Origin of the sequence: Methylorubrum podarium (assembly GCF_040270385.1) — a bacterium.
GTDB classification, from domain to species: domain Bacteria; phylum Pseudomonadota; class Alphaproteobacteria; order Rhizobiales; family Beijerinckiaceae; genus Methylobacterium; species Methylobacterium podarium.
This window is the reverse complement of record NZ_JBELQE010000048.1, coordinates 1-113,613: the sequence shown is the minus strand read 5'-3', so window position 1 is coordinate 113,613 and position 113,613 is coordinate 1. Positions and strand designations below refer to the sequence as shown.

Annotated in this window: 103 protein-coding genes and 3 pseudogenes (1 of these 106 only partly in view); 49 read left to right on the top strand and 57 right to left on the bottom strand. The window is 70.2% G+C overall.

Translation table 11 applies throughout. The annotated features are described in order from the left end of the window. From ABS772_RS07780 to ABS772_RS07730, 11 genes are all read left to right on the top strand, one after another. A protein-coding gene (locus ABS772_RS07780; RefSeq protein WP_350393500.1) for a universal stress protein crosses the window boundary here: on the top strand, window positions 1-851 show its 3' portion. Its footprint begins 10 nt before the window's first position; the window shows 851 of its 861 coding nt (coding positions 11-861); the start codon falls outside the window, past its left edge; the stop codon is at window positions 849-851. Between the two features lie 175 nt (window positions 852-1,026). Further along, entirely contained in the window at window positions 1,027-2,088 is a 1,062-nt protein-coding gene (locus tag ABS772_RS07775; RefSeq protein ID WP_350393499.1) for an HD-GYP domain-containing protein, read from the top strand. Window positions 2,089-2,485: 397 nt separating this feature from the next. Further along, window positions 2,486-3,070, top strand: a complete 585-nt coding sequence (locus tag ABS772_RS07770; RefSeq protein ID WP_238255273.1) for a TadE/TadG family type IV pilus assembly protein — start codon at window positions 2,486-2,488, stop codon at window positions 3,068-3,070. After that, window positions 3,067-3,696, top strand: a complete 630-nt coding sequence (locus ABS772_RS07765; protein ID WP_350393496.1) for a TadE/TadG family type IV pilus assembly protein — start codon at window positions 3,067-3,069, stop codon at window positions 3,694-3,696. The genes ABS772_RS07770 and ABS772_RS07765 overlap by 4 nt, the downstream gene beginning before the upstream one ends. Window positions 3,697-3,889: 193 nt before the next feature. Further along, the gene (locus ABS772_RS07760; protein ID WP_350393494.1) at window positions 3,890-5,311 is read left to right on the top strand and encodes a TadE/TadG family type IV pilus assembly protein; all 1,422 of its coding nucleotides are present in this window, start codon (window positions 3,890-3,892) and stop codon (window positions 5,309-5,311) included. Window positions 5,312-5,390: 79 nt separating this feature from the next. After that, window positions 5,391-8,123 (top strand): ATP-binding protein, encoded by a 2,733-nt coding sequence (locus tag ABS772_RS07755; protein ID WP_350393493.1) that lies wholly within the window; start codon window positions 5,391-5,393, stop codon window positions 8,121-8,123. 460 nt (window positions 8,124-8,583) lie between these two features. Beyond that, window positions 8,584-9,702 carry an MBL fold metallo-hydrolase gene (locus ABS772_RS07750; protein ID WP_350393491.1) on the top strand — a complete coding sequence of 373 codons (1,119 nt, stop codon included), beginning with the start codon at window positions 8,584-8,586 and terminating at the stop codon, window positions 9,700-9,702. Next, window positions 9,695-10,312, top strand: a complete 618-nt coding sequence (locus tag ABS772_RS07745) for an SCO family protein (RefSeq protein WP_407942973.1) — start codon at window positions 9,695-9,697, stop codon at window positions 10,310-10,312. Before ABS772_RS07750 ends, ABS772_RS07745 begins: the two co-directional genes overlap by 8 nt. Window positions 10,313-10,469: 157 nt before the next feature. Next, window positions 10,470-11,852 carry an efflux RND transporter periplasmic adaptor subunit gene (locus ABS772_RS07740; protein ID WP_350393489.1) on the top strand — a complete coding sequence of 461 codons (1,383 nt, stop codon included), beginning with the start codon at window positions 10,470-10,472 and terminating at the stop codon, window positions 11,850-11,852. Between the two features lie 12 nt (window positions 11,853-11,864). Then, window positions 11,865-15,011 carry an efflux RND transporter permease subunit gene (locus ABS772_RS07735; protein ID WP_350393488.1) on the top strand — a complete coding sequence of 1,049 codons (3,147 nt, stop codon included), beginning with the start codon at window positions 11,865-11,867 and terminating at the stop codon, window positions 15,009-15,011. Beyond that, on the top strand, window positions 15,011-16,558 hold the full coding sequence (locus ABS772_RS07730) for an efflux transporter outer membrane subunit (RefSeq protein ID WP_350393486.1): 1,548 nt from the start codon (window positions 15,011-15,013) through the stop codon (window positions 16,556-16,558). The genes ABS772_RS07735 and ABS772_RS07730 overlap by 1 nt, the downstream gene beginning before the upstream one ends. A 93-nt stretch (window positions 16,559-16,651) precedes the next feature. Here the strand turns inward: ABS772_RS07730 and asd are convergent, their stop codons facing one another. Further along, window positions 16,652-17,539: an archaetidylserine decarboxylase gene (asd, locus tag ABS772_RS07725; RefSeq protein ID WP_350393528.1), complete on the bottom strand. Its 888-nt coding sequence runs from the start codon at window positions 17,537-17,539 to the stop codon at window positions 16,652-16,654. Window positions 17,540-17,574: 35 nt separating this feature from the next. Between asd and ABS772_RS07720 the strand changes: the two genes are divergently transcribed. Continuing rightward, window positions 17,575-19,287: an aminotransferase class III-fold pyridoxal phosphate-dependent enzyme gene (locus ABS772_RS07720; protein WP_350393485.1), complete on the top strand. Its 1,713-nt coding sequence runs from the start codon at window positions 17,575-17,577 to the stop codon at window positions 19,285-19,287. A gap of 128 nt (window positions 19,288-19,415) precedes the next feature. Here the strand turns inward: ABS772_RS07720 and ABS772_RS07715 are convergent, their stop codons facing one another. From ABS772_RS07715 to ABS772_RS07705, 3 genes are all read right to left on the bottom strand, one after another. Continuing rightward, entirely contained in the window at window positions 19,416-20,051 is a 636-nt protein-coding gene (locus tag ABS772_RS07715) for a hypothetical protein (RefSeq protein WP_373875174.1), read from the bottom strand. Between the two features lie 79 nt (window positions 20,052-20,130). Further along, window positions 20,131-20,802, bottom strand: coding sequence for a class I SAM-dependent methyltransferase (locus ABS772_RS07710; protein ID WP_350393484.1), 672 nt, complete (start codon window positions 20,800-20,802; stop codon window positions 20,131-20,133). 26 nt (window positions 20,803-20,828) lie between these two features. Continuing rightward, window positions 20,829-21,866, bottom strand: a complete 1,038-nt coding sequence (locus ABS772_RS07705; RefSeq protein ID WP_350393482.1) for a glycosyltransferase family 4 protein — start codon at window positions 21,864-21,866, stop codon at window positions 20,829-20,831. Between the two features lie 1,757 nt (window positions 21,867-23,623). On the opposite strand from ABS772_RS07705, the gene ABS772_RS07700 reads away from it, so the two are divergent. Next, complete coding sequence (locus tag ABS772_RS07700) at window positions 23,624-24,370, top strand: hypothetical protein (RefSeq protein ID WP_350393480.1); 747 nt, start codon at window positions 23,624-23,626, stop codon at window positions 24,368-24,370. Between the two features lie 33 nt (window positions 24,371-24,403). Here the strand turns inward: ABS772_RS07700 and ABS772_RS07695 are convergent, their stop codons facing one another. Beyond that, window positions 24,404-25,300 carry a response regulator gene (locus tag ABS772_RS07695; RefSeq protein WP_238258754.1) on the bottom strand — a complete coding sequence of 299 codons (897 nt, stop codon included), beginning with the start codon at window positions 25,298-25,300 and terminating at the stop codon, window positions 24,404-24,406. A gap of 317 nt (window positions 25,301-25,617) precedes the next feature. After that, window positions 25,618-26,727, bottom strand: a complete 1,110-nt coding sequence (locus tag ABS772_RS07690) for a DUF1521 domain-containing protein (protein WP_350393477.1) — start codon at window positions 26,725-26,727, stop codon at window positions 25,618-25,620. Between the two features lie 532 nt (window positions 26,728-27,259). Here ABS772_RS07690 and ABS772_RS07685 point away from each other — a divergent pair. Genes ABS772_RS07685 through ABS772_RS07660 form a run of 6 tightly spaced genes read left to right on the top strand, consistent with a single transcriptional unit; the run spans window position 27,260 to window position 33,205 of the window. Next, window positions 27,260-29,188, top strand: a complete 1,929-nt coding sequence (locus ABS772_RS07685; protein WP_350393475.1) for a LysM peptidoglycan-binding domain-containing protein — start codon at window positions 27,260-27,262, stop codon at window positions 29,186-29,188. Then, the gene (locus ABS772_RS07680; RefSeq protein WP_350393473.1) at window positions 29,182-29,691 is read left to right on the top strand and encodes a hypothetical protein; all 510 of its coding nucleotides are present in this window, start codon (window positions 29,182-29,184) and stop codon (window positions 29,689-29,691) included. The genes ABS772_RS07685 and ABS772_RS07680 overlap by 7 nt, the downstream gene beginning before the upstream one ends. A gap of 28 nt (window positions 29,692-29,719) precedes the next feature. Continuing rightward, window positions 29,720-31,372 (top strand): radical SAM/SPASM domain-containing protein, encoded by a 1,653-nt coding sequence (locus ABS772_RS07675; RefSeq protein ID WP_350393470.1) that lies wholly within the window; start codon window positions 29,720-29,722, stop codon window positions 31,370-31,372. Beyond that, window positions 31,369-32,241 (top strand): hypothetical protein, encoded by an 873-nt coding sequence (locus ABS772_RS07670; protein WP_350393468.1) that lies wholly within the window; start codon window positions 31,369-31,371, stop codon window positions 32,239-32,241. The genes ABS772_RS07675 and ABS772_RS07670 overlap by 4 nt, the downstream gene beginning before the upstream one ends. 15 nt (window positions 32,242-32,256) lie before the next feature. Beyond that, on the top strand, window positions 32,257-32,619 hold the full coding sequence (locus ABS772_RS07665) for a YybH family protein (RefSeq protein WP_350393466.1): 363 nt from the start codon (window positions 32,257-32,259) through the stop codon (window positions 32,617-32,619). Window positions 32,620-32,641: 22 nt separating this feature from the next. Continuing rightward, window positions 32,642-33,205: a zinc ribbon domain-containing protein gene (locus tag ABS772_RS07660; protein WP_350393527.1), complete on the top strand. Its 564-nt coding sequence runs from the start codon at window positions 32,642-32,644 to the stop codon at window positions 33,203-33,205. On the opposite strand, the gene ABS772_RS07655 is transcribed toward ABS772_RS07660, so the two are convergent. The 17 genes from ABS772_RS07655 to ABS772_RS07575 form a co-directional block, all read right to left on the bottom strand. Next, a complete protein-coding gene (locus tag ABS772_RS07655; RefSeq protein WP_350393465.1) occupies window positions 33,111-33,566 on the bottom strand; it encodes an Imm30 family immunity protein in 456 nt (151 codons plus the stop codon). The two genes, ABS772_RS07660 and ABS772_RS07655, sit on opposite strands and share 95 nt — an antisense overlap. A gap of 6 nt (window positions 33,567-33,572) precedes the next feature. Then, window positions 33,573-33,998 carry a hypothetical protein gene (locus ABS772_RS07650; protein ID WP_350393463.1) on the bottom strand — a complete coding sequence of 142 codons (426 nt, stop codon included), beginning with the start codon at window positions 33,996-33,998 and terminating at the stop codon, window positions 33,573-33,575. 14 nt (window positions 33,999-34,012) lie between these two features. Beyond that, complete coding sequence (locus ABS772_RS07645; RefSeq protein WP_238254440.1) at window positions 34,013-34,396, bottom strand: barstar family protein; 384 nt, start codon at window positions 34,394-34,396, stop codon at window positions 34,013-34,015. A gap of 21 nt (window positions 34,397-34,417) precedes the next feature. Further along, a complete protein-coding gene (locus ABS772_RS07640) occupies window positions 34,418-36,142 on the bottom strand; it encodes a ribonuclease domain-containing protein (RefSeq protein WP_350393461.1) in 1,725 nt (574 codons plus the stop codon). Between the two features lie 200 nt (window positions 36,143-36,342). Next, window positions 36,343-37,224 (bottom strand): CpaD family pilus assembly lipoprotein, encoded by an 882-nt coding sequence (locus ABS772_RS07635; RefSeq protein ID WP_350393459.1) that lies wholly within the window; start codon window positions 37,222-37,224, stop codon window positions 36,343-36,345. 17 nt (window positions 37,225-37,241) lie between these two features. Continuing rightward, entirely contained in the window at window positions 37,242-38,834 is a 1,593-nt protein-coding gene (locus ABS772_RS07630) for a type II and III secretion system protein family protein (protein WP_350393458.1), read from the bottom strand. Between the two features lie 413 nt (window positions 38,835-39,247). Continuing rightward, on the bottom strand, window positions 39,248-40,291 hold the full coding sequence (locus ABS772_RS07625; protein ID WP_350393456.1) for an EscU/YscU/HrcU family type III secretion system export apparatus switch protein: 1,044 nt from the start codon (window positions 40,289-40,291) through the stop codon (window positions 39,248-39,250). Further along, window positions 40,288-41,121, bottom strand: coding sequence for a type III secretion system export apparatus subunit SctT (sctT, locus tag ABS772_RS07620; protein WP_082291541.1), 834 nt, complete (start codon window positions 41,119-41,121; stop codon window positions 40,288-40,290). The genes ABS772_RS07625 and sctT overlap by 4 nt, the downstream gene beginning before the upstream one ends. Before the next feature lie 9 nt (window positions 41,122-41,130). Further along, the gene (locus ABS772_RS07615; RefSeq protein WP_082291542.1) at window positions 41,131-41,406 is read right to left on the bottom strand and encodes an EscS/YscS/HrcS family type III secretion system export apparatus protein; all 276 of its coding nucleotides are present in this window, start codon (window positions 41,404-41,406) and stop codon (window positions 41,131-41,133) included. Window positions 41,407-41,611: 205 nt separating this feature from the next. Further along, on the bottom strand, window positions 41,612-42,274 hold the full coding sequence (sctR, locus tag ABS772_RS07610; RefSeq protein WP_238254433.1) for a type III secretion system export apparatus subunit SctR: 663 nt from the start codon (window positions 42,272-42,274) through the stop codon (window positions 41,612-41,614). An 8-nt stretch (window positions 42,275-42,282) separates the two neighbouring features. Continuing rightward, the gene (gene sctQ, locus ABS772_RS07605; protein ID WP_350393453.1) at window positions 42,283-43,413 is read right to left on the bottom strand and encodes a type III secretion system cytoplasmic ring protein SctQ; all 1,131 of its coding nucleotides are present in this window, start codon (window positions 43,411-43,413) and stop codon (window positions 42,283-42,285) included. A 241-nt stretch (window positions 43,414-43,654) separates the two neighbouring features. Continuing rightward, entirely contained in the window at window positions 43,655-44,170 is a 516-nt protein-coding gene (locus ABS772_RS07600) for a hypothetical protein (protein ID WP_350393452.1), read from the bottom strand. Next, window positions 44,146-45,501: a type III secretion system ATPase SctN gene (gene sctN / locus ABS772_RS07595; RefSeq protein ID WP_407942974.1), complete on the bottom strand. Its 1,356-nt coding sequence runs from the start codon at window positions 45,499-45,501 to the stop codon at window positions 44,146-44,148. The genes ABS772_RS07600 and sctN overlap by 25 nt, the downstream gene beginning before the upstream one ends. Further along, entirely contained in the window at window positions 45,495-46,100 is a 606-nt protein-coding gene (gene sctL / locus ABS772_RS07590) for a type III secretion system stator protein SctL (protein WP_350393446.1), read from the bottom strand. Before sctL ends, sctN begins: the two co-directional genes overlap by 7 nt. Further along, complete coding sequence (locus tag ABS772_RS07585) at window positions 46,093-46,641, bottom strand: nodulation protein NolU (protein WP_350393444.1); 549 nt, start codon at window positions 46,639-46,641, stop codon at window positions 46,093-46,095. Before ABS772_RS07585 ends, sctL begins: the two co-directional genes overlap by 8 nt. A gap of 4 nt (window positions 46,642-46,645) precedes the next feature. After that, window positions 46,646-47,518 carry a type III secretion system inner membrane ring lipoprotein SctJ gene (gene sctJ, locus ABS772_RS07580; protein WP_350393442.1) on the bottom strand — a complete coding sequence of 291 codons (873 nt, stop codon included), beginning with the start codon at window positions 47,516-47,518 and terminating at the stop codon, window positions 46,646-46,648. Window positions 47,519-47,562: 44 nt separating this feature from the next. Continuing rightward, window positions 47,563-48,153 (bottom strand): nodulation protein NolB, encoded by a 591-nt coding sequence (locus ABS772_RS07575; protein ID WP_350393440.1) that lies wholly within the window; start codon window positions 48,151-48,153, stop codon window positions 47,563-47,565. 250 nt (window positions 48,154-48,403) lie between these two features. On the opposite strand from ABS772_RS07575, the gene ABS772_RS07570 reads away from it, so the two are divergent. The 10 genes from ABS772_RS07570 (at window position 48,404) to ABS772_RS07525 (ending at window position 58,807) form a co-directional block, all read left to right on the top strand. Continuing rightward, a complete protein-coding gene (locus tag ABS772_RS07570; RefSeq protein WP_350393437.1) occupies window positions 48,404-49,213 on the top strand; it encodes a nodulation protein NolW in 810 nt (269 codons plus the stop codon). A gap of 435 nt (window positions 49,214-49,648) precedes the next feature. Further along, window positions 49,649-49,867, top strand: a complete 219-nt coding sequence (locus tag ABS772_RS07565) for a hypothetical protein (RefSeq protein WP_082291732.1) — start codon at window positions 49,649-49,651, stop codon at window positions 49,865-49,867. An 86-nt stretch (window positions 49,868-49,953) separates the two neighbouring features. Further along, the gene (locus ABS772_RS07560) at window positions 49,954-50,187 is read left to right on the top strand and encodes a hypothetical protein (RefSeq protein ID WP_238256881.1); all 234 of its coding nucleotides are present in this window, start codon (window positions 49,954-49,956) and stop codon (window positions 50,185-50,187) included. An 81-nt stretch (window positions 50,188-50,268) separates the two neighbouring features. Continuing rightward, on the top strand, window positions 50,269-51,297 hold the full coding sequence (locus ABS772_RS07555; protein ID WP_350393434.1) for a SctD/MshK family protein: 1,029 nt from the start codon (window positions 50,269-50,271) through the stop codon (window positions 51,295-51,297). Between the two features lie 25 nt (window positions 51,298-51,322). Further along, window positions 51,323-51,865 carry a hypothetical protein gene (locus tag ABS772_RS07550; RefSeq protein WP_350393432.1) on the top strand — a complete coding sequence of 181 codons (543 nt, stop codon included), beginning with the start codon at window positions 51,323-51,325 and terminating at the stop codon, window positions 51,863-51,865. Window positions 51,866-51,870: 5 nt separating this feature from the next. Then, window positions 51,871-52,332, top strand: a complete 462-nt coding sequence (locus ABS772_RS07545) for a tetratricopeptide repeat protein (protein ID WP_350393431.1) — start codon at window positions 51,871-51,873, stop codon at window positions 52,330-52,332. Continuing rightward, window positions 52,329-54,476: a type III secretion system export apparatus subunit SctV gene (sctV, locus tag ABS772_RS07540; RefSeq protein ID WP_350393429.1), complete on the top strand. Its 2,148-nt coding sequence runs from the start codon at window positions 52,329-52,331 to the stop codon at window positions 54,474-54,476. The genes ABS772_RS07545 and sctV overlap by 4 nt, the downstream gene beginning before the upstream one ends. Before the next feature lie 81 nt (window positions 54,477-54,557). After that, window positions 54,558-57,956 (top strand): DUF4781 domain-containing protein, encoded by a 3,399-nt coding sequence (locus tag ABS772_RS07535; protein ID WP_350393428.1) that lies wholly within the window; start codon window positions 54,558-54,560, stop codon window positions 57,954-57,956. 42 nt (window positions 57,957-57,998) lie between these two features. Next, on the top strand, window positions 57,999-58,391 hold the full coding sequence (locus tag ABS772_RS07530; RefSeq protein ID WP_350393427.1) for a hypothetical protein: 393 nt from the start codon (window positions 57,999-58,001) through the stop codon (window positions 58,389-58,391). Window positions 58,392-58,552: 161 nt separating this feature from the next. Then, a complete protein-coding gene (locus ABS772_RS07525) occupies window positions 58,553-58,807 on the top strand; it encodes a hypothetical protein (RefSeq protein ID WP_350393425.1) in 255 nt (84 codons plus the stop codon). A gap of 16 nt (window positions 58,808-58,823) precedes the next feature. Here ABS772_RS07525 and ABS772_RS07520 read toward each other — a convergent pair whose 3' ends face one another. From ABS772_RS07520 to ABS772_RS07485, 8 genes are all read right to left on the bottom strand, one after another. Then, window positions 58,824-59,087: a hypothetical protein gene (locus tag ABS772_RS07520; RefSeq protein WP_456238266.1), complete on the bottom strand. Its 264-nt coding sequence runs from the start codon at window positions 59,085-59,087 to the stop codon at window positions 58,824-58,826. Between the two features lie 161 nt (window positions 59,088-59,248). Then, window positions 59,249-60,316, bottom strand: coding sequence for an AraC family transcriptional regulator (locus ABS772_RS07515; RefSeq protein WP_350393424.1), 1,068 nt, complete (start codon window positions 60,314-60,316; stop codon window positions 59,249-59,251). 221 nt (window positions 60,317-60,537) lie between these two features. Beyond that, window positions 60,538-61,311, bottom strand: coding sequence for an enoyl-CoA hydratase (locus ABS772_RS07510; RefSeq protein ID WP_350393423.1), 774 nt, complete (start codon window positions 61,309-61,311; stop codon window positions 60,538-60,540). A 36-nt stretch (window positions 61,312-61,347) separates the two neighbouring features. After that, complete coding sequence (locus ABS772_RS07505) at window positions 61,348-62,478, bottom strand: acyl-CoA dehydrogenase family protein (RefSeq protein ID WP_350393420.1); 1,131 nt, start codon at window positions 62,476-62,478, stop codon at window positions 61,348-61,350. Between the two features lie 10 nt (window positions 62,479-62,488). Then, a complete protein-coding gene (locus ABS772_RS07500; RefSeq protein ID WP_350393417.1) occupies window positions 62,489-63,250 on the bottom strand; it encodes an SDR family NAD(P)-dependent oxidoreductase in 762 nt (253 codons plus the stop codon). A gap of 24 nt (window positions 63,251-63,274) precedes the next feature. Beyond that, on the bottom strand, window positions 63,275-64,438 hold the full coding sequence (locus ABS772_RS07495; RefSeq protein WP_350393414.1) for an acetyl-CoA C-acyltransferase: 1,164 nt from the start codon (window positions 64,436-64,438) through the stop codon (window positions 63,275-63,277). A 103-nt stretch (window positions 64,439-64,541) separates the two neighbouring features. Next, window positions 64,542-66,257, bottom strand: a complete 1,716-nt coding sequence (locus ABS772_RS07490; protein WP_350393411.1) for an AMP-binding protein — start codon at window positions 66,255-66,257, stop codon at window positions 64,542-64,544. A gap of 551 nt (window positions 66,258-66,808) precedes the next feature. After that, a complete protein-coding gene (locus ABS772_RS07485) occupies window positions 66,809-67,459 on the bottom strand; it encodes a DJ-1/PfpI family protein (protein ID WP_350393408.1) in 651 nt (216 codons plus the stop codon). Window positions 67,460-67,528: 69 nt separating this feature from the next. Between ABS772_RS07485 and ABS772_RS07480 the strand changes: the two genes are divergently transcribed. From ABS772_RS07480 to ABS772_RS07460, 5 genes are all read left to right on the top strand, one after another. Beyond that, a complete protein-coding gene (locus tag ABS772_RS07480) occupies window positions 67,529-68,140 on the top strand; it encodes a helix-turn-helix domain-containing protein (protein ID WP_350393406.1) in 612 nt (203 codons plus the stop codon). Window positions 68,141-68,375: 235 nt separating this feature from the next. Beyond that, complete coding sequence (locus ABS772_RS07475; RefSeq protein WP_350393403.1) at window positions 68,376-69,638, top strand: MFS transporter; 1,263 nt, start codon at window positions 68,376-68,378, stop codon at window positions 69,636-69,638. Window positions 69,639-69,735: 97 nt separating this feature from the next. Next, window positions 69,736-70,131: a Rid family detoxifying hydrolase gene (locus ABS772_RS07470; RefSeq protein ID WP_350393402.1), complete on the top strand. Its 396-nt coding sequence runs from the start codon at window positions 69,736-69,738 to the stop codon at window positions 70,129-70,131. After that, window positions 70,128-70,703 carry an MOSC domain-containing protein gene (locus ABS772_RS07465; RefSeq protein ID WP_350393401.1) on the top strand — a complete coding sequence of 192 codons (576 nt, stop codon included), beginning with the start codon at window positions 70,128-70,130 and terminating at the stop codon, window positions 70,701-70,703. Before ABS772_RS07470 ends, ABS772_RS07465 begins: the two co-directional genes overlap by 4 nt. Beyond that, the gene (locus ABS772_RS07460) at window positions 70,700-71,644 is read left to right on the top strand and encodes a PDR/VanB family oxidoreductase (protein ID WP_350393399.1); all 945 of its coding nucleotides are present in this window, start codon (window positions 70,700-70,702) and stop codon (window positions 71,642-71,644) included. The genes ABS772_RS07465 and ABS772_RS07460 overlap by 4 nt, the downstream gene beginning before the upstream one ends. Window positions 71,645-71,830: 186 nt before the next feature. On the opposite strand, the gene ABS772_RS07455 is transcribed toward ABS772_RS07460, so the two are convergent. From ABS772_RS07455 to ABS772_RS07430, 6 genes are all read right to left on the bottom strand, one after another. Continuing rightward, complete coding sequence (locus tag ABS772_RS07455) at window positions 71,831-72,172, bottom strand: nitrile hydratase accessory protein (protein ID WP_350393397.1); 342 nt, start codon at window positions 72,170-72,172, stop codon at window positions 71,831-71,833. Window positions 72,173-72,183: 11 nt separating this feature from the next. Continuing rightward, window positions 72,184-72,807, bottom strand: a complete 624-nt coding sequence (gene nthA / locus ABS772_RS07450) for a nitrile hydratase subunit alpha (RefSeq protein WP_350393395.1) — start codon at window positions 72,805-72,807, stop codon at window positions 72,184-72,186. A gap of 10 nt (window positions 72,808-72,817) precedes the next feature. After that, on the bottom strand, window positions 72,818-73,552 hold the full coding sequence (gene nthB, locus ABS772_RS07445) for a nitrile hydratase subunit beta (protein WP_350393393.1): 735 nt from the start codon (window positions 73,550-73,552) through the stop codon (window positions 72,818-72,820). A gap of 178 nt (window positions 73,553-73,730) precedes the next feature. Next, a complete protein-coding gene (locus ABS772_RS07440) occupies window positions 73,731-74,738 on the bottom strand; it encodes a CobW family GTP-binding protein (protein WP_350393392.1) in 1,008 nt (335 codons plus the stop codon). A 262-nt stretch (window positions 74,739-75,000) separates the two neighbouring features. Beyond that, window positions 75,001-76,011: a GlxA family transcriptional regulator gene (locus ABS772_RS07435; protein ID WP_350393390.1), complete on the bottom strand. Its 1,011-nt coding sequence runs from the start codon at window positions 76,009-76,011 to the stop codon at window positions 75,001-75,003. Window positions 76,012-76,194: 183 nt separating this feature from the next. Continuing rightward, entirely contained in the window at window positions 76,195-76,872 is a 678-nt protein-coding gene (locus ABS772_RS07430) for an HD domain-containing protein (protein WP_350393389.1), read from the bottom strand. A 118-nt stretch (window positions 76,873-76,990) separates the two neighbouring features. Here ABS772_RS07430 and ABS772_RS07425 point away from each other — a divergent pair, with 118 nt between their 5' ends. Then, on the top strand, window positions 76,991-77,986 hold the full coding sequence (locus tag ABS772_RS07425; protein ID WP_350393387.1) for a GlxA family transcriptional regulator: 996 nt from the start codon (window positions 76,991-76,993) through the stop codon (window positions 77,984-77,986). A gap of 26 nt (window positions 77,987-78,012) precedes the next feature. Here the strand turns inward: ABS772_RS07425 and ABS772_RS07420 are convergent, their stop codons facing one another. Both ABS772_RS07420 and ABS772_RS07415 read right to left on the bottom strand, forming a co-directional pair. Then, window positions 78,013-80,238 (bottom strand): CHASE3 domain-containing protein, encoded by a 2,226-nt coding sequence (locus tag ABS772_RS07420; protein ID WP_350393385.1) that lies wholly within the window; start codon window positions 80,236-80,238, stop codon window positions 78,013-78,015. Between the two features lie 354 nt (window positions 80,239-80,592). Beyond that, entirely contained in the window at window positions 80,593-80,802 is a 210-nt protein-coding gene (locus ABS772_RS07415; RefSeq protein WP_350393525.1) for a hypothetical protein, read from the bottom strand. A 172-nt stretch (window positions 80,803-80,974) separates the two neighbouring features. On the opposite strand from ABS772_RS07415, the gene ABS772_RS07410 reads away from it, so the two are divergent. Next, window positions 80,975-83,797, top strand: a complete 2,823-nt coding sequence (locus ABS772_RS07410; RefSeq protein WP_350393383.1) for a PAS domain S-box protein — start codon at window positions 80,975-80,977, stop codon at window positions 83,795-83,797. Between the two features lie 93 nt (window positions 83,798-83,890). Here the strand turns inward: ABS772_RS07410 and ABS772_RS07405 are convergent, their stop codons facing one another. The 3 genes from ABS772_RS07405 to ABS772_RS07395 all read right to left on the bottom strand — a co-directional run bounded on the left by ABS772_RS07405 (window position 83,891) and on the right by ABS772_RS07395 (window position 88,337). Then, on the bottom strand, window positions 83,891-84,898 hold the full coding sequence (locus ABS772_RS07405) for an HWE histidine kinase domain-containing protein (RefSeq protein WP_350393382.1): 1,008 nt from the start codon (window positions 84,896-84,898) through the stop codon (window positions 83,891-83,893). 123 nt (window positions 84,899-85,021) lie between these two features. Next, window positions 85,022-86,701: a PAS domain-containing protein gene (locus ABS772_RS07400; RefSeq protein ID WP_350393380.1), complete on the bottom strand. Its 1,680-nt coding sequence runs from the start codon at window positions 86,699-86,701 to the stop codon at window positions 85,022-85,024. Between the two features lie 715 nt (window positions 86,702-87,416). After that, window positions 87,417-88,337, bottom strand: coding sequence for a LysR family transcriptional regulator (locus ABS772_RS07395; RefSeq protein WP_350393378.1), 921 nt, complete (start codon window positions 88,335-88,337; stop codon window positions 87,417-87,419). Between the two features lie 107 nt (window positions 88,338-88,444). On the opposite strand from ABS772_RS07395, the gene ABS772_RS07390 reads away from it, so the two are divergent. Continuing rightward, the gene (locus ABS772_RS07390) at window positions 88,445-89,347 is read left to right on the top strand and encodes an NmrA family NAD(P)-binding protein (protein WP_350393377.1); all 903 of its coding nucleotides are present in this window, start codon (window positions 88,445-88,447) and stop codon (window positions 89,345-89,347) included. 227 nt (window positions 89,348-89,574) lie between these two features. Here ABS772_RS07390 and ABS772_RS07385 read toward each other — a convergent pair whose 3' ends face one another. After that, window positions 89,575-90,057 carry a cupin domain-containing protein gene (locus ABS772_RS07385; protein ID WP_350393375.1) on the bottom strand — a complete coding sequence of 161 codons (483 nt, stop codon included), beginning with the start codon at window positions 90,055-90,057 and terminating at the stop codon, window positions 89,575-89,577. Between the two features lie 169 nt (window positions 90,058-90,226). Between ABS772_RS07385 and ABS772_RS07380 the strand changes: the two genes are divergently transcribed. Continuing rightward, window positions 90,227-91,657, top strand: coding sequence for a sensor histidine kinase (locus ABS772_RS07380; RefSeq protein WP_350393374.1), 1,431 nt, complete (start codon window positions 90,227-90,229; stop codon window positions 91,655-91,657). Further along, the gene (locus ABS772_RS07375) at window positions 91,654-92,319 is read left to right on the top strand and encodes a response regulator transcription factor (RefSeq protein ID WP_350393372.1); all 666 of its coding nucleotides are present in this window, start codon (window positions 91,654-91,656) and stop codon (window positions 92,317-92,319) included. Before ABS772_RS07380 ends, ABS772_RS07375 begins: the two co-directional genes overlap by 4 nt. A gap of 268 nt (window positions 92,320-92,587) precedes the next feature. Here the strand turns inward: ABS772_RS07375 and ABS772_RS07370 are convergent, their stop codons facing one another. The 5 genes from ABS772_RS07370 to ABS772_RS07350 form a co-directional block, all read right to left on the bottom strand. After that, window positions 92,588-92,986, bottom strand: coding sequence for a DoxX family protein (locus ABS772_RS07370; RefSeq protein ID WP_350393370.1), 399 nt, complete (start codon window positions 92,984-92,986; stop codon window positions 92,588-92,590). Window positions 92,987-93,245: 259 nt separating this feature from the next. Then, window positions 93,246-93,602: a hypothetical protein gene (locus tag ABS772_RS07365; protein WP_350393368.1), complete on the bottom strand. Its 357-nt coding sequence runs from the start codon at window positions 93,600-93,602 to the stop codon at window positions 93,246-93,248. A gap of 100 nt (window positions 93,603-93,702) precedes the next feature. Beyond that, a complete protein-coding gene (locus tag ABS772_RS07360) occupies window positions 93,703-95,574 on the bottom strand; it encodes a CHASE2 domain-containing protein (protein ID WP_350393367.1) in 1,872 nt (623 codons plus the stop codon). 14 nt (window positions 95,575-95,588) lie between these two features. After that, window positions 95,589-96,098 (bottom strand): FecR domain-containing protein, encoded by a 510-nt coding sequence (locus ABS772_RS07355; RefSeq protein WP_350393365.1) that lies wholly within the window; start codon window positions 96,096-96,098, stop codon window positions 95,589-95,591. Between the two features lie 34 nt (window positions 96,099-96,132). After that, on the bottom strand, window positions 96,133-96,813 hold the full coding sequence (locus tag ABS772_RS07350) for a Crp/Fnr family transcriptional regulator (RefSeq protein ID WP_350393363.1): 681 nt from the start codon (window positions 96,811-96,813) through the stop codon (window positions 96,133-96,135). Window positions 96,814-96,924: 111 nt separating this feature from the next. Between ABS772_RS07350 and ABS772_RS07345 the strand changes: the two are divergent. Beyond that, a pseudogene (locus ABS772_RS07345) lies at window positions 96,925-97,948 on the top strand (FAD binding domain-containing protein). Here the strand turns inward: ABS772_RS07345 and gcvA are convergent. Then, window positions 97,928-98,815, bottom strand: a complete 888-nt coding sequence (gene gcvA / locus ABS772_RS07340; RefSeq protein WP_350393361.1) for a transcriptional regulator GcvA — start codon at window positions 98,813-98,815, stop codon at window positions 97,928-97,930. The pseudogene ABS772_RS07345 and the gene gcvA sit on opposite strands and share 21 nt — an antisense overlap. Window positions 98,816-98,910: 95 nt before the next feature. On the opposite strand from gcvA, the gene ABS772_RS07335 reads away from it, so the two are divergent. After that, window positions 98,911-99,867 carry a zinc-dependent alcohol dehydrogenase family protein gene (locus ABS772_RS07335; RefSeq protein ID WP_350393359.1) on the top strand — a complete coding sequence of 319 codons (957 nt, stop codon included), beginning with the start codon at window positions 98,911-98,913 and terminating at the stop codon, window positions 99,865-99,867. A 238-nt stretch (window positions 99,868-100,105) separates the two neighbouring features. Here the strand turns inward: ABS772_RS07335 and ABS772_RS07330 are convergent, their stop codons facing one another. The 3 genes and pseudogenes from ABS772_RS07330 to ABS772_RS07320 form a co-directional block, all read right to left on the bottom strand. Beyond that, window positions 100,106-101,146 (bottom strand): Atu2307/SP_0267 family LLM class monooxygenase, encoded by a 1,041-nt coding sequence (locus tag ABS772_RS07330; RefSeq protein WP_350393358.1) that lies wholly within the window; start codon window positions 101,144-101,146, stop codon window positions 100,106-100,108. Between the two features lie 47 nt (window positions 101,147-101,193). Beyond that, window positions 101,194-101,688, bottom strand: a pseudogene (locus ABS772_RS07325) (alginate export family protein); the annotation flags it as partial. Window positions 101,689-101,742: 54 nt separating this feature from the next. Next, window positions 101,743-102,396: a hydrolase gene (locus ABS772_RS07320; RefSeq protein ID WP_350393356.1), complete on the bottom strand. Its 654-nt coding sequence runs from the start codon at window positions 102,394-102,396 to the stop codon at window positions 101,743-101,745. Between the two features lie 154 nt (window positions 102,397-102,550). On the opposite strand from ABS772_RS07320, the gene ABS772_RS07315 reads away from it, so the two are divergent. From ABS772_RS07315 to ABS772_RS07305, 3 genes are all read left to right on the top strand, one after another. Continuing rightward, window positions 102,551-103,465, top strand: coding sequence for a LysR family transcriptional regulator (locus ABS772_RS07315; protein WP_350393354.1), 915 nt, complete (start codon window positions 102,551-102,553; stop codon window positions 103,463-103,465). Between the two features lie 138 nt (window positions 103,466-103,603). Further along, a complete protein-coding gene (locus ABS772_RS07310; protein ID WP_350393352.1) occupies window positions 103,604-104,539 on the top strand; it encodes a pirin family protein in 936 nt (311 codons plus the stop codon). 93 nt (window positions 104,540-104,632) lie between these two features. Then, window positions 104,633-105,886, top strand: coding sequence for a DUF5996 family protein (locus tag ABS772_RS07305; RefSeq protein ID WP_350393350.1), 1,254 nt, complete (start codon window positions 104,633-104,635; stop codon window positions 105,884-105,886). A 21-nt stretch (window positions 105,887-105,907) separates the two neighbouring features. Here the strand turns inward: ABS772_RS07305 and ABS772_RS07300 are convergent. Beyond that, window positions 105,908-106,039, bottom strand: a pseudogene (locus ABS772_RS07300) (transcriptional regulator); the annotation flags it as partial. Between the two features lie 223 nt (window positions 106,040-106,262). Continuing rightward, window positions 106,263-106,949: a zinc metallopeptidase gene (locus tag ABS772_RS07295; RefSeq protein ID WP_350393348.1), complete on the bottom strand. Its 687-nt coding sequence runs from the start codon at window positions 106,947-106,949 to the stop codon at window positions 106,263-106,265. Window positions 106,950-107,219: 270 nt separating this feature from the next. Here ABS772_RS07295 and ABS772_RS07290 point away from each other — a divergent pair, with 270 nt between their 5' ends. After that, entirely contained in the window at window positions 107,220-108,875 is a 1,656-nt protein-coding gene (locus tag ABS772_RS07290) for a GGDEF domain-containing protein (protein ID WP_350393346.1), read from the top strand. 198 nt (window positions 108,876-109,073) lie between these two features. On the opposite strand, the gene ABS772_RS07285 is transcribed toward ABS772_RS07290, so the two are convergent. Next, on the bottom strand, window positions 109,074-109,448 hold the full coding sequence (locus ABS772_RS07285; protein WP_350393343.1) for a response regulator: 375 nt from the start codon (window positions 109,446-109,448) through the stop codon (window positions 109,074-109,076). Between the two features lie 125 nt (window positions 109,449-109,573). Then, window positions 109,574-109,786 (bottom strand): hypothetical protein, encoded by a 213-nt coding sequence (locus ABS772_RS07280; RefSeq protein WP_350393341.1) that lies wholly within the window; start codon window positions 109,784-109,786, stop codon window positions 109,574-109,576. Window positions 109,787-109,979: 193 nt separating this feature from the next. On the opposite strand from ABS772_RS07280, the gene ABS772_RS07275 reads away from it, so the two are divergent. The 3 genes from ABS772_RS07275 to ABS772_RS07265 all read left to right on the top strand — a co-directional run bounded on the left by ABS772_RS07275 (window position 109,980) and on the right by ABS772_RS07265 (window position 112,408). Further along, entirely contained in the window at window positions 109,980-110,216 is a 237-nt protein-coding gene (locus tag ABS772_RS07275; protein WP_350393339.1) for a hypothetical protein, read from the top strand. A 197-nt stretch (window positions 110,217-110,413) separates the two neighbouring features. Then, window positions 110,414-110,683 carry a hypothetical protein gene (locus ABS772_RS07270; RefSeq protein WP_350393337.1) on the top strand — a complete coding sequence of 90 codons (270 nt, stop codon included), beginning with the start codon at window positions 110,414-110,416 and terminating at the stop codon, window positions 110,681-110,683. Between the two features lie 654 nt (window positions 110,684-111,337). After that, window positions 111,338-112,408 (top strand): ROK family protein, encoded by a 1,071-nt coding sequence (locus ABS772_RS07265; RefSeq protein WP_350393336.1) that lies wholly within the window; start codon window positions 111,338-111,340, stop codon window positions 112,406-112,408. A gap of 73 nt (window positions 112,409-112,481) precedes the next feature. Here the strand turns inward: ABS772_RS07265 and ABS772_RS07260 are convergent, their stop codons facing one another. After that, window positions 112,482-112,946: a low affinity iron permease family protein gene (locus ABS772_RS07260; protein ID WP_350393523.1), complete on the bottom strand. Its 465-nt coding sequence runs from the start codon at window positions 112,944-112,946 to the stop codon at window positions 112,482-112,484. Between the two features lie 309 nt (window positions 112,947-113,255). Here ABS772_RS07260 and ABS772_RS07255 point away from each other — a divergent pair. Further along, window positions 113,256-113,613 (top strand): SOS response-associated peptidase family protein (locus ABS772_RS07255; protein WP_350393334.1); only part of this gene is annotated, 358 nt, incomplete at its 3' end.

The following is a 113,613-nucleotide window of genomic DNA, read 5'->3' as shown; positions in this document are numbered from 1 at the left end:
CTGTTCCCTCCGCGCCCGTCGGCCTCCGCGACGTCCTCGTCGGCGTCGCCGTGGAGAACGAGGGCGGGACGGCGTCGTCGGCCGTCGGCTACGGCCTGACGCTGGCGAAGGCCGCGGGCGCCCACCTGACCCTTCAGTCGGCCTCCTGGCGCCTCGCGGGCGACGACCGCTGGATCAGCCGCTTCGACGACGGCAGCGTCGCGGAGATCGACCGCCGCCTCGACGCCCTGGCCCGCGCCGTCGCGGAGCGCGCCGCGGTCGATGCGCGTCTGGCGGGCGTCGTGTGCACGACGGAAACGCCGAGCCTGCCCTATCCCGCCGTCATCCGCCGGCTGGCGCAACAGGCGCGCCTGCACGACCTGACCGTCCTGGATGCCGAGATCTGGACCTGCGACCTCGACCGCGAGGCGATCGAGTCGACTCTGTTCGAGAGCGGGCGCCCGGTCATCGCGGTGCCGCCGGGGCAGGCGGCCTTCGCCGGCCGCCGGATCATCGTCGCCTGGGACGGCAGCGCCCAGGCGGCGCGGGCCGCCAACGACGCGCTGCCGTTCCTGCGCGCGGCCGAGGCGGTGGAGATCGTCTCCGTCGGCGATGCGGCGGAGATCCGCGACGCGGTGCCCGGGGCCGAATTCGCGCCCCACCTCGCCCGGCACGGGGTGAACGTCGTCGTCAACGATCTGCCCGTCTCCGGCTCCGTCGGGGACACCCTGCGGTCCCAGACCGGCCTGTTCCGGGCCGACATGGTCGTGATGGGCGCCTACCGCCATTCCCGCGCGCGCCAGTTCTTCTTCGGCGGCGTGACGCGCTCGCTGCTGCGAAGCTGCCCCGTGCCGCTGTTCCTGTCCCGCTAGAGCCGCACCATCTTTTGCGAACTTTTCCACGCGATGTCGTGACTTTGCCGGCGATGCACGGAGCCGCCTTCATCTTTCGGCAAGGGACGCGGGCGCTACTGGGTCCGTCCAGCGCAGGATCGCCGTCAGAGCACCCGGCTGGGCAGGGGGTCCGGCAGGCCTGGGACACGGATCGATGCTCGCTCTCGTCCTCGACGACGCCGAGATGAACAACCTGGTGATGGTCGCCTCCCTGCGGCCGCTCGCGGGATGCGTGCCGCACGCCTTCACCGTGCCGACGGAGGCGCTCGCCTTCGCGCAGGCGCGTGCCGCCGAGATCGGCATCGTCATCACCGACTACGAGATGCCCGGAATGAACGGCATCGAGTTCATCCGCGCGGTGCGGCGCGTTCCCGGTCTCGCGACCGTGCCCACGGTCATGGTCACGAGCCACGATCAGCGCAGCCTGCGCCGCGAGGCGCTGGAGGCGGGTGCCACTGACTTCCTCACCAAGCCCGCCGACGCGGTGGAGATCCGCGCCCGCGTGACGAACCTGCTCGCCCTCTCCGAGTCGCACCGGGCGCAGCGCGACCATGCCGCCCAGCTCGCCCGCGAGGTCGCGGCGGCGGTGGCGATGGTCGAGGAGCGCGAGCGCGAGATCGTCTCGACCCTCATGCGCGCCGCCGAGCACCGGGATTCCGACACCGGCGACCACATCGCGCGGGTTTCCGCCTATGTCGGGCTGATCACCGAGGCGATGGGACTGTCCGCGTCCGCCTCCCGGCAGATGTCCCTGGCCGCGACCATGCACGATGTCGGCAAGATCGCCGTGCCGGACGCCATCCTGCTCAAGCCGGGCGCTCTCACGCCCGAGGAGCGCCGGGAGATGGAGCGGCACGCCGACCGCGGGCAGCGCATCCTGGGCGGCAGCGAGTCGCCCGTGATGCGGCTCGCCGCCGAGATCGCGGGAAGCCACCACGAGCGCTGGGACGGGAAAGGCTACCCGCACGGCCTGAAGGGCGAGGCCATCCCGCTCTCCGGCCGCATCGTCGCGGTGGCCGACGTCTTCGACGCACTGACGACCGAGCGTCCCTACAAGCAAGCCTGGTCGCCGGAGCGGGCCCGCGCCTATCTCCAGGAGAACGCCGGCTCTCACTTCGATTCGGCCATCGTCGAGGCCTTCCTGAGCCGCTGGACGGCCGTCCAGAGCTTCCTCGATCTCGGCCGTGCCACCGTAGACGCGACGCGGGCGGCTTGATCGACCGGCAAGGAATGCCGAAGAATTACGTCGGCGATTTGTTGATTAACATGCTGCCGATGACCGGCCTGATATCGACCATATCTACGGTCCCGTCGAGACTGATTTTTGAAATGGAAACGATTCAGTCGCAATAAATATAGTCTGCTCCAAAAATATTCGCTCCGCAAGCCAAACCAGTCGATCGAGACCTATGCGATCACAATCCTTTGGCTGATCGCCTGCTCTGCAAGTGTCGGAACGGACCCGTGGGACGGTCAAATTCAACATTCTTCCCGGCCGGATTCACGGTGCATAAAGGCGCATCGTCGTACCGTGGCCGGACGAGCACGTCTCATCTTGAAGATTCCAGCGGTGCTGAGGCTCCGGGGAAGCGGCATCGACGAAGACCAAGTCCTTGAACCCCTCCGAGCCCCTCCCGCATCGTCGGCGCCTTGCAACATCAGATGCTCTGAGGTCTCGGTTCGTTCGGAACGTCGACGGCGTTGCCGCGGTCGAACTCTCCCTCGTCATCCTGCCGCTCTTCGTCTTGGTGCTGGTGATCATGGAGGCGTCGATCCTCGCCTTCGCCCAGCACCAGCTCGACGTCGCGGTCCAACGCGCGGCCCGGATCATCCGGACGGGCGATTTCCAGGAGGGCGCCGACGTCGGACAGCAGCTGCGCGGCCTCCTCTGCGGCACGGGCCTGCGCTTCTATCAATGCGACGAGATGCGGTTCGACCTCGTGCGCAGCCCCACCTTCGCCGTCAAGCAGATCGCACCGGCCTACGATGCCGGCCGCGGCGATTGGGCCGCCGGCTTCGGCAACCAGTTCGCCTGTCCCTCGGGGGGAAGCGTCCACGTTCTGCGCGCCGCCGTGCCGATGCTGCGGCCGTTCCGGTTCCTCGACTATACCGGCCAGCGGATGCCCGGCGGCAAGCAGCTCCTCACGTCGACGGCCGTCTTCCGCGCGGAGGGTTACGCGGAAAAGTCGTGTGCATGAGGCTGCGCCGGCCGCTCAGGGCGCGATGGCGCGCCGTCGTGAAAGGGCAGCCGCTCTCGCGGGCCCTGGTCCGCGCCGGCCGGGCACAGGGCGGGGCGAGCGCCGTCGAATTCGCCTTCATCGCGCCGGTCCTCGTGCTCCTCTTCGTGGCCACGATCGAACTTCCGCGGGCCATCGCCACCAACAACCGTCTGGCGCAAGCCACGATCACGATGGCCGACCTCGCGTCCAAGAGCGACTACAGCGACATCAACGACGTCTATTCGGCCGCCCAGGTCGTGGCCTCGCCCTACAGCTTGGCCGGCATCGGCGTCGTGCTGACGGCCGGAGGGGTCTATCAGGTCGGAAACAGCTTCGTGGCCCGGGTCTGCTCCAGCGTCCAGCAGGGCGACACGGCCCGCGCCGTCGGTTCCGACATCGGCCCCCCGCCGGCGGGGACGGCGTCGAAAGGCGACCGCTTCGTCATGGCCGAGACGCGGCTGCATTACCGGCCGCTGTTCTCCTTCTTCCCATTCCTCAACGATGTGACCTTCACCGCCAAGACCGTGTGGCCGGTGCGCGACGGCGTCGCGAAGAACGGGCAGGTCGAGGTCGTCCTGCCGGGCGGGCAGCCCTGTCCGGCGTGATCCGGGCCTCATGTTTCGATTTCCCTCGGACGGCCGGCGATATCCGCGTCGGACAAGTCTTCCCCCGAGCCTCGTCATTGTAAATCGTGCGTAAACCGTACGGACGCCGCGCTTAGGATGCCAAGTATATCCTATTAACTCGGAGGAATTACGTCTGAGATGCGATGCGACATGAGACGGGGCAACAGTCACGATGGTGACGGGTGACGCGAAGAGGGAGGCGAAACGCACGAGCCGGTGGAGACGGCCCCTCTCGAGCCTGTGCCGGGAGAACGACGGCGCGGTCGCGGTGATCTTCGGGCTGGCGGCCTCCACCCTGATCGGCCTGGTCGGGGGCGCCATCGACTACGCCAAGGTCGTCTCCGCGCGCACGCAACTGCAGAGCGCGGTCGATGCCGGCGTGCTGGCCGGCGGCAACGCCCTCAAGCTCGTGGTCTCGAGCACCGAATCCATCGTCGGCCTGACGACCCAGACGATCCAGGCCGAGGCGAAGACCGGCGCCGACGCGCCGGTCTCGATCCAGGTCACCGTCGCCTCCGACAAGACGAGCGTCGAGGCGCGCGCCGAACAGGTCGTCAAGCTCACCTTCGGGGCTTTCGTCGGCATGGCGTCGATGCCGGTCTCGGTGCGAGCCCGGGCGAGCGTCGTCGGCCGGATGCGCCTGTGCATGCTGGCCCTCGACCCCGCCGCGCCCGGCGCGTTCAACCTGGAGCGCAACGCTCAGGTCACGGCCTACGATTGCGCCCTCTACTCGAACTCCTCCAGCAGCTCCGGGATGGTCGGCCGCGACGGCTCGCTCGCCCGGGCGCAGACGATCTGCTCCGCGGGCGGCTTCAGGGACGACCGGGCGAACTTCACACCCAATCCCCAGACGAGCTGTCCGGTGATCCAGGATCCGCTCCGCAACCGGCCGGCCCCGCCGGTCGGCACCTGTCAGCTCCTGCCCTCGATCCTCGCCCTGACCGATGCCCTGACGGGCAAGAGCAAGGGGAGCAACGTCGTCGCGGAGACGACGACCCTCGAACCCGGTACCTATTGCGGCGGCCTGCACATCACCAAGGATGCGGTCGTCACGCTGCGGCCGGGCATCTACGTCATGAAGGACGGCCCCCTCGTCGTCGACAAGAAGGCGACGATGACGGGCAAGGATGTCGCCTTCTACTTCACCGGCAACAACAGCGGCCTTCTCTTCGACAAGAAGACGACCGTCGATCTCTCGGCCCCGACCACGGGCGTGATGGCGGGCCTCCTGATGGCCGAGGAACCCTCCGTCACCCTGCCGATCGATCCGGTCCTGGCCGTTGACACGCTCCTCGGCGACATCATCAGCCCGACGCCCCCGGCGCTCGGCGCCAGCAAGCCGATGCGGATCTACCGCATCATCAGCGACAACACCCGCACCATGCTCGGGACGATCTATCTGCCGGCCGGCCGCCTCGTGATCGACGCGCAGCGGCCCGTGGCGGACCTCTCCGCCTACACCGTCGTCGTGGCCCAGCAGATCAACCTCTACGAGGGCCCGAACCTCTACCTGAACGCCGACTACAACCGCACCAGCGTTCCGATCCCCAAGGGGGTCGGCCCGATCTCCGGGCGGCTCGTCATCAGCCAGTGATCGTCGCGACCCGTGCCGGAGCACCGATCCGCTCCGGCGCTTGACCCTTCCCGCGAGCCTTTCCCGCGAGGCACGTCCCGTGCGCACCCCGTTCCCGAACCCGATCCGCTCGCTGTCCGGACGGCTCGCCCTGGCCGTGGCCAGCGCCGTCGCGATCGCCCTTCTCCTTCTGACCGGCCTGTCGACCTGGCGCGAGGTTGAGCGCTACGCCGCCGCCAAGCGCGAGGTTCTGCGGATGACCGCGCAGATCCTGGCCGCGAGCGCCGCCCAGGCCACGGCGCAGGGCGACGAGGCGGCGGCGCTGAGCACCCTGCGGGCAATCGCCCACGGACAGGCCCTGGTCTACGCCGCGGTCGAGCGGGGCGACGGCGACATCCTCGCCGAGCAGGGCATCGGCCTGCGCCTCTCAGACGACATCGACCTCGATCAGGGACCCGTCTCGCCGCTCGATCTCATGACGACGCGGACGCTGCGCGTCTCGGTCCCGATCCTCGAGAACGCCCGCCCCATCGGACGCGTCGTCCTGGTCTCGGACAACCGCGACCTCGCCGAGCGCATCGCCGAGGTCGGCCTCACGGCGGTGCTCGCCGGGCTGCTCGCCCTGGCCCTCGGGCTCGCCGTCTCGATGGGTCTGCAGCGCAGCGTCACCCGGCCGCTCGCCGCCCTCGCGCGGACCATGGACGGTGTGCGCCTCGGCCATGACTATTCCCGGCGCGCGGAGGCCGGCAGCGGCGAGGTCGGCGCCCTGGCCGAGAGTTTCAACGACCTCCTGCGGGCGGTGAACGAGCGCGACCGCGCCATCGCCCGCCACAATGCGGGCCTGGAGGAGGAGATCCGGCTGCGGACGCACGACCTGATCGAGGCCAAGCAATCCGCCGACGAGGCCAACGCGGCCAAGTCGGTCTTCCTGGCGACCATGAGCCACGAGATCCGCACGCCGATGAACGGCATGCTGGTGATGGCGGAGCTCCTGGCCTCGGCCGACCTGCCGCCGCGCCAGCGGCGCTACGCCCAGGTCATCGCCCGCTCCGGCCAATCCCTGCTCGCCATCATCAACGACATCCTCGATTTCGCGAAGGTGGAGGCGGGCCGCCTGGAGGTGGAGCGGATCCCGCTGAGCCCGCGCGACGTCGCCGACACCGTCGTGACCCTTTTCGCCGAACGCGCGGCATCGGCGGGGCTCGACCTCGCGGCGCAGATCGACGACTCCGTGCCGCGCGCCCTCCTCGGCGATCCGGTGCGCCTCGGCCAGGTGCTCGGCAACTTCGTCTCGAACGCGCTCAAATTCACCGCCGCCGGCCATGTCCTGGTGCGGATGGCGATGGAGCGGGAGGCGTCCGGCCCGGTCCTGCGCATCGCCGTGTCCGACACCGGCATCGGCATCCCGCAGGACCGGCTGGCAGGGATCTTCACCGCCTTCACCCAGGCCGACCAGTCGATCGCCCGCCGCTTCGGCGGCACCGGGCTCGGCCTCTCGATCGCCGAGCGCCTGATCGTCGCCATGGGCGGCCGCGTCGGCGTCGAGAGCCGCGTCGGCGAGGGCTCGACCTTCTGGGCGCGCCTCCCGGTCGAGGGGGCGGAGGCCGCCGCGCCGTCGGTCCGCCGCGGGCCCGCGGTGCCCGCCGCCGTCCGCTTCGGCGGGGTCGGCGCGGCGACCCGGGCTGCCCTCGCGGCCGATCTCCGGGCCGCGGGCTTCGAGCCCGCGCAGGCCGGGGCGGGTCACTGGATCCTCGACGCATCCGAGCTTCTGGCGAGCGCTTGCCGCCCGGAGGGCGCGTGCCGCGTCATCGCCCTGGTGCCGATCGGCGACACCGCGGGGCCGGGGCTTCTCCGCGCCGGCCTGGCGGACGCCGTGCTGCGCCGGCCCCTCGCCCAGGCCGAGTGGCGCCCGCTGCTCGCCGCCCTGGCCGCGGGGGCGCCGCTGGCCGCCGCGGCGCCGGCCGCGGACGAGGGCGCGACCGCGATCCTGCCCTCCTTTGCCGGCGCGCGGGTGCTGCTCGCCGACGACAGCGCCGTCAACCGCGAGGTGGCGACCGAAGCGCTCGGCCGCTTCGGCATCCGCGACGTCGTCTGTGTCGAGGACGGCCGGGCCGCGGTGGAGGCCGCCGCCGCGGACCGCTTCGATCTCGTCCTGATGGATGGCAGCATGCCCGTGCTGGACGGCTTCAGTGCCGCCGCCGCCATCCGCGCGCGGGAGGCGCGGGACGGGGCGGAGCGTGTGCCGATCGTGGCCCTCACCGCCCACGTGGTCGGCGACGGCGCCGAGTCCTGGCAGGCGGCGGGGATGGACGGCATGCTCGCCAAGCCGTTCACCCTTGCGCAACTCGGCGCGCTGCTGGCGCGGCATCTCGAGGCCGAGACCGGCGACGCGCCGGCGGCGGTCGTCTCATCCGAGGCGCCGCGGGTGTCGGAGGAGGCGCTGCTCGATGCGCCGACGATCGCCAACCTGGAAGAACTCGGCGACCGGGACTTCCTGGAGCGGATCCTCCGGCTCTACCTCGCCCAGGCGCCCCAGGCGCTCCGAGACCTCGACACCGCCCTCGCGCGGGGCGACGCCCCGGCCGTGTCCCGCGCCGCCCACGGCCTCAAGTCGATGAGCGCCAATATCGGTGCGGTGCAGGTGAAGGATCGGGCCGGTGCGATCGAGCGGGCGGCGCGCGACGGCGCTCTGGCCGGCCTCGCCGATTTGGCGTCGGATCTCGACGGCCTGCTCACCCGCACGGTGGGCGCGCTCCACCTCCGCCTCGGGGTGCCCGCCGAGAGCGCGCCGGAGCGAGCGGTGGCGACGCCCGGCGTGCTCGAAGCCTGCTGAGGGTCGGGCGGGCGCGGCACAGCCGGCGCCGCGCCGGTCTCATTCCCCGTCACGGTCGCCGACCTCGATCGACCGAACAGCGGTGTCGGACGGTCACCGGTCGATCCGTTCTGTGCCGCTTCCCGTCACCGGGGGCCGCGGAGCGGACCGCGGGATGACCGTGGTGGGGACCGAACCGAGCCAACCAGCCGGAAACCGGATCATGCGCGATCCGGTCGATCGCTTAGGCCTTTCCTTTGTCTTTGCGCGGCGGAGCCGTGGCGATGCCGAGATTGGGCGTCATCGCGGAGGCGGTGCGGCCCTTCGGCAGCACTCCGGAGGGAAAGGGGGAGGGCAACTTTTCTTGCGCGGCCCCGATGAACTCGGGTAGAACTTTTGCGATCGAGCGCAAAACACGGAACAAATTTCCGGAAAAGCTCGGCTATACCATGCATATACCCACCGGACACGGGCGGATGACATGGCGGACGCGATCGACAGGCGCGGTTTCCTGAAACTCTCGGCCGCTTTGGCCGCCGGCTCCGCGGCCGGCTTCTCCTGCGTCGAGGTGGCGCGCGCCGCGCCCCCCGAGATCCCCACCGTCGACACGCTCAGCCTGCGCGTCCTGATCGACTCGGCGCACGACCAGTTCCTGAAGCCCGCCACCGTCCAGGGCGTGTTCCACCAGCCGCCCGGCAACGGTCGCGGCGCCGATTACCGCAAGGTGCTGCACAATCAGTGGGGTCTGTCGCTCTTCGCGGAATCGAAGGCCGCGGGAGAGGCCCGCACGATCCTGCTCGATTTCGGCTACAGCCCCGAGGCGCTGCTCAACAACATCGAGATCCTGAAGGTCGATCCGACCAAGATCGATGCGCTGATCGTCAGTCACGGCCACCACGACCATTACGGCGGCCTGACCGGCTTCCTCGACCGCTACCGCGACACGCTCTCGCCGGACCTGAAGCTCTATGCCGGCGGCGAGGACAATTTCTGCCATCGCCTGAGCCCGGTCGGCGCGACCGGCCAGTTCACCGATTTCGGCCAGCTCGACCGGCGCGAACTCGCCGCCCGGCGGGTCGCGACCGTGCTGTGCGAGGCGCCGACCGTGGTCGCCGGCCACGCCTTCACCACCGGCCAGATCAAGCGCTCCTCGATCGAGCGCGTCCTGCCCAACACCTTCGTCGAGCGCGGCATCAAGGACGGTCTCGGCTGCGACGCCACCCACTATTCGCCGGCCGAGCTGCAGGGGAAGATCATCCCCGACGAGCATGTCCACGAGCACGCCACCTGCTTCAACGTGAAGGGCAGGGGGCTCGTGGTGATCTCGTCCTGCGGCCATGTCGGCATCATTAACTCGGTGCGGCAGGCGCAGGCCGTCTCGGGGGTCGAGAAGGTTCACGCCATCGTCGGCGGCTTCCATCTCGGGCCGGCGCCGAAGGAGTACCTGACCCAGGTCGTCGGCGAGATCCGCGCGCTCGAGCCCGACGTCGTGATCCCGATGCATTGCAGCGGCCTGAACTTCGCTCTCGGAGCGCAGGCGCAGATGCCCGACCACGTCATCGTCCCGACCACCGGCAGCCGGCTGACCTTCGGTGCGTAGACGCGTGCGGGCCGCACTCCTGCTGGGCCTCTTGGGGCTCGGCATGGGAGCCTGCTGGGGGCTCGGCCCGGCCAAGGCCGAGGAATCGCCGCGCTCGGCCGCCGAGCTGATGGACGTGCTGATGTGGAACCGCGAGCCGGTCGGCGGCCCGTTCGCCCTGGTCGATCAGGACGGGCGCCCCCGCACCGAGGCGGATTTCCGCGGCAAGCTTGTGATCCTCACCTTCGGCTACACCGGTTGCCCCGATGTCTGCCCCACCGACCTGATGGAGATCGCCCGCGCGCTCACCCTGCTCGGCGAGGCGGGCGAGGCGATCCAGCCCGTCTTCATCACCCTCGACCCGACCCGGGACACGGCCGCCCTGCTCGCGGAATTCGTGCCGAGCTTCCATCCCCGCCTGATCGGGCTGACCGGCAGCGAAGCCGCGATCCGGCGGGCGGCCGACGCCTACAAGGTGTTCTACCGGCGGGCCGAGGGCGCCGACGCGATCGAGCACTCGGCCTTCGTCTACCTGCTGGATCGATCGGGCGCCTATCTCGGCTTCTTCCCGCCCGGCACCTCGGCCGAGCGGATGCTGACGATCATCCGGCCGCATCTCGGCGCGCGCTGAGCGGGCACGTCCGCCCGCTTCACGACGATGTGACCGGACCGGTCGCGCGGCCGCGGCTTCCGCCCGCCGCCGCGACGCAACGCATGTTAAAAACTTTTCCCACGGTCACGCTTCCGCCGCCAGAACGCGGCTATGAGCCTACCCGGACCGTCGGCGGGTGAGCCGCGCACAGGATGCGCGGCGCGCCCGGCCGGCGCTCGAAGAACTCGGTCGGGTCGAGGCCGCGATGGACGCGCACCACTCTGGAGACATCGACGGGCGCCGCGCCTCGGGTCGCCGCGGCGCCATGCTCTCGGTCGCCGCCTGGCTGCTCCCCGTGCTCGCCCTCGTCGTCGCGGTCATCGTCTTCCCGCACCAGGCGCGGCAGGCGCTCGACACAGCCCTCGGCGCCCTCGGCCTTTCCGGCCGGGACGAGGCGGCGGCGGGCGCGGGCAAGCGATCCGCCGACGATGCGCGGGTCTTCCACCCGACGCCGGAACAGCGCGCGACCATGGCGATCCGGCCCGTCGCCACGCGGTCGTTCCGGCCCGAGAGTTCGGCCGAGGGGCGCATCGCCCTCAACGAGGACGACAACGTACCGGTCGCCTCCCCCTATTCCGGCCGCGTGACCCGGGTGCAGGTCCGCGCCGGCCAGGAGGTGAAGGCGGGCGACCTCCTGCTGACGCTGGAGGCCAGCGACATGGTCCAGGCCCAGAACGACTATCAGGCGGCGTTGAACACCCTGCAGAAGCAGCAGGCGCTGCTGAAGCTGGACCAGACCATCGCCGCCCGCCAGCAGGAGCTGTTCGCCGCCCGCGCCGTGGCGCTCAAGGATTATCAGGCGGCCCAGAACGACGTGATCGCCGCGCAGAGCGACCTGAAGACCGCCGAGGCGGCGCTCGACGCCGTGAAGAGCCGCCTGCGCCTCCTCGGCAAGACCGACGCCGAGATCGCCGCCTTCGAGAAGAGCGGGCGCCTCAGCTCCGACGTCGAGATCCGCGCCCCGATCGCCGGCACCATCGTGCAGCGCAAGGTCGGCGTCGGCCAGTATCTCTCCGCGTCGAGCGACCCCGCCTTCGTCATCGGCGATCTCTCGACGGTCTGGCTCGTCGCCAACGTCCGCGAGAGCGAGGTGCCGAAGATCCGTCTCGGTCAGGCCGTGGAGGCACGGGTGGCGGGCTTCGGCGACCGGGTGTTCAAGGCGCGTATCGACTACATGGCCGCGAGCCTCGATCCGGCCACGCGCCGGCTCGCCGTGCGCAGCGAGGTCGAGAACCCGGATCAGGTTCTGCGGCCGGAGATGTTCGCCACCTTCACGATCCTCACCGGCCCGCCGGAGCCCTCGCCCGCCGTGCCCCTCGACGCGATCGTCCACGAGGGGGGCAAGGCCCATCTCTGGGTCGCCCGGCCCGACGGCGCGGTCGTCGCCCGCCCGGTCCGGATCGGCCTCGTCAACGGCGAGACCGCGCAGATCGTCGAGGGCTTGGCGGTCGGCGAGGAGATCGTCACCCGCGGCGCCTTGTTCATCGACCGCGCCGCCTCCGGCGACAAGGCGTCGTAGGAGCGGGCGGCGATGAACAGCCTGATCGTCTTCGCCCTGCGCCAGCGCGTGCTGGTCTTCCTCGGCTTCGTGATGATGCTCGCCCTCGGCTACACGAGCTTCCTCCAGCTCAATGTCGAGGCCTATCCCGATCCGGTGCCGCCGCTGGTCGACGTGATCACCCAGAATCCGGGCCAGTCGGCGGAGGAGATCGAGCGCTACATCACGATCCCGATCGAGGTGCAGCTCGCTGGCATCCCGAACGCGCAGGTGGTGCGGACGATCTCGCTGTTCGGTCTCTCCGACGTGAAGGTGCAGTTCAACTACGAGTACACCTACGAGGAGGCGCTCCAGCGCGTCCTCAACCGCCTGTCGCAGCTTGCCCCGCTGCCGAACGGAGCCCAGCCGCAGATCTCCCCGACGAGCCCGGTCGGCGAGATCATGCGCTACAAGCTCGTCGGGCCGCCGGGCTTCTCTTCGACCGACATGAAGACCCTGCAGGATTGGGTGCTGCAGCGTCGGTTCAAGGCGATCCCCGGCGTCATCGACGTGACGGCCTTCGGCGGCCGGGCCAAGGAATACGAGATCGCCGTCGACCTGCCCCGGCTGCAGGGGCTGGGGATGACCCTGGTCCAGCTCGTCAACGCGCTCAACAATTCCTCGATCAATGTCGGCGGCCAGACGCTGAACGTCGGCGAGCAGTCGGCGGTGGTGCGCGGCATCGGCCTGATCCGCGACATGGACGACATCCGCGACACCATGCTGACGCAGGTGAACGGCGTGCCGGTGCTGGTGCGCGACGTGGCGGAGGTGCGCGTCTCGAACGCGCCGCGCCTCGGCATCGTCGGGGAGGGCGACGACCCGGACGTGGTCGAGGGCATCGTCCTGATGAGCCGCGGCGGCCAGAGCCTGCCGACGCTCCAGCGCGTCGAGGCCGAGATCGAGCGGATCAACGCCTCGACCATCCTGCCGCCGGGCGTGCGGATCGCGCGCATCTACGACCGCTCGGAGCTGATCCGGACCACCACCCACACGGTGCTGCACAACCTCGTCTTCGGCGTGATCCTGGTGTTCACGGTGCAGTGGCTGTTCCTCGGGAGCTTGCGCAGCGCGATCATCGTGGCGGCGACGATCCCCTTCGCCCTCGGCTTCGCGATCCTGATCCTGGTGCTGCGCGGCGACTCGGCCAACCTGCTGTCGCTCGGCGCGATCGATTTCGGCCTGATCGTCGACGCCACCGTGATCATGGTCGAGAACATCTTCCGGCATCTCGCCGAACCCGAGCACGGGGAGGGGCGGCCCGCGCCCGGCGGCCTGACCGGCCGGCTCGGCACCATCGCCCTCGCCGGCGCCGAGGTGAACCGGGCGATCTTCTTCTCGGCCACCATCATCATCGTCGGCTTCCTGCCGCTGTTCACGATGACCGGCGTCGAGGGGCACATCTTCGGGCCGATGGCCAAGACCTACGCCTACGCGCTGGTCGGCGGCCTGCTCGCCACCTTCACGGTCTCGCCCGCGCTCTCGGCGATCATCCTGCCCAAGCGGGTGGAGGAGCGCGACACGCTGATCGTGCGCGTCCTGCGGTTCGGCCACAGGCTCGTCCTGACCCTCGGCCTGCGCCACCGCGTCCTCGCCCTCGGCGTCGTCGCGGCGATCCTGGCGGTGTCCGGGCTCGCCGCGCGCAACCTCGGCCTCGAATTCCTGCCGCGGCTGGAGGAGGGCAACCTCTACGTCCGCGGCACCATGCCGGCCTCGGTCTCGCTGGAGACCGGCAACGCCTACGTCCAGCGCCTGCGCAAGATCTTCCAAGAGGTGCCGGAGGTGGTCAACGTCATCTCGCACCAGGGCCGGCCGAACGACGGCACCGACGCCACCGGCTTCTTCAACGTCGAGATCCTGGCGCCCCTGAAGCCCCTCGACCAGTGGCCCAAGGGCCTCGACAAGGAGACGCTGATCCGCGACCTGTCGAAGCGTCTCGACGCGGAGTTTCCCGGCATCGAGTTCAACTTCTCGCAGTACATCGAGGACAACGTCCAGGAGGCGGCCTCGGGGGTGAAGGGCGAGAACTCGGTCAAGATCTACGGCAGCGATCTGGCCGAGATCACCCGCACCGCCAACGCCGTGAAGGCGGCGCTCGCCAGCGTGCCCGGCATCACCGACCTGGCGGTGTTCGAGTCCCTTGGCCAGCCGACCGTCGAGATCGACGTCGACCGCCGCAAGGCCGCCCGCTTCGGCCTCTCGATCGGCGACGTGAACACCACCGTCGCGGCGGCGATCGGCGGCCAGACTGCGGGCGACCTCTACGAGTACGGCTCGGACCGCCACTTCCCGATGCGGGTGCGGCTCGCCCCCCAGTACCGCTCCTCGCTGGACACGATCCGCAGCATCACCGTCGGGGCGCCGAACCCGAATGGCGGCGTGGTGCAGGTGCCGCTCTCGGAGATCGCGACCGTCGCGATGGTCTCGGGCGCGGCCTTCATCTACCGCGAGAACCAGGAACGCTACATCCCGGTGAAGTTCTCGGTGCGCGGGCGCGATCTCGGCGGCGCGGTGCTGGAGGCGCAGGCCCGCGTCGCCGAGACGGTGACGCTGCCCTCCGGCTACCACCTCGAATGGGTCGGGCAGTTCACCAACCTGAAGGAAGCGGTCGCCCGACTGAGCGTGGTGGTGCCGATCACCCTGGGCCTGATCGCGCTGCTCCTGTTCGTCAACTTTTCGTCCGTCACCGACATGCTGCTCACGCTCTCGGTGATCCCGATGGCGATGATCGGCGGCATCTTCGCCCTGTTCTTCACGGGGACGCCGTTCTCGATCTCGGCGGCGATCGGCTTCATCGCCCTGTTCGGGATCTCGACGATGGAGGGCGTGATCCTGCTCGCCTACTACAACCAGCTCCTCGACGAGGGCTGGGAGCGGGCGGACGCCGTCCGCCACGCCTCGATCGTGCGGATGCGGCCGGTGATGATGACCTGCGTGGCGGCCTGCGTCGGCCTCCTGCCCGCGGCGATCTCCACCGGCATCGGATCGCAGGTGCAGAAGCCCCTGGCGCTGGTGGTGGTCGGGGGCATCCTGCTCGCCCCGAACCTGATCCTCGTGGTCCTGCCGGTGCTGATCTCCCTGTTCTCCCGCCGCCGGCCGAACGACAGGGCCGTGCCGGCCGCAAACCGGGTTGCCGCGTGATGGGTCGTCGGAAGCGGAACGCCGTCGCCGGCCTGAGCGTGGCCGGCCTGAGCCTGGCCGGTCTCTGCGGCGCGCTCGGCGGCTGCATGGTCGGACCGGACTATCGCCCGCCCGCCGATCCGCCGGTCACCCGCTACACCCCGGAGCCCCTGAAGAACCCGAGCGCCGCCGACGCGATCCGGACGCAGCAGGGCGGTTCGGCGGATCAGAGCTTCGTGCCGGGCGCCGACATCCCGGGCCGGTGGTGGACCCTGTTCCGCTCGAAGCGGTTGAATCGCCTGGTCGAGGAGGCGCTCGCCAACAACCCGACGCTGGACGCGGCGCAGGCCTCTCTCCGCATCGCGCAGCAGAACGTTCTGGCCCAGCGCGGGACGCTGTTCCCGACGCTCACCGCCAACCCGCAGGCGCTCGGCGCCCGGGCACCGGGGCTCGACCTGCAATCCCCCCTGCAGGACCAGAACCAGTACCTCTACAGCCTGTACACGCCGCAGGTGACCGTCGCCTTCAACCCGGACGTGTTCGGGGGCAACCGCCGCCAGATCCAGGCGCTGGAGGCCGAGGCCGAGAACCAGCGCTTCCAGCTCGAGGCGGCGTATCTCAGCCTGACCGCCAACGTCGTGACCGCCGCGATCCAGGAGGCGGCCCTGCGCGCGCAGATCGAGGCGACCAAGCGGGCGATCCAGGCGCAGACCGAGATCCTCGAACTCTACAACAAGCAGCTCAAGCTCGGGCAGATCGCCGGGGCCGACGTCGTGCAGCAGCAGGCCGCGCTCTCGCTGTCGCAGCAGCAATTGCCGCCGCTGGAGAAGCAGCTCGCGCAGCAGCGCAATCTGCTCACCGCCCTGACCGGCCGGTTCCCGAGCGACGAAGTCGCCGAGACCTTCACCCTGAGCGCGCTGCATCTGCCGACGCGCCTTCCCGTGAGCCTGCCCTCGCACCTCGTGCAGCAGCGGCCCGACGTGAAGGCCGCCGAAGCCCAGGTGAAGGAGGCGAGCGCCAACGTCGGCGTGGCGGTCGCCAACCGCCTGCCGCAATTCGCCATCACGGCGACGGCGGGTTCCAGCGCCGTGCGGCTCGTCCAGCTCACCAATCCGGCGGCCGGGTTCTTCACCATCATCGGCCAAGCCACGCAGCCGATCTTCGATGCGGGCACGCTCTATCGGCGGCAGCGCGCCTCCGAGGAGACCCTAAACCAGGCGCAGGCGCAGTACCGCGCCACCGTGATCACCGCGTTCCAGAACGTCGCCGACAGCCTGCGCGCCCTCCAGTCCGACGCGAAGGCGGTCGCGGCGGCCTCCGCGGCCGAGAAGGCCACAAGCGAGAGCCTCGGCCTCGTTCGCAAGCAGTACGCGGCGGGGGCCGTCAACGCGACGCAGGTGCTGATCGCCCAGCAGAGCTACCTGTCGGCTCTCGTGACCTCGGCGGGCGCGCGGGCGACGCAGTACGCCGACACGGTCGCCCTGTTCCAGGCGCTCGGCGGCGGCTGGTGGAACCGCGGCGACGTGGCGCCCCCGCCGCCGGAGACCGATCCGGCCAAGTTCCTGTAGCCGGAGCATCGGACGCGGCGGCGTTCCGGTACGCCCTTTTGTCATCGCTTCGCCGACGCGCGCGATGACGGGATCGGGCCGGCCCCGACTTGGTCAACCGGCCACCGTGGCACGAGGCGGCAGCGTCAGCAGCCTCTGGCCGGCCTTGATCGTTCGTCCTTCCGCGATCCCGGCGCAGGGCGCGTAGCCGCGCGGGGCCAGCATCACGATCGTCGAGCCGTGCTGGAACCACCCCATCTCGTCGCCCTTGGCGAGGGGCGCGTCGCAGGCGATCGTGCGCGGACCGCCCTGGCGGAGATCGAGACCGATGTCGAGGAAGCGCAGGCGCACGCTCGCGACCAGGATCGCCGCGACCGCGACCAGCGTCACCGCCTCGCCCGTCGCGTCGAGCCGCAGGCGGATCGCCGCGCGCTCGTTGCGGCAGAACAGGTTCTCGATGCGCTTCAGCGCGATCGGGTTCACGTTCCACGTATCCCCGGACACGTAGGTGACGGCCTCGACGCGCCCGTCATGGGGCGCGTGGAAGCGGTGATACATGCTCGCCGTCAGCCGCAGCGTGACGAAGACGCCGTCGCGGTAGCGCTCGGCCGCCTCGGCGCTGCCGAGCAGGTCCTCCAGGCGGTAGGGGAAGCCCTTGACCTGGAACAGCCGCGTACCCTCGATCGGCCCGAAGGCGCCGACGATGGCGTCGCAGGGGCTGACCATCACGCCCGCATCCGGATCGACCGGGCGCGCACCGGGCTTCAGCTCGCGGACGAAGCAGTCGTGCAGGCTGTCGAAGCGCGTCTTGCGCGCGTCCGACAGGTCGAGATCGGAGAAGAGCCGCCACGCCCACATCGAGACGTCGCGCACCAGCGGCTGCCGGATCTGGGCGAGCCAGCCGACGAAGCGGGTCGCCAACCGGCGCGGAATCCGGTTCGTCAGGAGGAAATTCAGATCCTCGTGGCGGGCGATGCTGAGGAGGGTGGTGCGAAGCGTCATCATCCCGTGACATGCCGTTGGTTCACGCTGACCGGATGGATACTCTCGGAACCATCACGGTTGCGGCCGCCGCAGCGGCTCTGGCGTTTCTCGGTGTGAAGGGCCGCAAGCGCCTCGCCCTGTCGCGGGCGAAGCACCCCTCGCTCGCGGGCCATGTCCGGATGGCGCGCAGGATCGCCGCCCAGCTGCCCTTCTACGAGTACGGCGAGGCGGAATTCGCCCGAATCGACGGCGCCTCGGACGCGGTCGCCGCCCGTCGCCGCGCCGGCTTCGCGCGCCTGTCCGCCCTCTACCGCGAGCGCTACGCGAAGACCCGCGCGGCGACGGACGAGGCCAGGGCCGGCATCTCCGACCTGCAATTCACCGGGCGCTACCGCGTGCCGTTCCAGTTCAGCCGGATCGTCCGCGAGCATCTGTCCGCCGGGAGCTTCCTGCAGGCTGCGTCCGGCGTCGAGGTCACGGATCTCGACGGCAACCGCCTCTACGATCTCACCGGGTCCTACGGCGTGAACGTGCTCGGCACCGACGCCTACAAGGCCTGCATCCGAGAGGGCACCGGCGCGGTCGAGGCGCTGGGGCCGGTGCTCGGTGCCCTGCACCCGGTCGTGACCGACAACGTCCGCCGGCTGCAGGCGATCTCCGGGATGGACGAGGTCTCGTTCCACATGTCCGGGACGGAGGCCGTGATGCAGGCGGTGCGCCTCGCGCAGTACCGGACCGGACGGCGGCGCATCGTGCGCTTCTGCGGCGCCTATCACGGCTGGTGGGGCGACGTTCAGCCCGGCATCGGCAATCCCCGGCCGGCCAACGACACGCTGACGCTCGCCGACATGTCCGAGCGGACGCTCAAGGTGCTGGCCAAGCGCCGCGACATCGCCTGCGTGCTGGTCAACCCGATCCAGGCGATGCACCCCAATGCCGGCGCGCCCTCCGACGGGTCGCTCGTCGATTCCGGCCGGCACGCCGCCTACGACCGCACGGCCTACGCGGACTGGCTGAAGCGCCTGCGCGCGGTCTGCACGGGTAGCGGCATCGTCCTCATCTTCGACGAGGTCTTCGTCGGCTTCCGCCTCGCGCCCGGCGGCGCCCAGGACTATTTCGGCGTCCGGGCCGACCTCGTCACCTACGGCAAGACCCTGGGCGGCGGCCTGCCCATCGGCGTGCTGTGCGGGCGCCATGCGCTGATGCAGCGCTTCCGCGAGGACCGGCCCGGCGACATCTGCTTCGCCCGCGGCACGTTCAACGCGCATCCTTACGTGATGGGCGCGATGAACGCCTTCCTGCGGCGGCTGGAGACCCCGGAGGTCGCGGCGCTCTACGCGGATCTCGACGGGCGCTGGAACGCGCGCGCGGAAGCGCTGAACCGGCGGCTGGAGGCCGAGGGCCTGCCCGTGCGCGTCGTCAACATGTCGTCGATCTGGACGGTGCTCTACACGCGGCCCGCCCGCTACAACTGGCTGCTGCAATACTATCTGCGCCTCGAGGGATTGGCTCTGTCGTGGATCGGCACGGGGCGCCTGATCTTCAGCCTGAACTACACCGACGCGGATGTCGCGGCGGTGACGGAGCGCTTCGTCGCGGGCGTCCGGGCGATGGAGGCGGATGGCTGGTGGGCCGGGCCGGCGACCAGCAACAAAGCGATCCGCCGCTCCGTGCTGCGCGAGATGCTCGCCGTGCGCTGGCGGGGCCTGCGCGGGCGGGGCGGCGCGGCGTCGGCCAGTACGGGGAATCCGGTGCCGGCGGAGTAAAGCGCCGCTTTCCCCTCCCCCTTGTGGGGAGGGGGCAGGGGTGGGGGTGGTTCAGGATTGATCGCCGAGCTTCATCCGGCACCACCCCCACCTCCAACTCCTCCCCACAAGGGGGAGGAGAGATCCCGTCAGCGCGCGGCGCTGCGGGCGGCTTCCTCGGCGACCTCGTCGGCGAGGCCGCGGTCGATCAGTTCGCCCTGCATCAGGTAGAGCGGCGCGCGGTAGTACAGCTTGATGTCGTGGAACGGGTCGGTGATGATCTTGGCCGCCCAGACCAGCCCGGTCTCGACGTCGCGGATGACGAAGAGCTGGAGCACCCGGAACACGAGGCCGCCAATCCCGATCGCAAACCACAGCATGCCGACGTGCCGGACGAGTTCGCCCGCGCTCTGGTGCGGCTCGATCAGGCCAAACAGCGACGGGCTCACGGTGAAGACGAGCGGCGAGAGCGCCCAGATCGCCATCAGCACGACCTTGCGCTGCAGGTTGTAGCCGACCTTGATCTCTTCCTTGTGATCGTGGGTGGCGTGGTTCACGTGGTCGTAGCCCTTGGGCTCGAAGAAGAAGTGGCCGGCCTGGCGGCTCGTCATCGAGACGAGCCAAGCGATCAGCGCGGCAATCGCCGGGTCCTTGAAACAGATCACGTAGGCGGAGACGAAGCTCAGCGCGCTCAGAAGATGAAGCGACTGGTTGATCCGGCTGTGGTGATAGTAACGGTGGTCGTCCCACCGCTGCACGCGCAACGCTTCGAAAAAGCCGCCCATTATCGTCTCCTCTCGATGGGAGTTGAGGTCTCTTGCCACCGGTACGGCCGGCGGCGGGATCGCGGGAGAATGCCGCCCGTCAGGCCGCGTCGGATTTCCGGAGGCGGATCAGCGAGAAGTGGCCGAGCGGCGGCAGCGGCCGGCGCTCGATCACGCTCACGCCCGCGGTCCGATCCACCCAGTCCTGGTAGCGCTGCCAGGAGAACTCGGTGCGCCAGCCCAGCCGGTTGACCACCGGCGAGAGCAGCGACTCGATCGCGCCGCGAAGGCCCTTGTCGGCACCGATGCGGGTGGTGATGACGATCTCGCCGCCGGGTCGCGCGACGCGCAGGAACTCGTCGAGGGCGGCTTCCGGGTTCGGCACCGCGGTGACGACGTACTGCGCCACCACCACGTCGAAGGACTCGTCGGCGAAGGCGAGATGCTCGGCATCCATCACGTCGAGCTGCTCGACGTTGCGCAGGCCCATCCGGGCCACCCGCTCGCGCGCCTTCTCCAGCATCGGGGCGGACAGATCGACGCCGACGAGCCGGCTGCGCGGCGAATATTGCGGCAGCGAGATGCCGGTGCCGACGCCGACTTCGAGGATGCGCCCGCCGACCCGCTCGGCCGCCTCGATCGCTGCCGAGCGGCCGCGCGCGAAGACCTTGCCGAAGACGAGATCGTAGATCGGCGCCCAGCGATCGTAGGCCTTGGCGACCCCTTCCGTGCGCATCTCGTCGACGGTGGGTAGCACGCCGTTCCCTGCCATGAATGAAGCTCCTAACGGATGAAGTCTCAGGCCGACGCCCAGATGCCGGACCCGATCGGCCGGCGGATGCGCGCCCGCGCCACGTTGCGGGCGAATTGCCGGGCGCTGGCTTCCCACGAGCGGCCGAGCGCGAAGGCGCGGCACTCGGCGCGGGACAGGGTCAGGGCGCCGAGGCAGGCGGCCCGGAGGTCCTCGTCGAGCACGCCGACGGCGTGGCCGCCGATCACGTCGCGCGGGCCGGTGACCGGGAAGGCCGCGACCGGCACGCCGCAGGCGAGCGCTTCGAGCTGGACCACGCCGTAGGTGTCGGTGCGGCTCGGGAAGACGAAGACGTCGGCGGCCGCGAGATGGGCCGCGAGATCCGCCCCGTGGCGCTCGCCCAGGAAATGCGCCTCGGGATAGCGGGCCTTCAGCTCGTCGAGCTGCGGGCCGGCGCCGATCACCACCTTCGATCCCGGCAGATCGAGCGAGAGGAACGCCTTGAGGTTCTTCTCGACGGCGACGCGGCCGACATTGAGAAAGATCGGCCGCGGCAGGTCGAGCGGGGCGGCCCGGTCGGGCGTGAACAGGTCGGTATCGACCCCCCGCGTCCACAGGCCGAGCCGGCGGAAGCCGCGCCCCCGCAACTCGCGCACCAGCGAGGCGGTGGAGGCCATCGTCACCCGGCCGGCGGCGTGGAAGCGGCGGAGCACCCCGTAGCTCCAAGTCGCGGGCACGAAGAACCGGGCGGCGATGTATTCCGGGAACTTCGTGGTGAAGCTCGTGGTGAAGGGCAACTGGCGCCGGATGCAGTAGGCCCGCACCGCGTGGCCGATCGGCCCCTCCGTCGCGATGTGGATCGCGTCCGGGCGCGCCGCCTCGATCCGTCGCGCGATCTCCTGGCTGTCGGGGATCGCCAGGTGCAGACCGGGATAGCTCGGCACCGGGAAGCTCGAAAACCCCTCGGGCGACAGGAAGACGATCTCCATCCCTACCCGGGGTGCGCATCGTGCGAGCGATGTCAGTGTCCGAACCACGCCGTTGACTTGCGGCGCCCAGGCATCCGTCGCGATCAACACCCGCATTTCGCTGGCAGTCCCCATGGCCGACCATCAACGCAGGCCTACGGTTCGTCCGCAGTGCAACGGCCTGTTCATCGCCCTCGAAGCATTCATTCAGCGGTACATTTCGATTTTTACATTCCGATGACGCCGGCTGATGTTTGAAAACGGTCTAAATTCCGCAATATTGATTAGACGCCGAAACATCTTGCCCGCGGATGCCATCGATCCGGCGCCGGGCACGCGACGCGCGGGGCGGCGCGGTCGGACACGGCCGAGCCCGACGGGACGCGATCCGTTCGCGACAGTTCCTCGTCAGGTTGGGGCGATAGCCTCGGGCGGTTAGCCGACGAGGATGGGCCATGACGTTCCCCATCGCACTGCGTCTGAACCTGATCGGCCTGGGAGCCCATGCCGACCCGCAAGGTCAGCAACCCGGCGCCGCGCAGCCCGCTTTCGATCCGCGACGCGGCCAGGGCCAGGCACCCGAGCGGCCCGATCACGACGCGCGCCCGGACCGCGGCGCCGGCCCGCCGGGACGGAACACGCCGGGGCGAGCACCGGGGAACGGGCCGCGGGCCGACGACCGACCGGATGGCGCACCCGCTGGCGGTGGGCATGACGGCGGGAACGGCGGCGGAGGACATGGGCTGGGCCTCGGGCTCAAGGCGGATCTTCGCCACGGCCTCGATGTCGGCCTGGCGGCGCAGCTCGGGCCGCTGGCCGATCTCGGCCTCAGGCTGCAGCTCGGCGGACGGGAGGGGACCGCCCGGCCGGGCGGCCCGGACGCCGGCCCCCGAGCGGGGGACCGCCTGCCGAAGCCGCCCGACCGGCTCGAGCCCCAGCGGCAGGACGCGGCGGGACCAGGTCGCAATCCGATCCCTGTGAGAGGGCCGAACCAAGGCACGGAAGCGGGAGGACCGAGGACCGGACCTGCGATCCGGCCGACGCCGGACGGGCCGCGCGGCCCGACGCCCGATCCCGTTCGGCCGGGGCTCCGGGACGGCCGGACCGGCCCGCAGGCGCCGCTCGGCCGGCCCGATGGTCCGCCCGGGCGCGACCATCCGGCACCCGAGGGCGCCGGGCGCGACGGCCGCGCTCCCATGACGGGGGATCGCCCCCCAATTGGGGCGCCCGCCGGACGTTTCGCGGAGGGACGGGCCGAGGGGCGCGCGCCCGAGCGGGGACCGGTGACGGAGGCTGCGCCGCGGGGCGACGCGCGGGGGCAGGCGCTGGCCGAGGGGCTCGGACCCGGCCAGGCCCTGCCACCGACGCGGCTCGCCGATGGGGCAGGGCGGGGTGCGGGGCAAACGCTGCGACAGGACGCGGCCGACGCGCCCCCCGGCAGGCCGAGCCCGGCCGACGGCCCTCCCGGCCGGCCGCGGGAGGCGGGGCCCCCCGATGTCCCGGCGCCGACCGACGGGGCTCGTGCCGCGCCCCGGCCGGATTCCGAGGCGCCGCGCGCGGAGATCGCCCAGGCTCGCGCGACCGATGCGGCGCCGGCCCGGGCCGCACCGAACGCCGGCACACCGCCTCCGGACGCTGCGCGGCCGCCCGCCGGGGCGCCGGCTGCGACCGCCGATCCCGTTGCCGGGCGCGCGGCCGACATCCCCGCGGATGCGCCGCCGCCACGCGCGGCCACGGCGCGGCCGGATGCAGCGGTTCGGGCACCGGAGCCTGCGACGGCAACCGCTCCCGCATCGGACCAGGCCGCCACGGCGGCGCCCGCAGCCGACCCCCGTCATGGGAAGACGGAGCAGGCGCACGCGGCGGAGGGGCAAGTGGCGCAGGCGCAATCGGCGCATGCGCAAGCCGAGACCGCCGCGGTGAACGAGGGCAGGCCGGCCCGGACGGCCGACGTCCAGGCGGCGCAGCGCGGGACCCCGTCGGAGGCGGAGCAGGCTCGGCCGCACGAGGGCGTCGGCCTCGCCGCGCCGGCTTCGCCCGGATTCGCGTCGGCGGCGCAGACCGGCGCCCCGGCTTCGCCCGCGATGCAACCGGTCGGCGGCGGGCCGGGGCGCGGCGAGGCGCCGGTGCAGGTGCCGAACGTGGCGCCCGCACAGGTCGCCTCCGTCTCCCCGCTCCAGGCCGGCGTCACGGCGGCCCCTCAGACCGGAACGGCCGCTCCGGTCGTCACCGCGGCACCGGTCGCCCCGACCATCGACGGTCCATCGGCTCCCGCCGCGGCGGGTCCGGGAATCGACGCCGGCGGGGCGTCCGGCGTCGCAGCCGGCGCCGGGCTGCTCGTGGGTCCGGGGAGCGGGATCGTGCTGGCCGGCGGCGGGGCGGTCGGCGGCGCGCCGCTGCCGCTGTTCAATCCCTTCCTCGCCCGCCGGTCGCAGCGCGACGCCCGGCGGCAGACCGGGCAGCCCGAGCACGCCAGCGGGCTGTGGGCGATCCTGCGGGTGCTCGGCTGGCGCCGCCGGCGCCGCGGACAGGACGCGGCCGAGCCGGTGCCGTCGGAGGACGAGGCGGCCGCGACCCTGCGCGCTTGGCGCGCCGCCCTCAGGCGGCGGACGGGGGCGTGACCCGGCGTCCGCCGCGCGGCTCGAGACGGCGGTTCAGACCTCCTCGCCGCGCTTGGCGAGGCTGACCGCGATCACGGCGGCGACGACGGCCGCGGCGGTCTCCGCCGGCGGCGATTCGGGCAGGCTCGCCGCGATGGCCGCCGGGATGAGCGCGGGCGAGGGCTCCGCCTGATTCGACAGGACCACGGCGACCTGCGCCGCGACCATCGCCACTTGCGGCACCTCGCCCGGCAGGTCCGGCACGGTGATCGGCTCGTCGGGCGATTCCAGCACGTAGCCGGTGCCGCGCACCGTGCGCACCGTCGCCGTGGCGCCCGAGCCCATCAGGTGGCCGCGCAGGCGGTAGATGCCCACCTCGATGGCGTTCGAGGAGACCTCGTCCTCGAAGCTGTAGAGCCCTTCCTCCAGCAGCCCCTTCGTCACCGTCTTGCCCGAGCGGCGGATCAGCATCTCGAAGATGCAGGTCTCGCGCCGGGGCATGCGCAGGGGCTTGCCCGCCACCCGCACCTCGCGGTTGGCCGGATCGAAGGTGACGTTGCCGGCGCGCAGCACCGGATCCAGCGTCGCCACCGGCCGGCGCATCACGGCGCGCACCCGGGCGACGAGTTCGTCGAGCGGCATCGGCTTGAGGATGTAGTCGTCCGCGCCCCCGTTCAGGCCCTCGACCCGGTGATCGACGGTGTCGCGCTCGGCGGTGATGATCAGCATCGGCACCGTGCTGCCGGCCCGGCGCTGCTCGCGCACCCAGTCGAGCCCGTCGCCGTCGGGCAGCATGCGGTCGACCAGGATCGCCTCGTAGGGCGCGAGCGACGCCGACAGCGTCGCGTCGGCGAGCGTCGTGACATGGTCGGCGACGAATCCCTCGTCCCGCAGGATTCCGGTGATGCAGCCGGCACAGGCTCGATCATCGTCGACCACCAGAATCCGCATCCCGACCGTCTCCCCTCAGTACCTTGAGCGCGCCGTTCAGCTGAGCTCACAAGCACTCACACATTCGTCATCGGATAATTCAGGATTAAGACAGTCGTCCTCACGTGGGAACCCTCGCCGTACGAGGATTGTGCGAGGAATTAGCTTAAATCAGGCTAAGTTATTGTATCAGAAAGCGTTATATTATTTGATTTGCTGGCGAAATTATTGGTGGGTTCGGCCTGCAATTTCGGCTCTTCGTGCCAACCTCTCCACATGTCAGTTCGCCCGGGGGCAGGGCTGCCCCCGGGCGGACCGAGTCTCGGGATCGGGTCCGATCAGGCCGCGGCGGCCTCGGCCGCGTCGATGATCGACTGATCGACGGCCTTGCCGTCCTTCGTCTGCCACGCCCCGCCGTTCTCGTAGACCGTGGTCGAGCCGTCATTCTCCAGTTCGTCGAGGGTGGTGCCCGCGTCGGACTGCTTCACTTCGAGGTTGTTCTCGCCGTCATGCGAATCGCCGAGGCCCGTCACCTGCATGGCCTTGTCGCCGTTGGTGATGGTCAGCGAGGACGAGAAGGTGGTGCCGTTCTCGCCGCCCGGGACGGTGCCGACGGTGATCTTGGTGCCGTCGTCGAGCTTGAACGTCATGTCCTTCTTGAAGTCGAAGTCGTTCTTGCCGTCGTTGTCGATGTCGACATGGGGGTCGCCCGAGACCTTGGTGGTCTTGCCGGTCTCGTTGTTCGTCACCGTCCAGGTCGCGTCCTTCTCGCTGGCCTTCACGGTGTACTTGTCGCCGAGCTGGATCGTGGCCTCGCCGTCCTTGACCTCGTGGCTCCAAGTCCCCTGGTTCTCGCTCGCCGAGGCGTCGTCCGCCTCCGAAGCCGAGGCGGACTCGCCCGTCCCGCCGCTCGCCTTCGGGGCCGCGGTGCTCGCCGGGCTGGTCTCCTCGCCCGAGGGCGCCTCGGACTGAAGCTTCGACATCAGCGTGGCGATGCCGTCGAGCAGGGTGTTCTTGGCCTTCTTCGACAGGTCCGAATCGGCGACGCGGTCGGCGATCTCCTGGAAGCCGCTCATCAGCTCGGCCGGGCTCGCCGCCTCGTCCTCGCCGCCGGCCTCGGCGGTATCCGTCGCGCCGGCGCCGTCGGCGGCCGCGGTCGGGCCCGCATCGGAGGCCGCGTCGGCCGAAGGTCCGGACTCATCCGATTCGCCGGCCTGGGAGGCGGCCGCGAAGCCCTCGGCGAAGCCGTCGATCAGGGCGCGCTTCTGCTCGGGGTTCTTGGTCTCCTTGACGTCGGCGAGGAAGGCCTCGCCGCCGGAGCGGGGCGCCTCTTCCTGACCGAGCAGGGCGTTGAGGAAGTTCTGCGCGGCCACGGCACCGTTGTCCGAGAGGCCGCTCCTCGCCAGGGCGCCGTTCGCGCCCGCTACGTTCGAGACACCGAGAGACATGATTCAGCTCCGAAGGTTCAGATCGGGGCCGGTCGAGGCCCGCATTCCCGCGCCGCTGACGACCGACGATGAGGCCGCCCGGAGCCGGTCGACCGCGGGCCGCCGGCGCCCGTGTCGGCGCCCCTCGATGGGTAGGCAGGTGAGCTTTCGACAACCTGACGGGGCCTACGGATTGCTCCGGGAAAGTCGCGAATCGATCTTTTCTTGCGTGAGACCCGACAAACACCGCGGTCCGGCCCGGCAGATCGGTTCTCGCGCGGGTCACGACACGTGAAGACGACAGACCGTCTTTATATGTGCGGTCGGTGACCGGGATCTGTCCTTCGGACATTGCGTGGCCTGCGAGGCGGGCGCCGCTTTTTCCGCGATTCGACGCGCTCTCGTCAGGTCCACGTCAGGTCGCGGGACTAGCCAGGAGGCACAGCGTTCGGCGGCGGCGGGCAGCGCCCTCCGTCGTCCGGCAGCGGTCTTTCCGACGCGGTCCCGGCTCCTTCGAAGCGGAGCCGGCCGCGCGACGGCACGGGGGTGCAGCATGCCGCAAATCGTCGATAAGCCGCTCGCCGCCCGGAGCCGGGAGCCCGCCCAGTCCGGCAGCCAGACCGGCGGCGAGGCGCAGGCCTGGGCGCCCGCCCTCGACCGCGCCGCCGCCCCGCCGCCGCCCGATCCCGCCGACCCGCGCAACGTGGCGGCCCCGGCGCCGGCCTCCGGGGGCCAAGCCGCATCGCAAGCGGCACCGGCCGGCGCTCAGCCCGCCGCCGATCCGGCCAACGACAACATCGTCCATCACACCGTCCGCGAGGGCGAGTCGATCTGGAGCATCTCGCGGGATTACGGCCGCCCCTTCCCGGACGTGGTGAAGGCCAACCCGCAATTTCGCGATCCCGACCTGATCTATCCCGGCGACCGGGTGAACGTGCCGATGGGTGCGCCGCCGGCCCCGCCGCCCGCCAGCGGGACGGCGCCGGGCACGCCGCCGACGCCGCCGACGCCGCCGACGGGCGGACAACCGCCGGGTCCGCAGCCTCCCGGAACACCGGGCGCCGCGCCGCCCCCGGGCTCTCCCGCGCCGGGCACACCGCCCCAGGCCGGTCCGACGGCCGCCCAGACCGCGTCGCCGCCCTGCGGCGTCGATGCCAGCGCCGGCACGGTCTGCGCGGCCAACACCAACGTGCCCTGCGGCGTCGATCTCGGAGCCGGAACGGCCTGCGGCGGCAACGCGGCGGCTCCCTGCGGCGAGAACCTCACCGCGGGCCGGGCCTGCGGCGCCAACGCCTCGGGGCCCTGCGCGGCCAAGAACACCGGCGGCAGCCTCTGCGGCGGCAAGGCGAGCGCCTGCGCGGCGGATGCGGGCCTCGGCACCGCCTGCGCGGCCGATATCGGCGCCTGCGCGATGAATGCCAGCGCCGGCACCGCCTGCGCCGCCAAGGAGACGGCCTGCGGCGCCAATGCCGGCACCGGCAATGCCTGCGCCACCAATTTCGGGGCCTGCGGCGCCAAGCTCACCACCGGCAAGGCCTGCGCGGTCGACGGCAGCGTCTGCGACGCCCGCTACAGCGGGCCGGCGGCCTGCGGCGTCGACGGCAACCTCGCCTGCGGCCAGAAGGGCAGCGCCGGGGCGACCGGAATCGGCGCCGATGCCTGCGGCTCGGACAACGCGATCGAGCTGTGCGGCTCCGATCTCGGCGTCTGCGGCGGCAATCTCGGCGCGGAGGCCTGCGGCACCGACGGCAACGTCTGCGGCACCGACGCGACGATCGAGGCGTGCGGCGCCGACGGCAATGCCTGCGCCGCGGACGCGACGGTGGAAGCCTGCGGCACGGACGGCAACCTCTGCGGTGCGGATGCCGGCGCCGAGGCCTGCGGCGCCGACGGCAATGTCTGCGGCGCCGACGGCACCGTCGAGGCCTGCGGCGCCGACGCGGATGCCTGCGCGGCGAATGCGGGCGCCGAGGCCTGCGGCGCCGATGCCGGGGCCTGCGGCGCGGACGGAACGGTCGAGGCCTGCGGCGCCGACGGCAATGCCTGCGGCGGGAATGCCGCGGCCGAGGCCTGCGGCGTGGACGGCAACGCCTGCGGCGCGGATGCCAGCGCCGAGGCCTGCGGCGCCGACGGCAACGCCTGCGGTGCGGACGCCAACGTCGAGGCCTGCGGCGCCGACGGCAATGCCTGCGGGGCCGACGCCCGGGCGGAAGCCTGCGGCGCGGATGCCGACGCCTGCGCCGCCAATGCCAGCGCCGACGCCTGCGGCGCGGATGCCGATGCCTGCGCGGCCAATGCCAGCGCCGATGCCTGCGGGGCGGACGCCGATGCCTGCGCCGCCAAGGCCGGAGCCGATGCCTGCGGTGTCGATACCGGCCTCTGCGCGGCCAATCTCGGCGGCGTCTGCGGCGTCGATGCGCCCCTCGGCGACCCCGTCTCGTTCTGCGCCGTCAACGTGATCCCGCTGCTGCCGTCATGCTGAGCATCGACCAGCGCGGCGGCACGGCGCGCCTCTCGCTCGCCGAGATCGTCACCGGAGGCCGGCGCTACGTCTCGGCGCCCGCCGCCTTCGCCGGCTTCATGGCGGGCCTCCGGCTGCGGCCGGAACTCCTGGCCGAGCCCGGCTGGAACCAGCCGGCAGGGGCCGCGGGCCGCTTCGCGTGGTTCCGCACGCTGATGCACGGGGTGGTCCCGCGCTTCTACGACGTGACTCATCTGGAGCGCCTCGGCGGGCGGTTCGCCCTGCGCCTCGACGGCGCCGGAGCGACCGAGGCCGGGGTCGGCGACTTCACCGTCATCGCCATGAACCGCCGGATCCTGACCCTGTCCGGCCTGCCGCTCGACGAGGAGACCGGCGAGCCGGTGATCGACGCCGCGATCCGCGCCGACGCGTACCGCGCCCTGTGGAACGACCTGCTCGCCGACCTCGCCGACACGACGCTGGCGCGGATCGAGGCCACCCGCGCGGCGCGCCGAGCAGCCTGACTCGCGCCTGACCCGAAGGAGACCCTCCATGCTCGACTTCGACACCCCCGGAAACGGACTCGCCGACGAGGCGGGCGAGGCCGTGGAGACGGCCGCGCGGCAGGTTCAGGCACGGCTGCGCCCCCGTGGGCCGGCCCGGCCCGCGGCGGCGCGCTACCGCCTCTCGCGCTACGACATCCCGGTGCGGCTCGCCGACGGCGCCGCCCTGCTGTTCAATGCGCGCACCCGCTCCCTCATCCTGCTGTCGGAGGGAGAGGCGTGGGCCTATCGCGACCTCGCCGGGCAGGGCGATTTCGGTACCGCGGACGTGGCCGACCGGCTCCTGCTCCAGGCGCTGATCGGCGGTGGCCACGCCGTCGGCGCGGGCGTCGACGAACTCGCGCTGGTGCGCCAGAGCTACGAGGCGACGCGGGCGGCCAAGGGGAGCCTGACGCTCACCATCGCGCCCACCATGGCCTGCAACTTCGCCTGCGGCTACTGCTTCCAGGGGCTCAACAAGCCCACCAAGAAGATGACGCCCGACGTCCAGGACGCGATCATCGACTTCGTGAAGGCGAAGAAGGACCTGAAGGCGCTCTCGATCATCTGGTACGGCGGCGAGCCCCTGATGGGCCGCGACTCGATCTTCCGCCTGTCCGACCGGCTGATCGCCTATTGCGACAAGAACAAGATCGCCTACAGCGCCGGCATCGTCTCGAACGCGTGGTTCCTCACCGCCGAGACCGCCGCGCAGCTCCACACCCGCCGCGTCCGCTGGGTGCAGGTGACGATCGACGGCGACCGCGACACCCACGACAAGATGCGCCCGCTCACCTCGGGCGGACGGACCTTCGACCGCATCCTCGACAACATCGAGCAGGCGCTCGACGAGACCGCGATGTCGATCCAGGCGCGGGTCAATGTCGGCATCAGCAACGTCGAGCGGGCCGACGCCATGCTCGACGACTTCGCCGCCCGCCGCCTCGGGCAGCGCGGCAATTTCGGCGTCTACTTCGCCCCGATCGAGGCCTCGACGCCGGAGAGCGGCAGCGCCTTCACCGAGAAGCTGTCGCGGGCCGATTTCAACCGCAAGGTCCTGGCGCTGGAGGGCAAGGCGCGCCAGCTCGGCTTCGCCGGCATCCAGACGCCGCCGAGCGGCTTCTCCGGCATGTGCGTCGCGGCCTCGAACAGCGGCTACGTCGTGGCCGGCAACGGCGACGTGCACAAGTGCTGGGAGACCGCGCACGATCCGTCGAAGCGCACCGGCAGCATCTTCGAGCCTTCGAGGCTCCACGACAGCGTCAACGCGACGCTCTGGTCGCAATGGACGCCGTTCGACAACGCCACCTGCCGGGATTGCAAGATCCTGCCGATGTGCGGCGGCTTCTGCGCCCACCGCTTCATCTACGCCGACCCGGAGGAGGCCGCGCTCCCCTGTCCGAGCTGGAAGTGGAACACCGCCGAGTACGTCTTCGCCCGCGCCAAGGATCTCGGCGTGGTGCGGGAGGATCAGTGGCTCGCGAGCGAGGCGACGGTGGAGGCCAAGCAATCGGGCGAGCGCCAGTCGGCCGCCTCGCTCCAGGCCTCGCAGGCGCGGGTGCTGGAGAAGGTCTCCGAGCTCCACGGCCGCCGCTTCGACCGCGACCAGCTCTTCGTCGGCGAGACGGCTTTGGAGCGCGCCGAGGCGCCGGTCGCGCCATGAACGCGGTCTCCCCTGCCCGGAGCTTTGCCGCGCAGGCGCGCTTCGACACGCTGGTCGCCGAGGCTTTCGCCGGAAGCCAGGCGAGCCGCCACGCCCGCGACCGCCTGATCGCCCGCCTCCACCGCGGCGCCTTCGACGGCCTGCTCCTGCGCCGGGCCGAGGGTTTTGCCGCGATCCCCGAGGCACTCGAGCGCCGGGCGGCGCTCAACGCCATCGACTTCGCGTTCGAGCCGCTGGTGCTGGCAAGCCTCTCGGTCGCCCAGGCCGACGCCTACTTCGCCGGCATCGAGGCGGTGCTGCGGGTGGGCCAGGCGCAGGGGCTCGACCGGCCGGGGCCGCTCTGGCTCGACACGGCGCACCACGCCTGCGTCTTCTCGGTGCTCTACCGGATGGCCGCCTTCCTGAAGGCGCGGCGCGGCATCGGCGACATCGTCCTCCTGCACCAGGGCCTGCGGCCGGAGCCGCGGCTCGGCATCGCGGTCAAGGTGCTGGGCCGCGTCCACGGGGTCCGGCTCCATCTCCTGCCGCTGCGGGGCGACTGGTTCGGGCAGCTCGCCCGCCGCGCCACGCCGCAGACGGCGATCTTCTCGCTGAGCGACATGCCGCGCGAGGCGTTCGGGGCGGCCCCGCCGCGGCGGGCGCTCGGCCGGATCGCGCTTCACGCCGGCGCGGAGGCGCGCCGCGTCGTCGAAACCGTCTCGGGCTCGACCATCTTCGCCCGCCGCCTCGGGGCGACCCACCTCGTCCTCGACTACCCGGCCCGTGGCACGATCCGCCTGCGCCCGCACGACGGCGGCCCCGCCCTCTGTCCGGTGGACGACTGGGTGTTCTGGCCCGTGCTGGTCGCGCGGGGACCCGCTTCGTCCTGAGCTTGAGAGACCCCCATGCCCCCCGACATCCGAGCCCTCGCGGAGGGCATCACACGCGCCTTCAACGCCGGCCGCACCGGCGATCTCGCCGCGTTCTACGCGCCCGAAGCCCGGGTCGTGCCGCCGGGCCGCCCGGCGGTGATCGGGCCGGACGGGATCTGCGGCTTCTTCTCGGACATCCGCGCCCAGGGGTTTCGCGACTACGCCGTCGAGGTCGGCGACGCCTTCGCCCGCGACGGCGTGTGGATCGCCTCGGGCCGCTGGCGGCTCACCGGTCCCGGCCCCGAGGGTCCGCACCAGACCTTCGAGGGCAACTGGCTCAACGTGCTCGAACCCGGCGGGAGCGGATGGCGTATTCTCGTCCACATGTGGAACTGACCTCTCGGAGGCCCGGATGACCCTGACGCGATGCCCGGATTGCGGACGGCAGGTCAGCGACCGGGCCGTCGCCTGCCCGAATTGCGGCCGCCCCCTCGCGCCGGGCGGGCAGGACGGGTCGGCCCGCACCGCGCTCGTGGCGGGCTTCGAGTACCGGTCCGAGCGGACGCTGTTCGGCTGGCCCCTCGTCCACGTCGTCTACGGCGCGTCGGACAACGCCACCCTGCGGCCGGCCCGCGGCATCCTCGCCTTCGGCAACATCGCCTTCGGCCTCGTCGCCTTCGGCGGCATCGCCGTCGGCGGGATCGCGCTGGGCGGGATCACCCTCGGGCCCATCGCCCTCGGCGGCGTCGCGATCGGCCTGCTGCTCGGCGCGGGCGGCATCGCCACGGGCTACTGGGCGCTCGGCGGGGTGGCGCTCGGCGCGACGGCGATCGGGGGCGTGGCCCTGGGCGCGATGATCGGGCCGGCGGCCGGCTCGGTCCGAAGCGTCAACCGGCGGCCAGGATCACGGGCGCCGTGCGGTTCCGGAATTCGGGGCTGGCGGCGTCGATCCGCTCGGCCAGGGAGCGGACCGCTTCCTTGACCGCGACCGGAGCCGCGCGCACCTGTCGGACAAGCGCGTCACGCGATCCCTCGTGGTTGAGAACCCGCATCAGGACGATCGAGGCCCAGCGCGGCGCGGCGGTCGTCAGGGTCTCGACGCTCTCAAGGAGACCGGCGACGTAGGTGGCGTCGTCCGCCGCTTCGGCCGCGTGCAGGATCGAGAACATCCCCTCGTCGTACGGCGCCCGGTCGGAGAGGAGCGACAGCAAAGCGGCCGTGGCGCCCGCGTCGCGCCGGTCCGGAAGCCGGCCGATCAGGGTGTCGATGACGTGCGGCCGCGCGCCGCCCCGCTCGACCTCGTGCCTCAGGGCATCCCACGCGCTTCGATCGGCCCCGCTCACGGCGTCCTAGCTCGTGAAGGGCTCGACGAGCGCCTGCGACAGTCCGCGGGCCTGGAGGACATCGAGGGCGCGCTGCGAGAGGACCAAGCGCCCATCCCGAGCCGCCGCGATGTCGTCCTGGCCGGGTTCGCCCTCCGGGAGCAGCCAGACGAATCGCGGAAGCGTCGTACCGGGCTGCGTCTCTCGAAACGTGTCGGAAAGCGAGACCTCGACCTCATCGAAGCGAGCATCGGTCACGCCCTCTTGGACGAGGGCCTGCCGGGCCTCTTCCGTCACGATGAAGGCCGGAAAGCTCTCCAGCAGGACATCACCGAGCCATCCCTCGAACTCGTAGTGCAGCCTTTGCACCATGGGGGGATGGCGGCCGCGATCCAGAACCGTGTTCGCGCCGAGACCGCCGGCGACTTCCGGTGCGATGGTAAAGTGCGCCATGCGTGGACGACGTCTCATAGCTCATCGAGCGAGACGCCGGACACCGCAGCCTTCCAGCGCGGGTGAAAGGCGACGCGGACATCGTGCTCGGGGAACCGGCGCCAGTGCCGCACCGTGGTGTGCAGGATGTTGACGTAGATCGACAGCTCTTCCGGACGGCCCGCGAGCGGCAGGCTGTCGTGATAGATGTCGATGGCCTGATCGGGGAGCCAGGACAAATCTTCGAGGAAATCCGTGAAGGCGTCCCAGTTGCAGCTCCAATAGTCCGGCAAAGGAAGCGCGCCCGCGTACCAGCCGATCAGCGCGTCCTTCGTGTCGAGGCCGCTGCCGACGTCGAGGCATCGTGCGCCCGCCCGGCAGAAAGCATCCTTCTCGGCGTAGGTCAGCGTGTCGGTCATCGCGAAACCTGCTCGGGATTGTCAGTTGAGGGGAATGAACCGCGCGTAGTGATCCGGACTGTAGTAGAACTCGCCGCCCTGTCCCCGGATGACGCGCTGCACACCGGGTCCGTTCATGCCCGGAGTCGGATGCACGAACTCCGTGTAGTAGCCCGGTGGCTGCGCGGGAAGAAGTTGCTCCCTGTTCCGGAACACCGTGCCGTCGCGCCGGTGCGGGAAGCTGCCGCCGTTGGCGATGCGGTCGAGGGTCGGGCCGAGATCGACGAGTCCGTTCGGCGTCTGCACCACCCGCGTCAACGGGCGGTTGCCCGTCGCGGCGGGAGTCGGCGTGGTCGGCGGGGTGAGGAGCCCGGTCGCCGCTCCTGCCGGTCCCCACGGGCGGCCGCCGCCCAGGGCCATGGCGAGGGTCGGCCCGGCCGTCAGGGCGCCCGCATCGAGGGCCTGACCGGCGATGTACGACAGTCGCTCGGCCGGTGTCATCGCGGCGAGCGCCTGCCGCTGCTGGATCTGCGCCGCCTCGGTGCGGGCGGCGTCGAGCGCGGTCGCGTCCTGCACCTCGCGGCCGAAGCCGAGGCCCGTCAGCGCCTGGCGGGTCGCCCCCGCCTGGATGTCGTTGACGGCGCTGCCCGCACCCTCGCCGTAGCGCAGCCCGTCGAGAGCGCGGCCGATCGGGCCGAGGGCGTTGTCGGGATCGTTGGTGACGCTGCGCTGGAGCGCGTAGAGCTGCGCGCCGAAATTCACGCCGTTGTCGTTCAGCGCGCGGATGTTGCCCGACACGCCCGCGGCGACGATGGCTTCCGCCCGGTCGCGGGCGACCTTCAGCTCGACCTCGGCCCGCGGATCGCCCGCGACCCGCTCGGCGATGCGGTCGAACGGGCCGGCGTCGCCGCCCTGGACGCGGAAGGCGTAGGCTCCGTTCAGGGCGTTCTGGAGCGCCGCGTCCTGCGCGGCGGGCTTGGCGGCGGCGCGGAACGCGTCGAGCCTCGCCCCGACAGCGGCCTGCGCATCGGCCGAGGTCAGGCGGCTGATCTGCGAGACCGGCACGCCGAGCGGCTGGTCGCCGTAGCCGATCGGCGGCGGCGCGGGCGGCTGGGCGGGTGGCGCAGCGTCGATCCCCCCTTGTCCGAGCGGCGCCGGGTCGAAGGCGAGGTTCGGCGTCGCCCCTGGGGCGGGGCCTCCGAGCCCGAAGGCGGTCAGGCCGGTCGTGCCGACCGGGCTCAGCCCGAGCCCGCCCTCACCGGTCGCGGCGAACGGATCGGCCGCGGGCGCTGCCGCAGGACGTGCCGGGGCCGGCGCCGCCGGCACCTGCGCGGTCTCGGAAAAGTTCGGCGGCAGGATCGGCCCGGTCACCGGCGGGGGGGCGAACATCGCCGCGCGCTGGGCGTTCATGCTGGCCATGTTCGATTCGAACTGCGCCTGCATCTGCGCGGCGCGGGCGTCGCTCTGGGCCTGCATCTGGGAGTTGAACTGGGCCGATTGCGCGTCCATCCGCTCGGAGAAGGCGCGCTGGCTGTCGGCGAATTGCCCGTTGATCTGGTGGAAGCCCGCGATCGGATCGCCGTAGCTGCCGTCGCCCGGCAGGGCGCCGCCACCGAGATCCGGCTCGGGGCCGACGCTGATCTCCGGGAGATCGACCGAGAGCGAGCCGCCGCTCGTGCCACCGGTCGGGCCGCTCGGCCCGGCGAGGCCGAAGCTCGCTGTCGGAGCGGGCGCCGTGTAGGCGAATTGCGAGATGCCGTTGCTCATGCCGCCCCGTGCCCCTGCTTCGCGGGAAACGGGAACAGGGTGCATCCTCAACCTGACGAGCACCTGTCGGCGGATCAGGGGGACGGTTCGGGCGCGTCGTCTTCGGAAGGTGTCGGGCTTAGTGTCTCTCACAAAACTCCCGCTGCGCCGTCGCGGTCGAAGGGGACGCGGCCGGTGACCGGGAGTTTTGTGAGGCACTCTTAGCGCGAGACCGGTCCGCCGCTGCCGAGCACCGTGCCGCCCGGCGGGCCGTAGGCGAAGCCGTTGTCGATCGGAGCCTGGTTGGCGCCGCCGTCCGGCCGGTTGCGGTCCGCCGTGTAGGAGGCGCGGTAGCGCTCGATCCCGCGGGCGGCATAGGCGCCGTCGGCGGGGACCACCGCCTCGTTGCGCACGAGGTCGGCCGGATCGTTGACCATCGCGGCGAGGTTGGCCCGGTTCGAGCAGCCGTGGGTCGGGTCGAAGTCGTTGTCGTTGACCGACGGGCCGACGACGGCGAGCGAGGGGCATTCCGGCGGAATCGCCACGTAGCGCGTCGCGATCACCTCGACCCGCCCGCCCGCGGGACCCGCCTCGATCGCGCGGATCTTGAGCGGATCGACGCCCGCGCGCCGCGCCGTCTCGGCCAGCGCCCGCACGGCGCCGCGGTTGGCCCCGCGCAGCTCCAGATGCAGGGCGTCGAACCGGCCGCGCCCGGCCTCCTTGAGGAAGGCGAGGAAGCGGCGCCGGTCGTTGCGGCCCATCAGGCTCGTCGTCGGCACGGCCTCGACCAGCGTCTCCTGGCGCGAGCCCGGCGGCGGGATCGACGGCGGCAGCACGGTCGGCGCGCCGGGCGGGGAGAGGCGGGCGGGCTGCTCGTAGACCACCACCGGCCGCGGCTCGGCCTCGCGCCGCACCAGAACCGCGGCGGCGGGCTCGACCGGCGGATCGACGATCGTCACGGGCGGGGGAGGGGGCGGCAGCGCCGCCGCGGCGACCGGCGGCACCGCGACCGTCGGGCCGACGGCCGAGGGCGCCACCGGCGTGCAGGCGGCGAGCAGCAGGGGCAGCAGACAGATCCGCGGCGCGAAGCCGATCCGGCGCATCGACGGTCTCCGCCCGCTCATTCGACGCCGAGCCCCGCGTCACCGGTGAGGCCGACCGAGCCCCTGCGCGGCGCGAGCCGGGCCGAGGGGGCCTTGGTCTGCGTGTTGAGGAGGATGCGGCCGGCATCGGTCGGCGGCGCGACCCGATCGCTCGGCACGCTGAGGGCCTGGGGCGAGCTCGCCGGCCGCACGATGAAGGGCGTGACGATGATGACGAGCTCGCTCTCGTCCTTCTGGAAGGCGCTGGAGCGGAACAGGGCGCCGAGCACCGGGATGTCGCCGAGCCCCGGCAGGACGCCGACATTGGTGGAAAAGTTCCTCCGGATCAGGCCGCCGATGGCGAAGCTCTGGCCGCTGGCCAGCTCCACCACCGTGTCGGCCGAGCGGGTCGTGAGGCCGGGGATGTTGATGCCGGCGGCCTCGATGCCGTTGGCCGGCGTCAGCTCGCTCACCTCGGGCCGCACCCGGATGTTGATGAGGTTCGAGGACAGGACGGTGGGCTGGAATTCGAGGCTCGCGCCGAAGCGGCGGAACTGCACCGAGGTCTGGCCGAGCGCCTGGGCGATCGGGATCGGGAACTCGCCGCCGGCCAGGAAGCTCGCCTTCTCGCCCGAGACCGCCGTCAGGTTCGGCTCGGCCAGGATCGAGACGAGGCCGTCCTCGGCCAGGGCGTCGAGCGTCGCGGTGATGTTGTTGATGCCGTCCGAGTAGCTCACGCCGAACTGGTTGCCGCGGCCGGTGATCGGCACGGTGCCCGGCGAGGCCCCCGAGCCGCCCGAGACCAGGGAGAAGCCGAAATTGCCGGCCCGGCCCGTGGCGTTGAGGTTGATCCCGAACTCCTTGAGCACGCGGCGGTTCACCTCGGCGACGCGCACCTGCAGGTTCACCTGGAGCGCGCCCGCGACGCGGATGCGGTTCGTCACCGTGGCGCCCTGGCCGAGGAACTGCGCCGTGACGGCCTTGGCGGTCTCGACGAGCCCGGCATTGGGCAGGGTGCCGCTGAGGACGGCGCCGTTGGGCGTGTAGGAGACGGAGAGCCGGTAGTCGCCGACCTCGCTGCGCAGCAGGTTGCGCAGGTCCTCGATCGGCTGGACGACGGCCACGCCGTACTCGGCGATCGGGTCGCCCCTGTCGTCGAGGGCGAACAGGCTGGTGCGGCCCGGCTTCTTGCCGAACACGAACACGACCTGGTTCGAAGGCGTCTGGATGTCGGCGATGCTCGGGTCGGCCACGAAGATCGAGGCGGCCGGCCGCGACAGGCGCAGGGTTTTGCCGCGCGACACGGCGAGCGACATCTGCCCGTGCGCGGCCGAGACCGTCTCCGCCTCCGGCGCGTTCGGCCGGAACCGGGGCGGGGCCGCCGCGCCGTTGGTCCAGGTCGTGTTGGGGCGAAACCGGGAGGCGTCGTCGACGGAGCGGGCGTTGTCCGGCCAGGCGGGGACCATCGGCCGCGGCATCGCGGGCGCCGCGGCGGGCACCGTCGGAACGGCGGCCGGCTCGGCGCGGGCGGCCGTGACCAGCACCGGCACCGACACTGCGAGCGCGACCGCGACACGAACCAGCAGACGGGGAAGCAACGGCCGATCCATGGAGACGCTACGCGCGGACATGCGGCGTCCCGGCAGAGGACGAGGCAAATCCGATGGTCTTCGCTCGCATCGGCCGCCCCCTCGTCGCCTCGACGACTGGGAGAGACTCCTGCTGAGCTTGTGTGACAGTGCGATTACAACGCTCGCCGGCTCGATCGGTGAGTCGGCCGGTGTCGCCGTTCCATCACAGCTTCGGATGTGGGACGGCCCGGATCGCGTTCGATCCCGCCGGACAGGCCGTCGGCGAAATCCCGCTCATCCGTCGGTGGCTTCGCCGGCCCCGGCGGCGTGGCCTGCGCACAGCACGTCTGACGGCATCACACGACTCCCGGCCGTAGGGCTGGCGTAAGGATGGACCGGCTGCCGACGCAACCGCTGCGCGAAGGCTAGGCCCGGCCGCTGACCGGAACCTGACCAGGCCGGCGCGCGGACCCTCACGCCTGCCCGGCGGCGTAGATCGCCCGCGCGGCGCGGTCGAAGAAGCGGTTCGGCAGGGGCGCGCCCGGCGCCACCTTCTTGGCGAGCGCCGCGGCCAGCCCGTGGTCGGGGGCGCGGGGGATGCCGAGCTCGGCCGCCGCCTCGATCATCACCTCGGCCCCGGCGCCCTTGGCCCGGCAGACGATGATCGGCACGCCGCCCTCGCCGGGCACGTAGCGCAGGCCGACCGCCACGCCCCGGCCGCGGATCAGGATGGTGGCGCGCTTCAGCCCCGTGCGCGGCAGCTGCGCGCCCTCCTGGCGGTGGCGGCGATGGGCGCCGCGCACGTGCGGATCGCCCTCCTGCTCCTTGAACTCGCGCTTCAGCTCGCTCGCGCTCATCTTCATGTCGCGAAGGAAGAGCCAGCGCTGGATCAGCACGTCGATCAGCCCGGCGGCGAGGAAGGCGCCGACCGAGATGCCGAGCAGCAGCTTGGCCTGGGTGCCGACCACGAAGTCGAGGGCGGCGAGCCCGCCCGCCGGCAGCAGCACGAGCGTGTTCCAGGTGCCGAGGAAGACGAGGAACAGCGTGCCGCCGAGCAGGACCGCCTTGGCGAGCGTCTTGGCCAGTTCGACCAGCGCCTTGACGCCGAACATCCGCTTCAGCCCCTCGAAGGGGTTGAGATGTTCGAGCTTCGGCTTGATCGGGTCGAGCGAGAAGACGATCCCGCGATTGGCGATGACGCTGCCGACGATGCCCGCCGCCACCACGGCGCCGAGCAATGGCAGAACCGTGCGGGTCGAGAGGCCGGCGAGGCTCGCGGCCACCTGCGGGGCGGCGATGCCGAAGGGGTCGTTCTGCAGCCGCTCGGCGTAGAGCAGCACCTCGCGCCACTCGTCGACGAGGCTGCCCGAGCGCAACCACAGGAAGGCGGTGGCGGCGAGCAGGCCCAGGGCGCTGACGAGGTCGCGGCTCTTGGCGATCTGCCCCTTCTTGCGCGCGTCGCGCAGCTTCTTCTGGCTCGGCGGGAGGGTTTTTTCCTCGCTCGAATCGCCGCTCATCGCAGGAACGGCCCGATCGTCGCGTCCATGCCGCGGACCGTGCCGATCTCGGCGCTCGCGTAGTCGAACAGGTAGCTCGCATAGGCCATCATGAAGAGCACGACGGCGACGTTCTTGACGGTGGGGGCGAGGTCGTTGGCGTTGAGCTGGGGCGCGAAGCGGCCGATCAGCATGACGCAGAGGTCGAGGAGCAGCATCAGGACGATGACCGGCCCGCCGACGAGGAGCGCCGTGCGCAGCACCCGGTCGACGAGGCGGGCGAGATCCATCATCGCGTCGAGGTCGGTGGCCGGCAGGAAGCGCTGGATCGGCCACAGGCCGTAGCTGCCGTAGAGGGTCTCCACGAGGGTGTTGAGGCCGTCCGCCGCCACGAAGATCGTGATCCCGAGGAGCCCGAGGAACAGCCCGAGCGCGGAGGATTGCGACTTGGTCGTGGGATCGACCGGCGCGACCTCGTTGGAGATGCCGCGCTGGGTGTCGATCAGCTCGCCGACCGACTGGATCGCCCAGAACGGGATCCCGATCACGAAGCCGATCAGCACGCCGACGAACAGCTCCTTCAGGGCCACGAGGACGAGGCGCACGACCTGGATGTCGGCCTCGGTCGGGGCGATGCTCTGCTGGCTGTAGCCGAGGATCGGGAAGGCGAGCCCGAAGGCGAGGCCGAGCCGGATCAGCGTGCCCATCTCGGCCCGGGTGAAGACCGGCAGGATCAGGAAGATGCCCGCGGGCCGCGCCATGCCGAGGGCCGCCGCGCTGATCCAGCGCATCCCTTCCGTGAACAGGGAGGTCAGGCCGGCGAGGGTGTTGGGATCGGGCAGGCTCGCCATGGGGAGCCGTCAGCCCGGGCTCGTGAGGACGGGAAACTCGGAAAAGACCTGCTTGGCGCCCTCGATCAGCGGCGCCGAGAGCAGCGGCACGAACAGGGCCAGCACCGCCACCACGACGAGGAGCTTGACCGTCTGCGGCAGGGTCTGGTCCTGGATCTGGGTCGCGGCCTGGAGGATGCCGACGATCAGCCCGACGACGAGGGCGGCCACCAGCGGCGGCAGGGTCAGCGTCATGAACTGCGCCAGCGCGTTCTTGACGTGCAGCAGGATGCCGGACTGGTCCATCGTGTCCCTCCTTATCCCTCGGCACCGACCAAAGATTCGCGACGGCCGTCATTCCGGGGCCGCGGAGCCAAACCCGCAATCCACCCGTGATGCGCGGCCGACGCGCCCAGTCGTGGATTCCGGGTTCGCCTGCGGCGCCCCGGGATGACGACGGTGCCCGACCGAGGAGGCGCCGCGTCGTCAACGCAGATTCGAGCCCTTCTCCTCAACTCGGCAGGGCGTAGCTCAAGACGAGGCCGTGCATCAGCCGCGACCAGCCGTCGATGGCGATGAACAGGAACAGCTTGAAGGGAATCGAGATCACGGTCGGCGAGACCATCGACATCCCCATCGCCATCAGGATCGTCGTCACCACGAGGTCGATGACGATGAAGGGCAGGTAGAGCAGGAAACCGATCTCGAAGGCGCGCTTCAGTTCCGAGATCAGGAACGAGGGCACGAGGATCTGCAGGTCGTCCGGCCCGGCGCTGCCCCGCGCGCCCTCCGGCCAGACCCGCTGGGTCGCGTCGAGGAAGAACTGGCGCTGGTCGGGCGAGGTGAAGCGCTGCAGGTAGTCGCGCACCGGCTCCTGCGCGCGTTTTCCGGCGGTCATCCAGTCGTCGACGGTCTGGTAGGTGAGCTGCGGGTCGGTCGCGCGTTGGAAGACCTGCTCGGCGACCGGCGAGGAGATGTAGACGGTCAGGATCAGCGCCGCGCCGTAGAGCACGATGTTGGGCGGCACCTGCTGCGCGCCCAAGGCGTTCCGCACGAGGAACAGCACGATCGAGATCTTCATGAAGGCCGTCGTCGTCACCACGACGAAGGCCATCAGCCCGAGCCCGAGGGTGACGGCGACGAGGGCGAGGATGCCCGGCTGGACTTCGGCCATCGCGCGCGTCAGTCCCGCCCGAACAGGCGCACCACGCGCACCCCGATGCGCTCGCCGATCTCGACGATCTCGCCCTGGCCGATCCGCGCGCCGTTGGCGATCAGGTCGATCGGGTTCTCGGGATCGAGGCCGAGGTCGAACACGTGACCCTCGCCGATGGCCTTCAGCTCGCCGAGGTCGAGCGTCCGGCGCCCGAGCTCGAAGGTGAGCGCGACGCTCACGGCATCGAGCCCCGGCCCGGCCTGCGCCTCCGCCGCGCCGTCCGCGCCGTCCGCGCCCTTGGCCGCCTGATCCTGCGCCATCTCCGGCTCCCCGCTCGCCGCCGCGGACTCTTCCGCGGCCGGACGAAACGGCGTCTTTAGCGTCGATGTGTGACGGTCCGTGCGCGCCACCGCGACGAGGTTCTGGCCGAGCATCGCGTGGGTCTCGCCGCGCGCCGGGTGCCACAGGTCGGGCAGCACGGCGTCGCCGGGCTCGATGCTCACGAGCTGCCGCAGGGTCAGGCGGGTCTGGCCGGCGACGAAGCGCAAAGCGAGCGGCAGCGCCGAGACCGGCGCCGCCTGCGCGGGCGCCACCTCGACGAGGGCGAGCAGAGCGTCGTGCCAGGGCGGCCCCGGGGCGACGCGCGGCGGGGGGCCGAGATCGAGCTGGGCCGGGAAGGGCTCGCCCGCGAGATGCCCCTCGACGAGGAGCGTCATGCCCGAGGTCACCGCGCCAGAGGCGGGCGCGAGCGAAAGGATCGTGATCCGCGCCCTCGCGATCCGCTCCGCCGCGTCGAGCAGCGGCGCCAGGGCGAGTTCGAGGAGGAGGGGACCGGCGGGCCCCTCGGGCAGCCCGGCGAGGTCGGGCTGCAGCGCGCGCGCCAGCCGGTCGAGGACGGCGCCGGGCAGGCGCAGGGTCAGCCGCTCCTGCGCGACGGCGAGGCCGATCTCGACCGCGTCCGCCATCGGCGGCGCCGGTTCGAGCCGGACGGCGCCGACGGCGAGCCGCAGGGGCAGACCCTCGACGCTCGCCTCGAACGGCGCCCGCGGCCGCGCGAGCCGGTTGACGAGCCCGGCGGCGACCTCGGGCAGCCGGGTGCGGGGGCGATGGCGCAGCACCGGCGGCGCGTCGATGCGGGGCAGAGAAGACAGGCTCATGCCGTCACCCGTGGAAGTGGTTGGACAGGATCGGGCGCCTTTCCCCATGCCCGCCCGTCCGGGTCGCCTCGCTCCGCGCGCCGAATCGAGCGCCTCTCCTCACCCTTGTGGGGAGGAGTGAGGAGGTGGGGGTGGTTCAGGATGAAGCGGAGCGGTGCCACCTGCGCGACCCCCACCCCTACCCCTCCCCACAAGGGGGAGGGGATACGCGCTGGAGCCAAAAGATCCGCTGGACGACGCCTCACGCCACAGCTCCCGCGCGGCCGAGCCGCATCAGGATCTCGTCCTCGGCCTCGTGCTCCTCGGCCCGCTCCGCCAGCGTCCTGCGCAGGCCGAGGATCTTGTCCTGCGCGCGCTGCCACTTCCGGGTCGCGCGGGCGCGGCGCGCCAGGGCGGAGAGCGTCTCCTCGTGCGCCGCCCGCGCCAGGCTCGCCGCCTCGGCCTCGGTCGCCGCCTCCGCGCGCGCGGCCTCGACCGCCTCGCCGAGGCTCGCCAGCGCGGCGCGGCGCCGCTCAAGGGCGGCGAGCGGGATCGCGCCGCCCGCCGTCAGCCCGGCATAGACCGCGCGCTCGCCGGACTCCCGCGCCGCCTCGCGGTCGCGGGCCGCCTGGTCGGCGCGCGCCTCCGCCGCCTCGGCCGAAAGGCGCCGTTCGGCCGCCGCCTGGGCGGCGCGGCCGGCCTCCGCCTCGCGGCGCGCGCGGAGTAGGGCGAGGCGGGCGAGGTCGGTGGGCCTCACGCAGCGAGCCGCTGCATCCATGCGACTGTCTCCTCGAAGGATGTCGTTTCGGATTCGGCTTGGCGCAGGAAGCCGCGCAGCTCGCCGATCCGGGCGATGGCGGTGTCGGTGAGGGGGTCGGAGCCCGCCTTGTACTCGCCGACCTGCACCAGGAACTCCGCCTCGGCGTAGCGGGCGAGCAATTCGCGCCAGCGGGCGGCGGCCTTCACATGGTCGGGCACGGCCACCGCGTTCATCACCCGCGAGCGGCTGGTGAGCACGTCGACCGCCGGGTAATGGCCCGACGCCGCGAGCGCGGGCGAGAGCACGATGTGGCCGTCGAGGATGCCGCGGGTTTCCTCGGCGATCGGGTCGCCCGCCCCGTCGCCCTCGACGAGCACGGTGTAGAAGGCGGTGATCGAGCCGTGCTCGCCGGGTCCGGCGCGCTCCATCAGGCCGGGCAGGCTCGCGAAGACGGAGGGCGGGAAGCCGCGCCGGGTCGGCGGCTCGCCCGCGGCCAGCCCGATCTCGCGGAGCGCACGGGCGAAGCGGGTGACCGAATCCATCATCAGCACGACGCGTTGGCCGGCATCGCGAAAATGCTCGGCGATGGCCGTCGCGGCCTGGGCCGCCTGCACCCGCTCGACCGCCGAGCGGTCGGAGGTCGAGACGACGAGGACGCTGCGGGCCATGCCCTCGGCCCCGAGATGGCGCTCGACGAATTCGCGCACCTCGCGCCCGCGCTCGCCGATCAGGGCGATGACGCAGATATCGGCCTGCGTGCCCTTCACGATTTGGGCGAGCAGCGAGGACTTGCCGCCGCCGGGCTCACCGTAGATGCCGAGCCGCTGGCCCTCGCCGACGGTGAGCAGCCCGTCGATGACGCGGACCCCGAGCGGCATCGGCCGCTCGACCAGTTGTCGCGTGAGCGGGTTCGGGGCGGGGCCGCGCAGGGGCCGCGTCGGCGCGTCCGAGAGGTCGGCGCCCCCGTCGAGGGGCCGGCCGCGGCCGTCGAGGATGCGCCCGAGCAGGCCGTCCCCCACCGGCACCTCGACCATGCGCCCGGTCGGCACGACCTCGACCCGGCCCGACAGGCCCTCGATGCCGCCGATCGGCGTCAGCAGGGCCGTCTCGGCCGAAAGGCCCACCACCTCCGCCTCGAGTGAGAGGCCGCCGCGGCCGTCCTCGAGGCGGCACAGCTCGCCGATCCGCACGCCCGGCACCACGGCGTGGATCATCGTGCCGACGGCGCGGGTGACGTGGCCGCGCAGGGGCCGCGTCTCGACCGCGCGCGCCGCCTCGCGCAGGCGCGGCAGGGCCTCGGTCAGCGCCGTCACCGCGCCCTGGGGATCGGACAGCGGCGCGCTCACGATGCGCTCTCCCCGGACGCGGCCGCGAGGCCGGCCCGCAGCGCCCGCAGCTGCGCCTCCAGCCCGAGCTCGACGCTGCCGATGGCGCTGCGGAGGCAGCACTCGCCGGGCTGAAGCACCGGGTCGGCCTCGATCCTGAGGGAACCGGTGTCGAGATCCGCGAGCCCGGCCCGCACCGTCTCCAGATCGCCCGGCGCGACCCGCAAGCTCGCCTCCGCGTCGGGGCGCAGGCGGGCGATGGCCTGGCGCACCGAGCGGACGAGCCGGTCGCCCGGCTCGAAATCGCCCAGGATCTCGGCGACGAGGCCGTGGACCAGACCGGGCAGTTCCCGCTCCAGGGCGGCGAGGTGGGCGGTGGCGCGGGCGGCGGTCTCGCTGATCCGGGCGGCCGCCGCCGCCTCGCCCGCGGCCCGGCCCTCGGCCTCGGCCCGGGCGCGCTCGCGCTCGACCAGGTCGCGGGCGAAGGCGCGGGTCTCGACGGCGTGTCGGTGCGAGGCGGCGAGCCCGGCCTGCGCCTCGCTCCAGATGCCGATCTCGGCGGCCCGGACGATGGGGCCGGCCGGCCGCAGGCGGGGTGTCGTCGGCTGCGCGCGCTCAGGCATCCTCGGTCTCCACCGCGTCGGCCACGAGGGCCATGATGTCGGCGGCGATGCCCGCGAGCGCCGGATCGACCGGGCCGCCGTCGGCCGGCGTCCCCGGCGGCAGGGCGAGCCGCACCGCCCGGCGCAGGGGCTCCGGCGCGTCGTCGAGCCACGCGCCGAGGCAGGCATAGCCGTCGTGCAGGACGGCGCGCGCGAGGTCGCCGTGATCGTCCCGCGGGGGAACATGCGCGCCGTGGCGCAGGCCGAAGGCGTGGGCGTCCCGGCCAATGGCGGCGACGAGGGCGGCCACCGCCGGCCCCGCCAGCACCCCCCGCAGGGACCGCCCGTGCAGCACGGCGCCCGCGCGCCGCGCCGCCCCGTCGGGATCGGCCAGGAGCCAGGCGTGGCCGCCGTCGACCGGCGCGCCGTCGCGGCCGAGGCGCGCGTCGATCCGCTCGCGCAGCCGCCCGCAGGCGAGGAGGCGCGCGACGACCGTATCGGACAGGCGCGGATCGAGGGCGGCGCGCAGGCGGTAGGGATGGACGGAAGCGGTTCCGCTCATCGGCTCAGGCCACGCGCTTGAGCGCGACGGCCGGGCGGCTCTCCGGCGGCGCGAGCGCGGGGTCGGCGGGCTCCAGCGTCTCCAGGGCGCCGAGTTCCGCCTCGCGCCGGACGGGCGTGCGGCGGCGGCGCAACAGCCAATAGCCGGCGCCCGCCAGCGCCAGGGCGCCGCCCGCCCCGCCGAGTCCGGTCGCGACCGGATCGAGCCCGTCGCCCGCGGCCGCGGCCTGGGCCGGCGCGGCGAGCGCGGCGCCCGCATTCTGCGAGCGGTCGACGGGGACGAACACCACCGAGACCTTCTCGTAGCTCAGGCCCTCGATGCTGTTGGCGACCAGCATCTTGATCTGCGGCAGCAGCGTCTTGAGCGGCGCCTCCTGATCGTGGCGGATGAAGACGGAGGCCGAGGAGGGCGTCGCGTCCTGCTTCAGGAGGTCGTTCTTCGGCAGCACCACGTGGATGCGGGCCGAGAGCACGCCGTCGATGCTGGAGATCGTCTTCGAGAGCTCCTCGCTCAACGCGTAGACGTAGCGGGCCCGCTCCTCCGTCGGCGAGGCGATCAGGCCGCCGCCCTTGAACACCTCGCCCATGTTGGTGAAGCTCTGGCGCGGGTAGCCGCCGGCCTTGAGCACCTCCACGGCCTGGGCGAAGCGCCCGTCCTCCACCTGCACGGAGCTGGTGCCGTCCTTGGCGCCGACGCGGCTCGCGGTGATGCCCTTGTCGAGCAGCAGGGCCACCATCTCGTTGGCCTCGCGCTCGGAGAGCTTGGTGTAGAGGTCGGTCTTGCAGGCGCCGAGCACAAGGGCCAGCACCGCGAGCATCGCGACGGGCCGCAGGCGGCGCAGGCGCGGGGTCGGCGCGTTCGGGCGGGCACTCGGCATAGCGGTCTCCATGGGATCGGGCGGCTCGGAGTTCGGGCGGCGGATCAGCCCGAGGAAAGCAGCTTGTTGAGCGAGCCGGTGAAGCTGCTCGTGGTCTTGGTGACGACGGAGACCTGCACGACCTGTCCGCTGACCTGCTCCAGCTGGCGCAGCATTCCGTCGAAGCCGGGATTGCTGCTCTGGCCGGGCTGGGTGGTCGGATGGCCGGCGATCTCGGGGCCGCGATAGGCGTCCGGGCGCATCGCCGACTCGGCCGGGCCGGGCTGGCGGGTCGCGACCTTCAGGGTCGGCCCGTCCGGCGCCGCACCGGCGGGGCCGGGCCGACCGCGCCACGCGAGGTCGCCCCTCTGGACGCGGTCCATGCCGTCGAGCACCCGGTGGCCGATCGAATCGCCCGCATGGCGCGGCGCGGCGCGCACCTCGGCGGCGGCTCCCGGACGGGCCGGCGATTCGAGGCCGGCCGTGCGCGCCTCGAGCGAGGCCTCGCGCACCGGCGGCGCCGAGGACGGAGCGGGGCTCTGGGCCGCGTCCGGCGCCTTGCCGAGGCCCGGGCCGAAATCAACGGCCTCGACGCCGCGGACGGGGCCCGCCCCGCCGATGCCGCCCAGGCCGCTCGCAATTGCTTCCACTGCCATGGCCTGGACGCTCCCTTGAAACGCGCTGCCGGAGGAAGCGCGGCACGCCGCATCGCTCTCGATGACGGCGCCGCGATCCCCGGTAAGGACGAGGCGGACGCTATCGCCCCGACCTGACGGGCACCTGACGAAGGCGGGACGGGGCGTCGGCGTCACCCGTTCGAAACGCGGCATCGCGGAAGGGGAGGGGCGTCAGCGCAGCGTCGCAAATCCGTCGTAAAGCTCGGCCGGAGCGAGAAGGAGTGCCGGGATGCGGAGCGGGGTTCGGAACGGCGGGCAGGCTTACTCGGCGCGGCGATGCGCCCTGGCCGCCGTGCTCGCGGCCCTGTCGCTGCCGCTTGCCGTGGAACGGCCCGAGGCGGCGGCGCTCAAGATGCCGACGACGCCCTACCGCTACACGGTGATCGACCAGGACCTTCCCGCGGCGCTGCAGGAACTCGGCAGCAACCTTGCCATCAAGGTCAATGTCAGCCCCGAGGTGAAGGGCCGGATCCAGGGGCGCATGCCCGAGGGGACCGCGCAGGAATTCCTCGAACGGGTGGCCGCCAACTACAATCTCGAATGGTACTACGACGGCAGCGTCCTCTACATCACCTCGGCGCGGGAGAGCCGCACCCAGCTCCTCGTGCTCAGCCCGATTCCCTTCGACCGGCTCAAGGCCGCCCTCGATGCGCTGGAGATCAGCGACGCGCGCTTTCCCATCCGGCCCGCGCCGGGCAAGGCGGTGGTGATGGTCTCGGGGCCGCCGCGCTACGTCACCCTCGTGGAGCAGACGCTGGCCGGGCTCGTCGCCGAGGAGCAGGCCCGGCCCAAGCCCGGCGCCGAGGCTGCCAAAGCGCCGCCGCCGCCGAAGGTCACGACGCTCACGGTCTTCCGCGGCGGGCAGATGACCGTCTTCCGCGACGGCCGGCCCGAGCGACTGATCGGCCCCGAATCGGAGCCGGCCCCCCGCAGCGAATCGGGCGCGGCGCCCGCCGCCGCAGCGCTCGCCGCACCGGTTCCGGCGCCCGGCGCCCCCGCTCTCCCGGCCCCCGCCGGCGTCGCGCCCCCACGGCCCTGACCGGAACGGGGCGACGCCCGCGCGCCTTGCGCGATCCGGCAAGGCCCTGCCTGTCCGGTTGATCGGCCCGGATCCGATGCACGCCGTCGTCGCGCGGCAACGCCGGAGCGATGACGCACGTCGAGCCGAGGCGATCGGCCGGATATTGTGTGAGACACCTCAAGTCATTGCACCGACGCGCCTTCTTCGCGCGGACCGGCGATCGCACCGCCTGAAATCGCCGCGAAAAAATCCCCGTCAGGTTCTCGAAAGCTCGCCTGCCTAGCGTCCCGACCCGTGGCGCCGCCGCGGTTGCCGGGGCTCGTTCCCGACATCCGCGGGCCGCCACTCTGGTGCCGGACCGTCGCGCCCCGTGCGGGCGCTCCGGCCCGATGCGTGAACCGGCCCGTCCCGCTCGTCCAAGGGCATCGGGAACGGGCCGCAGGAGGAGGGACGATGTTCGAAGCAATCGGGAACATCGCGGGAACCGCCCTCGGCGGTCCGGTCGGCGGCCTCATCGGCGGCGCGATCGGAGGAGCCCTCGGCGGCGGAGGCGATGCCGGTCAGGCGAAGGCCTTCGAGGACGCGCTCGGCCAGTTCGCCATGCAGGTCGCGGGCGATTCCATGGACGAGATGAGCCAAGCGATGTCGGAGACCGAAGAGGACTTCGCGTAGCCGGCACGCTCACGGGGAGCCTCAAGTCGTCTCTTGCGGCTGCTCGTGCGCGGAGAGAATTTCAACCCAAGATTGAGGAAATGATCATGGCTGGTGGAATCGGTGGACTGGTGGGTGGTGCGGTCGGTGCCCTGACGGGCGGCGGCGGAGCGGGCGGCGCGGGTGGTGCCGCCGGCGGTGGCGGCGACAGCTTCGCGTCCAACCTCGCCCAGCTCAAGCAGGTGAGCGAGGAGCAGCAGCAGAAGAGCATGGAGCTGCGCATGGCTTCGGCCAAGCTCGGCACCGACCAGAACGCGGCCAAGGAGAAGCCGCAGCAGTAATCGGCCGCTGACGGTCGATCGGGGCGGGACCGCGCGGTCCCGCCCCGCGCGGCAGGAGGGGAATTCCAGGGGGAGGCGAGCTTGGACATCGCAGTGAAGGCCGGTGACGGACAGGCCGGCTACCGACTCGAGATTCAATCGGGACTCTATGCGGGCGTGACCCAGGACGTCGGCGAGGGCCGGCTGGTGCTCGGCAGCGGCCCGGAGGCCGACATCCTGCTGATGGAGCCCGATTTCGCACCCGTCCACGCGGCGGTGGTCCTGCAGGAGCGGACGATCCGCGTCGAGGGATTGTCCTCGGGCGTCGCGGTCACCGGCATCGGGCCGGTGCCGGCGGGCGCCGCGCGCACGATCCGCCTGCCGGCGACCGTCGAGATCGGCGGCGTCGCGCTCGCCTGGGACGTTTCGCGCACGAGCGTCCCGGAGGCCCGCGCCGCCCGCCCGCTCGGCACCGTGCGGCGCCTGCTCGCGCGGCCGGCGGTGCCCGGCATCGCCGCGGCGGGCGTGCTCGCCGTGACCGTGCTGCTCACGTTGTCCAACCCCATCGCGGGGGCCGCCGTCCTCATCGACGGCGCCGACAAGGCCACGCAGGCCCACGTCCAGACCGTCGCGGCGACGACGCCCGCAGCACCGACCGTAGCTCTTCCCGCCGCGGTCGCACCGCCGGCCGCCGCGAAGGCGGCTGTGCCCGGTCCGGCGTCGGCGCCGCAGAAGCCCGCCGCCGTCGAGGCGGCGGCCAAGGCGCTGCAGGACGACATCGCCGGGGCCGGACTCCTCAACGTCCATGTCCGGGCGAGCGGCGGCGCCGTGACCGCCACCGGCACGATCGAACCGGCTTTTGCCGGCCGCTGGGAAGGCCTGCAGAAGGCGTTCGACGAGCGCTTCGCGGGCGACGTCACCCTCGTCAACAGCGTCGCGGTCAAGGCGGAGAAGCTGCCCGCGTCGCTGGGCATCGAGGGGGTCTGGCGCGGGGCCCAGCCGTACATCGTCGTGCGCGGCCAGCGCTACCTCGCCGGCGCCGTGGTCGACGGCGGCTGGACCATCCGCGGCATCGAGCACGACCGCGTGATGCTGGAGCGCGACGGCCGCCTCGTCGCCATGCGCTTCTGAAAGTCTCTTTGACAAGGAACCGCCGATGGCCCGCCGCACCCGCGTCACCTCGTCGATCCCCTCCGCCTCGGAGGGCGCCTACGCCCTGGAGCGCGAGCGCCTCGCCGGCCGCCATCAGGCGGGCGAGGACGCGCGGGTCGGCGGCGCGGACGGCGTCTCCGAGCGGGGCGCCCGCGGCGGGCAGGCGGGCGCGCCGGCCGAGGAGGGCGTGCCGCTCGACTCCGCCATCGACGCGATGCTCGCGGCCGGCGGCGTCGACGCCGTCACCCGCGTGCGCCTGAGCGAGGCGCGGCGCGCGATCAGCGAGGGTGCGCACGGCGCGGCGGCGGCCGACGGGTTCGAGGGGCAGAGCCTGTCGCGCGCCCTGTTCCGGTTCGTCATGCCGCGGCTGCACCACCCGGAGGTGCTGCGGGCCGAGCGCCACCGGGCGCTGCTGGAGGATCTGGCCGACGGGCTCGCCGCCGACGGCGGCGACGGCGTGGTGCGCGAGGGCGCGCTCGTCGTGTATCGCGAGCTGCGCCGCCTCGCCCTGCTCCGGGCCGGACGCAACGCGCTGGTGGAGGGATGAGCCAGATGCTCGACGCCGATTCCGACGACGCAGCCCTTCACGCCCTGCCGATCCCGGCCCGGTCCCGCCTGCCCGCGGCGCCGCAGGACCGGCCGCCACTGATCGCCCGCGAGCAGCGCGACCTCCTCTGCGCGCTGGCCTACGTGGCCCTCGGCGTCGGCGACGGCGTCCAGGCCGTGACGCTGCTCGACCTCGTCCTGCGCGAGGTGCCGGACGATGCGGGCGCCCTGCGCCTCATGGCCTATGCCCACGTCGCCACCGGCGACGGGCCTCGTGCGCTCGACGCCCTCGACCGGTTGGAAGAGCTCCGGATCGAGGCGGGGGAGGGGGAGACGCCCGCGCCGCTCCTGCTGCTGCGCAGCCAAGCGCTGCGCCTCGCCGACCGCCTGGAGGAGGGCCGCGCCACCTTCCGCCGCTTCGTCGCCGCCCGCCGCGGCCAGCCCCCGACCCGGGAGATCGCCGCGTGATCGTCACCGCCAAACGCTTCCTGCGCCGCCTGCCGGCGAGCCCGGACATCGCCGTCGCCCTCGTCGTGATCCTGTCGATCGCGATGATGGTGCTGCCGATGCCGCACCTGCTCGTCGATTCGCTGATCGGGTTCAATCTCGGCTTCTCGGTGCTGCTCCTGATGGTGGCGCTCTACGTGCGCAGCCCGCTGGAATTCTCGGCGCTGCCCGGCATCATCCTGATCTCGACGGTGTTCCGGCTGGCGCTGACCATCACCACCGCGCGGCTGATCCTGGCCGAGGGCGACGCGGGCGAGATCATCCGCACCTTCGGCGAGTTCGTGATCTCGGGGAACCTGATCGTCGGCCTCGTGGTGTTCCTCATCATCACGCTGGTGCAGTTCATCGTCATCGCCAAGGGCGCCGAGCGCGTCGCTGAGGTCGGCGCGCGCTTCACCCTCGACGCGCTGCCCGGCAAGCAGATGGCGATCGACGCGGAACTGCGGAACGGCGACATCGACCAGGCCCAGGCCAAGGCGCGGCGCGCCACGCTTGAGCGCGAGAGCCAGCTCTACGGCGCCATGGACGGCGCGATGAAGTTCGTCAAAGGCGACGCCATCGCCGGGCTCGTCGTCATCGCGGTCAACATGATCGGCGGGCTCGCCATCGGCATGCTGGTCCGCGGCATGCCGGCGGGGCAGGCGCTGCACGAATACACCCTGCTCTCGATCGGCGACGCGCTGATCTCGCAGATCCCGGCCCTGCTGCTCTCGCTGACGGCCGGCACCATCGTCACCCGCGTCACCGGCGGGCGCGACATCGCGCTGGGCCGCGACATCGCCGAGCAGCTCGTCTCCGATCCGCGCGCCCTGCGGCTCGCCGCCGCCGTGCTGCTCGGCATGGCCGCGATCCCCGGCTTCCCGGCCCCGGTCTTCCTCGTGCTGGCCGCCGCCTTCGCCGCGGCGAGCTTCCGCCCCCGGCCCGCGCCCGAGGCCGCGGAGGCCGAAGACGCCGAGACCGAGGAGGCGCGCCGCGCGTCGAAGCCCGCTTTGCCGGCCGAGGTCGTGCCGGTGATGCTCAACCTCGCCCCTGGCCTGATCGAGCGCATCGACGCGCAGGCGCTCGCCCGGATGATCGCGAAGACCCGCAGCGCCGTGTCGAGCGATCTCGGCGTGCTGATCCCCGAGGTCGGCTCGACTGTCGATCCGACGCTGGCGGAGGGCGAGTTCCGCCTCGACGTCGAGGGCGTGCCGGTCGAGAGCGGCCATGTCCGCCCGGACCGGCTCGTGCTCGACGACGACGCGGCCAATCTCGAACTCGCCGGCATCCCCTTCACCCGCGAGGCCGGCGCCGACGCCGCCGTCCTGATCGAGGCGTCCCAGGCCGGAGCCCTCGACGAGGCCGGGATCGGCTACTACGACGCCGCGGGCGTGATCGGCGCGCGGGTGCGGGGCGTGCTCATGCGCCATGCCGGCCGCTTCGTCGGCATCCAGGAGACCCGCGCCCTGCTGGCGCGGATGGAGGCCGGCTACGGCGACCTCGTCAAGGAGGTCCTGCGCGCGGTGCCGGTGCCGCGGGTGGCGGAGGTGCTGCGCCGCCTCCTCGACGAGGGCATCCCGATGCGCAACACCCGCATCCTGCTCGAGGCGCTCGCCGAGTGGGGCGAGCGCGAGCAGAACCCGATGCTGCTCACCGAATACGTCCGCTCCGGCCTCAAGCGCCAGATCTGCCACCGCCACGCCAACGGACACAAGGTCGTCGCCGCCTACGTGCTGGAGCGCGAGGCCGAGGAGGCGGTGCGCGCCGCCGTGCGCGACACCGCGGTCGGCCCCTATCTCGTCCTCGACGAGCGGGCCTCGGAGGCTCTGCTCTCCCAGATGCGCCGCATCCAAGAGGGCTTGGGTCCCCGCAACGAGGCGGACGAGGCCGGGCGCCCGGTGCTGCTCGCCTCCATGGACATCCGTCGCTTCGTGCGCGGCTTCCTCTCCCGCAACGGCATCGCCATCGCGGTGCTGTCCTACCAGGACCTCGCCGACGAGTTCACGATCCAGCCGGTCGGCTCGATCAGCCTGTCGCGCCCGCAGAGCCCGGCCAAGGCCGCCCCGAAGGCGCAGGTGAAGGCGCGCCCCGGCGCTCCCGACGCCCTCGCCGCGGCGGCGGGCTGAGCAACCCCTTCCCGGCCCGGCCTCTGAGGGCGGGCCCGACGCAACCCGGGGCGGCGCCCCGCTCGCACGAGGAGACCGACGATGGCCTCATCCGCTTCCGTCGCCCCGCGGACCGCGCCCGCGACCGCACCGACTCCGCCGCCGGAGAAGCCCGAGACGGGGTTCTCGCCGTCCGCCCCGGCCGAGCCGGCCGCGGAGGGCGGTTCCACCGCCCCCGCGAGCGCCAACGAGAACGCGCCGGCCACCGGGACCGCGCCCGAGGCCGCCAACCCCGCCGACACCCTCCCGCCCGAGCGTGAAAAGGCCATCGCCGACTGGGCCGACCAGAAATCCGACCACAGCGGCGGCTTCCTCGGCTTCGGCGGCACCGATTCGAGCGAGAAGGTCCGCGACGCCCTGGCCGGGCGCTCGGAACTCGGGCCGATGGACGCCAACGAGCAGCGGGCCCTCGCCGACCGGATGATCGCGCGCTGGGAGGCCGGTCACGGCGACGGCGCGAGCGGGCCCTCCCGCCTCGTCGACGCGCTCGAGGACGCGCCGGACAGCCGGGCGCTGGTTGGCGAGCGCCTCGCCGCCCGCGCCTCGGCGATCACCCGCGAGACGCCGTTCGATCCGGAAAAGCCCGGCGAGAACTGGGAGACCCGCGCCCGCGCGCAGGGCTACGCCAACAACGCGGTGCGCGCCGCGGGCGAGGCCGACGACCCGGCGGCGGCGGGTCGCCTGCGGTCGATGACCGAGGCGCTCGGGCCGGACGACGCGGCCGGCTTCGCCCGGACGCTGGCAGGACGCGACGGGATCATGGACGGCGGGATGATCGCCGCGGAGGGCGGCTCGCCGCTCGGCCGCACCCTCGCGGCTTTGAACGACGGGCCTCCGAGCGAGACGCGCAGCAGCTTCGTCCAGAACGCCTTCGCCGAGACGCCGGCCTCCGCCTATTTCGACCCGCAGCTGCAGGGCGCCATGGGCACGGCGCTGGCGCGGGAATGGAACCCGGACGATGCCGGGGCCGCCGCCCGCGACGCGGAGCGCCTGACCGGCATCCTCGCCACCGACCAGGGCCAGCGCCTGCTCGGTGCGGGCGGCGAGGACGGCCCGTCCCTCGACACGCGGGTGAACGCGCTCGCCACCGTCCGGGCGGATGGCGCGATCACCGGCGACACGCTGAAACAGACGGACGATCCCTGGACCAACCCGGCGATCCTCTCGCCCAGCGCCCAGGCCAGCGCCCGGCAATATCTCGACGCCCGGGGCGACGCCCCCGTGGCGCTCTCCGGCACCGACCTCGACAACACCGTCGGCACCGCCATGGGGATGCCGCCCGCCCTGCCGCCCGGCACCGATCCGGCCGAGGCCGAGGCGGCGGCCGCGCGCGGCGCCTTCAACTTCTACGGCAGCGGCGAGGCCGCCGAGCCGGTCAAGGCGGTCGCCGACCAGATCCGCGCCGTCGCGGGCGAGGCCCCCGCGAACGTCGCGGTCCTGCCCGTGACCTACTCGGACGGCAAGACCGGCCCGGTGCAGCTGCCGCTGTTCCGCGTCACCGACCCGTCCGGTGCCGAGCGCTACGTCGACAATACCGGGCGCCGCTACGACGACTTCGAGGACTGGCGCACCAACAACACGCTGCCGCCGGGCACGCAGGTCTATCCGGAGGGCGGCCATCTCACCGCGGGCGCGGACGGCAAGGTGGCCCTCGGCCAGGGCAACACGCCGGAGACCGTCGACACCTTCGGCGAGCACGTCACGTCCGTCGTGGACAAGGCCGCGCTCGTCGGCGGCATCGTCGCGGGCGGCGTGCTGATCGTCGGCACCGGCGGCCTGGCGACGCCCGCGGTGGCGGCGGGCGCCAGCGCGGTCGCGGTCGGTGCGGGCGCCTGGGGCGCCTATCGCAGCGGCAGCGCGCTCGTGGACCGCGGCCAGCACGGCCAGTCGCTCAACCCGGTCACCGATGCCGAGGCGCGCGGCCTCTGGCTCAATCTCGGGGCGAGCGTCGCCTCGGTCGGCGCCTTCGGCAGCGCCGCACGGCTGTCGCAGCTCGGCCAGGCGGGCCGGGCCGTGGCGCCGCTCGAGGCCTCGCTGCACGGCTACACCCAGGCCGGCGCCTTCGCCCTCGACACGGCGGCGGTCGCACACCAGGGCGTCGAGACCGCCCGCAACTGGGACCGGATGAGCGGCGACCAGCGGATCGAATCGATCCTGCAAATGGGCTTCTGGGGCGTCGGCGCGGGGGTCGGCATGCGCGCCGCCGGCACGCGCAATCCCGGCGACATGTTCAATCCGGTCACCGTCCGCGACGGGATCCTGGCCAGCAACCCGCCCCCGGTCGCGGCCGACCCCGCGCTGCGCGGCGACGCGGTGCAGATCGACTTCGATCACGGCAGCGGGGTCGTCACCGGCATCCGCCACGGGCCGGAGGCGAGTCCGGCCGACATCGCGCTCCACCAGCGCACGGCCCAGAACATCCAGCGCAGCCTGACCCTCGAAGGCCAGGTGAGCCGCCTGTTCGCCGGCGGGGACGCCCCCCCGCCGGGCTCCGTCGGCTGGGCCGCGCGCCACGACATCGCCAAGGTGCGCGAGCGCCTCGACGCGCGGGTGGCGGAACTCGCCGACCCCGGCCTGACGCCCGCGCGCCGCGCCGAGATCGAGCACGCCAACACCGTCGACCGCGCCCATCTCGACGCGTTGTCGGGGGAGGTCTCCTCCTTCGTGCGCGACCCGTCGGCGGCGACGATCGACGCCCGCAACACCAAGCGGCTCGCCGTCGACGACGCGCTCAACAACCCCAAGCGCCTCAAGACCGCCGAGGATGTCCGGACGGCGCGGGCCAACCTGCGCAACGAGACCGTCGCGGTCGACACCGAGAACTTTTCCGCGACCTGGCATCTCGACGGCGAGGGCCAGCTCAAGGTCGCGGACGCCTACATCACCGACCTGAGCCACGGGAAGAAGCGCTCCTCGACCGAGAGCGGACTGACCAGCGCGGTCAGCCGCGAGGGCGGCAACGGGCGCACGGACGAGGCCAAGATCACCAATGCCAAGGGCAAGGAGGTCTACGACCTCACCCGCGTCGACGACGGCGGCCACGGCATCGGCCACCGCTTCTTCGGCGACATGGGGCTCGCCAACCTCTTCCCGCAGAACGCCCGCTTCAACCAGCAGGACTTCCGCATGCTGGAGGACGACGTCGCGGGCTGGCTGGAGGCGGGCGCCGAGGTCCGCTACCGCGTGGCGGTCGGCGACAACCCGTCCTTCAACGCGAGCGCCCGGACCGAGAACGGCTGGGGCGCCGACCACCGCCCCGACAAGGTCTTCGTCGAGTATCAGGTGTTCAAGCCCGGCGACCCGCCGACGCCGATCCTGAAGAAGCGCTACAAGTTCGACAACGACACCAACGCCCAGTACCGCCCGCTCCAGCAGGAATACGCGGCGGCCAACCCCGCCGAGTTGCAGCGGTTGATGCGTGAGCGGATCCTGGGTCAGTAGACGCGCCCGTACGGGCAGGGACGAAGAGGAGTGCGACACGGCATGGGCGACATCCATCCCCCGACCGACCTCGTCCACGAGGTGGGCCGCCTGATCGTTCAGGACGAGCAGATCGGCGCTCATGACTGGCAGTCGCTGTCGCTCGTCGTCGTCCTCGACGGCGCGCCGTCGATGAGCGGCTACGTCTACGACGCGGCCGGCAAGGCGACGCCGGAACTGCCCGACGACAACGGCATCTTCGACGCCTTCGAGCGCCTGCGCGACGCGATGCAGCAGGACAACCCGACCAAGCGTCCCTGGCGGGCGGCCCTGTTCCAGATCCGCCGGCCGGAGATGAAGGCCACCTTCCAGTTCGAGTACGACGACCCGCACCGCTGGGACGTGACGCCGCGCAACTTCGAGACCAAGCCCGAGGAGTTGCGTCCGAAGCCGTGACGCGGCGCGTAGGTGACGATCATGCCGACCGGGGGCGGCTCGGCCATCCAACGCGCCCGCGGCATCGTCCGGCCACGCCTTGTCCCGGTCGGTATGCTCCGGATTCACTTAACCGGCTAAAGTTGCTGGACAGTCGCGCGCGCCGATCTAAGACAAGACGCATGACCCCCGTGAGCCGCTGCCTCCACACGGTCGATCATCTCTCCGCCGTGCCCGACAGCACCGTCGCGGGCCGGGTCGATGCCGTCCTGGACGAGCTGGAACGGGCCTACCGCAAGCCGAGCGAGCGCATCGTGGCGCTGGAAGCGGTCCTGCAGGAAGTCAGCCGCAACCGCAGAACGGGCGGCACACCGTTCGGGCGCTTCGTCTGCCGCAGCGTCGAACGCCGTCAGGAGCGGCTGGCACGCCCCGCCTGACCGCGTCCGTCGACTCTCAGCGGGCGGCCGGACGCTCCGGCGCGGCCTTGCCGTCCTGCTTCTTCCGGCGCAGCTTTCCGGCCTTGACCGGCTCGTCCTCCTCGGTGGCACGCTCCGTCAGGGCGAAGCTGTGCAGGTCGCCGAGATGCTCGGGGTTGCTGCCGTGGCTCTCCGTCAGCGCGTAGAAGGCTGCGCGAACGACCTCCTTCTTGGTCACCTCCGGATGCCGCTCACGCACGGCGGCGAGGACCGCCTTGGGTTTCATGCCGCTGGTGGCCACGCCACGCAGGGTCTCCGCAATCTCTGCTATCGAGGCCATATCGCACCTGTTGCCCCTCATGCCGGCCGCGCGGCTCGGGGTTCTTCGACGCCCGACAGTCTAGCATGACAATCAAATAACAGTCTCCCGGCGTGAATTCAGGCTGGAGCGGCGGACGGCGCTCACTTGGCCTGGCACCGATAGGCGCCGGGGTTCACCCCCGTCCATTTCCGGAAAGCGCGAACGAACGAGCTGGCTTCGGAGAAGCCCGCAGCCTCGGCCACCGCCGCCAGGCTCAGGCTCGTCGTGCGCAGGAGGTGCACCGCGATCTCCTTCCGGACGGTGTCCTTGATCTCCTGAAACGATTGCCCTTCCGCCTCGATACGGCGGCGCAACGTCGACGCCGACAGCTCGAAACGCCGCGCGACGTCGTCGAAGTCCGGCCAGTCATCGGGGTCGAGCGATCGCAGGAGAGACTTGATCTTCGCGACGGTGCCGGCGTCGTTGCGGTATTTGACGAGGATATTGGCCGGGGCTCGCTGAAGGAAGGCGTCGCGGTCGGCCTTGGTCGCTCGGACCGGCCGGTCGAGGATGTGGCTCGCGACGATGAGGCGGTTCTCGGCCTGGGAAAACCGGATCTCATCGGAGAAGAGGACCCGGTAATCCGCGCAGAAATCGGGTGCCGCCGGCACGACGTCGATGGCGAGCACCGGTATCCTCTGCTTCACGAGGAAGCACATCAGGCCGTGAAGGATGAGCCAATAGGCGAAGTAGGTGAAGGGCCGGCGGAACTCGGGCGAGTGCGACAAAGTCAGGTAGGCGACTCCGTCCTCCTCGATCAGCCGGCCGTTCATGCCGTCGAGCATGAGCGAGAAGAAGTTGAGCGCGAGGTGGACCGCCTCCCGCAGGGTCTCGCAGTTGAGGGCGGCCCGGCTGACGAAGGCGAAGCTGCCCGTCCGCATCGGACGGGGGTTCATGCAGAAGAACTCGTCGCCCGTCTCCTCGGCGGTGGCGAGCCAGATGGCGGCATAGTGCTCGACCGAGATCCGGCCCTCGTCCTCGGCGAGGTCGGACAGCGAGACGCCGTGCCGAAGCAGCAATTCGACCGGCATGCCGCGGAGCCGGGCGATGTCGAGGAGCGCCTCCCGGAGCAGGCGCATCGAGATCGTCCCGCGGTCCTCCTCCCGGCGCCCTTCGGCGGCGGTCCTGAAGGTGTCGAAAGCGTCGAGCACTGTGACGGATGAGGTCATTGCGGTGCGCCCCCCTCGCCGCAATGCTCGATAGCAGTTCCGCCCCGGCCTCATGAAGGGGCGGGCAGGGGTTCGGGCGACCTGCGTCTCGAAACGCGCCCGTGCGTCCGTGCGACGCCGCCCTGGAGCGCACCGTCGATCGATCGCACCGAACCACGCGCATGATCGGCTAGCGCATCGTCATTTTCCGAAAGCCGGCAACCGCCTTTCGGGACGATGCTCTAGCGATGGCTGAAGCGTGGAGGCCGCTTCTCCACGAAGGCGGCCATGCCTTCCTTCTGGTCCTCGGTCGCGAACATGGCGTGGAAGACCCGGCGCTCGAAGCGCACGCCCTCGGTCAGCGTGGTCTCGTAGGCGCGGTTCACCGCCTCCTTGGTCATCATGGCGATGGGCAGCGACATCGACGCGATCGTTTCGGCGGTCTTCAAGGCCTCGTCGAGGAGCTGGTCGGCCGGGATCACCCGCGAGACGAGCCCCGCCCGCTCGGCCTCGCCCGCATCCATCATCCGGCCGGTGAGGCACATCTCCATCGCCTTGGCCTTGCCGACGAAGCGCGCGAGGCGCTGGCTGCCGCCCATCCCCGGCATCACCCCGAGCTTGATCTCGGGCTGGCCGAACATCGCGGTGTCGGCGGCCAGGATGACGTCGCACATCATGGCGAGTTCGCAGCCGCCGCCGAGCGCGTAGCCCGCCACCGCGGCGAGGATCGGGGTCCGCACGGCGATGAAGCGGTCCCAGGCGGCGAAATGGTCGCCGCCATACATCTCGGCATAGGTCGCGGCCTGCATCTCCTTGATGTCGGCGCCGGCGGCGAAGGCCCGCGGCGAGCCCGTGAGCACGATGCAGCCGATCCCCGGATCCGTGTCGGCCCGGGTCACGGCCTCGATCACCTCGGTCGCCAGCTGCCGGTTGATGGCGTTGAGAGCCTGCGGCCGGTTCAGGGTGACGAGCAGGACCCGCCCGCGCGTGTCCGTGAGAATGGTTTCGAAGCCCATCGGGCGTCTCCCCTGCAAGTCGGCGGCCGGTCTCTGCTAGCCCGTCAACGCCCGGCTGATGATCATGCGCTGAATGTCGCTGGTTCCCTCGTAGATCTGGCACACCCGCACGTCGCGGTAGATCTGCTCGACGCCGTAATCCGCGAGATAGCCGTACCCGCCGTGAATCTGGATGGCGTCGGAGCAGACCCGTTCCGCCATCTCGGAGGCGAAGAGCTTGGCCATCGCGGCCTCCCTGTGGCAGGGCGATCCGGCGTCGCGCAGGCGCGCCGCGTGCAGCACGAGCTGCCGCGCCGCCTCGATCCGGGTCGCCATGTCGGCGAGGCGGAACGCCACCGCCTGATGGCCGGTCAGGGGCTTGCCGAAGGTCTCGCGCTCGCCCGCGTAGCGGAGGGCCGCCTCGAACGCGGCCTGCGCCATGCCCACGGCCTGCGCCGCGATGCCGATGCGTCCCCCCTCGAGGTTGGACAGCGCGATGCGCAGTCCCTGGCCCTCCTCGCCGAGCAGGAGGTCGGGCGTCAGGACCATGTCCTCGAAAACGATCTGCGCCGTGTCCGAGCAGCGTTGCCCGAGCTTGTGCTCGATCGACGCGACCGTGTAGCCCCGCGTGTCGGTCGGGACGATGAAGGCCGAGATGCCCTTCCGCCCGGCATCCGGGTCGGTGACGGCGAAGACGATCGCCACACCGGCGTTCTTGCCCGAGGTGATGAACTGCTTCGTCCCGGAGACCACCCACCCGTTCCCCGAGCGGCGGGCGCGGGTCCGCAGGGCCGAGGCGTCGGAGCCGGTGCCGGGTTCGGTCAGGCAGAACGCAGCCAGATGCTCGCCGCGGGCCAAGGGCTTGAGGAAGCGCTGCTTCTGCTCCTCGGTGCCGAATTTCAGGACCGGCATGCAGCCCACCGAGTTGTGGACGCTCATGATGGTCGAGACGGCGCCGTCGCCGGCGGCGATCTCCTCGACGGCCAGGGCGTAGGCGACGTGGTCGACGGCCGCCCCGTCATACGCTTCGGGCACGAGCATGCCCATGAAGCCGAGCGCCCCCATCTCGGCGAGGGCCTCTTTCGGGAAACGCGATTCCCGGTCCCATTCGGCCGAGAACGGCTTCAGCCTCTCGACCGCGAAGGTCCGCGCCGCGTCCTGGATCATCCTCTGGTCGTCGGTCAGCATCGGGCGGATCCTATCGGGCCTGCATCCGCAGCGCGCCATCGAGACGGATGGTCTCGCCATTGAGCATCGGATTGGCCAGGATGGCCATGACGAGCTGGGCGTACTCGTCGGGACGGCCGAAGCGGGACGGGAAGGGCACGGCCGCGCCGAGGCTCGCCCGGACCTCGTCCGGAAGCCCCTGGACCATCGGCGTCGCGAACATGCCCGGCGCGACGGCGCAGACGCGGATGCCGAGCGGCGCCAGTTCGCGGGCGACCGGCAGGGTCAGGCCGACGACCCCGGCCTTGGAGGCCGCGTAGCCCGCCTGTCCGATCTGCCCCTCGTAGGCGGCGATCGAGGCCGTGGAGACGATCACGCCGCGCTCCCCGCCCTCCAGAGGTTCGAGACCCGCCGCGCCGGCCGCCACCAGCCGCATCATGTTGAACGTGCCAACTAGGTTGATCTGGACGACCCGGGCGAAGGCGTCGAGGCTCGCCGGTCCGTCGCGCCCGACCACCTTCGCCGCCGGGCAGATGCCGGCGCAGTTGACCAGGATGCGGGCGACGCCGTGCTCCGCCGCGGCGCGGGCCACCGCCGCCTCCGCGCTCCCGGCATCGGCGACGTCGCAGGCGAGCGCGACCCCTCCGATCTCGCCCGCGACCGCGGCCGCGGCCTCCGCATTCAAGTCGAGCAGCGCGACCCGGGCCCCCGCCGCCGCCAGCGCCCTGGCCGTTGCCGCGCCCAATCCCGACGCGGCGCCGGTGACGACCGCAGCGATCCCTTGAACCTTCACGGGGTACCCTCCTGGAAGCCTCGCTCAGAGACGCTCGACGGCGAGCGCGGTCGCCTCGCCGCCGCCGATGCAGAGCGAGGCGATGCCGCGCCGTCCGCCGCTGCGGGCAAGGGCCGACAGCAGGGTCACGACGATGCGCGCGCCGGAGGCGCCGATCGGGTGGCCGAGGGCGCAGGCTCCGCCGTGAACGTTGACCCTGTCGTGCGGCAGGCCGAGGTCGCGCATCGCCGCCATGGCGACCACCGCGAAGGCCTCGTTGATCTCGAACAGGTCCACGTCGGCCATGGACCAGCCGACCTTTCCGGCCAGCTTGCCGATGGCGCCGATCGGGGCGGTCGAGAACCAGGCCGGGGCCGCGGCGTGGCTGGCGTGACCGCGGATGACGGCCAGCGGCGCGTGCCCGCGGCGCTCGGCTTCCGACATCCGCATCAGCACGAGCGCCGCCGCGCCGTCCGAGATCGACGAGGCGTTCGCCGCCGTCACCGTGCCGTCGGCGCGGAAGGCCGGCTTCAGCGTCGGGATCTTCTCCGGCCGGGCCCTGCGCGGTCCCTCGTCGGAATGCCCGCCCGCTTCGACCGGGACGATCTCGTCGTCGAAGGCGCCGGTCTCCGCGGCCCGCCTGGCGCGGGACAGGGATTCGAGGGCGTAGGCGTCCTGGGCCTCGCGGGTGAACTGGTAGTGCCGGGCCGTGTCCTCCGCGAAGGTCCCCATGAGGCGGCCCCGGTCATAGGCATCCTCCAGGCCGTCGAGGAACATGTGGTCCAGGACGCGTCCGTGGCCGAGGCGCTGGCCGGCGCGGGCCTTGTCGAGGAGGTAGGGCGCGTTCGACATCGACTCCATGCCGCCCGCGACGACCACGTCGGCCGAGCCGGCGGCGATCATGTCGTGGCCGAGCATGACGGCCTTCATGCCCGAGCCGCAGACCTTGTTGAGGGTCGCGCAGGGCGTGGCCTCGGAGAGCCCCGCCCCGAGGGCCGCCTGACGCGCCGGGGCCTGACCGAGGCCGGCGGGCAGGACGCAGCCCATCACGACCTCGGAGACCTCCGCGCTCTCAAGACCCGCGCGACCGACGGCGGCGCGGATCGCGACGGCACCCAGCTCCGTCGCGGGGAGAGCCTTCAGTTCCCCCTGGAACGCTCCCATCGGGGTCCGCGCGGCGCTCGCGATGACGATCGGGTCTCCCGGCATGTCCTGAATCCTGTTCGATGCCTAATCTCGCCAAGCCGGTCGACCCGGAGCCGGCCGCCGGCACGAAAATCCCTCGCCGCGGCGACGGGCGTTTGGGCCGGCATCAGCCGTCGGTCGGTGCCGGCGCTCCGAGGGCCTGGGCGATCTCCTGGTTGCGCAGGAGGAACCGCTGCAGCTTCCCGCTCGGCGTCTTGGGGAGCTGCTCGACGAACGCGATCTCGCGCGGGTACGAGTGTGCCGAGAGGCGCGTCTTCACGTAGGCCTGGATCGATTCGGCCAGCTCCCGGCCCGGCTCGAAGCCGGCCTTCAGCACGACGAAGGCCTTCACGAGTTCCGTCCGCTCGGGATCGGGCTTGCCGACGACCGCCGATTCCGCGACGGCCGGATGCTCGATGAGCGCGCTCTCGACCTCGAAGGGTCCGATCCGGTAGCCCGACGAGGTGATGATGTCGTCGGAGCGTCCCACGAAGGCGATGCTGCGGTCGGCGTCGGCCTCGACGGTGTCGCCGCTCAGGTAGTAGTCGCCGACGAAGGCCGGGGTCGGACGCTCCCAGTAGCCGGAGAACCACATCAGGGGCGAGCGCTTCCGGTCGAGGGCGAGGATGCCCGGCTCCCCGGGCCCGAGTTCCGCGCCGTCGGCGTCGAGCACGACGACCCGGTGGCCCGGGACGGCGAAGCCGGCGGAGCCGAGCCTGATCGGGTGCGCGAGGGCGTGGTGGTTGCAGACGACCATTCCGAGCTCCGTCTGCCCGTAATGATCGTGAATGGTGGTTCCGAGATGGTCCGCGAACCAGCGGATGACCTCGGGATTGAGCGGCTCGCCCGCGCTGCTGACGACCCGCAGCTGCCCCTTGACCGCCGCCGCGGCCGCCGGCCCGGCGGCGATGAGGAAGCGGAAGGCGGTCGGGGAGCCCGCGAGGTTCGTGATGCCGAGCCTTCGGATGGTCCCGTAGGTCTCCTCGACGGTGAAGGCGCCGTCGTGGAACGTCGTCGCGCACCCCATCGCGAGCGGGCCGGTGACGGCGTAGTAGAGGCCGTAGGCCCAGCCCGGATCGGCGACGTTCCAGAAGCGGTCGTCCTGCCGCAGATCCACGGCATCCCGCATGTAGCCGACGAAGGCCACGATCGCCTTGAGCGGGACGAGCAGCGGCTTCGCCGGACCGGTCGTGCCGGAGGTGAACATGATCAGGAACGGGTCGTCCGCGTCGCAGGGCACCGGCGCGCCGTCACCGGACCGGGCCTCGAGCTCGGCCCAGAAATCGGGATCGGGCCCTGCGCTCCCTGCGCCGACGGTGATGATCGTGCAGAGGCCCTCGACGCCGGAGACCTTCGCGCGGTTGGCGGGATCCGTCACGACGACCTTCGTTCCGGCGTCCTTGACGCGCTGCTCGACGGCCTTCGGACCGAAGGCCGTGAACAGCGGCTGGTAGACGGCACCGAGGCGCCACGTCGCCATGATCGTGATCAGCAGTTCCGGCGTGCGCGGGACGAGGCCGGCCACGCGATCCCCCTTCCGCACGCCGCGCTCGGACAGAACGCCGGCGAACCGGGCCGCTTGGTCGGCGAGGGTGGCGAAGGTGATCTCCCGGAGCGCCTCGCCCGGCCTGCTGTACCGGAGCGCGATGCGCTCGGGATCCGACGCATGGCGGTCGCAGCAGGTGTGGCAGGCGTTGATCCGCTCGGATCCCTCCGGAAAGATCGCCGAGAAGGCGGCGGCGTAATCGAAGTCGGACACGGCACGGAGATAGTCGGCCGAAGGCTCGACGCTCGGCCTGATCTCGTCCGACGCAAGGTCGCCGCCGAGCCGAACATCGCTCATCCTGGCTCCTCCCATCCTATTCGGCCGCGCCCATTCGGGCTGCATGCGCCCATCCTGGGACGGGCCGGGGGCGCCTTCAATGACGGAAATCGCCATCGCCCCTGAGCGAATCTGCCAGCCCGTTTCTCCGATCCGCGGGCCGATCGCCGGCACCGACGGCCTGTCCGGCCGAAACAGGTGATCTGGGGGACACATTATTTCACGCGGCCCGAGCCGGGAGGGCGGACGACGACCGATGGCGCCGTTTGAGGGTCGGCAATCCGCCAGGATCGGTCATTCGCGGCCGAACAGACTGCCAGCAAGCGGACGTTCCAGAAGCCGGAGAGAGGTCGGAAATGGCGGTTCGGGGCCGCCGGCCCAGCGTCCGTCCATGGCGAGGACCCGAACAAGCGGCATGCGGCCCGCAACTTGTTCAGGTCCGAGGCCAGTGAGGGACGCTCTGCACCGCACGCAGCCTGGGTTTTGCAAATGGACAGTGACGTCGCCGCGCGCTCGGCATCAGGGGTGGTGCATCGTAGTGCGCTCGTCGATCTCCATGTTGCTTCGGGAGATTAATCGAGGTGCGATTCCAGGCGGAGCACACCCAGCGCGTCCTCGTTTGCTTTCAGGGCGCGATCATACTCGATCAACGCCGCCACCTCGTCCCGTACGGCTGAACCGTAGAAGCGGCCTATCAGGTAGAGCGTTGCATCGATGGCAAGGGAGACGCCACCGCCCGTCACCACCCCATCGTCCACCACAACCGCAGTTCGGGCATCCACGCCGCCGGAGCGGAGCACGTCGAGGGGGGCAGCCGTCTCGGCGCCGGCTGCGGAACGCCGGGTCGTCGCTGCCCGGCCATTGAGGCAGCCCGCTTCGGCAAGGATCATGGCGCCTGTACAGACAGAGGCCAGGCGATCCGGCGCGCGACCCTGCAGGAAGCGTCGCATCGCCGCGTCGGCCGCCGCCCGCGGCCAGCCCGGACCGCCGCAGACGACGTACACGTCGCATGGCGGGGCGTCCTCGAAGCCGTAGGGCACCTCCACCGCGAGGCCACCCGCCATCCGTACGGAACCTGCCTCCCGCGCGATCACCGCGTCCGTGAGGTTCGGCAGCAGGCGCCTGGCCATCGAGAGAACGCCCACCGTGCCGCCGAGATCGATGGGTTCGACGCCCTCGTAGAGCACGATCCCGAAGCGGATGGCGGCTGTGCGGTCCGGCATGTGGTAGTCTCCATCGGAAGTGCGATCACCCGGCCGGCGGCACGGACGGGAAGAGGGTTTTGCGACGCGATGACGGTGAGGACGATTGTGGGCCGTGAGCAGGCCGCGGCCGGGGGGCGCTCGCAGATCGAGGTCCTGGCGGAAGAGGTGCGCCGACGCCGCAAGGAGCGCGGGCTCTCCCTGGAGCAGCTCGGGACGCTTGCCGGCGTCAGCCGATCGATGATCTCCAAGATCGAGCGTGCAGAGGCGGTTCCCTCGACCACCGTCCTGTCGCGGCTGGCCGAGGCGTTGGGCGTGACGTTCTCGCGGCTGATGACCCCGGCGGTCGAGCGGGAGGTGCTGCTGATCCCGGCGAGCCGGCAGCCGGTCCTGCGCGACGAGGCCTCCGGCTTTCTGCGACGCTGCCTCTCGCCGGTACTGCCGGGACGCGGCATCGACTGGGTGCTGAACACGCTGCCCCCGAATGGCAGCACCGGCGAGTTCGTTGCCCACCGTCGCGGAGTCAGCGAATACATTTTCGTGCTCAAGGGCCGCCTGCGCGCGACCGTCGGCGAGCGCAGCATCGTCGTCGAGGAAGGGGACAGCTTGTATTTCGAGGCCGACGCCGGGCACGCGTTTGCCAATCTCGGCACGGAACCCTGCCAATACTTCCTCGTCATCGACGCCTCGCGCGCCCGGTAACTCCACCCTCGATCACACCGAGATCATCGACGGAGATTCTCGCCTCTCCCGCGCATCGACCGAAGCGGCCTCGCTTCGATGCGTTTGGCACGGCCGTTGCGTCCCTCATAGTGGATCGATGTCCACTCAGGAAGAGGAAATCGCGATGTCCGTGCAAAGTGCAGAGGCGCTGGTAGCGTCGCCGTCCGCGCCCCTCCCTCCGGAGGCGGCGGCCACCGGAGCCTCGGGCGTCGAAATGCGGCGCGTCCTCTGGGCGAGCGTCATCGGGACGGTCGTCGAGTGGTACGACTTCCTGATCTACGGCACCGCCGCGGCGCTGGTGTTCAATAAGATCTTCTTCCCCACCCTCGATCCCGTGGCCGGGACGCTCGCCGCCTTCGGCTCCTACGCGGTCGGCTTCGTCGCCAGGCCCCTCGGCGGGGTGATCTTCGGCCATTTCGGCGACCGGATCGGTCGCAAGGCGATGCTCACGCTGACCATGCTCATCATGGGGGTCGGCACCTTTCTGATCGGCTGCCTGCCGACCTACGCCGAGATCGGCCTTTGGGCGCCGGCACTCCTCGTGTTGCTGCGCATCTTCCAGGGCATCGGTGTGGGCGGTGAGTGGGGAGGGGCCGTCCTGATGGTCATCGAGCACGCGCCGGAGCATCGCCGGGGCCTCTACGGGAGCCTCGTCCAGGTCGGCTTCCCCGCGGGCGTCGCGGCCTCGACCGCGACCTTCCTCGCCCTCTCGACCCTGCCCGAGGCAGACTTCCTGAGCTGGGGCTGGCGCATCCCCTTTCTTCTGAGCGCGATCCTCGTCGGGGTCGCCCTGTTCATTCGCCTACGCCTCGTCGAAACCCCCGCCTTCGCGAAGGTCAAGGCCGAACGCACCGTGGCACGGATGCCGTTCCTCGAGGTGATCCTCGGTCAGCCACGCACCTTCCTGATCGCGGTCGGGCTCAAGGTTTCCGAGGTGGCCTGGGTCTACCTGCTCACGGTGTTCTCGATCGTCTATGCCACCGGCACGCTCGGGCTCCCGAAGCGCCTGATCCTCGATGCGATCCTCTGCGCCGCGGTCCTGGAGTTCGCCACGATGCCGTTCTTCGGATGGCTCTCCGACAAGGTCGGCCGCCGGCCGATCTACATCTTCGGGGCGCTGGTGAGCATCGTCTGCGCCCTCGTCGTCTTCCGCCTCCTCGATACCCGCGACCCGCTCATCATCACCGCCACGATCGCCGTGATCATGAGTTTGACCCATGCCTCGATGTTCGGCCCCCAGGGGGCCTTCATGCCGGAACTGTTCGGCACGCGGGTGCGCTACAGCGGCGCCTCGCTCGGCTGTCAGGTCGCGGCGGCGATCTCCGGCGGCTTCTCGCCGATTGTCGCCTCCTCCCTGCTTGCCTGGACCGGCGCCACCTGGCCGATCTCGCTGTTCATGATCGCCCTCGCCGTCGTCTCGCTGGTGGCAACGCTCGCGGCGACCGAGACCCGCGACCTCGACATCGCCCGGCAGTGAAGCGGATCTGTCGGCACGGCGCTGGCGGCAGCGTGCTGATTCCATTATCGTGGATGTACGTCTAATAGGCAGTTCAGGACGAGGAAGAGGCATCACGATGGATCGGACCAACATCAAGACGGACGCGGCCGCCCCGGCAGCGGGGCCCTACGCCCAGGCGGTGCGGGCAGGCGACCTCGTCTTCGCCTCGGGGCAGTTACCGATCGACCTCAGCACCGGCGGTTTCCCCGAGGGCGTCGAGGCGCAGACCCGGCGCTCGCTGGCAAACCTCTCCGCGGTGCTCGAAGCCGGCGGCGCGAGCCTCGCCAGCGTCGTGAAGACCACCGTCTTCCTCAAGGACATGAACGACTTCTCGGCCATGAACGCGGTCTACGCCGAGCACTTCCCCGGCGCGGCGCCGGCGCGCTCCACCATCGAGGTCGCCCGCCTGCCCAAGGACGCGCTCGTTGAGATCGAGGCCGTCGCGATCGCCACGGGCCCCGTCGCAGCATGAGCGGGATGTCAGCGCCCCGCATGGTCGAGGCCTTCGAGCACGCCGCCGGAGCGGTCGCCCGCGGGGTCCCCGGAGGCGCCACCGGATGGCGGGGCACGCTCCTGCACATCCACGTCGCCCCAGCGGCGAGTTACGAGATGGAGGCGCTCGCCGAGGCGGAGTGCGTCGCCGGACGCGGCATCGTCGGCGACCGCTATTTCGACGGGACGGGGACCTACTCTCCGAAGCCTGACACCCGCGAGGTGACGCTGATCGAGCAGGAGGCGCTCGACGCCCTGGAGCGCAACGACCCGCCGCTCCAGGGTGGCCCCATCCGGCTCGCTCCCGCCGACCATAGGCGCAATCTCACGGTGCGGGGGGTGCCCCTCAACCATCTCGTCGGCCGCCGCTTCCGGGTCGGCCCCGTGATCCTGCGAGGCGGACGGCTGAACTTCCCCTGCAAGTACTTGGAGGAGCTGCTCGGCCTGCCCGTCTACCTGCCTCTCTACAACCGGTCGGGGCTCAACTGCGGGATCGAGGTCGGCGGCACCATCCGCCCCGGCGACACCATCGAGCTGCTCGACACGCCATGACCGCACGCCTCATCATGAAGCTTCAGGTCGTCTCGGCGGTGCCGACGACGCCCGACGTGCTGCGGGTGGTGTTCCGGCACCCGCTCCGGCCCGAGTTGCCGGAGTGGTCGCCTGGCGCCCATGTCGACCTGCGGCTCCCCGACGGGAAGGTGCGCCAATACTCGCTCTGCGGCGACCCGGACGACCGCGCGCACTACACGGTGGCGATCAAGCGCGAGGTGGACGGGCGCGGCGGCTCGCTCTGGGCTCATGCGAACCTCACCGAGGGTGGCCTTGCTCACGTCTCGGCGCCGCGCAACAACTTCCCCTTAGCGGACGGCACGCGCCACGTCTTCGTGGCCGGCGGCATCGGTATCACGCCGTTCGTCGCGATGGCCCGTGCGCTCGCGGCGAAAGGCGGCGACTTCATCCTGCATTTCTGCGCCCGCTCGGCGGCCGAGGCGCCGCTCCTCGACGCGTTGCACGCCGTCTGCGGCGATCGCCTGCAGCTCTGGTTCTCCGGGGTGGGCCGCCGCTTCGAGCCGGCCCTGATCGGTCCGCCGACCCCCGGCACGCACCTTTACGCCTGCGGGCCGCAGCGTCTCGTCGACGCCGTGCAGGCGGCGGCCGATGCAGGCGGCTGGGCGCCCGATCGGGTCCATATCGAGCGGTTCGCAGCAACGCTCGACGAGAACTACAAGCCCGAGCCCTTCGACGCGCGCATCGCGTCGACCGGCGACGTTCTGCACGTGCCCGCCGACCGCTCCCTGCTCGACGTCCTGCGGGAGAACGGATTTCGGGTCGCTTCCTCCTGCGAGATCGGCACCTGCGGCTCCTGTGAATGCGGCTACCGGGACGGGACCGTGATCCACCGGGATCACGTCCTGCCCCTGGGGCGGCGACAGGACCGCATGATGCTTTGTGTCTCGCGCGCCCGCGTCGGCCTGACGCTCGATCTGTAAGCTCTCCGCAGAAGACCCGCACGGTGGACCGATGAATGTATTCGGCACGGTCCCCTATCGGGGGTGATCCCCTACGCAACACCGAAATCGCCGCAAGCTCAGGTGGTTGGCGCGCGTGGTGAGGGTCTCGGTCGGGAAAGGGTTTGCGCCCTCCTTCGCCACCAGACACCGCGGGGCCGAGCGACTTCAGGGCGTCGAATCGACGAGAGCGAGCATCGAACCCGCCGCCGGGATATGCGGCAACACGTTGGCCCGCGTCACGGCTTCGAGCGCATTCAGCCAGCACTCGTAGTAGTCCCAGCCCGGGTCGTCGCGGGAGTGGCACGCCTCCCACGCTGCGATCTCCGCAATCAACGCCTGCCGGAAGTCTTCCCATTCGAAGTGGCCGTCCCTGGCAAGGGCCACGGCCAATCCGAACGCCTGCCGCTCCCAGGGCTGATGGAAGCAGAGGCTGCCGTTGGCGCGGGGCGGCGTATCGGGCTGCCCCATCATGCTCGCGACGGCGAAATGCTCGAAGCTCGTCTGCACGACGGACGCCCTCAGGCCGCCTGCGGCAGGGCGACGGCCACGCCCATCATCGCCTCCGGCGTGACCAGCTTCGCAAGGTCGTCCTCGCTCATGCCTTGCGTGCCGTCCGGCCGTTCGGGAACGACGAACCAGCGGATCTGGGCTGAGCTGTCCCAGGTGCGGATCTCCTTCGCCGGGTCGACCTCCAGCCCGAACTCCTTGAGCACCGCCCGCGGCTCCCGAGCCGCACGGGCACGGAAGGACGGGTCCTTGTACCAGTACGGCGGCAGTCCCAGCACCGGCCAGGGATAGCAGGAGCACAGCGTGCAGATGATGAGGTTGTGGACCTGAGGCGTGTTCGCGACCGCACGCATGTGCTCGCCTTCCGCGCCGGCCGCCCCCGTCGGCAGCCCGAGTTGCGCGACAGCCGCCATTGTGTCGGTCACGAGCAGCGCCTTGAAGACGTCGTCGATCCAGGCCCTCGCCACGAGCTTGGCGCCGTTGAACGGTCCCATCTCGGTGGCGAAGGTTTGCATGACCTTGTCGACGGTCTGATCGGTGATCACGCCCTTCTCGATCAGCAGGGCTTCGAGCGCCCGCACGCGCGCTGCGTTGCGCGCCTCGCGGTCCTGTGGATAGGCGAAGCGGTCGGTCATCGAGATCCCCTCACGCGGCGGCCCGGTCCACGACCGGGCGCAGGTAGGCGTCGAACAGGTCGGCGTAGATGGAGAAGCCGGGCTCGGCGTTGCCGGGCCAGAGGTGCTGAGGATCGAACTTCACGCAGTAGACCGGCATGGCCGGGCCGATGCCGTCCGGCCCGGTCGAGCACAGGTAGCTGAACGCGTCGTCGTAAACGGTCTCGACGACCCCGACCTTGTTGCGCAGGTAGCCCGGCAGGCGGGTATGCTCGACCGTCGGCGGGTCGCCGACCAGCACGATGTCGCCGACGGCGAAACGCGGCTTGTCCGCCCACTGATGCCAGGGCGAGTCGCCGTCCATCAGGTACGTGTGGATGCGGTCGTCGACATCTGGGGTGCCGCCCGAAGGCAGCGGCTTGGCCGGATCGGCGAGGTACTCGTCCGTGCGCGCGTCGATCTCGGCCTGGGTGATGTAGCCGTTGGCGACGAAATACCCCGAGATGCCGCCCAGCCATTTCTCGTAGTAGCGATACTTGAAGTAGTCGAAGGGGTTCATGGCCTCGGCGCCCTTGCGCAGATCGGCCCAGGTCCAGACCGTGCTGAAGGTGCTCGACGTCTGCGGCAGGTTGAGCTGGGGGCTGAGCGCCATCATGGCGGTGTGGATGCCGAAGATGCGCTCTTCCCAAGGCTCGACGAAGACGCGGAACTCGGGCTGGACGGGATCGAGGCCTTCGAGGCCGCCGAGGGTGTGCTGGAGCTTCATGGGGCCTCCGTTCAGTGGGCCGGCGCGGCGGCGGGGGGTTCGATCAGAGCCTTCGCCAGCATCCGGTGCCCGGCCACAAGGGGCGGACGTGTGAGCCCTGCCTCGAGCACGCCAGGGCTGGTGATGGCCAAAGCGAGGGGCGATGGCACGGCCGGTCCTCTCCCGTTTCGCGGGCCGCTCACGCCGCTTGCGCCGCCCGACACTGCGCCAAGCCGACCGCGATCTCCTGGGCATCGAGGCCGCGGCCGATGAACACGATTTCGCCGCGCCGTAGCTCGCCGGGGCGCCAGGGTTTGCCGGGCCGGCCGTCGAGGGTCATGTGCACGCCGTGGAAGACGTAGCGCCGCGCCTCGCCGACGAGGGCGACGATGCCCTTGATGCGCAGGATGTCGGCCCCCTTCGCCTGCACGAAGCGGTTCAGCCAGCGGAAGAACGCCGTCGGATCGAGGTCCCCCTCGGGGCGGAGCGAGACGCTCGCGATGGCGTCGTCGTGCTCGTGCTCCAGGTCCGACAGGAGTTCCGGCTCGATGGTCAGCGCGTTCTTCAGGTCGAAGGCACCGATGCCGAGCACCTCCGCGGCCGGGACCTCCCCGTCCCGCATGCGTCGGATGCGGGCGAGCGGGTTGATGCGACGAAGCTCGGTCTCGCAGGTCTCCAGGGCAGTCTCGTCCACGAGGTCCGTCTTGTTGAGGAGGAGGAGGTCAGCGAAGGCGATCTGCTCCCGGGCGACGTTCTCCCCGCCCGCGGCCTCGACCTTCTCGCCCATCGACAGCCAGAGCGGGTTGTGGCGGGCATCGACGACGGTCACGAGTGCGTCGAGTTCGGTTCGTGCCCGGAGATGTTCGTCGAGGATGAAGCTCTGAATGACGGGGGCCGGGTCGGCGAGGCCCGTGGTCTCGATCAGGATGCGGCGCACGGGCTGCGGCCGCGCAAGCAGGCGCCCGATCGTGGCGACGAGGTCGGCGCGGACCGTGCAGCAGATGCAGCCGTTGTTGAGCTCGATCACGTCCTCGTCGACGCCGACGACCAGTTGGCCATCGATGCCGACCTCGCCGAACTCATTGACGATGACGGCAGTCCCCTCGGCCTCGCCCTGCGCGAGCAGTTGGTTGAGGAGGGTCGTCTTTCCCGATCCCAGGAAGCCGGTCAGCACCGTGACAGGAACCCTTGCCGCTGTCGCCAGCATGCGTCACCTCGATTGTGATCCGCTTCGGTGCCGCGAAGATTAGGTGGCCCGTCATCCAGGCGTACAGTCCGGCGTCACGACAGATCCCGCCAGATCGAACGCAGTTTCGGACAGGCCGAGCGGGATGCGCGTCGATCGAGCATCCGATGCCGCCCGCGCTCGCATCCCTTTCCGCGCAAGGGTATGGACGGTCGGGTCGCCGGCCGATTGGACGCCTGTCGGGACGGGCTCGAGACGCAAGCCCTCGGGCCTCACCGACCCATCACGGACCTTGGTCTACGGCCGTGCCGGCCACGACAGGCGCTTGGAAGCGTCGGCGGTAATCGCCCGGGGCAGTCTGGAGATGCCGTAGGAAGGCGCGCCGCATCGTGTCGGTCGATCCGAAGCCGCAGCGATAGGCGATCTGCTGGATGGTCAGGTGCCCTGCTTCGAGGAGGCCGCGTGCGGCCTCCACCCGCGCCACCTCCACGAAGCGACCCGGGCTGGTACGGAGTTCGTCGTGAAACAGGCGGGTCAGGCTTCTCTCGCTGACGCCCGCGCGACGCGCGATTTGCGCGACCGAGAGGTCGGCCGACAGGTTGTCCAACACGAAATCGAGAACCTGTCCGAGATGCGCGTGCTCGGTCAGCTGTGCCTGCAGGTGCACGCTGAACTGGGACTGCCCACCCGGCCGGCGCAGGAACACGACCAGCGCGCGCGCCACGGCGAGCGAGACGGCGCTGCCGCAATCCTGCTCGATCAAGGCCAGGACAAGGTCGATTCCCGCCGTGACGCCGGCCGAACTGTAGATGTTGCCGTCCCGGACGAAGATGCGGTCCGGCTCGACGTGAGCCTTCGGGTACATCTCCGCGAGCTGCTTGGCGAACTGCCAGTGGGTGGTCGCTCGCCGCCCGTCGAGCAGTCCCGCGGCCGCGAGCACGAAGGCCCCGTTGCAGATGGAACCGATCCGACGGGTCCTCGGCGCGATGCCGGCGATCCATCGCAGGAGTTCCGGATCTCGGCTCCCCTCCTCGAAATCCGGGCTGCCGGCGACCAGCAGGGTGTCGAACGGCTCACTCACCTCGCCGATGAGGCGGTCGGGCAGCATGCGGATTCCGGAAGCCGCGGTGATGGGTCCAGGCTCCGTTCCCAGGAGCGTCACTCGATACGCCACGCGTGCGCCGCGCACCTGACCGGCCTGCGCGAACGCGTCGGCAGGCCCGACGACGTCCAGCGCCTGGGATTTGCGGGGGGCCACGAGCCCGACCGTGATGGTCTTCTGGTCCATCGTCATCCCGCCAGGCTCCCCACCCGGTTGACCCGCTCGAATTGACCCGCCTGCCGCAACGCGCCGAATGGTCTTGCCCGGCTGGGGAACCGTCGGGACGGTCAGCGTTGAGCAGGCCGGCGGTTTCGACCCGTGCAGGCGGCGTGCCGTGCGGTTTGTCGCACGTTCCGGGCGGCCCGCCCGCGACGATCAATCATGCTGGCCGCAGCCGCACCCCGGGGCATGCGCCCCGCCGGGCCAGCGGGAGGCCCGGATCACGCTGCAGAAGTTGCCCTTGCGGAAGCCCGGCTCCTTGTCGGCGATGACGTCGGCCTTGACGTTGCCGAAGGTGGTGTCCGGCTTGTGCTTGATGCCGTCGTAGAAGGCCTGGATGATGTCCTCCTTGAAACCCGGCGTGCGGGGAAAGGACGAGACGACCGCGTCGCGCTCGGCATCGGAATACTGGTCGTAGGTCAGGCCCAACACATCCATCTCGACGCCGGCCGTGACCAGGGCGACCACCGGATGCATGTGGACCGGGATGCCGGGCGTGGTGTGAAGCGCGATGGCCGTCCAGACGGTGTAGACGTCCGCCTCCGGCACGCCGTGCGCGGTGAGGAAATCGCGGGCCGCGTGGGCGCCGTCCACCTCGAAGCGCTCCTGCGCGCTGCTGTGATCCGGCATCAGGCCGATATCGTGGAACATGGCGCCCGCGTAGAGCAACTCCCGGTCGAAGGTCAGGCCGCGATGGACGCCGGCGAGCGCGCCGAATTGGTAGACCCGGCTCGAATGATTGAAGAGCAGCTCCGTCTCGGTGTCGCGGACGAAATCGGTGATGGCACGGGCGAGCTTGCTGTCGGGGATGGCGGCTTCGGAATGGACGCTCATGGACGGATCTCCTTTGCCCTCGGGGTTGCCCTGAGCTATGGGAAGCCTGGTTTGGCATCAATCGCCGCAATAAGACGATTTCTGCCAACGTGCCTGCACCGTCGGACACGGATCCCCGATGACATCCCGGTCGGTCGCTCTTCTCGCCATGCCCGACGTCCAGCTCCTGGACGTGGCCGGACCGCTCGACGTCTTCGCGGAAGTGAATGCCCAGTGCGGACGGGAGGTCTACGGCCTCTCCGTCGTCGGCACGGCACCGGGACCGATCACGACCTCGTCGGGCCGACGGCTGCTGCCGGACCTCGTCGCCCCCGCGGATGCGGAGCCGGCCTTCGATACGCTCCTCGTCGCCGGGGCGCCCCGGATGCACGAGGCGGCGGTCGGCGCCGAGCTCCTCGCGTGGCTCCGGGAGGCTGCCGCGCGCTGCCGCCGCTACGGCTCGGTCTGCAGCGGGGCCTTCCTGCTCGGGCAAGCCGGCCTTCTGCGCGGCCGGCGCGTGACGACGCACTGGGCCGTGGCCGAGATGCTGACCGTGCGCTATCCCGAGGCGCAGGTTGAGGCGGATGCCATCTGCCTGTTCGACGGCCCGCTTCGGACCGCGGCCGGGGTCACGGCCGGGCTCGACCTCGCCCTGGCGCTCGTGGAGGAGGACCTGGGGGTCGAGATCGCGCGCCGAGTGGCGGCCCAACTCGTCATGTTCTTCAAGCGCGGCGGTGGCCAGATGCAGTTCAGCCGCCGGGGGGTCAGCGCGCCGGCCGGCCGCTCGGCGCTGCAGGAAACGCAACGCTGGGTCGCCGCGCATCCGGCCGAGGATCACGGCGTCGAGCGGCTGGCCGCTCGGACCGGCATGAGCCCCCGTCACTTCGCGCGCGTGTTCCGGGCCGAGACCGGCATGACGCCCGCAGCCTACGTCGAGACCGTGCGGATCGAGGCGGTGCGCCGCCTCCTGGAGACGGGCGAAGTCGCCCTGAAGCAGGTCGCGGGCGCTTGCGGGTTCCGGGATGCCGACACGCTTCGGCGGGCCTTCGTTCGGCGGGTCGGCCTCACGCCCGCCGAGTACCGGCGCCTGCACGCCCCCGCTGGCGCGAACGGCATCTTGTCCCGGTCCGGATAGGTTTGCCCGTATCCGCCGTGTGAGGATCAGGCATCGCGCTTGGAATGCAGGGCGACGATGTTGTCGGCCTCGGCCTCGGAGATCGCCGGCGCTCCGAGCGCGTCGGCGACCTTGCGGGCGAGCTGCTCGCGCTTGAACGGTTTGCCGATGAGCTGGACCCCGTCGTCGAGCCGGCCGTGATGCACGATGGAGTTCTCGGTGTAGCCGGACATGAACACCACCGGCACCTCCGGGCGCAGCGCCTGGACGCGCTCGGCGAGTTCGCGCCCCCGCACCTTGCCCGGCAGCACCACGTCGGTGAGCAAGAGGTCGATGGCGGCCGCGTTCGCGCCGAACACCCGCAGCGCCTCCTCGCCATCGGCCGCCTCCAGCACCCGGTAGCCGAGATCGGCCAGGATCGCGCAGGCGATCTCTCGCACCGCCGCCTCGTCCTCGACCACCAGCACCGTGCCCGTGCCGCGCGGGAGCTCGATCGGCGCGCCCGAGCGCTGGGCGGCGATCGCGGCACCCACCGCGCGCGGCAGATAGAGCTTGACCGTCGTGCCCTCGCCGGGCTCCGAGTAGATCTTCACGTGGCCGCCCGACTGCTTGACGAAGCCGAAGACCATCGCGAGGCCGAGCCCCGTGCCCTTGCCGTCGGGCTTGGTGGTGAAGAACGGCTCGAAGACGCGCGCCAGCACCTCGGGCACCATGCCGTGGCCGGTATCGGAGACCGCCACCATCGCGTAGTCGCCCGGCGTTACCTCGGCGTGGTGGCGCGCGTATTCGGGGTCGAGAACCTTGTTGCCGAGCTCGATCGTCAGGCGCCCGCCGCCCGGCATGGCGTCGCGGGCGTTGAGGGCGAGGTTCAGGACCGCGCTCTCGAGCTGCGCGGGGTCGGCCATGGCCGGCCAGAGCCCCGCGGTCTCGACGTAGCGCACCTCGATGTGCTCGCCGAGGGTGCGACGCAGCAGCGGGATCAGGTCCGGCATGGTCGCGGCAAGGTCGATGGGCGCGGGCGCCAGGGGCTGCTTGCGGGCGAAGGCGAGGAGCTGGCCCGTCAACGTCGCGCCGCGCTGGGCCGCCCAGGCCGCGCGCTCGATGCGCTGCTGCAGCTTGGCATCGTCGGTCAGCTTCGCGCGGACGAACTCCAGGTTCCCCAGAATGACCTGGAGCAGATTGTTGAAGTCATGCGCGATGCCGCCGGTCAGCTGCCCGATGGCCTGCATCTTCTGGGCCTCGCGCAGCACGCTCTCGGCCTGGGCGCGCTTGGTCATATCCGAGATGGTCAAGACGAAGCCGCCGTCCGGCATCGGCGTGCGGCGGATTTCCAGGTGATGCCCGTTCGCAGCCTCCCGCTCGTAGGTGATGGGCTCACGCGGATTCTGGCTGCCGTGGCGGATCTGATCCTCGGTCTCCAGGGTGGGACGCCCCGGCTTCGCCGTTTGCTCGACGAAGGTGGCGTAGGTCGTGCCCTGCCGCAGCATCGCCTGGGGCAGGGCGAGCAGCACTTGGAAGCACTCGTTCCAGTTCTTGAGCCTGCGGTCGGGCCCGAACACGGCCACGCCCTGGCTGAGGCTGTCGAGGGTGGTGCGCAGGCGCAGCGCCAACACCCGCTGCTCGTCCTCGGTTTTCTGGGACCGCGACCATGCCTGGTTCAAGAGGCGCGCCGCCCAGAGAAGGGTCAGCATGGCGAGCGTCGATCCGCCGAGGACGGACCAGCGTACCCACCGCGCTCGGGTGTCGTTCTGGGCAAGCCGCTCCTCGAGCAGGTTCTGCTCGTCGGCGAGCATCGCGGCGACGATGGTCTCGGCCTCGCGCATGTCCTTGCGGCCGGCATCCGTGTTGACGATGCGCAGGGCCGCCTCCACCCCGCCGTCGCGGCGCGCCTGTACGGTCTGCGCGAGTTCCTCCAGCTTGTGCTGGACGACGGGGGCCAACCCGCGGATGCGTTCCTGGTGCGCAGGGTTGTCGGCGGTGAGCGCCTGCAGCTCGCCCTGCAGCACGCCGATGCGGTCCCGCGCCGCGTGGTAAGGGCCGAGATACTCGTCCCGTCCGGTCAGGACATAGCCGCGTTGGCCGCGCTCGGCGTCACGCAGAGCGATGGCTAGGTCCTTCGTGGTGGTGAGCACCCGGTAGCTGTGCTGCGACCACTCGCGGGCGACGCGTGAGGCGTTCAAGCGCTCCCACGTGACTGCGCCGACGAGGGCGAGGATGACCATCAGCACGCCGAAGACCAGGAGATTGGCGCGCTTGACGAGGTACTCGGTCATGGCATCCGGGTTTGGGTCGAGGCGACGCCCGGTCGGAATGGCCCGGCAGGCGCGAGCATACTCGAACGCCGCGGACAGAGTCGCGTGTGTGCTTGCAGCTCGTACTTGGGCTTATGGCCGGCGATTACGGATAGATTGCGGAAGTGACACCCGACGCGCCGGGCGCTGCCGGGACCCTGCCGCGCGGGCCTCATGAGCCGCGGGACCGCCGTGTCGAGGGCGCCCAGGCCGTCGTGCTGCCGGCGGACGGCCGGACACCACGTCGGTCACGGCGGAGGTCCGGATGCCGGGCTTTCCGGTTTGGGGCCGAGCGAGCGGGCCTCACGGGGCGCCTCCGAGGCCTCGCACCCGACGTCAGCGCAGGGTCGGTGACTCGCCCGGTTTGAGGTGCCCCTCCTCGCCGTCGGGACCGCCGGCCGCGACATGGGCGTTCATTCGATCCAAGTGGTCGAAGACGTGCTCGAAGGCGGTGATGACAGCCTGCTCGAAGGACCCGTCGTTCTTGCCCTGCGCCGCCTTCAGCGCATCGACCAGTTCACGATGCTTTCGCGTGTCGCTCGACATCCCGTCCTCCTCGTCGCCGGATCTCTTGCCGGGGAACAGGTGCAAGCGGCCTCCGGGCGTGCCGGTTCCAGCGCGAGCCGGCACTCGGATCCCCAGGTCATAGGCCCGATGCGATCCTATTCACGCGACAGCCACGCCTCATCGGTCTAAGCTTGCGCGCGAGACGGAGACGATGCCCGAGAGCCGCCCCCTGGAGACTTCCAAGCCGCCCGCCAGCCCGTCCGGTTCGGATGACCGGGTCGCCGACCCGGCCAGGCTCGCCGCCCTCGAAGCCCTCGCCCTCCTCGATACGCCGCCCGAGGAGGGCTTCGACGACATCGTCCACCTCGTCGCCCAGGCCTGCGACGCGCCTGTCGCCCTGGTCAGCCTCGTCGACCGCGACCGGCAATGGTTCAAGGCCCGCGTCGGCTTCCCCGATTGCGAGACCGACCTCAACCGCTCGGTCTGCAAGTTCGCCCTCGGCGCCGACGACATCCTGACCGTCCCGGATCTGGCCGCCGACCCGCGTACCTGCGACAACCCCCTCGTGACCGGCGAGCCGTACATCCGGTTCTACGCCGGCGCGCCGCTGCGCACGGCCGAAGGCACGGCGCTCGGCAGCCTTTGCGTCATCGATCACCTCCCGCGCCCGGACGGCCTGACCGAGGGGCAGGCCGACGCGCTGCGCCGCTTCGCCCGGCAGGTGATGCGCCAAGTCGAAATGCGGCAGGCGGTGCGCCTGCGCGACGACCTGCTGACCGAGCGCGGTCTTCTCGAGCGCCAGCGCGCCGTCCTCGGCACGACCCAGGCCGGAATTGCCCGGGCCGGCGGCCGGCAGGATGCGGTGCTCGAAGCCGTTCTCGCCGGCGCCATGGAGGCGGTGCCCGCCGCGGATGGGGCCGTCCTGGGGCTCGTCGACGGCGATGCCCTCGAATACCACGCCGTTCGCGGTAGCCTCAAACCTCATCGCGGCCTGCGGGTGCCATTCGAGGGCAGCGCCTCCGGCCGCTGCTACCGCGCCGCGAGCCCCGTGCTCGTGACCGACGCCCGCACGGACGACGGCGTCGACGGCGGGTTGATCGAGGCGCCGGATCTCGGCTCCGCCGTGCACGTGCCCGTCATCCGCGGCGAGCGGGTCCTGGGTGTCCTGACGCTGCAATCCCGCCGCGCGGACGCCTTCACCGAGCGGGACCTGACGCTCCTGCAACTCTTCGCCGGCACCGCCACGGCGGGCCTGACCCAGGTCAGCGAGGCGGCGGCGCAGGCCGCGGTGCGGGCCGGTGAGGCGCGCTACCAGGCCGTGTTCGAGAGCATCACCGACTACGCGATCGTGGTCATGGACCTCGACGGCCACGTCACCGACTGGAACGCCGGCGCCGAACGCATCCTGGGCTGGACGGCCGAGGAGGTGCGCGGCCGGCCGGCGGACGTGTTCTTCACGCCGGAGGACCGCGTCGCCGGCATCGCGGACCAGGAGATGCACGGCGCCCTGACGGAAGGGCGCGGCGCGGACGAGCGCTGGCACCTGCGCAAGGGCGGCGAGAGATTCTTCGCACTGGGCGAGATGGTGGTGCTGCGCGATGAGGCCGGGACCGCCACCGGCTTCGTCAAGGTCCTGCGCGACCGCACCGGGCAGAGGCTGGCCGAGGAGCGCCTTCGGCAGAGTGACGAGCGCCTGCAGATGGCGCTGACGGCCTCGGGCGACGTCGGTCTCTGGGATTGGATGGTCGACACCGACCTGCTGCACGGCGACGCCCACTTCGCGCGGCTCTACGGGCTCGACGTCGAGCGGACCGCAGCCGGCGTCACCATGGAGCAGTACCAAGCCTTCGTCGTCCCGGAGGACATCCCGCCCCTGCGGGCCGCCATCCGTGAGACCTTCGAGCGCGGCGCCGATTTCCTCATCGATTACCGGCTCGCCATTCCCGGCCGTCCGCTCAGCTGGGTCGAGTGCAAGGGCCGGCTCATTCATGACGAGGCGGGCAAGCCCGTACGGTTCTCCGGCACGGCGGTCGACGTCAGCGCCCGCAAGGCGGCCGACGCCGAGGCCAAGAAGCTCGCGGCCATCGTGGCGCAGTCCTCCGACTTCATCGGCATCGCCGACGCGGATTGGCGCATCGAGTGGATCAACGAGGCCGGGCTCAGCATGGTCGGCTTCCCCGGCACCAGCGCCGAGGGCGTGGATCGGGCGAGCTTCTACCCACCCGAGACCTGGAACTACATCGAGCAGGTCGTGGTCCCCGCACTGCAGACGGACGGGCGCTGGCGCGGCGAGCTGCGCATGCGCCGCTTCGACACCGGCGCCGAGTTCCCCGTGCTGTACGACCTCATCGCCATCCGCGACGCGGGCGGCCGGGTCATCGGCTATGCGACCGTCACGCGGGACATCACCGAGCAGAAGCGGGCGGAGGAGCACCAGGAACTCCTCAACCACGAGCTCAGCCACCGGATGAAGAACCTGCTGGCGATGGTGCAGGCCATCGCTACCTCGACCCTGCGCGGCGCAACCGACGTGGAGGCGGCGCGCGAGGTGCTGAGCAGCCGACTGGTGGCGCTGGGCAAGGCGCACGACGTGCTGCTCGGCGGCGCGGTCGAGCGAGCGCCGCTGGGCGCCGTGGTCCGCCAGGGCGTCGGCGTGCAGGAATCGGCGGGGGAGCGCGTCGTCTACGAAGGACCCGACGTCGAGATCGGCGGCAGGGCGGCGCTCTCGCTCGCCCTGACGCTGCACGAGCTGACGACGAACGCGATCAAGTACGGGGCTTTGTCGGTGCCCGAGGGCCGGGTCGCGGTCACCGCGGCGGTGCTCGACGCGCCCGAAGGCCCGGGCCTGCGCATCGCCTGGACGGAGCGCGGCGGACCGCCGGTCAGGCCGCCCATGAAAAAGGGCTTCGGCTCGCGGTTGATCGAGCGCGGGCTGACCGCGCAGGTCGGCGGCCGCATCGCGCTCGATTACCCGCCCGAGGGCGTGACCTGCGTCGTCGAGGCCCCGCTTGCCGGCTTCCAGGCGGTCCACTGACCGGGCATGCCAGGAGGAGCATGACGGCCCATCGCCGCCCGCCCGTGGAAGCGTGCCACGCCCGTGCTCGGCGCGTCCGCTTCGAGGCTCGGATCAGCTGGACCGATCCGGAAGCGGCATCCGGACGGAGACCCTGATCCCGTCCGATGCGAAGGCGACGTCCACCTCGGCGCCCGTCTGTGCGGCCAGCACCTTGTTGAGGAGGCGCGAGCCGAACCCCTCACGGGTGGGGTGTCCGACCGGCGGGCCGTCGTGTTCCGTCCAGTCCCAGCGCAGGGCCCGCCCCTCCGCCGCTTCCTCGACCCACCATGTGACCTGCAGGCGGCCGTCCGGATCGGCGAGCGCGCCGTGCCGCAGGGCGTTGGTGGTCAGTTCGTGCAGGGCCATGCCGACTGGAACCGCGATCTCGGACGGCAGCACCACCCGTGGCCCTTCCAGGGTGAGACGGCCGCGCTCGTCGTAGGGCTGGAGCTCGGCCCGCAACAGGCCCTCGAAAGCAGCGGCCTGCGCCTCGTCCTCGGTGATCAACGCGTGGGTGCGGGCGAGCGACGCGACCCGGCCCGAGAAAGCGCGGGTGAATTCGGCGACCGATAGCCCGGAGCGTGCCGTGGCGTTGAACACGGCCTGGACGGTGGCGAGCGTGTTCTTGACCCGGTGGTGCAGCTCGCGCACCAGCATGGATTGCCGGTCCTCGTAGGCGCGTCGTTCGGTGACGTCGCGCTGTGCCGAGACCCAGTGCGTGATGCGCCCGTCCGCTTCGCAAACCGGCGTGATCAGCCACTCGACGACGTAGGTCGAGCCGTCTTTGCGGTAGTTCAGCGCCTCGCCCTGGGTCGCCTCGCCGGCTCGAAGCGCCGCCCGCACCCGGTCGAGGGCGGCACGGTCCGTGTCCGGCCCTTGCAGGAAACGCGGCGAGCGGCCGATCGCCTCGTGCGCCGCGTAGCCGGTCATGCGGGTGAAGGCGGGATTGGCGTACTCGATGCGGGGGCCCGGCTCGTCGAGATCGGCCGAGGTGATCAGGATGGCCTCGCCGGACGCCTCGACCGCGGCGCGCAGCAGCCTCAGGTCGACCGTGGCGAAGCCGCTCTCGTCTCGGTCCACGGGATGAACGCCTCCGGGTTGTGCTGCCGGCCGCGCAACCGGGGCCATTCAGGCCCGTGCGGATGCGTGCATTCGGCAATCGTTTCGATGGATGAAGGTTGCGTGCTGCGGCCTCAGCGCCACTCACGCCATGGCATGGCCGAAATCCGAGGTCTCGCGCCCGGGTCCTGTCCTGGCCCCGCGGCGCAAGGCGGTCTGCACGCGGTCGATCAACTCGCTGCGGCGGTAGGGTTTTCCCAGCACGTCCATGGCGTGCGGCTGCGGCCCCTCCATGGCCATCTCGTCGTTGTAGCCGGTGGTCAGAAGCACCGGCACGTCCGGGGCCCGCTCGCGGACCTTGGCGGCCAGCACGATGCCGTTCTCGCCGCCGGGCATGATGACGTCGGTGAACACCAGCCTGAACCCGTTGTCGGACGCTGCGGCCTCGTCGAAGCGCTCCAGCGCCTGTTCCGCGCTGTGGGCGATGACCACACGGTAGCCGACGTCCTGCAGGGCCTCGGCGGCCATGGACGCGGCCTCGTGGCTATCGTCGACCACGAGAACCAGCGGGGGTGCCGTCGACGTGTCGGGCCGGGGCGCCCGGTGGCCGGCCTCCTGCGCCGGCCGTTCACGCGGCTCCGCCTCGGGCCGGTAGCGTGGAAAGAGCATGCGGATGGTCGTGCCGCGCCCGACCGCGCTCTCGACCTCGAGCCGCCCCCCGGATTGCTGCACGAAACCGTGCGCCATCGCCAAGCCGAGTCCGGTGCCCGCGCCGCGCGCCTTGGTGGTGAAGAACGGCTCGGTCGCCCGCGATGCGACGTGCGGCGCCATCCCGGTGCCCTCGTCGGATACGCAGAGCAGGACGTAGTCGCCCGGCTCCAGGTGACGGGCCTTGGCGTCGCCGTTCAGGTGGATCTCCCGCGTCGTGACCGTGATGGCACCGCCATTCGGCGAGGCGTCGCGCGCGTTCACGACGACATTGAGAAGCGCCATCTCAAGGTGGGTCGGATCGACCTTCACCGGCGGAAGGCGACGCTGCAGGTTGAGGTGCAGCGACGCCTTGCTGCCGACCGACGCCTCCAGCAGTTCGGCGACCGAATTCACCAATTCGCTGAGGTCGACGCCCTTCGGCTCCAGCCGGCCCCGCCGGGCGAAGGCGAGCAGCTGGTGGGTCAGCTTGGCGCCCCGTTGCGCGGCGGTGGTCGCCGCGACGAGGTAGCGCTCGAACGCCTTGTCGTCGTGACGCTTGGCCGCGAGCCGCTCCAGGCTGCCGTCGATGACGTGCAGCAGGTTGTTGAAGTCGTGCGCCAGCCCGGCGGTGAGCTGGCCGATGGCCTCCATCTTCTGGGCCTGCCGGAACTGCTGCTCCGCCTCGCGCCGCTGCGTCACGTCGAGCTGGCTGGCGAAGAAGTAGATGGTCTCGCCCTGCGGGTCGTGCACCGGCCCCATGAACACGGCGTTCCAGAAGGGCGTGCCGTCGCGGCGATAGTTCAGGATCTCGACGGCCACCGCCTCGCGCTTCTCGACGGCCTCACGCAGCCGCGCGACGTGTTCCGGGTCGGTGCCGGCGCCCTGGAGAAATCGGCAGTTGCGGCCCATCACCTCCGCCTCCTCGTAGCCGGTGAGGTCGAGGAAGGCGTTGTTGGCGAACACGATGGGCACGTCGTCCTGTCGCGGGTCGGCCAGGATCATCGGCATGCGGGTCATCTCGACGGCGGCGAAGAAGACGTTGCCGCGCTCTTCGAGGCTCGGCTCGGTGATGGTGCTCTGCTGCCAGTGCCGCAGCCCCGGGCGGCCGAGCGGTTCGAGGGCACCCTGGTCCATCGCTCCGCCGGCCGGCTCGCCCGTGCTCGCCCCCCCTTTTCCAGCATCCCTGCGGGCGTGATCCTCGTCCATGCTGCTTCCCATGACGTCCACGTGCGCCGGCCGCATCGCGGCCGGTCCCCGCGTCCGAGAGGACACGGTCGCCACCGCGGCCCCAGCATGCCTAACCTCGACCTTGCAGAAGGGTTCGCCGTCTCGGTGTTTTGCGTGCAACTCCACCGAGCTCCCGAGACATCGTAAGTCGGCGAGCCCACAGGTTGCCGGAAGCCCGTAACGCGCCACGGTCGACGCGGCCTGATATCCGCAATTCCTGGGGTCGCTCGAATCGAAGACTATATCTTCCACGCCAACGGCAGATGTTCGGTAATACGGTTATTCCACGGACGATGAACGAAGGTGGGGAAATGGCGCATGAGCGAACAGGCCGGGCGCGAACCCTTGACCCCTTGCAGACATCTCGCCTGCTGGTCCGGATTCCCACGGATATGGGAAAAGCGGACCTGAAGGTTGCGGCCGCTCCATCAGCCGGTTCGTGCGGGCAGGGACACGCCAGGCAGCAGAACGACGCCGAGCTTCAGCAAATGTGGCCATCGAAGGAAACAAGGGACCCGGCGACGACGTCGAGGCCGGGGAGGCCGAACATCACCGGGAACGATACCTTCGTCCGAGCTCAACGGGTCGGAACTCAGGGCAGGATAGGCGAGCCGCCTGAAGCCTATTCGGCATGAGCCGGCACATCCGATGCATCCTGCGCCCTGATCACGGCAAGGTGTCTGATCAGCGCGTCGATGAAGACGCGCACCTTGGACGACAGGCTACGGTGGCTCGGATACAGCGCGTGCACGTCGACCGTGTCCTCTGCAGCCTCCGGGAACAAGCGTACCAGCGCGCCGGTGGAAACCGCCTCCCTGGCGAGGAAGTCGGGCAGGCGACCGATGCCGGCCCCGCCGACCAGCACGGTGCGCATCGCGGTCGGTTCCGGCACCACGTTCCCGGGTCGGACATCGACCTGTTCCACTTGGCCGCCGGGCTGGCGGTACGACCATGTCATGAGGCGGTCGAAGGCCGACAAGAGCACGTGCCGCGAGAGGTCCGCGACCGTCGAGGGCGCTCCGCGTTCGGCGAGATAGGCCGGACTGGCGCAGGTCCAGAGCTCGATCCGGGCAAGATGGCGTGCGACGAAATCGCTGTCGGGCAGCGTCCCGATGCGGATGACGAGATCGGCGGCCTCAACCGGCAGGTCGATCAACCGGTTCTCGACATCGAGCACGACGCGGACGTCCGGATATCGCGTCAGGAAGGTCGGCAGCATCGGCGCGAGCAGCCCGACCGCGAAGGTGAAGGGCACGTTGATCGTCAACGTACCGCGCGGCGATCCGGCATAATTGCCGATCGCCGTCACCGCCTCCTCAACGTCGGTGATGATACGGCGCGCATGCGGGAGCAGGAGGGTGCCCGCATCGGTCAGCCGAAGGTGCCGCGTCGACCGCTCGACCAAAGCCAAGCCGAGTTCCGCCTCAAGTCGCGCGAGCGAGCGGCTGACCGAAGACTTGGGCCGGCCCAGGGTCCGCGCTGCGGCCGAGACGCTGAGCAGGTCCGCGATCCGCGCGAAGGCGCGAAGATCATCGACGTCCATGGTCGTATCGTTCCCGATCTGCAACGACCTGTCCCGATGTTGGTCCCTGCACGGGAGAGTCGGAACACCCTACCTCCGCGAGAGGATCTGGCACAGAGAGGTGAGGCATGTCGGACGAAGCCCGTCCCGAGGTCGTCATGGCAGGTGCAACGGGTGGGCTCGGCCTGCGCATCGCACGCGCGCTTCGTCAGCGCGGAGCCTCTGTGAGAGCCGTGATCCGGCCGGCAACGAGTTCGGAGCGAACCGCGCCGCTCGAATCCGCCGGGGCGACCCTGGTGCGGACCGACCTGAAGGATGCCCCCGGCCTTGCCCGCGCCTGTCGGGGCGCGACCTGCGTCATCTCGGCGCTGAACGGCTTGGAGGAGACGATCCTCGACGGTCAGACCGCGCTCCTCGAGGCGGCGGTCGCTGCCGGCGCGCCGCGCTTCATCCCCTCCGACTTCGCCCTGGATTTCACCAGGACGGAGCCGGGCGGCAACCGCAACCTCGACCTGCGCCGCCGCTTCCACGAGCGCCTGGACCGCGCACCCGTGCGGGCGACCTCGATTTTGAACGGCGGCTTCATGGACATGCTGACGGCGCAGATGCCCCTGATCCAGTTCGGCTGGCGGCGGGTGCTGTACTGGGGAGACGCGGACCAGCCCCTCGATTTCACCGCGATGGACGATGTTGCCGCCTACACGGCCGCTGCCGCGCTTGACCGCGATGCCCCTCGCATCCTGCGCATCGCCGGCGAGGTCGTCAGCGCACGGGGACTGGCCGAGGCCGCGAGCGACATGACGGGGGAACGCTTCAAGACCCTGCGCATGGGCGGGGTGGGTAGCCTTGGCGCGATGATCGCGGTCGGGCGTATCCTGGCGCCAGGCCGGGGGAAGGTGTTTCCTGTCTGGCAGGGCATGCAGTACCTGCGCGACATGTTCGGTGGTGCCGGAAAGCTCGACCCGCTCGACAACGGGCGCTACCCGGGCCTGCGTTGGGTTGGGGTGCGCGAGGTGCTGTCCCGCCGCTGAGGCGGTGTCATCCCCCGATCGTTGGAAGCGTCGAAGAGGCCGCGCACCTGGGGTTGGGGTGGACCCGCGCCGCGCCATACCCAAGACAGCAAAAATTGGGAACAATGACGCGCCGGGAGCATGCCTGAGTAATTGGCCGTCTACCTACCGATTACGACCGTCAAATGACCTGGGAAGCTGTTGCACGCCGCATCGACGGTCTCGCAAGCAACAGGTGGGCCTCGGACCTAGCGCTTGTGCTCGCGCATCCCTTTCGGATCTTGGTCCGGGTTGATGTAGTCGAGCCCGAAGGGGCCGGTGCCGGAAACCTGGATGACGGCACCCTCGCTCGTTGTCCAGAGCGAGTGAGGCATCTTGGCGGGAAGATAGAGGAAGGCGCCCTTCTTGAAGAGCTTGCCGCGCTCTTTGTCTATGGTTTCCCCCATGTCATGCATTACGCTGCCCGACAGCAAAGTCACGCTTTCATCGGTGGCGTGTGTATGCGGGGCAATGACATAGTCGGGTGGGAACCTCAGCCTGAGCGTGAAAGGCCCCGGCTTGTCCGGGTCGCCCGCGATGATGCTGATCTCACTCCCCTTCGGCAAGGAAGGCGGCGCAGGCGTCCAACTCACGGCATCTTCGCCGGCAACCATGACCATTTCGGCCGCTCGCGCTTCCGGTACAAGAACAAGAAGCGCGATGATTAAGCTCAAGCAGGGACGGAAGCGCATCACTTACTCTTTCGGCTGACCATGAACAGGCTCCGTCACTTAAAGCGCGGCTCGGTGCCCCCGGCTACGGCAGATTGCCCACATGTCCCTGGGCAAATCGCATGATCTGCCGGCAGCACTTCCGACAGGGCCGAGGGCTCGGGTACACTCGAATCTTCGGGAGGATGGGATGCCGGCACTCAGCGCAGAGCAGACATTGGGCCGTTTGGACCGGCGCGATCTCGACCTGAAGTGGGCACTTGTCGGCCGGATCGCTCTCATCTCGCTTCTTTGCGCGGTCGGTGCCGCCGCCTTCGTGATGCATGACGTTGCCGCCAAAACAAAACGATGGAATACCGAGACTGCCGAGGCGGTACAAAAGCAGCTTCGCGCGCAACTCCTGAGGATAGACAGGGCTACCGATCTCTCCGTGCGGTTTCCTGACTGGGAGATCGTAACCAGATACACACTCCATCCCGGCCAGTGCGTACGGTTTGCCGACGCGAATACCGATGAGAGACGATCAAGCTGCCTTGGCGCCGATGTGCATGGTCCAGCGACACCGGAGTGGTTCGCGAATATCTATCGGCTTGTTTTCTTCTCAGGATCGAATGTGAGTGTGCCGCTCGAACACAAGGGCGCCCTGAGGGGAACCGTCGAAGCGGATATCAACCCGGACGCCGTCGTCGGTTCGGCCTGGAGCGCATTGAAGCAGGTCTCGGGCGCGCTTGCCGTCTTGACGGCGATTCTTTGCATCCTCGTCTACGGCGCGATCTCACACGCGCTGCGTCCTGCAAATGAGATACTGACCGGCGTCAACCGTTTGTCAGGCGGCGACCTGTCCTATCGCCTGCCAAGCTTCCGCTTGCGTGAACTTCACCTCATCTCGACTGTCCTCAACGAATTATCCCAAAGCCTGCAGGTGGCAATGCTGGAGCGTTCCGAGCTTGCCCGGAAACTGATCGATGCCCAGGAACGCGAACGGCGCGCTCTCTCGCTCGAACTCCATGACGACGTCGCACAGCGATTGACGGCTCTCAGCCTTCTGGCGCGATCAGTCCAAGAAGACGCCAAATCCGCTTCTCCCGCGGTCGCGGCCGAGTGCGCGGAACTTGCTGCCATGGCATCGGTCGCGATGCGGGCGCTACGAAGCACCCTCGCATGCCTCAGGCCTCCGGAAATCGACGATCTGGGCCTGCGGGTCGCTCTCCGGGAGTTGGTAGCCGAGCGAGCGCAGAGAGCCGGAAATCAGGTCAACTTCGCGCTTCAGATCGACGATCGCCTCGACGAGTTGCCGTCCGAGGCAGCGGTACACGTCTACCGGATCGTTCAAGAAGGCCTCACCAACGCAATCCGCCATTCGAATGCCCGGAATATCGAGATCATCCTGAAAGCCTCGCCCAGGGGAGCCGTCGCTGATGTCCAGATGACCATCGCAGACGACGGCCGCGGGGCGCCGGCTGATGTGCCGCAACGGTCGCCAGCCGGCATCGGATTGCTCGGCATGCGTGAACGCGTCTTCGCTCTCAATGGGCAGATCGCGATCGGAACAGCGCCGAGCCAGGGCTTTCGACTGCAAGTCAGCTTCCCGACCGCCCTTATCGCCAGGGAGACGACATGATCGGTCCGCAGATACGCGTCATGGTCGTGGACGACCATGCGGTCGTCCGGGAAGGCTATCGACGGCTGCTGGAACGGCAACCCGACATCGAGGTCGTTGCTGAAGCGCACGACGGCACATCGGCCTATCTCCGCTACCGGGCCGTCGGGCCCGATGTGGTCATCATGGACATCAGCATGCCGGGCCGCGGCGGCATCGACGCGATCCGACAGATCAAGCAGACCGATCCCCGTGCACGAATCCTCGTCTTCAGCGTGCATGCCGCTGCAAGCTACGCGGTACAGGCCATTCGCGCCGGTGCGCGCGGATACATCACCAAGAGCAGTGCATCGAATGTCTTGGTGGAATCCGTCCGCAATGTGTACGACAATAAACTGACTTTATGCCCGGAAATATCGCACGCACTGGCGGCGAGCCATCTTGACGATGGCCAGCCCGTCATTGAGCAGCTTTCGCCGAGAGAATTCGAAATCCTGAGAATGATCATCGATGCAAAAACAAATGATGAGATAGCAGAAGCTTTCTGCCTAACACGGAAGACGATTGGCAATTATCACTACTCAATCAAAGCAAAGCTCGGTGTCAAGTCTGATATCGACCTGATTTATCATTGCATGCGACACGGTCTTGTTGAACCGATGACCGATCATGATCGGGTGTGAAGCGTATCGCGGATCCACCCGCGGGGCGGAGGTGGACCTGCGATGCGTGTCGCTCGACGATCACAGTCTCAAGTTTCCTCGGGCGGGTGGCACATCACAATGGTCACCCGGCACACGCTGAAGGTCTGTCCGGCGATCGCAATTGGGCGGCGCCATGGACACCCTGTGAGCGCCGGGCTTCAACCCGCTCCAAGCTTATCCTCCATATACTCGAGCAACTTCACTCGTACTGATGCGGGCGAGCCTCCAGCAGCAGCAACGGATTGGATCAAGATCGCTCAGCGCTGATCATGGGAATGAAGACTGCCAATTCTGCGCGGCGCGCGTAGGCGAGTCCGATGAGCAGGATCGAGAGTACGAGCGCAGGGATTGCCATCACAACGGGATCGCCCGCGTGCCAGTGGCTTCCGACAGCGCCGACCATCAAGACAGCGAGCAGGGCCGCTCCGACACTGGTCAAGCCGCGAACCCAGAGCAAGCCGGCGCCGAGCAGCTGTAGAGCACCGATGGTGTACATGAACCACAGAGGATAGCCGAAGCGCTCGAATCCCGCGACTTCGAATGGCATCGCGGCGAACTTCATGCCGGCCGCGGCTGTGAATACAATGGTGAGCATTGCGCGCAGAACAAGGCTGCCGGCTCGCTGTCGGCTCCACGTCTTTTTCATCGCTGTCCCTCTTGCTTGGCAACTTTGTCTCGGACTGTTGAGCACTGCGTTATGGCTCTGCACGATTTCGGGGCGATTGCGTCATGCATTTCGATTGCCGGACACAGCCTTCGTCACGGGGTGAGGCCGACGCGCCAACACTGGGTCCGTCGTCATCGAGAATCGTTGCGCGACCGAGATCATTTCGCAGCCGCCGCCGAGCACGCAGCGGCGGCCGTTCCGATCCTGCGGGCTGGAAGATCCCGCGGCCGGATTTCAATCAGCTGCAGACGCGCTCGTACCCGCCAAGCAGCGGACTGAAGATGGCGCGGCAGTCACCGTAATTCGAACTGAGAAAATAGGTGCCGGACGGATACCCCCAGCCGAGCCCGCCGAACCGCTGCCGGAAGCCGCGGTGGTCGAAGCGGCGATGATGGCCGAATCTTCCGTACCCGAAGCGTCCGTACCTGAACCCTCGGTGGCCGAAGCCCCCATGGTGACCGAAGCCGCCGTGGAATCCTCCGTGTCTGAAGCCGCCATGGCCGAACCCGCGGGCGTCGGCACTGGCGACGCCGCCGGCCAGGGCCGCGAGCGCGAAACCTGCCACCATCATCATCTTCATCGAACTCGTCTTCATCTTGCTTCTCCCTGTTGGGGTGAAAGCATTCTGCGCTCGACGATGATCGGTTTCCGTGATCCCGGTCACAGAAGGCCCGGCGTACGGCTTGGCTTGAGGCTTAGGGCAGGGGACTCGGATCGCGCTTCAGCCAAACCTCGATGGGTTGAGACCGTCCGCGCAGGGCCGTTGTCCGCCGCTCGTCGAAGATGTCGCCCGGTTCGTCGAGGCCGGCAGCCGTCAGCAGATCGGTGCTGGCGGCGAGGCGCGACCCGGCTTCCGAAGCCACCGCGAGCAGGCGGCTCGCGACATTGACCGTATCGCCCGTCGCCGTGACATGCTGATTGGTATCGCTGCCGAGGCGCGAGAGGATGGCCGGTCCGTAATGTGCGCCGATCCGCACGTCGAGCGCGCGTCCGGCGCCTGCCAGTTCGGGGTCGCGCTCGATCCAGTCGCGGGTGCGTAGGATCAGATCTTCGGCGGCCCGCACGGCGTTCTCTGCCCGGGTGGGATCGGGATCCAGCGCGCCGAACACGACCATCGCGCCATCGCCCATGAAGTTGACGACAAGACCTCCGTGGGACGAGGCGGTCTCGTCCACCAGATCGTGAAACGTCTTGAGGATCTCGCGGGTGCGCACCGGGCCGAGGCGCTCGCTCTGGCCGGTGAAGCCGGTGAGATCGATAAAGAGCACCGGGATTTCGCGGGTGAGGGGTGAAGCCAGATAGGTTGGGTCCCAGGCGAGCCGATCCGCGAGCGCGGCGGGTTGAAGCTGGCGCAGCGCCTGCTCCGATCGTGCGAGCCTCACGCTCTGGCGGCGATCGATCGCCTGCCGTGCCGCCGCACACAGGAGGGCCGGCAGTCCGGCGGCTGCGAGCGGCAGGGCGGCGCTCAGCCAGATGCCCCGGCTGAAGGCGACGGTGCCCACAGCAAGCCATGCCGTCAGGATGAGGAGGACGAGGAGGGCCGCCGGGAGCGGAGAAACCAGCGCGATCAGGAGCACGGCAGAGCCCGCGAGAGCCATAGCGGCCACGGCGTCGAGGCGGCGAACGCGCACATCGCGCACGAGGCCGTCACCCGTGGTCAGGTGGGCGATGCCGGTGGCAAGCAGTTCGACACCGGGCATCACGGGATCGAACGCCGTTGCAAAGGTATCGCTTCCCCCCAGCGCCGTCGCTCCGATCACGACGATGCGGTCGGCCAGAACGGCGGCCGGTGCAGTCCCATCGAGAAGTGCGGCGGCACCGAACGTTTGGATCGTGCGCCGCGGTCCGTAGGGACGGAGGGGAAGATGATAGCCGAGATCGAGCGGGATGACGGAAGACGCGATCCGAACCTCTCCCTCGCTCAGGACCGGATCGCTCCGAGCGGCCAGGGCCGCCGCGCGCAGGACAAAAGCTGCGGCCACACCCTCGTTCGTTCGGGTCACAAGAGGAAGGTGCCGCGGCACGCCGGCGGCGTCCTCGGACAGGTTGACGAGGCCCGACAGCGCGGTCGCGCCGATCCCCGGTGTCGGACGATGCACGGCGGTGGCGACCGGGATGCCGTCCTCGTTCGTCGCATCGTCGAAAACAGCGGCCGCCGCCAGGACGGCGGGCACCCTGGCGAGAGCGGCGGCAAGGGCATGATCCGCCTCCGGTTGGCGCCCGTCTTCCAGGAACAGAACATCGACGGCCAGCGCGCGCGGGCGAGCGGTCGCGATGGTTTCGATGAGCCGCGCCATCGTCGCGCGCGACACGGGAAAGCCTCCTTCCCGGCGGACGATCTCGTCGTCGATGGCGACGATCGCGATGTCAGCGGGCGGCGTACGTGGACCGGCCAGGCGCAGGCGCAGATCCGTGAGGGCCGCTTCGAGTTGATCGAGCGGCGTCGCCCGTCCGGCGATGTGCAGGTGAGAGAGCCAGCCGCTCCACCCGAGCGCAGCGACGAGCACGAGGAGGGCGAAGCGTCGGTTGATCCGGTGGCGGGCCGAGATCGACTCAAAGCCCGGCATCAGACCTGCAGCTTTCACCGTCCGAAGCGTTCGAGCAAACCTCTGACGCGTTCCTGCGGCCAACGCCGCACTTCGAGGGGAGCCTGATCCGCATCGACATCGACGCCCTCACCCGGGCCCAGCGTGACGGACACGGCCGGGGCGTTCCGGCGTGCCACGGCGACGCGGCCGCGAGCCACGAACACCGCCGTCTTGGCGGCGGTCACATCGACGGCGTAGACCGTGCCGCGCACGGAGGCAATCGCGTGGGGCGTGAGGATCTGGAAGCCGCCCTGGCGCGGACGCGAGCGAGGCGGCAGGGTCACGAGAACGGCCCGCCCCCCGATCTCCGCTCCTTCGAGCTGCCCATCGCCGTCCCGATCGATGGGCCGCAGCGCGGCCTCTCGCTCGGTTTCGAGCGAGAGGCCGTCGTCGCAGCGCAAGACTCGCAGAGGCGGGTCGAATCGTGTCGTTTCCGTGCAGCGCGTCTGAGCGTGGACAGCGCCTGGGACGGCGCAGGCCACGAGGACCGTCGCGACGCGCACCAGATGTCTCATGGGGTGGACTCCTCCTGCCGCCTCAGATCCGGGAGGGCTCGCCGAGGGCCGTCAGACGGTGCGCGATCTTCACGTGCACGCGTGAGCGCCCCAGATCGATGATGCCGGATCGGCGCCAATCCTGAAGGACCCGGTTCACGCTTTCCCGCGCGGCGCCAACGTAAGCGGCGAGCTCCTGCTGCGTCACCTGGATCTCGGCACCGTAATCCTCGGACAGCATGACCAGACGCCGCGCCAATCGGGCGTCGAGTGGAAGCAGTGTCGCTTCTTCCATGCGTTCGCTCATCCAGCGCAATCGTCGGCACAGGAAGCCGATGATCCGCGCCGCCAAGGTCGCATCGTGCGCGAGGAGCCCGAGAAAATCCCGCCGCTCGATGACGAAAAGGTCCGTCGCCTCGAGGGCGGTGGCCTCCGCAGTGCGGGCATGACCGTCGAGAAGTGCGATCTCGCCGAAGACATCGCCCGGCCCGAGGAGGTTGAGCGTCACCGACCGGCCGTCCTCGGTGCCGGTGGCGATGCGGATCTGACCACGGCGGATCGCGTAGAGGGCATCGCCCGGATCGCCCTTCTGGAAGAGCACCTCGTGCCGCGCAACGCTTCGCAACCGGCAAAGGCCGGCGATGGCTTGGATCGCATCCTGGCCCAACTCGGCGAAGAATGCGTTGGCGGACAAGAGCCGCGCGAGCGTGTTCGGCGTGCTCACGACATCGCCTTTCGCGGTGGCCGCCCGGGACGCGGGTGCGAGCGGCGAGTCCCGCGGCAAGCGGTCTCTCGACACTCGAAGCGCGCGCAGGACCCCGAGGAGACGCTCAGCATGCAGCCGCAGACGCGTCGCGCAACGGCCACCTTCGAAGGTCGGGATAGCAAGACGGGCGCCACCCGCTGTGCCCGACATTCCTCCGAGGCTGACTCTGTCACGACATGCGTCCTCGGCGGAAGCGGGAAGCGTTCGGCGATGCTGCGCGTCTCCCGGGCATATCGCGACACGATCCTTCCGGTGGCGGCAGGGACGAAGGCAAGCCAGCCCCTTCCGGTTTCGTCACGGTGGCCCGAGCGCACACCCGAACGACATCCACCGGTGAAGATGACATCATCGCACCCATCTTACAGCCTTGTGTCAGCACGCTCGCGCAAGCTTTCGCTTCACACCGGCCAAGGCGTCCGTGACGAAGATCACAGGCTTGCGCGGCCAGGACGTCACGTAAGGTCATTGATCGAGGCGGTCCGGATGGCCGGGACCAGCCGACCGCTCGGCGGAGGAACCAACCTCGTCGACCTGATGCGCAAGGGTGTCGAGCAGCCGTCCCGGCTCACCGACGTCTTCGCGTTGTCTGCGGCGATCGAAACGACCGACGATGGTCGCCTCGTGATTGGTGCAGCGGCGCGGAACAGCACCGTCGCGGCCCATCCCTTCGTCCGATCGCGTTATCCGATGCTGGCGCGCAATCCTGGCAGACGCCTCGGCGCAGGTGCGCACCATGGCGACCGTCGGCGGCAATCTCATGCAGCGGACGCGATGCCTGTACTTCGCCGACGTCGCCGCCTCCCGTTGCAACAAGCGGGACCCTGGGAGCGGACGCGATGCGGCGGGCGGATCCCGGCGCTGCCACGCGATCATCGGCACCTCGCCGGCCTGCACGGCCACGCACCCGTCCGACATGTGTGTCGCCCTGGCAGCTCTCGACGCAAGCGTCTGGATCGCGGGTCCGGCCGGCGCGCGCACGGTGGCGCTGGTCGATTTCCACCGCCTGCCCGAAGACCGGCCCGACCATGAGACCGTGCTCGAGTCGGGCGAGGTCAGCCATGGCGCAGCCCGATCACACGGCTGTGGAGCCTAACCAGTCGACCAGCCTCCTGACATCCCCCGCCCGGGCCGGATGTCGGGGATGGACGACCCAGTAGGGATGGGCATCGAGCACCGGCCCGAAGGGTTGAACCAGCGCGCCGCTCGCCAGATCGTCGGCGGCAAGCACGACCGACAGCAGCGCTATTCCCTGACCCGCAATCGCGGCCTGGATGACGTGACCTTCGTCGCTGAAGCGCGTGCCCGCCCCGCCGTCGATGTCCGTGATCCCGGCTTTCCGCAGCCAGACCGGCCATGTCGGCGTCTCGTCGGTCAGGTCGGGCCACTCGAAGTGCAGCAGGGGGTGGCTCGCCAAATCGCTCTCGGATCGAACCGCGAGACGAGGACTGCAAGCGGGCGCGACCCGGTCGACCACCAGCCTGTGAGCCTCGAGGCCGGGGTAGCGTCCGGGCCCGTAGCGGACGGCGACGTCCACTCCGTCGCGCGCGAAGTCGACCAGGCTGTCGGACGCGTGCAGCCGCAGGTCGCAACCGGGATGCGCGGCACGGAAGTCGCCAAGCCGGGGAACCAGCCACTTCGCGACGAAGGCGGTCGGAGCCGAGAGCGTTAGAAGGCCGGCCGAGGGCCGGCCGCGGATCTGGTCGATGGCGTCGGCGAAGGCATCGAAGCCATCGCGAAGCACGGGCAGCAGTACGGCTCCTTCGGCAGTCAGCCGGACCCGGCGCGTCTCGCGGTGGAAGAGGCGCAGCCCCAGGGTCTGTTCGAGAAGCCGGATCTGATGGCTGACGGCGGTCGGCGTGACGCCCAGTTCGTCGGCGGCACCGCGGAAGCTCAGGCGGCGCCCTGCCGCCTCGAAGGCCCGCAGCGCCGCGAGCGGGGGAAGCGATCTCCGCATCGTCATGGCTGAACGTAGTTCATCCGTCGCGTGAGGAGAAGGCGTTCGTCATCCGGCACTCGGGCTGGCAGAAGGACGCCCACCCAGGACAGGAGGCTTCCATGAAAGCGATGGTGTTGACGCGGTTCGGGGGACCGAACAGCTTCGAGCTCCGGGACCTGCCCGATCCACGGCCGGGCCCCCGCCAAGTCCGCGTTGCGGTGCATGCGACGTCGATCAATCCGCTCGATGTCCAGATCCGCCGCGGCGACTACGCCGACCAGGTCGAACTGCCGGCCGTCATCGGACACGACGTCTCCGGGGTCGTCGACCAGGTCGGATCCGACGTGACGACGTTCCGCGTGGGGGATGAGGTCTATTACACGCCGCGGATCTTCAGCAGGCTGGGATCGTACGCGGAGTACCACGTGGCGGACGTCGATATCGTGGCGCGCAAGCCGGTCAACCTGACCCATTCCGAGGCTGCGAGCGTCAGCCTCGTCGGCGTGACCGTTTGGGAGGGGCTGGTCGAGCGGGCCCGGTTGCAGGTGACCGAGACCGTCCTGATCCATGGCGGCGCCGGGGGCGTCGGGGCCATCGCCGTCCAGGTCGCCAAGGCCATCGGCGCGCGGGTCCTGGCGACGGCGAGAGGCAGCGACGCTGCGCTTGTCGAACAGCTCGGCGCCTCGGCCGTCATCGATTTCGAGCGCGAGGACTACGTGGACGCCGTCAATCGCCTGACCGAAGGCAGGGGCGTCGACGTCGTCCTCGATACGATCGGGCGCGACACGCTCTCGCGTTCCCCGCGCATCCTCCGCGAGGATGGGCGCGTCGTCACCCTGGTCGACACCGCCACGCCGCAGAACCTCATCGACGCCTGGGGCCGGAACGCGACCTACCACTTCGTCTTCTCCCGCCAGGCTGGCGGCAAGCTCGACGCCCTGACGCGCCTCATCGAGCGAGGCCTCGTGGTGCCGCAAGTTGGCCTGGAGTTTCCCCTCGACGAAGTCGCCCGCGCTCACGCACGCTCGGAGGAGGGCCGGCTCAAGGGGAAGATCGTGCTTCGGGTGCGACCGTGACACCGCCGGATCTATGCCGGAGCCTCTGACTCGACGGGTCACAAGGCCCTGGTGGCGGAGGAGGACGACCGCATGACGATGGACGTGCCGGGGCTCTGCGTGGTGCGGGCGCCATCCGGTGCCATCCGTAATCGTCCGCCTCGAAACCGGCCTCGGCCTGGCCGCAGCAGCGAGCCAGCAGCATTACAATCTCAAGACGTATCTTGCCTGAGCACAGAGAATCGGTCGCGGAAGCGCGTCAAGGCCTCGGATTCGCCGCTCGAACGAGTGGCGCGACGTCGGTACCGAGGAGTTCGATCGAGCGCCTCATCGCCGCGGTTTCGAGAGAGGCGGTGCTCATTTGAAACGTGATGCGCGAGACGCCGCCGAGCACCTCCCCGGCATGCAGCATTTTGGCAGCGACGGTCGTCGGATTGCCGATCAGGAAGGCGCCCTCGGGACTGGCCATCGCTTCGAACTGCTGGCGCGACGGCGGCGGCCATCCGCGTTCCCGCCCGACGACCCCTGTCAGATGAGCCCAGCCAGGGAAGAAAGCATCCTTGGCAGCTGCGTCGGTCTCGGCAACGAAGCCCATCGCGTGGACGCCCACCGTCAGTTTGTCGGGGCTGTGGCCAGCAAGGATGCCGGTTTCGCGATAGAGGTCGACGAGCGGACGAAAGCGTTCGAAGGTCCCACCAATGATCGCGACCATCAAGGGGAGACCGAGCGCGCCGGCGCGCGCAAAGGATTGCGGCGTTCCACCGACGCCGACCCATAGAGGAAGCCGCGGCTGGTGGGGGCGTGGGAAGACTCCCTGCCCCTTGAGCGCCGGACGGAAGCGGCCCTCCCACGCGAGATGGGTCGTCTCGCCGAGCTTCAGGAATAGATCGAGTTTTTCCGCGAAGAGTTCATCGTAGGCCTGCGTGTCCAGGCCGAAGAGTGGAAAGGCTTCGCCGAACGATCCTCGACCGACGATGATCTCGGCGCGACCCTTGGCAATGAGATCCAGGGTCGCAAATTCCTGAAAGACCCGAACGGGGTCAGCGGCGCTTAGGACCGTCACCGCACTCGTCAATCTTATCCGACTCGTGCGGGCGGCAGCGGCGGCCAGGATGATCGCGGGTGCAGAATCGAGGAACTCCGCGCGATGATGTTCGCCGATGCCGAACACGTCGAGGCCGGCCCGTTCGGCGACTTCGACCTCCTCAAGAAGGTTGGCCATGCGATCAGTCGCGGACGGGAGCCGGCCCGTGGTCGGATCGGGGAGAATGGCCGCAAAACTGTCGACGCCGATTTCCATGGGAGTTCCTGTTCGGTTGCCGCTGTGGATCGGCGGAGGTGTCACGGTCAGAAACGGTAATTCGCCATTGCGCCGACCATCCCGATCGTCCGCGCAGGTCCCGTCTTGCGGATGAACGTCCCGGGCTCGAACGCGCTGGCCGACACCGTAAGGTTCAGTTCCGGCGTGGCCTGCCATGCCACGGTGAGTTCGATCTGCGTGCCGATGAAGCGTGCGTCGCCGTCCTCGCCGCTGCGCACGAGGAATCCGGGGATCGCGTAGATGCCGTCGCCTGTGCTCTGTCGCCAATAGGCGGCCCCCGTCAGCGAGACGGCGAGATCGTCACGGGGGCTCGCCGTGACGGTCGGCCGGAGATGGATCAGGTTGCGCGGGCCGATCGGCGAGAGGGCGCCGAAATACTTGCCCCTCGGGAAGAGTGGATTGAAGGTCCCGAGCTTCGGATCGTTCCGATCGGCATCCCCCGAGATCACGTCGGCGGTGAAGCTGACGGCGGGCTGCAGCGGCACATTCAGGAAGCGGCGGCCGACTTCGCCGCCGACGCCCCAGGCGCGATGCGCTCATCGACACCCCTGCCGAGCGCGGCGGCCGTTTTCCGATCAGCCGACGGCTTTCGGCACGGGCGTCGCGAGCAGCTGCTGCTCCCAGAGATAGGCGATGCCGCTGCCGGCGGCGTGCTGCTTGAGCACCTCCGTCAGGCCAGTGGCAGTGTCCAGACGGGCCCAGTCGCGCTGCCACTCGGCCGCCAGCGCCAGCCAGGTCATCACGTTCACGCCGGCCCGGATCATGCGCTGGATGGCGACCTCGTGCGCCTCGACCGAGGTGCCGCCGGACGCGTCGGTGATGACCGTGACGTCCCAGCCCTCGCCCGCGGCCTGGATCGCCGGCATCGCCACGCAGATCTCGGTCCACAGCCCGGCGATGATCAGTTGCTTACGACCCGTCGCCTTGACGGCATCGACGGCCTTCGGATCTTCCCAGGTGTTGATGAACGTGCGGTCGATCACCGCCTGGCCCGGGAACACGTCGGTGACCTGCGGGAAGATGACGCCGCCGCGCTCCGCGATGACGCTCGTCAGGATGGTGGGCACGCCGAACACCTTCGCCGACTTGGCCAGAGCGGTCGTGTTGTTCACGACCATGTGCGGGTCGTGACTGTTCAGGTTCGCGAGCTGGTAGGGCTGGTGGTCGATCAGGACGAGGACCGAGTCGTCGGGGCGAAGAAGAGAATCGAGTCCGTTCCGAAAAGCCATGTCCGAGATCACCTCCGTTGGCGGGGTCCGCGGCGCACCGTGCATCGACCGCCGCATCGACCGTCGCATCGACGGGGCGGACAGTGGCAGTTGCGAAATTCGCGCGGTAGGCTGGCCTTCGGCTACACCGTGTCGCCGAACGGGGAACGACATCTTGGACATCGAGGACCTGCGCACCTTCGTCGAGGTCGCCGACACCGGAGGCGTCTCGGCAGCCGCGCGCCGTCTCGGCGTGTCGAAGTCCATCGTCAGCCGAAGGCTCATTCGGCTGGAGGCCGACCTCGGCGTCCAGCTCCTCGCCCGCACCACGCACGGCGCCTCGCTGACGGAGGCCGGGACCACGTTCCGGGACTACGCGGCACGGGTCTGCGCCGAGATCGACGTCGCCCGGGAGACGGTGTCACCCGGCGGCGATCTCCGCGGCCGCCTGCGCGTGGCCATGCCGCTGACGTTCGGTCCCACCCACTTCGCGCCGGTGATCGCGGCGATGGCCCGGCGCCATCCGCTGCTCCATGTCCACGCGACCTACGGCGACCGTTTCGTCGACCTCGTCGCGGAGGGGTTCGATTGCGCGATCCGGGTCGGTTACCTCGCCGATTCCAACCTGATCGCGCGGCGGGTCGGGCCGATCCACGGGAGCTTCGTCGCGAGCCCGGACTATGTCAGGGCGCACGGCTCGCCGGAGACGCCGGAGGAACTCGCCGGCCATCCGGCGCTCATGCAGGGGACCGAGACCTGGCAGTACACGGACGGCGACGCGATCAGGACGTTCCGTCCGCAGGGCCGCTTCAAGGCCGACAACGGCGTTGCACTCGCGGCGGCGGCCGTGGCAGGCCTCGGCATCGCCTGGCTTCCCGACTGCATCACCTACGAATACGTCGCCTCGGGCAGGCTCGTGCGGGTCATGACGCGTCACCCGCCGCCGCCGGCGGCGGCCTACGTCGTTCGGCCACCCGGCCCCCATGCCGCCCGGAAGGTGCGGGAGTTGACCGAGCTGCTGATCGAGCACTTCGCGAGCGCGCCGGAGCTTTGGGGCCTCGACGCCGCGGGGCGCGGGTCCGGCGCCTGAAGGGAGGCGTTCCGCATCCCGCGACACGGTTCTGCGCCCCGCGCGGCTACCAGCACCGCGCGGCTGCCGGCTAGACCGGACGTCCGGGTTCTCGACGGAACGATCCGTCTCGCCGCCCCGGACCGAGAGGATGATCTCATGAGCTGGAACCCGGCCCTGGAACCGGGCGGTCCCGACGCGGTGGGCGTCGACGCGGTCGAGACGCTCATCGTTCCCCGCGCGCGCGACCTCGGCGGCTTCGAAGTCCGGCGCGCCTTGCCGGCGCCCAACCGGCAGATGGTCGGGCCGTTCATCTTCTTCGACCAGGCCGGCCCCGCCGAACTCCTGACGGGTCAGGGCATCGACGTGCGGCCGCACCCGCATATCGGTCTGGGCACCGTCACCTACCTCTTTCGCGGCGACTTCCATCACCGGGACAGCACCGGGGCCGACCAGGTCATCCGTCCCGGCGCGCTGAACTGGATGGTGGCGGGACGCGGCGTCACCCATTCGGAACGCACGAGCGCGGCGGCCCGGAGCGGACCCAACAGCCTGTTCGGGATCCAGACCTGGCTCGCCCTTCCGGAGAGCCAGGAGGATGTGGCGCCGAGCTTCGAGCACCACGGCAAGGAGGCGCTGCCCGTGATCGAGGGCGGAGGCGTCTCCCTGCGCCTGATCCTCGGGACCGCCTACGGCCAGGCCGCCCCCGCGACGATGTTCTCGGAGACCTTCTACGCCGACGTGAGGATGGAGCCGGGCAGCCCGCTGCCGATGCCGGACGATCACGAGGACCGGGGCCTCTACGTCGTCGAGGGCTCGATCTCGGTGGCCGGCCGGGACTACGGGGCGTCCCACATGATGGTCTTCCGCCCCGGCGACAGGATCACCGTCGCCGCCGGCGACCGTGGCGCGCGGCTGATGATCCTGGGCGGCGCGACGCTCGCGGGCCCGCGCTACATCTGGTGGAACTTCGTCGCCTCCTCGAAGGAGCGCATCGAGGCGGCGAAGGCCGAATGGCGCGCGCGGCAATGGGGCGAAGGGCGCTTCGACCTTCCGGCCGGCGACCGGGACGAGCACATCCCGCTCCCGGATTGAGAAGCACGACAAGGCGTTGGCGCGGCGTCCGGCCGCGCGGTCCGAGACGACAGGCGCGAAGCATGTGCGCAGGCGTGCGATGGAGAAAGCCGCATGAGCGACAGGTGGCCCCACCTCGACTATCTCGGTTGGCGCGAGACGTGTTCGGCCCTGCACCTCTACCTGCAGATCGCCGGCAAATATCGGCTGGCGCATAGCCCGTGGCTCAACCACTCCTGGAACGCGACCTTCTCCGTCACGCCTCGTGGCCTCTCCTCCTCGCCCATCCCTGATGGGCCGGGGATCGAGATCCTGTTCGATCTTCACGCGCACAGGGTCGTCGGCACGAATGGTGACGGCCGCGAGGCGTCGTTCGCGCTCGGCCCGTCCACGGTCGCGACGTTCCATGCCGATTTCGTCCGCTTGGTGTCCGACCTCGGCGGGACGCCCGTTTTCGACGGGCGGCCGAACGAGGTGCCCTATCCGATGCCCTTCCGCGAGGATCATCGCGACCGGCCCTGGGATCGGGACGCCGTACAGCGCTTCCATCGTGCGTCGATGGCCGTCGATCGGGTGTTCAAGGCGTTCCGGACCTCCTTCCTCGGCAAGTCCAGCCCGGTCCACCTGTTCTGGGGCGCCCTCGACCTCGCCGTGACCCGCTTCTCGGGCCGGCGAGCACCACTCCATCGCGGCGGCATCCCTGCGCTTCCGGACGACGTGGCGCGGGAAGCCTACGACCGCGAGGTCTCCTCAGCGGGCTTCTGGCCGGGCGGCAACGGCATCGACTATCCCGCCTTCTACGCCTATGCCTACCCGGCGCCGAACGGCTTTCGAAGTGCACCGGTTCGGCCCGATGCCGCCTTCTGGCACGAGGAGCTGAGCGAGTTCGTTCTGCCCTACGACGCCGTGCGGTCGGCAGCCGATCCCGACGACGCTCTCATGGCGTTTCTCGTCTCGACCTACGAGGCCGCCGCCGACCGGGGCGAATGGGACCGTGACCTGCTCGAATGCGTGCCGGGTCAGCCGCGCAAGGCGAGGCAATCGGACGCCGAGCCATCCGGCACGTCATCTCAGGCGAGCGACGTGACGGTCGAACGGGAGGACGGTGCAACGAAGGGGCGTTACCGGATCGTCGTCGAGGGTATCGAGGCCGACATGACCTTCACCCGCTCCAGCGAGACATTGATCATCATCGACTCGACCAACGTCCCGGCCGCCCTGCGGGGCCGCAGGATCGGCGAGCAGATGGTTCGCCGGGCGGTCGAAGATGCCCGGCGTGATGGGGTCACCATCATCCCGCTCTGTCCCTTCGCGAAGGCACAGATCGCGCGTCGCCCGGAATGGCAGGACGTGCTGCGTCGAGCATAGTCTGCAGCACATCCGCTGCACCTTCACCAGAGCCGGGCTCGCCTCAAGCGTGTCGAGAAGGCACTGCAGGCGCGGCGTCACGCCGTCGACCGGCTCGTAGCGCGCCTTGGACGGACGCCCGAGCATGAAGAGGTGCTCGCGTTCCGGCTCGGTCGGCACTCATCATTGAGCCGGGCCTCTCCTCGGACGCCAGGTCGTGGAGACTCTGGACAACACCGAGTCTGCTTACGCATCACCCGCGGACCGACTGCCGCGCGCGGGCCAAGGTTTTGAGGTGGCGCACAGCAACCACCAGGGATGGCTGGATCAGGCCCGGAAAGGGATGGTCCGCTCGCAGCTCATCGGAGCAGAAAACCGGGCGCTCGCCCTGGATGCTTCAGAACGGGAGGAGCCGTCGAAAGCGGGCAATATTCACGAGAGCCACAAGGGAAGAGGCCACGTATGTGAGGGCAGCGGCGCGCAGTACGGTGCGGGCGCCGGGCATGTCGCCCGCGTCGAGGAAGCGACCCGTCTCCAGAATGGGCAGCGCCCGGCGGAAGCTCGCATCGAGTTCGACGGGCAGCGTCAGGAAATGAAACAGGAGGCGAACGCCGAGGAGCGCGACGCCGATACCCATCTGCAGGGCGAGAAGCGCAGGCGAATGGACGAAGGCGAGTACCACGGGCGCGGTCATCAACACCAAGGCCGCGGCGAACTCGAAGCCCTGCACGACAGGGGCGAACCTCACCCGCGCCGCGAGGAGCCGGTCCCCCGCCGCGTGCTGGAGCGCATGGGCGACCTCGTGCGCCGCGACCGCGACCGCCGTGATCGAGCGGCCGTCATGATTCCCCGGCGACAGCCGCACGACGTTGGCGACCGGATCGTAGTGGTCGGCTGGCGCGATCTCGACAGGGACGTGCTCCAGCCGCGCCAGGTCGAGCAGATGGCGGGCGAGTTCGCCGCCGGTCCCGGGCAGGTCCAGCCGCTCGGTGGCGTGTCGCTGCATCACCCGGCGCACCCACCACTGAGGGCCGAACACCAGACCGAACAGGAGGGCGGCGCCAAGCGCTAGGAGGACGGGCACGAAGGATATGTGGGCACGCGGCCGTATCCAGGAAAGCGCGACATTTCACTGGATGATATCGCGATGGATGCGGGACCCGCAACGCTTCTATTGAAAGAAGCACCGGACCGTTAGCCATGTTCCTTCACGTTCCAGGCAAGAAGGTGGAGCTAACTGGCTTCACCTCAGATGCTGCGCCGTCCCCGTCATCCGGACACGACCATGTCTCTTATTTCGATGGAACTCGGAGCGGACCACACCCGCAAGCCGTACGGCCGTGGGAGGCGGCGCTTGATCATTCAGATCGGCCTGGTGTCGCTGATGGTGACCACCGCCTTGTCGGGGTTCTTCTTCACGAACACGCATCAGCAAGCGCTGATCGATCTCCGCGAGGGCGGACGTCAGATGCGCATCGCGCAGGAAGCGCTGATGGATGCAGAAACCTATGTCTTGAACAAGGCTCTCGGGGATGGCGACACTGGTATCAGTGAGTACAACCGCGCGCTCGAGGCGCTGCACAGCCGGCGCAACGCGCAGCTCGCCCTGCTGACGCCTTTCATCCGAACATCGGACGTCAACGCGACCATCGGAGGCCTGATCGACGCGCTTCAGGCGAGCTGGACGGACGTGCTGGAACTCGCGCGCAACGGACGCCTCAACGAGGCGCAGGCGCTGCTCAGGGAGCGTCGAAGCGCTGCCCAGGTCGGTCAGATCCGGAGCGCCTTCGACGCGTTCCTGACCGACTGGAACTCGCGCTTCGCCGTCCACGAGACTCGTATCGAGATCGGCAAGCTCATCGTCCTGCTTTCGCAGATCCTGATCGGCGGGATGATGGTCTTTGCCTTTCGGTCCGCAGCGCGCGATGCTCAAGCGCGCCAGACTGCCATCACGCAGGTGGAGGCCTCCCGCAAGCAGGTCGGCCACCTGTTCGGGATGGCGGATATGCTGCAAAGCGCAGCGGATCACCACGACGCCAACGCGGTTCTGAGAGCCACCGCCGGGGAGCTGATCGGCGGGTTCGGCGGTGCTCTGTACGTCTTCAACAACTCGCGCGATCGTTTGGTGCTCTCCACCTCGTGGTCGTGCGGTGATGCCGTCCCCTTGCCGGAGACCATCATGGTCAGTCAGTGCTGGGCCATGAAGCGCGGCAAGCCGCACATCAACCAGGGAGGGGCAAAGGCTCTCTGCTGCGAGCACCATGTTTCGAGCCTAGCAGCCTTGGAGATCCCCATGGCAGCGCGCGGCGAGAACCTCGGGCTTCTGCAAATCTTCGCTGAGGGGGCCGATGCGGAAGCGCGTCTGGCGGCGATCCTGCCGCTCAGCTCGGCACTCGGCGATGCCATGTCGCTCGCGCTCTCGAACATCGCTCTGCGCGAGAAGCTGCGCAGCCAAGCCCTGCGCGATCCCCTGACGGGCCTCTACAACCGCCGCTACATGGAGGACAGCCTCGAACGGTACGTCCGGCTCGCCGAACGCGAGAACCGGAAGGTGTCTGTCGTCATGATTGATCTCGACCATTTCAAGCGGTTGAATGACGAGCACGGTCACGCGACCGGCGACGCGGTCCTGCGCGAAGCCGCAGCCGCCATTGTCGGCGCCCTGCGGGAGACGGATGTTGCCTGCCGGTATGGCGGTGAGGAAATGATCGTGTTCCTGCCCGATTGCGATCTTGAGGACGCGGCCACCAAGGCCGAGCAGATCCGAGCTCGCATCGAGAGCCTGTCAGGCACGCATGGGGCGAAGGTCTCCGCCTCGCTCGGTGTCGCTTCCGTCCCAAGCACCTCCGGCACCAGCGCCGACCTGATACGCGCGGCGGATACGGCGCTCTACCGGGCCAAACACAACGGCCGGAACCAAGTCGCTGTGGCGCCGCTGCGTCAAGGATGGCGAAGCCAATCCGAGGCAACGACAGATGAGCCCGCACTCCTGCGGATGGCTGCGGAGTAGCGGCTCAAGGTCGTCTTTTCGACGTTGTATGGCGCATGCAACGATGGACAGAAATTGCGCCAGGAAGAAATTTTATAGCAATAAAATCCCGCAAAGAGCCGATCAGTCACATCAAGCTTGGATTTGTAGCGGCCGATAGGGTCGAGTGAACCTGTGAGGAAGAAGCCTGAGACGACGCTTGGGCCGAGCATCACCGTCTCAGGTTGCGTGGGCTATCGCGCTCACCAGTTGCCGCGGACGGTAAGGCTTTTGAACGAACTGCCCGGCATCGGGCATCTGGTCGCTGGTGAGCCACTGCCGACCTGATGTCACGACAAGCCGAACATGCGGCCAGCGCTCCGCGACGTGAGTTGCCAAGGTCAGCCCATCCATCGTCCCCGGCATGTTGATGTCGGTGAAGAGCACGCCGATGTCGTCGCGGCCTTCGAGGATGGGCAACGCCTCATCGGCCGTCGCCGCCTGCAACACGGTGAGTCCCTCGTCCTCCAAGATGTCGGTGGCGAGCATGCGCAGCAGGTTATCGTCTTCGACAACCAGTACGACGGCAGAAACAAGGGGTGGGTGCGGGCTCATGGCGTGCTAACCGCATCTCTTGTGGCCCAGTTTCGACGAGTTTCTCGCAGCGCCTGTCTGTCGTGCGATTTGTGTCAGCCGCCCTGCCCAGCTCGGTTCGACCACCGTGTGGCACTGTCGTCTCATCAACCCGCACCAACGGCCTCTCGGAGAAGCGCCCAGAACGCTTGGTGCTCGGGACCGCTGCGTCCTTCGGCTAGAAAGTCGGAGAGAGGGATGTCGGCAATGTTTCCGCCCGACGCCTCGTTGCTCGCGTGTCGAACGAAGGTGCGCCCTGAAGCCTCATCAACGACGAGGTACCAGCGATCACCATTTGGGCTGGCGTAGATCTCGCGCATACGACCCTCGTCTCAGCAACTCCGAGTCGACTCAAGCGGATTGAAGCCTGCGAGAGGTCTACTCGGATTGGAGCAAACCGCCCAGCCCGCCGGCGGCTCGATCGCATCGACGCGGAGCCGGTTCAATTCGGCACACCCGGTCCTGGGCCCCTGCAGGAACCGAGGTGACCGGCCGAGCACCTCGGAAGCCTCGTTGTGCGACTTCGACCTGATCACCCACGCCATCGGTCTCGTCACTGAGACCGGGCACCTCGTCCAGCTGGCGCAAACCGGTGAACCGGTCGCGCTCTTCCCGGTAGCGGACGATGTCATGTCCATGGCCTTCAACAGGGGGCAAAGCGTCCAGCTCTTCGGCGGTGCGAACCTCATGACTTTGAGCATTTCGGCCACGGACCAGGGTCGCGCAGCGCACATAGACCGAAACTCGTAAAACTCTTCGTCCGAAGGCTCCGTACCCGCCCTCAACATCGCGAACGGCTCCGCACCGGAAATGCGGTTTGATCATCTTTTGCTGCGTGTGCGAAGTCAGAGCGCACGATAGTTTTATGTCCCTTCCAGGAACTCGACCGGGAGGATTGTTTTCTCTCATCTCAGGCTGGCTTCGTCGGTCTCTGCAGGAGAACACGGATGAACACACGCACCCTAACCCTCGCCGCTGCGGCACTCCTCGGCGGACTGGCGGTGAGTGCCGGGACGGCATCGGCCGCTCCCCTCGCCATCAGCACGGTGCAGACAGATCCGTTCTTGGTGACCACGGTGCAGATGACGCGCATGGAACGGCGGATGATGGAACGCCGCATGATGGAGCGGCGGATGATGGAACGTCGCATGGACCGCCGCATGGAACGACGGCGGATGGAGCGACGGATGGACCGCCGCATGATGAACCGCATGTAAACTGGAAGAAATGAGGGCTCCGCGCAGAGCCCTCAGCCAAAGGTTGGCTCCGAAGATCCGCAAAATAGCGCTTGTTCAGATCTTCCCGACGAGCTAAATCGCTGATCCCAGACAAAAAAGGCCGCTCCGGTGAGGGAGCGGCCCGAAGTCTAGGGAGGAAACGCCCAAGAAGGGCAGCACGACCGCGACGCCATCGCGGTCTCGCATAATTCAAAATTAGATGTTGCGCCGCACAAAGCAAGCCCCTCCGGGCGTGATTGCCGTTGCATATACGACATAGCTTGCGGCTTGGGTGCGTCAGCACACCGGTGGTGGCGGGGCGTCACCCGCCTTCTGGTGGTCCTCGGCGGCGACGAAGCTGCTGAAGTACACCCACGCGCTCGAAGGCTCGCCGGCCCTTGCCTCGACCGACATCTGCGGCACTCGGTACGGGCCGACCGTTCCGCATCCCAATGCAATCGCAAGACGGCTCACTGCCCAGCTCGACTGAGGCAGACTGGACTTAAAAAAGAGGTGAGGGTGCCGACGGCGCGATACTCGGGCGTCGGTCCACATGCGGCCCCCAGCTCGACGCCAGCGGCCGCCGTCATCCGACTGTCATATGCCCGACTTCATCATGGAAGGCCGTTGAGTGCCCCTTGTGGAGATGCGTCGGTGGCGTGCCAGCATGGTTCCGGGCGCCTAGCCGGGTTTCGCATCGACGGCTACAACCTCAAGCTCGAAGAGAATGGCGGCTTCGTTGGCGACCGCGTCCGCAGCCGAGCCTTTGCCGCGGTCCTGGACGGCCTCAGACGGAGCGCGTGCGATGCCGGGCCGGATCCGCTCGGGTCAGTCGCGAGCGATGACAGGCCAGCCCTCGACAAGATCCTGGAACAGGAAGGAACCGCGGCGGCCCGCCTGATCGGACAAGCGGTCGAGCGCTACGCGACCGAGTTCGCGGAGGTGGTGCGCCGCTTCCTCGCCACGCGCGAGTGGGCCGGCATCGAGGCCGTAGCCGTCGGGGGTGGCCTGCGGGGGAGCCGGTTGGGCGAGCGGGCGATCCGGCGTGCCGAAGCCCTCCTGGAAGCCGGCGGCCATCCGGTTCGGGTCCGGCCCATTCAGGTCGACCCCGACGAGGCCGCGCTGCTGGGCGCGGTCCATCTCAGGCCGGCGGACGTGCCGGGGCACGAAGCCATCCTCGCTGTCGATATCGGTGGCGGCAACGTCCGGGCCGGTGTGGTTCGACCAGGTCGCGGGGGTAGCCGGGCCGCTGAGGTGCTGCTGCGCGAGCACTGGCGTCACCGCCATGAACGGGTCGACCGTGACGAGATGGTGACGCGGCTCACGACCATGCTGGCCAGCCTGGTGCACCGTGCGCGGCATGAGGGCTTGAGCGTGGCACCCTTCGTCGGCATCGGCTGCCCGGGTGCGATCAGGGCGGACGGCGCCATCACCTGCGGGACGCAGAACCTGCCGGGCAACTGGCAGGAGGCCGGTTTCAACCTGCCGGCCCGCGTGGCCGCGTCGCTGTCGAGTATCGACGACGACGAAGTCAGGGTCATCCTTCACAACGACGCAGTGCTGCAGGGCCTGGGCGAGGCGTCGCGGATGTGTGGCTACGTCCGTTGGGGCGTGCTGACCATCGGCACGGGGCTGGGCAACGCCACCTTCACGAGCCTCACGAGCGTCAGCCTGAGTGAGGAGCCGTCCGGCGAGAGGCCCCTGGCCCACGCAGGGTCAGCCTGACGGAAGCCGGCCACCCGTCGCCCAGGCATGAGATGCACCTGAGTTGCTCGACCCTCGTGGGGGGCCTCGAACGCTAATCCGGGTACGACGCCATGCCGGACGCTTCCCGGGCCGCCTCGCGCGCCTTCCGGTCAGCCCGTTCCTCGGCCGCCTCGGCTGCCTCGCGCGCCGCGTCCAACTTGCTGACCTGGGCCCGACTGGCGCAGCGCTCGCGCAGCTCGGTGAGTTCCTCCTCGGTCAGGCTCTCGATGCCGATGTAGCGGTTCTGGGCCGCGCTGGCCCGGATCAGCTCGTCGAGCTTGGCCTGGATGGCTGCGCCATCCCGGTTCTGCGTGTTCTGGATCAGGAACACCATCAGGAACGTCACGATGGTCGTGCCCGTGTTGATGATGAGCTGCCAGGTATCCGAGTAGTGGAACACGGGGCCGCTCACCGCCCAGGCCAGGATGACCGCGATGCTCGCCCCGAAGGTGAGGGGCTTCCCCGCCGCGCGTGCGATGGACGAGGAGAACGCCGTGAAGGTCTTCGAGGGTTGCATCCGCTGCTCCGAGCTGCACCGGTCGCTGATGACCGCCTGACTGCGCAGGCATCCGCAGCCTGCATATTCGACCCGTAAACTGAACAGGAACATCCCGCCGGACGAAACGCCCCCTGCGCGGGGATGCTCCGGACCTGACCGCGCCACTTGCCGGAACCGCACCTCGAGCGCCTGCGACGGCCGACTGACCAGGAGGACTGCGGCGGCGAGCGTAGCGGCCCCGAGCTCACGCCGGTTCACCATGGCTGTCGGTGTTACCTTCATCTCCGGCGCGCTGAGGGATGGTCGCCGCGACAGAATGGTGCCGGGATGTGCAACCTCTATGCCCTGACCAAGAGCCAGGACGAGATCCGGCGCCTGTTCGAGGTGGCGGTCGATCACACCGGCAACCTGCCGCCGCTGCCCGGCATCTTCCCAAACACGGCCGCGCCGGTCGTCCACGTCGCGGACGGGCGACGCATCCTCTCGATGTATCGCTGGGGCATGCCGTCGCCGGCCTTCGCCCTGAAGGGCAAGAAGACCGACCCAGGCGTCACGAACGTGCGCAACACGGCCTCGCCGCACTGGCGGCGCTGGCTCGGCCCGGAGCATCGCTGCCTCGTCCCGCTGACGAGCTTCTCCGAGAACGAGGCGCTGCCCGACGGCTCGCATCCGCCGGTGTGGTTCG

Bases quoted from the DNA above. Each gene is read 5' to 3' on its own strand.
- ABS772_RS07775 (WP_350393499.1), top strand. From the start codon at position 1,027: ATGCTCGCTCTCGTCCTCGACGACGCCGAGATGAACAACCTGGTGATG.
- ABS772_RS07765 (WP_350393496.1), top strand. From the start codon at position 3,067: ATGAGGCTGCGCCGGCCGCTCAGGGCGCGATGGCGCGCCGTCGTGAAA.
- ABS772_RS07760 (WP_350393494.1), top strand. From the start codon at position 3,890: ATGGTGACGGGTGACGCGAAGAGGGAGGCGAAACGCACGAGCCGGTGG.
- ABS772_RS07750 (WP_350393491.1), top strand. From the start codon at position 8,584: ATGGCGGACGCGATCGACAGGCGCGGTTTCCTGAAACTCTCGGCCGCT.
- ABS772_RS07735 (WP_350393488.1), top strand. From the start codon at position 11,865: ATGAACAGCCTGATCGTCTTCGCCCTGCGCCAGCGCGTGCTGGTCTTC.
- ABS772_RS07730 (WP_350393486.1), top strand. From the start codon at position 15,011: ATGGGTCGTCGGAAGCGGAACGCCGTCGCCGGCCTGAGCGTGGCCGGC.
- asd (WP_350393528.1), bottom strand. From the start codon at position 17,539: ATGACGCTTCGCACCACCCTCCTCAGCATCGCCCGCCACGAGGATCTG.
- ABS772_RS07720 (WP_350393485.1), top strand. From the start codon at position 17,575: ATGGATACTCTCGGAACCATCACGGTTGCGGCCGCCGCAGCGGCTCTG.
- ABS772_RS07715 (WP_373875174.1), bottom strand. From the start codon at position 20,051: ATGGGCGGCTTTTTCGAAGCGTTGCGCGTGCAGCGGTGGGACGACCAC.
- ABS772_RS07710 (WP_350393484.1), bottom strand. From the start codon at position 20,802: ATGGCAGGGAACGGCGTGCTACCCACCGTCGACGAGATGCGCACGGAA.
- ABS772_RS07705 (WP_350393482.1), bottom strand. From the start codon at position 21,866: ATGCGGGTGTTGATCGCGACGGATGCCTGGGCGCCGCAAGTCAACGGC.
- ABS772_RS07695 (WP_238258754.1), bottom strand. From the start codon at position 25,300: ATGCGGATTCTGGTGGTCGACGATGATCGAGCCTGTGCCGGCTGCATC.
- ABS772_RS07690 (WP_350393477.1), bottom strand. From the start codon at position 26,727: ATGTCTCTCGGTGTCTCGAACGTAGCGGGCGCGAACGGCGCCCTGGCG.
- ABS772_RS07685 (WP_350393475.1), top strand. From the start codon at position 27,260: ATGCCGCAAATCGTCGATAAGCCGCTCGCCGCCCGGAGCCGGGAGCCC.
- ABS772_RS07680 (WP_350393473.1), top strand. From the start codon at position 29,182: ATGCTGAGCATCGACCAGCGCGGCGGCACGGCGCGCCTCTCGCTCGCC.
- ABS772_RS07675 (WP_350393470.1), top strand. From the start codon at position 29,720: ATGCTCGACTTCGACACCCCCGGAAACGGACTCGCCGACGAGGCGGGC.
- ABS772_RS07670 (WP_350393468.1), top strand. From the start codon at position 31,369: ATGAACGCGGTCTCCCCTGCCCGGAGCTTTGCCGCGCAGGCGCGCTTC.
- ABS772_RS07665 (WP_350393466.1), top strand. From the start codon at position 32,257: ATGCCCCCCGACATCCGAGCCCTCGCGGAGGGCATCACACGCGCCTTC.
- ABS772_RS07650 (WP_350393463.1), bottom strand. From the start codon at position 33,998: ATGGCGCACTTTACCATCGCACCGGAAGTCGCCGGCGGTCTCGGCGCG.
- ABS772_RS07645 (WP_238254440.1), bottom strand. From the start codon at position 34,396: ATGACCGACACGCTGACCTACGCCGAGAAGGATGCTTTCTGCCGGGCG.
- ABS772_RS07640 (WP_350393461.1), bottom strand. From the start codon at position 36,142: ATGAGCAACGGCATCTCGCAATTCGCCTACACGGCGCCCGCTCCGACA.
- ABS772_RS07635 (WP_350393459.1), bottom strand. From the start codon at position 37,224: ATGCGCCGGATCGGCTTCGCGCCGCGGATCTGTCTGCTGCCCCTGCTG.
- ABS772_RS07630 (WP_350393458.1), bottom strand. From the start codon at position 38,834: ATGTCCGCGCGTAGCGTCTCCATGGATCGGCCGTTGCTTCCCCGTCTG.
- ABS772_RS07625 (WP_350393456.1), bottom strand. From the start codon at position 40,291: ATGAGCGGCGATTCGAGCGAGGAAAAAACCCTCCCGCCGAGCCAGAAG.
- sctT (WP_082291541.1), bottom strand. From the start codon at position 41,121: ATGGCGAGCCTGCCCGATCCCAACACCCTCGCCGGCCTGACCTCCCTG.
- ABS772_RS07615 (WP_082291542.1), bottom strand. From the start codon at position 41,406: ATGGACCAGTCCGGCATCCTGCTGCACGTCAAGAACGCGCTGGCGCAG.
- sctR (WP_238254433.1), bottom strand. From the start codon at position 42,274: ATGGCCGAAGTCCAGCCGGGCATCCTCGCCCTCGTCGCCGTCACCCTC.
- sctQ (WP_350393453.1), bottom strand. From the start codon at position 43,413: ATGAGCCTGTCTTCTCTGCCCCGCATCGACGCGCCGCCGGTGCTGCGC.
- ABS772_RS07600 (WP_350393452.1), bottom strand. From the start codon at position 44,170: ATGGATGCAGCGGCTCGCTGCGTGAGGCCCACCGACCTCGCCCGCCTC.
- sctL (WP_350393446.1), bottom strand. From the start codon at position 46,100: ATGCCTGAGCGCGCGCAGCCGACGACACCCCGCCTGCGGCCGGCCGGC.
- ABS772_RS07585 (WP_350393444.1), bottom strand. From the start codon at position 46,641: ATGAGCGGAACCGCTTCCGTCCATCCCTACCGCCTGCGCGCCGCCCTC.
- sctJ (WP_350393442.1), bottom strand. From the start codon at position 47,518: ATGCCGAGTGCCCGCCCGAACGCGCCGACCCCGCGCCTGCGCCGCCTG.
- ABS772_RS07575 (WP_350393440.1), bottom strand. From the start codon at position 48,153: ATGGCAGTGGAAGCAATTGCGAGCGGCCTGGGCGGCATCGGCGGGGCG.
- ABS772_RS07570 (WP_350393437.1), top strand. From the start codon at position 48,404: ATGCGGAGCGGGGTTCGGAACGGCGGGCAGGCTTACTCGGCGCGGCGA.
- ABS772_RS07565 (WP_082291732.1), top strand. From the start codon at position 49,649: ATGTTCGAAGCAATCGGGAACATCGCGGGAACCGCCCTCGGCGGTCCG.
- ABS772_RS07560 (WP_238256881.1), top strand. From the start codon at position 49,954: ATGGCTGGTGGAATCGGTGGACTGGTGGGTGGTGCGGTCGGTGCCCTG.
- ABS772_RS07550 (WP_350393432.1), top strand. From the start codon at position 51,323: ATGGCCCGCCGCACCCGCGTCACCTCGTCGATCCCCTCCGCCTCGGAG.
- ABS772_RS07545 (WP_350393431.1), top strand. From the start codon at position 51,871: ATGCTCGACGCCGATTCCGACGACGCAGCCCTTCACGCCCTGCCGATC.
- ABS772_RS07535 (WP_350393428.1), top strand. From the start codon at position 54,558: ATGGCCTCATCCGCTTCCGTCGCCCCGCGGACCGCGCCCGCGACCGCA.
- ABS772_RS07530 (WP_350393427.1), top strand. From the start codon at position 57,999: ATGGGCGACATCCATCCCCCGACCGACCTCGTCCACGAGGTGGGCCGC.
- ABS772_RS07525 (WP_350393425.1), top strand. From the start codon at position 58,553: ATGACCCCCGTGAGCCGCTGCCTCCACACGGTCGATCATCTCTCCGCC.
- ABS772_RS07515 (WP_350393424.1), bottom strand. From the start codon at position 60,316: ATGACCTCATCCGTCACAGTGCTCGACGCTTTCGACACCTTCAGGACC.
- ABS772_RS07510 (WP_350393423.1), bottom strand. From the start codon at position 61,311: ATGGGCTTCGAAACCATTCTCACGGACACGCGCGGGCGGGTCCTGCTC.
- ABS772_RS07505 (WP_350393420.1), bottom strand. From the start codon at position 62,478: ATGCTGACCGACGACCAGAGGATGATCCAGGACGCGGCGCGGACCTTC.
- ABS772_RS07495 (WP_350393414.1), bottom strand. From the start codon at position 64,438: ATGCCGGGAGACCCGATCGTCATCGCGAGCGCCGCGCGGACCCCGATG.
- ABS772_RS07490 (WP_350393411.1), bottom strand. From the start codon at position 66,257: ATGAGCGATGTTCGGCTCGGCGGCGACCTTGCGTCGGACGAGATCAGG.
- ABS772_RS07485 (WP_350393408.1), bottom strand. From the start codon at position 67,459: ATGCCGGACCGCACAGCCGCCATCCGCTTCGGGATCGTGCTCTACGAG.
- ABS772_RS07480 (WP_350393406.1), top strand. From the start codon at position 67,529: ATGACGGTGAGGACGATTGTGGGCCGTGAGCAGGCCGCGGCCGGGGGG.
- ABS772_RS07475 (WP_350393403.1), top strand. From the start codon at position 68,376: ATGCGGCGCGTCCTCTGGGCGAGCGTCATCGGGACGGTCGTCGAGTGG.
- ABS772_RS07470 (WP_350393402.1), top strand. From the start codon at position 69,736: ATGGATCGGACCAACATCAAGACGGACGCGGCCGCCCCGGCAGCGGGG.
- ABS772_RS07465 (WP_350393401.1), top strand. From the start codon at position 70,128: ATGAGCGGGATGTCAGCGCCCCGCATGGTCGAGGCCTTCGAGCACGCC.
- ABS772_RS07460 (WP_350393399.1), top strand. From the start codon at position 70,700: ATGACCGCACGCCTCATCATGAAGCTTCAGGTCGTCTCGGCGGTGCCG.
- nthA (WP_350393395.1), bottom strand. From the start codon at position 72,807: ATGACCGACCGCTTCGCCTATCCACAGGACCGCGAGGCGCGCAACGCA.
- nthB (WP_350393393.1), bottom strand. From the start codon at position 73,552: ATGAAGCTCCAGCACACCCTCGGCGGCCTCGAAGGCCTCGATCCCGTC.
- ABS772_RS07440 (WP_350393392.1), bottom strand. From the start codon at position 74,738: ATGCTGGCGACAGCGGCAAGGGTTCCTGTCACGGTGCTGACCGGCTTC.
- ABS772_RS07435 (WP_350393390.1), bottom strand. From the start codon at position 76,011: ATGACGATGGACCAGAAGACCATCACGGTCGGGCTCGTGGCCCCCCGC.
- ABS772_RS07430 (WP_350393389.1), bottom strand. From the start codon at position 76,872: ATGAGCGTCCATTCCGAAGCCGCCATCCCCGACAGCAAGCTCGCCCGT.
- ABS772_RS07425 (WP_350393387.1), top strand. From the start codon at position 76,991: ATGACATCCCGGTCGGTCGCTCTTCTCGCCATGCCCGACGTCCAGCTC.
- ABS772_RS07420 (WP_350393385.1), bottom strand. From the start codon at position 80,238: ATGACCGAGTACCTCGTCAAGCGCGCCAATCTCCTGGTCTTCGGCGTG.
- ABS772_RS07415 (WP_350393525.1), bottom strand. From the start codon at position 80,802: ATGTCGAGCGACACGCGAAAGCATCGTGAACTGGTCGATGCGCTGAAG.
- ABS772_RS07410 (WP_350393383.1), top strand. From the start codon at position 80,975: ATGCCCGAGAGCCGCCCCCTGGAGACTTCCAAGCCGCCCGCCAGCCCG.
- ABS772_RS07400 (WP_350393380.1), bottom strand. From the start codon at position 86,701: ATGGACCAGGGTGCCCTCGAACCGCTCGGCCGCCCGGGGCTGCGGCAC.
- ABS772_RS07395 (WP_350393378.1), bottom strand. From the start codon at position 88,337: ATGGACGTCGATGATCTTCGCGCCTTCGCGCGGATCGCGGACCTGCTC.
- ABS772_RS07390 (WP_350393377.1), top strand. From the start codon at position 88,445: ATGTCGGACGAAGCCCGTCCCGAGGTCGTCATGGCAGGTGCAACGGGT.
- ABS772_RS07385 (WP_350393375.1), bottom strand. From the start codon at position 90,057: ATGCGCTTCCGTCCCTGCTTGAGCTTAATCATCGCGCTTCTTGTTCTT.
- ABS772_RS07380 (WP_350393374.1), top strand. From the start codon at position 90,227: ATGCCGGCACTCAGCGCAGAGCAGACATTGGGCCGTTTGGACCGGCGC.
- ABS772_RS07375 (WP_350393372.1), top strand. From the start codon at position 91,654: ATGATCGGTCCGCAGATACGCGTCATGGTCGTGGACGACCATGCGGTC.
- ABS772_RS07370 (WP_350393370.1), bottom strand. From the start codon at position 92,986: ATGAAAAAGACGTGGAGCCGACAGCGAGCCGGCAGCCTTGTTCTGCGC.
- ABS772_RS07365 (WP_350393368.1), bottom strand. From the start codon at position 93,602: ATGAAGACGAGTTCGATGAAGATGATGATGGTGGCAGGTTTCGCGCTC.
- ABS772_RS07360 (WP_350393367.1), bottom strand. From the start codon at position 95,574: ATGCCGGGCTTTGAGTCGATCTCGGCCCGCCACCGGATCAACCGACGC.
- gcvA (WP_350393361.1), bottom strand. From the start codon at position 98,815: ATGACGATGCGGAGATCGCTTCCCCCGCTCGCGGCGCTGCGGGCCTTC.
- ABS772_RS07335 (WP_350393359.1), top strand. From the start codon at position 98,911: ATGAAAGCGATGGTGTTGACGCGGTTCGGGGGACCGAACAGCTTCGAG.
- ABS772_RS07330 (WP_350393358.1), bottom strand. From the start codon at position 101,146: ATGGAAATCGGCGTCGACAGTTTTGCGGCCATTCTCCCCGATCCGACC.
- ABS772_RS07320 (WP_350393356.1), bottom strand. From the start codon at position 102,396: ATGGCTTTTCGGAACGGACTCGATTCTCTTCTTCGCCCCGACGACTCG.
- ABS772_RS07310 (WP_350393352.1), top strand. From the start codon at position 103,604: ATGAGCTGGAACCCGGCCCTGGAACCGGGCGGTCCCGACGCGGTGGGC.
- ABS772_RS07305 (WP_350393350.1), top strand. From the start codon at position 104,633: ATGAGCGACAGGTGGCCCCACCTCGACTATCTCGGTTGGCGCGAGACG.
- ABS772_RS07285 (WP_350393343.1), bottom strand. From the start codon at position 109,448: ATGAGCCCGCACCCACCCCTTGTTTCTGCCGTCGTACTGGTTGTCGAA.
- ABS772_RS07280 (WP_350393341.1), bottom strand. From the start codon at position 109,786: ATGCGCGAGATCTACGCCAGCCCAAATGGTGATCGCTGGTACCTCGTC.
- ABS772_RS07270 (WP_350393337.1), top strand. From the start codon at position 110,414: ATGAACACACGCACCCTAACCCTCGCCGCTGCGGCACTCCTCGGCGGA.
- ABS772_RS07260 (WP_350393523.1), bottom strand. From the start codon at position 112,946: ATGCAACCCTCGAAGACCTTCACGGCGTTCTCCTCGTCCATCGCACGC.